The organism is Streptosporangium sp. NPDC049046, assembly GCF_040649155.1.
Classification (GTDB): domain Bacteria; phylum Actinomycetota; class Actinomycetes; order Streptosporangiales; family Streptosporangiaceae; genus Streptosporangium.
On record NZ_JBEZEZ010000018.1, the window covers coordinates 1 to 113,356 of the forward strand.

106 protein-coding genes, 1 tRNA gene and 1 pseudogene (1 of these 108 cut by a window edge) are annotated in these 113,356 nt (G+C 69.1%); 62 read left to right on the forward strand and 46 right to left on the reverse strand.

Annotated features, from left to right (window positions below):
* The first annotated feature begins 312 nt into the window (after positions 1 to 312).
* From AB0B96_RS24695 to AB0B96_RS24715, 5 genes are read left to right on the forward strand one after another with little or no spacing between them, the layout of a single operon-like run.
* Entirely contained in the window at positions 313 to 1,113 is an 801-nt protein-coding gene (locus AB0B96_RS24695; RefSeq protein WP_362902170.1) for an ABC transporter permease subunit, read from the forward strand.
* Positions 1,114 to 1,167: 54 nt separating this feature from the next.
* Positions 1,168 to 2,193 (forward strand): ABC transporter substrate-binding protein, encoded by a 1,026-nt coding sequence (locus tag AB0B96_RS24700; protein ID WP_362902172.1) that lies wholly within the window; start codon positions 1,168 to 1,170, stop codon positions 2,191 to 2,193.
* 1 nt (position 2,194) lies between these two features.
* Entirely contained in the window at positions 2,195 to 2,920 is a 726-nt protein-coding gene (locus AB0B96_RS24705) for an ABC transporter ATP-binding protein (RefSeq protein ID WP_362902451.1), read from the forward strand.
* Between the two features lie 21 nt (positions 2,921 to 2,941).
* Positions 2,942 to 4,306: an NtaA/DmoA family FMN-dependent monooxygenase gene (locus AB0B96_RS24710; protein ID WP_362902174.1), complete on the forward strand. Its 1,365-nt coding sequence runs from the start codon at positions 2,942 to 2,944 to the stop codon at positions 4,304 to 4,306.
* The gene (locus AB0B96_RS24715; protein ID WP_362902176.1) at positions 4,303 to 4,746 is read left to right on the forward strand and encodes an OsmC family protein; all 444 of its coding nucleotides are present in this window, start codon (positions 4,303 to 4,305) and stop codon (positions 4,744 to 4,746) included. Before AB0B96_RS24710 ends, AB0B96_RS24715 begins: the two co-directional genes overlap by 4 nt.
* A gap of 10 nt (positions 4,747 to 4,756) precedes the next feature.
* On the opposite strand, the gene ppgK is transcribed toward AB0B96_RS24715, so the two are convergent.
* Positions 4,757 to 5,485, reverse strand: a complete 729-nt coding sequence (gene ppgK, locus AB0B96_RS24720; RefSeq protein WP_362902178.1) for a polyphosphate--glucose phosphotransferase — start codon at positions 5,483 to 5,485, stop codon at positions 4,757 to 4,759.
* Positions 5,486 to 5,615: 130 nt separating this feature from the next.
* Between ppgK and AB0B96_RS24725 the strand changes: the two genes are divergently transcribed.
* Positions 5,616 to 6,131: a hypothetical protein gene (locus AB0B96_RS24725; RefSeq protein WP_362902180.1), complete on the forward strand. Its 516-nt coding sequence runs from the start codon at positions 5,616 to 5,618 to the stop codon at positions 6,129 to 6,131.
* 511 nt (positions 6,132 to 6,642) lie between these two features.
* Here the strand turns inward: AB0B96_RS24725 and AB0B96_RS24730 are convergent.
* Positions 6,643 to 7,623 (reverse strand): LacI family DNA-binding transcriptional regulator, encoded by a 981-nt coding sequence (locus AB0B96_RS24730; RefSeq protein ID WP_362902182.1) that lies wholly within the window; start codon positions 7,621 to 7,623, stop codon positions 6,643 to 6,645.
* Between the two features lie 84 nt (positions 7,624 to 7,707).
* Positions 7,708 to 9,345 carry an ABC-F family ATP-binding cassette domain-containing protein gene (locus tag AB0B96_RS24735; RefSeq protein ID WP_350946059.1) on the reverse strand — a complete coding sequence of 546 codons (1,638 nt, stop codon included), beginning with the start codon at positions 9,343 to 9,345 and terminating at the stop codon, positions 7,708 to 7,710.
* Positions 9,346 to 9,678: 333 nt separating this feature from the next.
* Between AB0B96_RS24735 and AB0B96_RS24740 the strand changes: the two genes are divergently transcribed.
* Together AB0B96_RS24740 and AB0B96_RS24745 are read left to right on the forward strand one after the other, a co-directional pair.
* Entirely contained in the window at positions 9,679 to 10,413 is a 735-nt protein-coding gene (locus tag AB0B96_RS24740) for a hypothetical protein (protein ID WP_350946058.1), read from the forward strand.
* Positions 10,414 to 10,578: 165 nt separating this feature from the next.
* Positions 10,579 to 11,739 carry an acyl-CoA dehydrogenase family protein gene (locus tag AB0B96_RS24745; protein WP_362902185.1) on the forward strand — a complete coding sequence of 387 codons (1,161 nt, stop codon included), beginning with the start codon at positions 10,579 to 10,581 and terminating at the stop codon, positions 11,737 to 11,739.
* Between the two features lie 51 nt (positions 11,740 to 11,790).
* On the opposite strand, the gene AB0B96_RS24750 is transcribed toward AB0B96_RS24745, so the two are convergent.
* The 4 genes from AB0B96_RS24750 to AB0B96_RS24765 all read right to left on the reverse strand — a co-directional run bounded on the left by AB0B96_RS24750 (position 11,791) and on the right by AB0B96_RS24765 (position 16,854).
* Entirely contained in the window at positions 11,791 to 12,831 is a 1,041-nt protein-coding gene (locus AB0B96_RS24750; RefSeq protein ID WP_362902187.1) for a family 2 encapsulin nanocompartment cargo protein polyprenyl transferase, read from the reverse strand.
* Positions 12,832 to 12,888: 57 nt separating this feature from the next.
* Positions 12,889 to 14,274: a family 2B encapsulin nanocompartment shell protein gene (locus AB0B96_RS24755; protein WP_362902189.1), complete on the reverse strand. Its 1,386-nt coding sequence runs from the start codon at positions 14,272 to 14,274 to the stop codon at positions 12,889 to 12,891.
* A gap of 592 nt (positions 14,275 to 14,866) precedes the next feature.
* The gene (locus AB0B96_RS24760; protein WP_362902191.1) at positions 14,867 to 16,060 is read right to left on the reverse strand and encodes a glycosyltransferase family 4 protein; all 1,194 of its coding nucleotides are present in this window, start codon (positions 16,058 to 16,060) and stop codon (positions 14,867 to 14,869) included.
* On the reverse strand, positions 16,057 to 16,854 hold the full coding sequence (locus tag AB0B96_RS24765) for a sulfotransferase (protein WP_362902193.1): 798 nt from the start codon (positions 16,852 to 16,854) through the stop codon (positions 16,057 to 16,059). Before AB0B96_RS24765 ends, AB0B96_RS24760 begins: the two co-directional genes overlap by 4 nt.
* Positions 16,855 to 17,150: 296 nt before the next feature.
* On the opposite strand from AB0B96_RS24765, the gene AB0B96_RS24770 reads away from it, so the two are divergent.
* Positions 17,151 to 17,624 (forward strand): hypothetical protein, encoded by a 474-nt coding sequence (locus AB0B96_RS24770; protein ID WP_362902195.1) that lies wholly within the window; start codon positions 17,151 to 17,153, stop codon positions 17,622 to 17,624.
* Between the two features lie 217 nt (positions 17,625 to 17,841).
* On the forward strand, positions 17,842 to 18,708 hold the full coding sequence (locus AB0B96_RS24775; protein ID WP_350946051.1) for an NAD(+)/NADH kinase: 867 nt from the start codon (positions 17,842 to 17,844) through the stop codon (positions 18,706 to 18,708).
* A gap of 154 nt (positions 18,709 to 18,862) precedes the next feature.
* Here AB0B96_RS24775 and AB0B96_RS24780 read toward each other — a convergent pair whose 3' ends face one another.
* Positions 18,863 to 19,570: a GntR family transcriptional regulator gene (locus AB0B96_RS24780; protein WP_362902197.1), complete on the reverse strand. Its 708-nt coding sequence runs from the start codon at positions 19,568 to 19,570 to the stop codon at positions 18,863 to 18,865.
* A 202-nt stretch (positions 19,571 to 19,772) separates the two neighbouring features.
* Between AB0B96_RS24780 and AB0B96_RS24785 the strand changes: the two genes are divergently transcribed.
* From AB0B96_RS24785 to AB0B96_RS24840, 12 genes are all read left to right on the forward strand, one after another.
* Entirely contained in the window at positions 19,773 to 20,573 is an 801-nt protein-coding gene (locus AB0B96_RS24785) for a thiamine pyrophosphate-dependent enzyme (protein WP_362902199.1), read from the forward strand.
* The gene (locus AB0B96_RS24790; RefSeq protein WP_362902201.1) at positions 20,566 to 21,570 is read left to right on the forward strand and encodes a transketolase C-terminal domain-containing protein; all 1,005 of its coding nucleotides are present in this window, start codon (positions 20,566 to 20,568) and stop codon (positions 21,568 to 21,570) included. Before AB0B96_RS24785 ends, AB0B96_RS24790 begins: the two co-directional genes overlap by 8 nt.
* A gap of 13 nt (positions 21,571 to 21,583) precedes the next feature.
* Positions 21,584 to 22,876 (forward strand): Xaa-Pro peptidase family protein, encoded by a 1,293-nt coding sequence (locus tag AB0B96_RS24795; RefSeq protein ID WP_350946047.1) that lies wholly within the window; start codon positions 21,584 to 21,586, stop codon positions 22,874 to 22,876.
* Between the two features lie 14 nt (positions 22,877 to 22,890).
* Positions 22,891 to 23,769, forward strand: a complete 879-nt coding sequence (locus AB0B96_RS24800) for an NAD(P)-dependent oxidoreductase (RefSeq protein ID WP_362902203.1) — start codon at positions 22,891 to 22,893, stop codon at positions 23,767 to 23,769.
* Between the two features lie 478 nt (positions 23,770 to 24,247).
* Complete coding sequence (locus AB0B96_RS24805; protein WP_362902205.1) at positions 24,248 to 25,444, forward strand: ABC transporter substrate-binding protein; 1,197 nt, start codon at positions 24,248 to 24,250, stop codon at positions 25,442 to 25,444.
* A gap of 79 nt (positions 25,445 to 25,523) precedes the next feature.
* The gene (locus AB0B96_RS24810; RefSeq protein WP_362902207.1) at positions 25,524 to 26,420 is read left to right on the forward strand and encodes a branched-chain amino acid ABC transporter permease; all 897 of its coding nucleotides are present in this window, start codon (positions 25,524 to 25,526) and stop codon (positions 26,418 to 26,420) included.
* Complete coding sequence (locus tag AB0B96_RS24815) at positions 26,417 to 27,424, forward strand: branched-chain amino acid ABC transporter permease (protein WP_362902209.1); 1,008 nt, start codon at positions 26,417 to 26,419, stop codon at positions 27,422 to 27,424. Before AB0B96_RS24810 ends, AB0B96_RS24815 begins: the two co-directional genes overlap by 4 nt.
* A complete protein-coding gene (locus AB0B96_RS24820; protein ID WP_362902211.1) occupies positions 27,421 to 28,194 on the forward strand; it encodes an ABC transporter ATP-binding protein in 774 nt (257 codons plus the stop codon). Before AB0B96_RS24815 ends, AB0B96_RS24820 begins: the two co-directional genes overlap by 4 nt.
* Entirely contained in the window at positions 28,191 to 28,907 is a 717-nt protein-coding gene (locus tag AB0B96_RS24825; protein ID WP_362902213.1) for an ABC transporter ATP-binding protein, read from the forward strand. The genes AB0B96_RS24820 and AB0B96_RS24825 overlap by 4 nt, the downstream gene beginning before the upstream one ends.
* An 81-nt stretch (positions 28,908 to 28,988) precedes the next feature.
* Entirely contained in the window at positions 28,989 to 30,410 is a 1,422-nt protein-coding gene (locus AB0B96_RS24830) for a hypothetical protein (protein WP_362902215.1), read from the forward strand.
* Positions 30,407 to 32,029, forward strand: a complete 1,623-nt coding sequence (locus tag AB0B96_RS24835; protein WP_362902217.1) for an amidohydrolase — start codon at positions 30,407 to 30,409, stop codon at positions 32,027 to 32,029. The genes AB0B96_RS24830 and AB0B96_RS24835 overlap by 4 nt, the downstream gene beginning before the upstream one ends.
* The gene (locus tag AB0B96_RS24840) at positions 32,026 to 33,372 is read left to right on the forward strand and encodes an amidohydrolase family protein (protein ID WP_362902219.1); all 1,347 of its coding nucleotides are present in this window, start codon (positions 32,026 to 32,028) and stop codon (positions 33,370 to 33,372) included. Before AB0B96_RS24835 ends, AB0B96_RS24840 begins: the two co-directional genes overlap by 4 nt.
* 126 nt (positions 33,373 to 33,498) lie before the next feature.
* Here AB0B96_RS24840 and AB0B96_RS24845 read toward each other — a convergent pair whose 3' ends face one another.
* On the reverse strand, positions 33,499 to 35,025 hold the full coding sequence (locus tag AB0B96_RS24845; protein WP_362902222.1) for an arabinogalactan endo-1,4-beta-galactosidase: 1,527 nt from the start codon (positions 35,023 to 35,025) through the stop codon (positions 33,499 to 33,501).
* An 86-nt stretch (positions 35,026 to 35,111) separates the two neighbouring features.
* Complete coding sequence (locus AB0B96_RS24850; RefSeq protein ID WP_362902224.1) at positions 35,112 to 37,247, reverse strand: beta-galactosidase; 2,136 nt, start codon at positions 37,245 to 37,247, stop codon at positions 35,112 to 35,114.
* A gap of 313 nt (positions 37,248 to 37,560) precedes the next feature.
* Here AB0B96_RS24850 and AB0B96_RS24855 point away from each other — a divergent pair, with 313 nt between their 5' ends.
* The 4 genes from AB0B96_RS24855 to AB0B96_RS24870 are packed head-to-tail and all read left to right on the forward strand — an operon-like array spanning position 37,561 to position 41,683.
* Positions 37,561 to 38,868 carry a sugar ABC transporter substrate-binding protein gene (locus AB0B96_RS24855; protein WP_362902226.1) on the forward strand — a complete coding sequence of 436 codons (1,308 nt, stop codon included), beginning with the start codon at positions 37,561 to 37,563 and terminating at the stop codon, positions 38,866 to 38,868.
* Positions 38,865 to 39,764: a sugar ABC transporter permease gene (locus AB0B96_RS24860; RefSeq protein ID WP_362902228.1), complete on the forward strand. Its 900-nt coding sequence runs from the start codon at positions 38,865 to 38,867 to the stop codon at positions 39,762 to 39,764. The genes AB0B96_RS24855 and AB0B96_RS24860 overlap by 4 nt, the downstream gene beginning before the upstream one ends.
* Positions 39,764 to 40,639, forward strand: a complete 876-nt coding sequence (locus AB0B96_RS24865) for a carbohydrate ABC transporter permease (RefSeq protein WP_362902230.1) — start codon at positions 39,764 to 39,766, stop codon at positions 40,637 to 40,639. Before AB0B96_RS24860 ends, AB0B96_RS24865 begins: the two co-directional genes overlap by 1 nt.
* Before the next feature lie 42 nt (positions 40,640 to 40,681).
* The gene (locus AB0B96_RS24870) at positions 40,682 to 41,683 is read left to right on the forward strand and encodes a LacI family DNA-binding transcriptional regulator (RefSeq protein WP_350946032.1); all 1,002 of its coding nucleotides are present in this window, start codon (positions 40,682 to 40,684) and stop codon (positions 41,681 to 41,683) included.
* Between the two features lie 228 nt (positions 41,684 to 41,911).
* On the opposite strand, the gene AB0B96_RS24875 is transcribed toward AB0B96_RS24870, so the two are convergent.
* Positions 41,912 to 43,159: a hypothetical protein gene (locus tag AB0B96_RS24875; RefSeq protein ID WP_350946031.1), complete on the reverse strand. Its 1,248-nt coding sequence runs from the start codon at positions 43,157 to 43,159 to the stop codon at positions 41,912 to 41,914.
* Positions 43,160 to 43,502: 343 nt separating this feature from the next.
* Between AB0B96_RS24875 and AB0B96_RS24880 the strand changes: the two genes are divergently transcribed.
* Complete coding sequence (locus AB0B96_RS24880) at positions 43,503 to 44,993, forward strand: pyridoxal-dependent decarboxylase (RefSeq protein ID WP_362902233.1); 1,491 nt, start codon at positions 43,503 to 43,505, stop codon at positions 44,991 to 44,993.
* Positions 44,994 to 45,131: 138 nt separating this feature from the next.
* Here the strand turns inward: AB0B96_RS24880 and AB0B96_RS24885 are convergent, their stop codons facing one another.
* The 7 genes from AB0B96_RS24885 to AB0B96_RS24915 form a co-directional block, all read right to left on the reverse strand.
* On the reverse strand, positions 45,132 to 45,452 hold the full coding sequence (locus tag AB0B96_RS24885) for a type II toxin-antitoxin system PemK/MazF family toxin (RefSeq protein WP_362902235.1): 321 nt from the start codon (positions 45,450 to 45,452) through the stop codon (positions 45,132 to 45,134).
* On the reverse strand, positions 45,442 to 45,672 hold the full coding sequence (locus tag AB0B96_RS24890) for a hypothetical protein (protein WP_350946028.1): 231 nt from the start codon (positions 45,670 to 45,672) through the stop codon (positions 45,442 to 45,444). The genes AB0B96_RS24885 and AB0B96_RS24890 overlap by 11 nt, the downstream gene beginning before the upstream one ends.
* Before the next feature lie 223 nt (positions 45,673 to 45,895).
* Positions 45,896 to 46,075, reverse strand: a complete 180-nt coding sequence (locus AB0B96_RS24895) for a hypothetical protein (protein ID WP_362902238.1) — start codon at positions 46,073 to 46,075, stop codon at positions 45,896 to 45,898.
* The gene (locus tag AB0B96_RS24900) at positions 46,072 to 46,755 is read right to left on the reverse strand and encodes a maleylpyruvate isomerase family mycothiol-dependent enzyme (protein WP_362902240.1); all 684 of its coding nucleotides are present in this window, start codon (positions 46,753 to 46,755) and stop codon (positions 46,072 to 46,074) included. The genes AB0B96_RS24895 and AB0B96_RS24900 overlap by 4 nt, the downstream gene beginning before the upstream one ends.
* Positions 46,756 to 47,105: 350 nt before the next feature.
* Entirely contained in the window at positions 47,106 to 47,372 is a 267-nt protein-coding gene (locus AB0B96_RS24905) for a hypothetical protein (RefSeq protein ID WP_350946026.1), read from the reverse strand.
* A 353-nt stretch (positions 47,373 to 47,725) separates the two neighbouring features.
* Positions 47,726 to 48,214: an NUDIX hydrolase gene (locus tag AB0B96_RS24910; RefSeq protein ID WP_362902242.1), complete on the reverse strand. Its 489-nt coding sequence runs from the start codon at positions 48,212 to 48,214 to the stop codon at positions 47,726 to 47,728.
* Positions 48,215 to 48,457: 243 nt separating this feature from the next.
* Positions 48,458 to 49,357, reverse strand: coding sequence for an alpha/beta fold hydrolase (locus tag AB0B96_RS24915; RefSeq protein ID WP_362902244.1), 900 nt, complete (start codon positions 49,355 to 49,357; stop codon positions 48,458 to 48,460).
* 172 nt (positions 49,358 to 49,529) lie between these two features.
* Here AB0B96_RS24915 and AB0B96_RS24920 point away from each other — a divergent pair, with 172 nt between their 5' ends.
* From AB0B96_RS24920 to AB0B96_RS24930, 3 genes are all read left to right on the forward strand, one after another.
* Positions 49,530 to 50,108: a TetR/AcrR family transcriptional regulator gene (locus tag AB0B96_RS24920; RefSeq protein WP_362902246.1), complete on the forward strand. Its 579-nt coding sequence runs from the start codon at positions 49,530 to 49,532 to the stop codon at positions 50,106 to 50,108.
* 150 nt (positions 50,109 to 50,258) lie between these two features.
* Positions 50,259 to 51,509 carry an amidohydrolase family protein gene (locus AB0B96_RS24925; RefSeq protein WP_362902248.1) on the forward strand — a complete coding sequence of 417 codons (1,251 nt, stop codon included), beginning with the start codon at positions 50,259 to 50,261 and terminating at the stop codon, positions 51,507 to 51,509.
* 536 nt (positions 51,510 to 52,045) lie between these two features.
* Entirely contained in the window at positions 52,046 to 52,435 is a 390-nt protein-coding gene (locus AB0B96_RS24930; protein WP_362902250.1) for a hypothetical protein, read from the forward strand.
* A 262-nt stretch (positions 52,436 to 52,697) separates the two neighbouring features.
* Here AB0B96_RS24930 and AB0B96_RS24935 read toward each other — a convergent pair whose 3' ends face one another.
* The 3 genes from AB0B96_RS24935 to AB0B96_RS24945 form a co-directional block, all read right to left on the reverse strand.
* Positions 52,698 to 53,042 (reverse strand): MmcQ/YjbR family DNA-binding protein, encoded by a 345-nt coding sequence (locus tag AB0B96_RS24935; RefSeq protein ID WP_350946020.1) that lies wholly within the window; start codon positions 53,040 to 53,042, stop codon positions 52,698 to 52,700.
* A gap of 56 nt (positions 53,043 to 53,098) precedes the next feature.
* On the reverse strand, positions 53,099 to 55,192 hold the full coding sequence (locus AB0B96_RS24940) for a phosphocholine-specific phospholipase C (RefSeq protein WP_362902252.1): 2,094 nt from the start codon (positions 55,190 to 55,192) through the stop codon (positions 53,099 to 53,101).
* A 124-nt stretch (positions 55,193 to 55,316) separates the two neighbouring features.
* Positions 55,317 to 55,613, reverse strand: coding sequence for a hypothetical protein (locus AB0B96_RS24945; protein ID WP_362902254.1), 297 nt, complete (start codon positions 55,611 to 55,613; stop codon positions 55,317 to 55,319).
* A gap of 208 nt (positions 55,614 to 55,821) precedes the next feature.
* Here AB0B96_RS24945 and AB0B96_RS24950 point away from each other — a divergent pair, with 208 nt between their 5' ends.
* Both AB0B96_RS24950 and AB0B96_RS24955 read left to right on the forward strand, forming a co-directional pair.
* Complete coding sequence (locus AB0B96_RS24950; protein ID WP_362902256.1) at positions 55,822 to 56,130, forward strand: hypothetical protein; 309 nt, start codon at positions 55,822 to 55,824, stop codon at positions 56,128 to 56,130.
* A 58-nt stretch (positions 56,131 to 56,188) separates the two neighbouring features.
* A complete protein-coding gene (locus AB0B96_RS24955) occupies positions 56,189 to 58,177 on the forward strand; it encodes a hypothetical protein (protein WP_362902258.1) in 1,989 nt (662 codons plus the stop codon).
* 14 nt (positions 58,178 to 58,191) lie between these two features.
* Here AB0B96_RS24955 and AB0B96_RS24960 read toward each other — a convergent pair whose 3' ends face one another.
* Positions 58,192 to 58,665: a hypothetical protein gene (locus AB0B96_RS24960; RefSeq protein ID WP_362902260.1), complete on the reverse strand. Its 474-nt coding sequence runs from the start codon at positions 58,663 to 58,665 to the stop codon at positions 58,192 to 58,194.
* A 489-nt stretch (positions 58,666 to 59,154) separates the two neighbouring features.
* Here AB0B96_RS24960 and AB0B96_RS24965 point away from each other — a divergent pair, with 489 nt between their 5' ends.
* From AB0B96_RS24965 to AB0B96_RS24985, 5 genes are all read left to right on the forward strand, one after another.
* Positions 59,155 to 59,982, forward strand: a complete 828-nt coding sequence (locus AB0B96_RS24965) for a helix-turn-helix transcriptional regulator (RefSeq protein ID WP_362902262.1) — start codon at positions 59,155 to 59,157, stop codon at positions 59,980 to 59,982.
* Positions 59,973 to 60,173 (forward strand): DUF397 domain-containing protein, encoded by a 201-nt coding sequence (locus AB0B96_RS24970; RefSeq protein WP_362902264.1) that lies wholly within the window; start codon positions 59,973 to 59,975, stop codon positions 60,171 to 60,173. The genes AB0B96_RS24965 and AB0B96_RS24970 overlap by 10 nt, the downstream gene beginning before the upstream one ends.
* Before the next feature lie 63 nt (positions 60,174 to 60,236).
* Positions 60,237 to 60,443, forward strand: a complete 207-nt coding sequence (locus tag AB0B96_RS24975) for a DUF397 domain-containing protein (protein WP_362902266.1) — start codon at positions 60,237 to 60,239, stop codon at positions 60,441 to 60,443.
* Between the two features lie 170 nt (positions 60,444 to 60,613).
* A complete protein-coding gene (locus tag AB0B96_RS24980; RefSeq protein WP_362902268.1) occupies positions 60,614 to 61,264 on the forward strand; it encodes a LysE family translocator in 651 nt (216 codons plus the stop codon).
* Positions 61,265 to 61,530: 266 nt separating this feature from the next.
* Positions 61,531 to 62,628, forward strand: coding sequence for an IS630 family transposase (locus AB0B96_RS24985; protein WP_362902270.1), 1,098 nt, complete (start codon positions 61,531 to 61,533; stop codon positions 62,626 to 62,628).
* A gap of 7 nt (positions 62,629 to 62,635) precedes the next feature.
* Here AB0B96_RS24985 and AB0B96_RS24990 read toward each other — a convergent pair whose 3' ends face one another.
* Positions 62,636 to 63,604 (reverse strand): helix-turn-helix domain-containing protein, encoded by a 969-nt coding sequence (locus tag AB0B96_RS24990; RefSeq protein WP_362902272.1) that lies wholly within the window; start codon positions 63,602 to 63,604, stop codon positions 62,636 to 62,638.
* 174 nt (positions 63,605 to 63,778) lie between these two features.
* Between AB0B96_RS24990 and AB0B96_RS24995 the strand changes: the two genes are divergently transcribed.
* Entirely contained in the window at positions 63,779 to 67,258 is a 3,480-nt protein-coding gene (locus AB0B96_RS24995) for a S8 family serine peptidase (RefSeq protein ID WP_362902274.1), read from the forward strand.
* A 52-nt stretch (positions 67,259 to 67,310) separates the two neighbouring features.
* Positions 67,311 to 68,729 (forward strand): M20/M25/M40 family metallo-hydrolase, encoded by a 1,419-nt coding sequence (locus AB0B96_RS25000; protein ID WP_362902276.1) that lies wholly within the window; start codon positions 67,311 to 67,313, stop codon positions 68,727 to 68,729.
* A gap of 163 nt (positions 68,730 to 68,892) precedes the next feature.
* Here AB0B96_RS25000 and AB0B96_RS25005 read toward each other — a convergent pair whose 3' ends face one another.
* The gene (locus AB0B96_RS25005) at positions 68,893 to 69,981 is read right to left on the reverse strand and encodes a LysR family transcriptional regulator (protein WP_362902278.1); all 1,089 of its coding nucleotides are present in this window, start codon (positions 69,979 to 69,981) and stop codon (positions 68,893 to 68,895) included.
* 70 nt (positions 69,982 to 70,051) lie between these two features.
* On the opposite strand from AB0B96_RS25005, the gene AB0B96_RS25010 reads away from it, so the two are divergent.
* Positions 70,052 to 70,921: a dihydrodipicolinate synthase family protein gene (locus tag AB0B96_RS25010; RefSeq protein ID WP_362902280.1), complete on the forward strand. Its 870-nt coding sequence runs from the start codon at positions 70,052 to 70,054 to the stop codon at positions 70,919 to 70,921.
* A gap of 114 nt (positions 70,922 to 71,035) precedes the next feature.
* On the opposite strand, the gene AB0B96_RS25015 is transcribed toward AB0B96_RS25010, so the two are convergent.
* The 3 genes from AB0B96_RS25015 to AB0B96_RS25025 form a co-directional block, all read right to left on the reverse strand.
* Complete coding sequence (locus AB0B96_RS25015) at positions 71,036 to 71,446, reverse strand: VOC family protein (RefSeq protein ID WP_362902282.1); 411 nt, start codon at positions 71,444 to 71,446, stop codon at positions 71,036 to 71,038.
* A gap of 10 nt (positions 71,447 to 71,456) precedes the next feature.
* Positions 71,457 to 71,897 (reverse strand): helix-turn-helix transcriptional regulator, encoded by a 441-nt coding sequence (locus tag AB0B96_RS25020; RefSeq protein ID WP_350946006.1) that lies wholly within the window; start codon positions 71,895 to 71,897, stop codon positions 71,457 to 71,459.
* A gap of 249 nt (positions 71,898 to 72,146) precedes the next feature.
* A complete protein-coding gene (locus AB0B96_RS25025) occupies positions 72,147 to 72,887 on the reverse strand; it encodes an NPP1 family protein (RefSeq protein ID WP_362902284.1) in 741 nt (246 codons plus the stop codon).
* Positions 72,888 to 73,324: 437 nt separating this feature from the next.
* On the opposite strand from AB0B96_RS25025, the gene AB0B96_RS25030 reads away from it, so the two are divergent.
* The 3 genes from AB0B96_RS25030 (at position 73,325) to AB0B96_RS25040 (ending at position 75,407) form a co-directional block, all read left to right on the forward strand.
* Positions 73,325 to 73,456, forward strand: a complete 132-nt coding sequence (locus tag AB0B96_RS25030) for a hypothetical protein (RefSeq protein ID WP_350946004.1) — start codon at positions 73,325 to 73,327, stop codon at positions 73,454 to 73,456.
* A 302-nt stretch (positions 73,457 to 73,758) separates the two neighbouring features.
* Entirely contained in the window at positions 73,759 to 74,277 is a 519-nt protein-coding gene (locus AB0B96_RS25035) for a SigE family RNA polymerase sigma factor (RefSeq protein ID WP_362902286.1), read from the forward strand.
* On the forward strand, positions 74,274 to 75,407 hold the full coding sequence (locus tag AB0B96_RS25040; protein ID WP_362902288.1) for a hypothetical protein: 1,134 nt from the start codon (positions 74,274 to 74,276) through the stop codon (positions 75,405 to 75,407). Before AB0B96_RS25035 ends, AB0B96_RS25040 begins: the two co-directional genes overlap by 4 nt.
* Before the next feature lie 230 nt (positions 75,408 to 75,637).
* Here AB0B96_RS25040 and AB0B96_RS25045 read toward each other — a convergent pair whose 3' ends face one another.
* The 4 genes from AB0B96_RS25045 to AB0B96_RS25060 all read right to left on the reverse strand — a co-directional run bounded on the left by AB0B96_RS25045 (position 75,638) and on the right by AB0B96_RS25060 (position 78,873).
* On the reverse strand, positions 75,638 to 76,771 hold the full coding sequence (locus tag AB0B96_RS25045; RefSeq protein WP_362902290.1) for a hypothetical protein: 1,134 nt from the start codon (positions 76,769 to 76,771) through the stop codon (positions 75,638 to 75,640).
* A gap of 192 nt (positions 76,772 to 76,963) precedes the next feature.
* Positions 76,964 to 77,767: an SDR family oxidoreductase gene (locus AB0B96_RS25050; protein WP_362902292.1), complete on the reverse strand. Its 804-nt coding sequence runs from the start codon at positions 77,765 to 77,767 to the stop codon at positions 76,964 to 76,966.
* Positions 77,768 to 78,088: 321 nt separating this feature from the next.
* Positions 78,089 to 78,427 (reverse strand): metalloregulator ArsR/SmtB family transcription factor, encoded by a 339-nt coding sequence (locus tag AB0B96_RS25055; protein ID WP_350946000.1) that lies wholly within the window; start codon positions 78,425 to 78,427, stop codon positions 78,089 to 78,091.
* Positions 78,424 to 78,873, reverse strand: coding sequence for an SRPBCC domain-containing protein (locus AB0B96_RS25060; protein WP_362902294.1), 450 nt, complete (start codon positions 78,871 to 78,873; stop codon positions 78,424 to 78,426). The genes AB0B96_RS25055 and AB0B96_RS25060 overlap by 4 nt, the downstream gene beginning before the upstream one ends.
* Before the next feature lie 641 nt (positions 78,874 to 79,514).
* Between AB0B96_RS25060 and AB0B96_RS25065 the strand changes: the two genes are divergently transcribed.
* The 3 genes from AB0B96_RS25065 (at position 79,515) to AB0B96_RS25075 (ending at position 83,459) form a co-directional block, all read left to right on the forward strand.
* The gene (locus tag AB0B96_RS25065; protein WP_362902296.1) at positions 79,515 to 80,762 is read left to right on the forward strand and encodes a cellulose binding domain-containing protein; all 1,248 of its coding nucleotides are present in this window, start codon (positions 79,515 to 79,517) and stop codon (positions 80,760 to 80,762) included.
* Between the two features lie 309 nt (positions 80,763 to 81,071).
* Positions 81,072 to 82,184 carry an ABC transporter substrate-binding protein gene (locus AB0B96_RS25070; RefSeq protein ID WP_362902298.1) on the forward strand — a complete coding sequence of 371 codons (1,113 nt, stop codon included), beginning with the start codon at positions 81,072 to 81,074 and terminating at the stop codon, positions 82,182 to 82,184.
* A 339-nt stretch (positions 82,185 to 82,523) separates the two neighbouring features.
* The gene (locus tag AB0B96_RS25075; RefSeq protein ID WP_362902300.1) at positions 82,524 to 83,459 is read left to right on the forward strand and encodes a leucine-rich repeat domain-containing protein; all 936 of its coding nucleotides are present in this window, start codon (positions 82,524 to 82,526) and stop codon (positions 83,457 to 83,459) included.
* Between the two features lie 24 nt (positions 83,460 to 83,483).
* Here AB0B96_RS25075 and AB0B96_RS25080 read toward each other — a convergent pair.
* From AB0B96_RS25080 to AB0B96_RS25135, 12 genes and pseudogenes are all read right to left on the reverse strand, one after another.
* Positions 83,484 to 83,672, reverse strand: a pseudogene (locus AB0B96_RS25080) (helix-turn-helix transcriptional regulator); the annotation flags it as partial.
* Positions 83,672 to 83,995 carry a type II toxin-antitoxin system RelE/ParE family toxin gene (locus AB0B96_RS25085; RefSeq protein WP_362902302.1) on the reverse strand — a complete coding sequence of 108 codons (324 nt, stop codon included), beginning with the start codon at positions 83,993 to 83,995 and terminating at the stop codon, positions 83,672 to 83,674. The pseudogene AB0B96_RS25080 and the gene AB0B96_RS25085, both read right to left, overlap by 1 nt.
* Before the next feature lie 8 nt (positions 83,996 to 84,003).
* A complete protein-coding gene (locus AB0B96_RS25090) occupies positions 84,004 to 84,603 on the reverse strand; it encodes a hypothetical protein (RefSeq protein WP_362902304.1) in 600 nt (199 codons plus the stop codon).
* 123 nt (positions 84,604 to 84,726) lie between these two features.
* Positions 84,727 to 84,861, reverse strand: a complete 135-nt coding sequence (locus tag AB0B96_RS25095; protein ID WP_362902306.1) for a hypothetical protein — start codon at positions 84,859 to 84,861, stop codon at positions 84,727 to 84,729.
* Positions 84,858 to 86,927 (reverse strand): hypothetical protein, encoded by a 2,070-nt coding sequence (locus AB0B96_RS25100; protein ID WP_362902308.1) that lies wholly within the window; start codon positions 86,925 to 86,927, stop codon positions 84,858 to 84,860. Before AB0B96_RS25100 ends, AB0B96_RS25095 begins: the two co-directional genes overlap by 4 nt.
* Positions 86,928 to 86,983: 56 nt before the next feature.
* Entirely contained in the window at positions 86,984 to 87,430 is a 447-nt protein-coding gene (locus tag AB0B96_RS25105; protein ID WP_362902310.1) for a hypothetical protein, read from the reverse strand.
* 460 nt (positions 87,431 to 87,890) lie between these two features.
* A tRNA-Val gene (locus AB0B96_RS25110) sits at positions 87,891 to 87,965 on the reverse strand.
* Positions 87,966 to 87,997: 32 nt separating this feature from the next.
* Positions 87,998 to 89,065, reverse strand: coding sequence for an ROK family protein (locus tag AB0B96_RS25115; protein WP_362902312.1), 1,068 nt, complete (start codon positions 89,063 to 89,065; stop codon positions 87,998 to 88,000).
* 170 nt (positions 89,066 to 89,235) lie between these two features.
* Positions 89,236 to 89,553, reverse strand: coding sequence for a hypothetical protein (locus tag AB0B96_RS25120; protein ID WP_362902314.1), 318 nt, complete (start codon positions 89,551 to 89,553; stop codon positions 89,236 to 89,238).
* A gap of 62 nt (positions 89,554 to 89,615) precedes the next feature.
* Positions 89,616 to 90,074, reverse strand: coding sequence for a peroxiredoxin (locus AB0B96_RS25125; RefSeq protein WP_362902316.1), 459 nt, complete (start codon positions 90,072 to 90,074; stop codon positions 89,616 to 89,618).
* Between the two features lie 83 nt (positions 90,075 to 90,157).
* Entirely contained in the window at positions 90,158 to 90,586 is a 429-nt protein-coding gene (locus AB0B96_RS25130; RefSeq protein ID WP_329084203.1) for a DUF3052 domain-containing protein, read from the reverse strand.
* 123 nt (positions 90,587 to 90,709) lie between these two features.
* Positions 90,710 to 91,117 carry a secondary thiamine-phosphate synthase enzyme YjbQ gene (locus AB0B96_RS25135; RefSeq protein ID WP_362902318.1) on the reverse strand — a complete coding sequence of 136 codons (408 nt, stop codon included), beginning with the start codon at positions 91,115 to 91,117 and terminating at the stop codon, positions 90,710 to 90,712.
* Between the two features lie 850 nt (positions 91,118 to 91,967).
* On the opposite strand from AB0B96_RS25135, the gene aceE reads away from it, so the two are divergent.
* Both aceE and AB0B96_RS25145 read left to right on the forward strand, forming a co-directional pair.
* A complete protein-coding gene (gene aceE, locus AB0B96_RS25140; protein ID WP_362902320.1) occupies positions 91,968 to 94,715 on the forward strand; it encodes a pyruvate dehydrogenase (acetyl-transferring), homodimeric type in 2,748 nt (915 codons plus the stop codon).
* A 93-nt stretch (positions 94,716 to 94,808) separates the two neighbouring features.
* Positions 94,809 to 96,377, forward strand: a complete 1,569-nt coding sequence (locus tag AB0B96_RS25145) for an alpha/beta hydrolase (RefSeq protein WP_362902322.1) — start codon at positions 94,809 to 94,811, stop codon at positions 96,375 to 96,377.
* Between the two features lie 169 nt (positions 96,378 to 96,546).
* On the opposite strand, the gene AB0B96_RS25150 is transcribed toward AB0B96_RS25145, so the two are convergent.
* Positions 96,547 to 98,406, reverse strand: a complete 1,860-nt coding sequence (locus AB0B96_RS25150; RefSeq protein ID WP_362902324.1) for a transporter substrate-binding domain-containing protein — start codon at positions 98,404 to 98,406, stop codon at positions 96,547 to 96,549.
* A gap of 160 nt (positions 98,407 to 98,566) precedes the next feature.
* Here AB0B96_RS25150 and AB0B96_RS25155 point away from each other — a divergent pair, with 160 nt between their 5' ends.
* From AB0B96_RS25155 to AB0B96_RS25195, 9 genes are all read left to right on the forward strand, one after another.
* On the forward strand, positions 98,567 to 98,995 hold the full coding sequence (locus tag AB0B96_RS25155) for a hypothetical protein (RefSeq protein WP_350945983.1): 429 nt from the start codon (positions 98,567 to 98,569) through the stop codon (positions 98,993 to 98,995).
* A gap of 55 nt (positions 98,996 to 99,050) precedes the next feature.
* A complete protein-coding gene (locus AB0B96_RS25160; RefSeq protein ID WP_362902326.1) occupies positions 99,051 to 100,211 on the forward strand; it encodes a glutathionylspermidine synthase family protein in 1,161 nt (386 codons plus the stop codon).
* A gap of 22 nt (positions 100,212 to 100,233) precedes the next feature.
* Positions 100,234 to 100,716 (forward strand): DUF350 domain-containing protein, encoded by a 483-nt coding sequence (locus AB0B96_RS25165; protein ID WP_362902328.1) that lies wholly within the window; start codon positions 100,234 to 100,236, stop codon positions 100,714 to 100,716.
* 302 nt (positions 100,717 to 101,018) lie between these two features.
* Positions 101,019 to 102,128: a helix-turn-helix domain-containing protein gene (locus tag AB0B96_RS25170; RefSeq protein WP_350946112.1), complete on the forward strand. Its 1,110-nt coding sequence runs from the start codon at positions 101,019 to 101,021 to the stop codon at positions 102,126 to 102,128.
* A gap of 117 nt (positions 102,129 to 102,245) precedes the next feature.
* Positions 102,246 to 103,157 carry an ACP S-malonyltransferase gene (locus AB0B96_RS25175; RefSeq protein WP_362902330.1) on the forward strand — a complete coding sequence of 304 codons (912 nt, stop codon included), beginning with the start codon at positions 102,246 to 102,248 and terminating at the stop codon, positions 103,155 to 103,157.
* A gap of 7 nt (positions 103,158 to 103,164) precedes the next feature.
* Positions 103,165 to 104,121 (forward strand): beta-ketoacyl-ACP synthase III, encoded by a 957-nt coding sequence (locus AB0B96_RS25180; protein WP_362902332.1) that lies wholly within the window; start codon positions 103,165 to 103,167, stop codon positions 104,119 to 104,121.
* A 65-nt stretch (positions 104,122 to 104,186) separates the two neighbouring features.
* On the forward strand, positions 104,187 to 104,426 hold the full coding sequence (locus tag AB0B96_RS25185; RefSeq protein ID WP_350945978.1) for an acyl carrier protein: 240 nt from the start codon (positions 104,187 to 104,189) through the stop codon (positions 104,424 to 104,426).
* 57 nt (positions 104,427 to 104,483) lie between these two features.
* Positions 104,484 to 105,716 (forward strand): beta-ketoacyl-ACP synthase II, encoded by a 1,233-nt coding sequence (gene fabF, locus AB0B96_RS25190; RefSeq protein WP_362902334.1) that lies wholly within the window; start codon positions 104,484 to 104,486, stop codon positions 105,714 to 105,716.
* Between the two features lie 12 nt (positions 105,717 to 105,728).
* Positions 105,729 to 107,177, forward strand: coding sequence for a carboxyl transferase domain-containing protein (locus tag AB0B96_RS25195; RefSeq protein WP_362902336.1), 1,449 nt, complete (start codon positions 105,729 to 105,731; stop codon positions 107,175 to 107,177).
* Between the two features lie 163 nt (positions 107,178 to 107,340).
* On the opposite strand, the gene AB0B96_RS25200 is transcribed toward AB0B96_RS25195, so the two are convergent.
* Positions 107,341 to 107,835, reverse strand: a complete 495-nt coding sequence (locus AB0B96_RS25200) for a DUF3145 domain-containing protein (protein ID WP_344918407.1) — start codon at positions 107,833 to 107,835, stop codon at positions 107,341 to 107,343.
* 206 nt (positions 107,836 to 108,041) lie between these two features.
* Here AB0B96_RS25200 and AB0B96_RS25205 point away from each other — a divergent pair, with 206 nt between their 5' ends.
* The 5 genes from AB0B96_RS25205 to AB0B96_RS25225 all read left to right on the forward strand — a co-directional run bounded on the left by AB0B96_RS25205 (position 108,042) and on the right by AB0B96_RS25225 (position 113,245).
* Positions 108,042 to 109,109, forward strand: a complete 1,068-nt coding sequence (locus AB0B96_RS25205) for a S8/S53 family peptidase (RefSeq protein WP_362902338.1) — start codon at positions 108,042 to 108,044, stop codon at positions 109,107 to 109,109.
* A gap of 43 nt (positions 109,110 to 109,152) precedes the next feature.
* Positions 109,153 to 109,737: a sigma-70 family RNA polymerase sigma factor gene (locus AB0B96_RS25210; protein WP_362902340.1), complete on the forward strand. Its 585-nt coding sequence runs from the start codon at positions 109,153 to 109,155 to the stop codon at positions 109,735 to 109,737.
* Positions 109,734 to 110,198, forward strand: a complete 465-nt coding sequence (locus AB0B96_RS25215; RefSeq protein WP_362902342.1) for a hypothetical protein — start codon at positions 109,734 to 109,736, stop codon at positions 110,196 to 110,198. Before AB0B96_RS25210 ends, AB0B96_RS25215 begins: the two co-directional genes overlap by 4 nt.
* Positions 110,199 to 112,769, forward strand: coding sequence for a CHAT domain-containing protein (locus AB0B96_RS25220; RefSeq protein ID WP_362902344.1), 2,571 nt, complete (start codon positions 110,199 to 110,201; stop codon positions 112,767 to 112,769).
* A gap of 119 nt (positions 112,770 to 112,888) precedes the next feature.
* Complete coding sequence (locus AB0B96_RS25225) at positions 112,889 to 113,245, forward strand: helix-turn-helix transcriptional regulator (RefSeq protein WP_362902346.1); 357 nt, start codon at positions 112,889 to 112,891, stop codon at positions 113,243 to 113,245.
* Positions 113,246 to 113,259: 14 nt separating this feature from the next.
* Here the strand turns inward: AB0B96_RS25225 and AB0B96_RS25230 are convergent, their stop codons facing one another.
* Positions 113,260 to 113,356 carry the final stretch of an ATP-dependent Clp protease proteolytic subunit gene (locus AB0B96_RS25230; RefSeq protein ID WP_362902348.1) on the reverse strand. 506 nt of this gene lie beyond the right edge of the window, so only the last 97 of its 603 coding nucleotides appear in the window; its start codon lies beyond the right edge, outside the window; the stop codon is at positions 113,260 to 113,262.

Here is a 113,356-nt window from a genome sequence, read left to right on the forward strand (position 1 = left end):
CCCCCCCGGGCCTGGCGGCGGTGCGATGCCGGCCACCGGGCTCCCGGCCCGCGTCTCGCGGGAGCCTCCGAAACTCCCGGGGCACCGAAACCCGGACGAGTACGTCGATCACCACGACCACCACCGGCCTCATGGGCCCGCGGACAGCGACCACCCATGGCGCCACCCCAAGGCCGGACTGAACGCCGCGAGGTACATCGCCGCGGCGGCGAGCGATATGACCGACTTGGGGGTTTCGGTCCTGCCATAACTGCCGCTACTATTCATGCATACCCGACTTGTATTGCATGAATTTCGGCACAGAAGGTCATGATGAGTTCCATCGCCGCTCGCCCAGGCCCAGCATGGCCACGACTGGGCCTGCGTCTCGCGCCGTGGCTGAGCGTGTTCACGATCGTCGTGATCTGGACCGTCACCACGGCGATCGGCGCGGTCCCCGCCCAGTTCCTTCCGTCTCCGGCCCGGGTCGTCGCCTCCACGATGGAACTCGCCGAAACGGGTCTCCTGTGGACCTCCATCGGAGTCACGGTCACCCGCGGGCTGATCGGGGCGGCGATCGGCGTCGCGGCGGGCGTCCTGCTGGGTGTGCTGGCCGGGTTCTCCCGCTGGGCGGAGTACGTGTTCGACAAGCCGGTCCAGATCCTCCGCGCGGTCCCGTTCACCGCCAAGCTCCCCCTGCTCATCCTCTGGATCGGCATCGGCGAGGAGACCAAGGTGCTCCTCGTGATCCTGGCCACCGTGATCCCGGTCTACTTCAACACCTTCGGCGGCATCAGGAACGTCGACCGGCGCCTGGTCGAGGCGGGCAAGGTGTACGGCCTCACCGCGTACCAGCTTTCCACCCGGGTGCTGCTTCGCGGCGCCCTGCCTTCGGTGTTCATCGGCATCCGGTACGCCCTCGGCATCACGTGGGCCGTGCTCGTGCTCGCCGAAAGCCTCAACGCGGTAACCGGCATCGGGTTCCTTTTGACGAACGCCCGCCAGTACGGCCAGGGCGAGATCGTCATCCTCTGCGTCGTCCTGTACGCGGTGCTGGGACTCGTGACCGACGCGCTGGTCGCGCTGCTCGAACGCAGGATCTTCCGCTGGCGGCAGGCCCACAGCGGCGTTTAGCACCACATCGGACGCTCCCCGGTCCGCTGGTTCAAGAAAGTAAGGAAACCCCTGATGAACACCTCCCTCCGCGTCCACGGCCGGCATCGCCTGCTCGGCGGCCTCACCCTTGTGGCGGCACTCGCGCTGAGCGCCTGCGGCGGCGGCACCGAGCCCTCGGCCACCGCGACGGAGACAGCGCAGGCGGCGAACGGCGAGCCGGTCGTCGCCCGGGTCGGGCACTTCGGCGGCACGAGCCTGTGGACGCTGGCGGAGGACAGCAACGCGGTCGCCGACACGCTCAAGAGCGTCGGCGGATCCGTCGAGTGGAACGGTCCGCTCGCGCCGGTCGAGGCATCCGAGGCGGCCAAGGCCGGCCGGATCGATTTCACGTCGAACTCCGTCGCCACCTTCTTCAACGAGGCCGACACCGCATCGCCGCTCGTGGCCTTCGCCCTCAGCCTCAACAACGGCAACAACCAGGGCATCGTCGTGCGAAACGACGCCGGCGTCTCGACCGTCGCCGATCTCAAGGGCAAGAAGGTCGCCGTGAGCACCCGCGGTTCGACCGGCGAGTACGTGCTGCTCGCCGCGCTGGAGTCGGCCGGCCTGAAGGCGAGCGACGTCGAGACCGTCTACATCGCCAACCCCGCCGACGGCGTCTCCGCGCTGGCCGGCGGCGACGTCCAGGCCCTCGCGACCTGGGACAACTTCCTGGCCTCAGCACAGTTGATCAAGGACACCACGGTGCTGACCACCAACGCCGGCACGAAGGCGCGCAATTGGAGCCTGTTCGTGGTCACCCGGAGCTTCCTCGACGCCAACCCCGCCGCGGTGAAGGGCGTGTTCGACGGGCTGGTCGACCAGGCCAAGCGGATCCAGGCCGACCGCGAGATCGAGAGGAAGGCACGGCTGGCCGACGGGCAGCCGGCCAACCTGGTCGACATCGTCCTCGGCTTCGACCCGGTCCAGGTGGTCCCGATCGACAGCGCGCTCCTCGCGCAGATCAAGGAAGTCGGTGAGCAGACCGTGCGCTTCGGCTTCCGCGACAGCGTTCCCGACCTCACCAAGAACTACGTGGACGTGACGACCCTTGGCTAGGGTGCTCGACCTGGCCGACGGCGTCTCCCGCAGGTTCGGCGGCCAGCTCGTCCTCGACGACCTCGATCTGCGGGTCGAGGAGGGCGAGGTGGTCGCCCTCCTCGGCCGGTCCGGTTCCGGCAAGTCCACGCTCCTGCGCCTGCTCGCCGGACTCGACCAGCCGGACGCGGGTCGCGTCGAGGTGCCGGACGGGGTCGCGGTCGTCTTCCAGGAGGCGCGCCTGTTCCCCTGGCTCAGCGTGCTCGACAACGTGACCATCGGGCTGCCGCGCACGTCGGCCCCGGCCGCCCTCGCCGCGCTCGCCGAGGTCGGGCTCGCGGACAAGAGCCACGCCTGGCCGCTGACCCTGTCGGGCGGGGAGGCACAGCGGGTCGCCCTCGCCCGCGCCCTCGTCCGGGAGCCCCGGCTCATGCTGTTCGACGAGCCGTTCGGCGCGCTCGACGCCCTCACCCGGATCTCCATGCACCAGCTCGTCGTCACGATCTGGGAGCGGCACGCACCGACCGTGGTGCTGGTGACCCATGACGTCGACGAGGCGGTGGTGCTGGCCGACCGGGTCCTGGTGCTCGGCGACGGGCGGATCGCACACGCGCTCCAGGTGGAACGGGCGAACGACGGTTCGATCCCGGGCGCCGACCTGCTCGCCTACCGGGCCGAACTCCTGTCGTACCTGGGGGTGGACCAGCAGGGCCCCCTGCGACGCAAACCCGCCTCCACTCTTCGATAACAAAGAAAGGTCAGCCTCGACATGGCCCATCAGCATGTGAAACTCGGACTCGTCTACAGCGGCGTCGGACGGCATTCGAGCGCCTGGCGGCTGCCGGAGGCCCAGGCGGACGGATACACGGATCCGGTGCTCGTCTCCGAGGGAGTCAAGATCGCCGAGCGGGGGAAGCTGGACTTCTACTTCGTCGGCAACTCGCTGACCAGTTCCGCGCAGCGCGGGAACTTCTCCTACACCGGGAAGAACGTCCAGGCCTCCCACGACCACCTGTTCGCGATCGAGGGCTTCACGACCATGGCCTACGCCGCGGCCTTCAGCGAGAAGGTCGGGCTCGTCGTGACGTTCAACACGACGTACAACGATCCGTTCCACATCGCTCGGATCACCGCCACCCTCGACCATCTCTCGCGCGGGCGGCTCGGCCTGAACATCGTCACGGGTTCCGACACCTCGGCCGCGCTCAACTTCGGCAGGGAACGACACCCGGAGGGCGACGACAAGTACGACCGGGCCGAGGAGTTCACCGAGGTGCTCTTCGACCTGTGGGACAGCTGGGAGGACGGCTGGCTCGTCGCGGACAAGGAGAAAGGCGTCTACCACGACGTCACCAGGGCCCACCGGCTCGACCACTCGGGCGAGTTCTTCGCGATCCGCGGCCCGTTGAACTTCCCCCGGCCGCCGCAGGGCCACCTGCCGTTCCTGCATCCGGGATATTCGGAACGCTCTCTGGAGTACGGCGCCAAGTACGCCGACATGCGGTTCATCCACTGGCGCGACGCCGCGTGGAACAAGGCGTACTACGCCGACATCAAGGCCCGTGTCGTGCGCCACGGGCGTGACGAGGACGACCACCTGCTCATCTCGGGCATCACCCCCTACGTCGCCGAGAACGCCCGCGACGCGCACGCGAAGTTCCGCGAGGTGCAGGATCTGAACACCAATGTGTTCGTGCCGGAGGTGCTCTCGGGCCAACTCGGACTCGACCTGTCCGGGCGGACCGGCACGGATCGGGTGCTGGAGGCGATCGACCGTACCCTGATCCCGGAGAAGGCCTGGATCATCGACAACGCGGTCGCGAGCTTCGACGACGAGGACATCACCCTTGAGGACCTGACCCACTACATGGGCAACAACCCCATCTCGCAGCCCGCGATCGTGGGCGACCCGAAACAGCTCGCCGACTTCATCGAGACCAACTTCCACGATCGCGCGTTCGACGGCGTGGCGATCTGCCAGCCCTACTGGCCAGGGCCGGCGGCCACGTTCGTCGACCTTGTGATCCCCGAACTCCAGCGGCGCGGCGTCTTCCGTACCGAGTACACCACCTCGACGCTGCGCGAGCACCTCGGCCTCAAGAGCGTCCCGAACCGGCTGGCCGGTAAGGCATGACCGCGACGGAGAGGAGGCCCTACGCGCTGACCCTGAGGACGACGGAGGTCGCCGGGCGTTTCGTCGCGGACGGCGAGCCGGCGACGTTCACGATCGACAACGGCAAGCTGCTGGAGAACCCGGCGCATCCGGGCACGGCGGAGTACTTCCTGGCGAGCCTCGCCGGGTGCGCGCTGAACATCATCGCGGCACGCTCGGTGGAGTGGGAGCTGCCGTATCCGCAGCTGGAGGTGACCGGCTCGTACCTCGTCGACGAGAACGACAGCACTCGTTTCGAACGGATCGAGCTCCACTTCAGGTTCGCGGACGTCACGGAGGAACAGGGCCTGCGGTACGTCGACGACTTCAGCGCGCGCTGCCCGATCTACAACACGCTGGTACGTGGTGGCGCGCCGATCGACGTCCACGTCCGGGCCGACGGGGCGGCTACACCGGGGTAAGACGGCGTCTTCACACGGCCGCCATGGCCGCGCCCACGATGCCTGCCTCGTTCTGCAGCGCCGCGGGGACGATCGGGGTGCGCAGCTTGATCAGGGGCAGGAATCTGTCCGCCTTCTTGCTGACCCCTCCTCCGATGATGAACAGCGAAGGAGAGAACAGCGCCTCGACGTGCTCCAGATACTCCTGCACCCTCTCGGCCCACTCGGCCCAGTCGAGGTCGTGCGCCTCGCGCGCGTGGTCGGAGGCGCGCTTCTCGGCCTCCTTGCCCCTGATCTCCAGATGCCCGAGCTCGGTGTTGGGCACCAGGCGGCCGTCGATGAGCAGGGCGCTGCCGATCCCCGTGCCGAAGGTCAGCATCATCACCACCCCCGGCCTGCCCCTCGCGGCCCCCGCCGCCACCTCGGCCAGACCGGCCGCGTCCGCGTCGTTGAGCACGGAGACGGGCAACCCCGTCACCTGGGAGAACAGCTTCCGCGCGTCCGTGCCGATCCAGTCCTTGTCCACGTTGGCGGCCGACCGGGCGACCCCGTCGAGCACGATCCCGGGGAAGGTGACCCCCACCGGCCCGTCCCAGGCGAAATGCTTGACGATCTCCGCCACCACCTCGGCCACCGCCTCGGGCTTGGCGGGGCTCGGTGTGGGCACGCGCAGCCTCTCCCGCGTCAGCCGCCCTCTCGCGACGTCCACCGGCGCACCCTTGATCCCCGACCCGCCGATGTCTATTCCCAGCGCTTCCATGCACTTACCTCCTGTTGACTCCACATTCCCTCTTATAAGTGGCTGATACTCGTTTGCAGTGAGCGGTCAACCCGGTTGAAAGCGGCCCATCACACACTGTGGTCACAACAGCCGGAAAGGAATCCCTCCCATGACGATCAGCCGCCTTCTCACCGGACTCGCCCTCGCCACCGCACTCGTCTCCATCGCCCCGGCGACCGCACAGGCGGCGACCGCCCCGACGCGGAGCGGCCCGGCGACCGCCGACGCGACGGCGGAGCAGGGCGCCGGCCCGTGGGGCACCTACTACGCCCCCGGCAGGAGGGCCAAGACGCACGGCTCGATCACCGTCTACGGTGAGGACCACGCCGACATCCCCGCCGCCGAGAGAGGCAAGATCTCCGGCAAGGTCTACGACCTGACCAGGGACTCCTCCTGCGGCTGGGCGGTCTTCCGTCTCACCTACCGCACCCCCGACGGCAAGAACCTGCCGTTCAAGCACCGCAGCGTCGTCGACTGCTCCTACGGCACCCCGAAGTCGTTCTCGTTCACCCAGCACGACCTCTACCAGGTCGAGCTCAAGGTCTGCTCCGAGCGCAAGGCTTCCAAGCCCTCCCTGAACTGCCTGTACGCGGGCAGCTGGAAGATCCTCTACGTCTCGAAGTGAGCACCGGGCGGGGTCTCCCCGCCCGGCACGGCCACCGGGCCGCGGGCCGCGACCTCGGAGGGAGGACCAGCTCGCCGAGGCGGCGGCCCGGCGCCTGCGGCGCACCACGATGCCGAGGGCGGCGGCCGGCACGACCGGCTCGGCCACCGGTTCCACCCGGGCAGCCGGTTGTCGTAGGGCTCGACGGAGAGACCCGAGCCCGCCGCGGGAAAGCGCGGGCGACGAGGATCCGCCGGGCGCACCCTCAGGAAGAACGGGGATGTTCCGACACATTTTCACGACATATATTCGTAATAAATAAACACGGACTCGGAATATAATGATGTCCAACCGCTAGATCATCCGTGGTGTGATCTGAAACGGGTCCTGCGGCGCGGCGTCGTCGCCCGAGCACCAAGGATGCCCCGCCCCGGAGCTCCGGCGGGCCGACCCGCGGGAGGACCGGGGATCGAAGGACGTCGGCCGCCTCACCGGGCGCGGGGAGACGCCCCCGCCTCGCGATCGGCGCCCCTCAGCGTTTGACCGGGCCGGTCGAGGCCCTGACCACCAGTTCGGGCTCGAAGAGGAGCTCGTCGGCGGGGACGAGGGCCTTGTCGATCTGGGCCGCGAGCAGGTCGACGACCGCGCGTCCCATCGCGTCGATCGGCTGGCGCAGCGTCGTCAGCGGCGGGTCGGTGCAGTTCATCAGCGCGGAGTCGTCGTAGCCGATCACCGAGACGTCGTCGGGCACGGAGAGCCCGGCCCTGCGGGCCGCCCTGATCGCGCCCAGGGCCATCACGTCGCTCGCGCAGATGACGCCGGTCACGCCCTTTCGCATCAGCCGGGCGGCCGCCGCGTGCCCTCCTTCCAGGGAGAACATGGTGTGCTCCACGAACTCGGGGTCGAGGTCGGCCGCGTCCAGCTTGCGCCGCGAGGGCACGTGGTCGGGAGGGCCGAGCACCATGCCGATCCGCTCGTGGCCCAGCGAGCGCAGGTGGCCGAGCGCCATCTCGGCGGCGGCCACGTCGTCGCAGGAGACCTGCGGGAAGGCGAGGTGCGCGACCGCGGCGTTCACCAGCACGGTCGGCAGGCGTCGCTCCCGCAGCAGCTCGTAGTGGTCGTGGGGGGCGTCGGCCTGGGCGAACAGGCCTCCGGCGAAGACGACCCCCGACACCTGCTGCTGGAGCAGCAGGTCGACGTACTCCGCCTCGGAGACGCCGCCCAGGGTCCGGGTGCACAGCACGGAGGTGAAGCCCTGCTGGGCCAGCGCGCCCCCGACCACCTCGGCGAAGGCGGGGAAGATGGGGTTCTGCAGCTCGGGGAGGACGAGCCCGACCAGCCGCGCCCTGTCACCTCGCAGCTGGGTCGGCCGCTCGTAGCCGAGCACGTCGAGCGCCGTGAGGACGGCCTCACGGGTCGCCTCGGACACGCCGGGCTTCCCGTTGAGCACGCGACTGACCGTCGCCTCGCTCATCCCGACCTTCTTGGCCACTTCTGCAAGCCGTCGCGTCATGATGAAACTATAAGGCAAAAGAAGCAATTACTTGCAGAGACTTGCGAAAGTTACGTCATCAGTCAGGTCCCGCGGGCGTCTCGGTCACCTTTCGGCGATCCGGCCCTCGTCGACGTGGATCCGCCGGGTGGTGTGCACCGCCTCCAGCATCCGGCGGTCGTGGGTGACCAGCAGCAGCGTACCGGGATAGGAGGCGAGCGCGGACTCCAGCTGCTCGATCGCGGCCAGGTCCAGGTGGTTGGTCGGCTCGTCCAGCACGAGCAGGTTCACCCCGCGCGCCTGGAGCAGCGCGAGCGCGGCCCGGGTCCGCTCCCCCGGCGAGAGGGTGGCGGCCGGGCGCGGCACGTGCGCGGCGCGCAGGCCGAACTTGGCGAGCAGCGTGCGGACGTCACCGGGGACCATGTCGGGCACGGCCGCGCCGAAGGCGTCCACCAGGGGTTCGTCACCGAGGAAGAGCCCGCGCGCCTGGTCCACCTCCCCGACGACCACGCCGGGACCGAGCGAGGCGTTGCCCTCCTCCAGCGGGAGCCGGCCCAGAAGCGCCGCGAGCAGGGTGGACTTCCCCGAGCCGTTCGCGCCGGTGATCGCCACCCGCTCCGCCCAGCCGACCTCCAGGTTCACCGGGCCGAGGGTGAACGTGCCGCGCCGGACCACGGCGTCGCGCAGCGTCGCGACGACGGCGCCCGACCTCGGCGCCACCGCGATCTCCATGCGCAGCTCCCACTCCTTGCGGGGCTCCTCCACCTCTTCCAGCCGCTCGATCATCCGCTCGGTCTGGCGGGCCTTCGCCGCCTGCTTCTCCGTCGTCTCGGTACGGAGGTTGCGGCCGATCTTGTCGTTGTCGGGCGCCTTTCGCCGCGCGTTCTTGACGCCCTTCTCCATCCAGGCGCGCTGCATCCCCGCGCGCTGCTTGAGGGAGGCGACGGTGCCCGCGTACTCCTCGTACTCCTCGCGGGCGTGCCGACGGGCGACCTCGCGCTCGGCGAGGTATGCCTCGTAGCCGCCGCCGTGCACCCTGACCAGCTGCTGGGCGAGGTCGAGCTCGACGACCCTGTTCACGGTCCTGGCCAGGAACTCGCGGTCGTGGCTGACCAGGACGGTCCCGGCGCGCAGCCCGGTGACGAAGCGTTCGAGCCGCTCCAGCCCCTCCAGGTCGAGGTCGTTGGTGGGTTCGTCCAGCAGGAAGACGTCGTATCGGCTGAGCAGCAGGGAGGCCATGCCCGCCCGCGCGGCCTGGCCGCCGGAGAGCGCCGTCATCGGCCGGTCGAGCTCCACGGCGAGGCCGAGTTCGGCGACGACCTCGGCGGCCCGGTCCTCCAGGTCGGCGCCGCCCAGGGCGAGCCAGCGCTCCAGACCGGTGGCGTAGTCGTCGTCGGCGCCCGGGGCGCCCTCCACCAGCCCCTGGGTCGCGGCGTCCAGCGCGCGCTGCGCGGCGGCCACCCCGGTGCGGCGGGCCAGGAACTCCGCGATCGTCTCGCCCGCGCGGCGCTCACGCTCCTGGGGCAGGTAGCCGACCGACGCCGAGGGCGGGCTGAGCCGCACGGAGCCGTGCTCGGCGGGCAGCAGCCCCGCGAGGATCCGCAGCAGGGTTGACTTGCCCGCGCCGTTCACCCCGACCAGGCCGACGATGTCACCGGGGGCGACCACCAGGTCGAGCCCGGTGAAAAGCGCGCGGTCGCCGTGTCCGGCGGCCAGGTCCTTGGCGACGATGGTGGCACTCATACGCAAACGCTATCCGTCCGGCGACACCGCGACACCACACCCCAATTGTCCGTTATGTCCGGTTAGCGATACCGAACCCACCCGCAACCCCTCCGCCCCACAAGGGGAATTCCGACAAATCGGATATAACGGACTTGCTTCAAATAAATTTTCGGGACCCGGCGACTGGCGCCTGACCTGGCCGTTCCCGCCTAGAAACGTTACCTTACGGAGACTTAAACCTCCTTTTTTGGAGATTTTTGGCAACATCACCCGCTTCTGTGTCGTCTTATGGATGCGGGAACGGTCAACCCTGACCGTCTCCTGAAACGGGGAGAAGAGGAAAGCGTCTTGATGAAACGAATCGCCATCGGCCTGCTGTCGACCGCGGTGGGCAGCTCTCTGCTCCTGTCCGCGGGAACGGCCTCCGCGGAGCGAGTCGCTCTCAGTGTGCGCATCGACAACATCGACCCGAACCCGGTCGTCGTAAAGGGAGACGACGACACGAGGGTCTCCATCGAGGTCCGTACCACCGAGGCCACCCGCGTCGAGCTTCGCCTCAGGCCGGTCTCCGACCAGGCCCGCACCATGGCCGCCCAGGAGCCCAGGCTCCTGCACAAGGGCGACCTGTGGCGCTTCACGACCAGCTTCGACGAGAGCGACTTCGAGGGTCGCTGGGTCGCGATCGCCGACGCGTACGACAAGGACGGCAAGAAGGTGACCGACGAGGTCAACTTCTCCGTCGTGCACGAGAAGGCCGAGAAGGCCGAGACCCGCGTCTACCGGTTCTCCGCGAACCCCGAGCGCGTCCGCAAGGGCCGCTCGGTCTACTTCACCGGCAGCCTCCAGGTCGACGACAGGCGCTGGAAGGGCGTACGCGGCGAGGAGGTGGAGATCTACTTCCGCAAGCGCGGCTCCAGCGCCTGGAAGTACGTGACCTCCGCCGACACGAACTGGCAGGGTAAGTTCCGCGCCAAGGCCCGCGCGACCAAGAGCGGCGACTACCGCGCGATCTTCGACGGCACCGACAAGCTCGAGGAGAGCCGCAGCCGGACCGACGGGGTGCGTGTTTACACCCGCCGCTGGTAGTCCCGCCCGGGGCCGCGTCGCGGCCGGGTGACGCCTGACGGCGACCGACGTGAAGGCCCGGGGATCCCCCGGGCCTTCATCGTCTCCGGCGTGTTCCGCTTGATGCCCCGGCTTTCGGGCATTCGGCCAAGACAGGGACACGACTACCGGAGGGGAGCCGCGCCGATGACGACCGGTGATTTCTATGACTACTTCGACCTGCTGGAGGAGCACGAGAAGGAGATCGTGCTCCGGGTACGGGAGTTCATGGCGCGCGAGGTCGCGCCCATCGCGAACGAGTCGTGGACCAACTCCCGCTTCCCCCACGAACTGGTTCCCGGGTTCGCCAAGCTTGACATCGCGGGCCTGTCCTATCGGGGAGCGCGGAGCCTGCTGACCGGCTTCGTGGTCCTGGAGATGAACCGGGTGGATCCGTCGATGGGCACGTTCTTCGGCGTCCACAACGGCCTCGCGATGGGCAGCGTCGACCGGCTGGGCTCGGAGGAGCAGCGGGAGCGGTGGCTGGCGCCGATGGCGGCGATGGAGAAGATCGGCGCGTTCGCGCTGACGGAACCCGAGGGGGGTTCCGACGTCGCGGCCGGACTGCGCACGACGGCCCGCCGCGAGGGCGACATGTGGGTGCTCAACGGGGCCAAGCGCTGGATCGGCAACGCGACCTTCGCCGACCTGATCGTGGTGTGGGCGAAGGACGAGGCCGACGGCGCCGATGGCGCAGTCAAGGGATTCGTGGTCGAGAAGGGTACGCCCGGCTTCGCCGCGACGAAGATCGAGAACAAGATAGCCCTGCGGACGGTCCAGAACGCCGACATCACCCTCACCAACTGCCTGGTGCCGGAGATCAACCGGCTGCAGAAGGCCAACGGTTTCCGCGACACCGGCGCCATCCTGCGGCAGACCCGGGGAGGCGTGGCGTGGCAGGCGGTGGGGTGCATGATGGGCGCCTACGAGCTGGCGCTGGAGTACGCCGGGACGCGCGAGCAGTTCGGGCGGCCGATCGCGGGGTTCCAGCTCGTGCAGGACCTGCTCGTGCGGATGCTGGGCAACATCACCTGCTCGCTGGGCATGGTGGTGCGGCTGGCGCAACTCCAGGACGCGGGCGTCTACAAAGACGAGCACTCGGCGATGGCCAAGGCCTTCTGCACGGCGCGGATGCGCGAGGCCGTGGGGTGGGCGAGGGAGATCCTGGGCGGTAACGGCATCGACCTCGACTACGACGTCGGCCGGTTCGTCGCCGACTCCGAGGCGATCTACTCCTACGAGGGGACGCGGGAGATCAACACCCTGATCGTGGGACGGGCGATCACCGGCATCGGCGCCTTCGTCTGAGGGCTCCATCGAGGAGACGAACGCGGAGGCGCCCGCCCGCCTCCGCACCGTCTAGTGGTCGCGGCGGGTGACGAGACGAGCGAGGGTGGTCAGCTCCGCGGCGGGCCGGGGCGGCGCACCCACGGCCTCCAGGTGACGCAGTGCCCGCGCGAGCAGCTCGTCGGCCTCCACACGCGTCCAGTCGCGCCCGCCCGCGGCCTCGACGAGCGTGGCCGCGTGGACCAGCTCGTCGTCGGAGAGCGGCTGCTCCCGGTGGTAGAGCCCGGCCAGCTCCCGTCCGGCCGGGGTGCCCGAGGTGAGGGCCGCGACGACCGGGACGGACTTCTTGCGGCTGCGCAGATCCGAGTGGACGGGCTTGCCGGTCGTCGCGGGATCTCCCCAGATGCCGAGCAGGTCGTCGACGAGCTGGAACGCGAGCCCCAGGTCCCTGCCGAAGGCGACGAGATGCTCGACCTGCTCGGGAGTGCCACCGCCGAACAGCGCGCCGAGCCCGCACGCGCACCCCAGCAGGGCCCCGGTCTTACCGGTCGCCATGCTCAGGCAGTCGGCCGGCCCGACATCCCGGCGATCCTCGAAGGCGACGTCCGCGCTCTGGCCGTCCAGGAGCTCCTGCACGGCGGTGCTGAATATCCGGGTCGCCTCGGCGGTCGCCGGGTGCCCTCCGGTCGCGAGCACGTCGAAGGCGAGCGTCAGCAGCGCGTCACCGGCCAGGATCGCCGGGCTGACGCCGAAGACGGCCCAGGCCGTGGGGCGGTGGCGGCGGGTCCGGTCACCGTCCATCACGTCGTCGTGCAGCAGGGAGAAGTCGTGCACCAGCTCGACGGCCGCCGCCGGTCGAAGGGCCGAGACGGCGGTCCCCCCGACGGCTTCGGCCGAGAGCAGGGCGAGCGCGGGACGGAGCGCCTTGCCCCCGCCGATCGTGGACGGCCTGCCCTGCTCGTCCCACCAGCCGAACTGGTATCCGGCGATTCGCCGCATCGAGGCGGGCAACGTGTCGGCCGCCGGGCGCAGGGTCGCCTCGACCGTGTCCCGGCTCCAGGCGAGCACCTCACCCGCGGACCGCCCGTTCGTCGACATCTCGATGGTCGTCATCCTTGCTCTCCCTCGCTCAGCGGCCGGTCCGAAGGTGGTGGGTCGCCCGGCCCGTCCTCAGTGGCCGATCTCGACGTCTTCCAGGATGCCGAGCGCGTCGGGCACCAGGACGGCGGCGGAGTAGTAGGCGCTGACCAGGTAGGAGATGATCGCCTTCTCGCTGATGCCCATGAAGCGAACCGACAGGCTCGGCTGGTATTCGTCCGGGATGCCGGTCTGGTGCAGGCCGATGACCCCCTGGTTGTCCTCGCCGACGCGCATCGCCAGGATCGAGGTGGTGCGGGTGGAGGTGATGGGGATCTTGCTGCAGGAGAAGATGGGGACGCCGCGCCAGGCGGGCACCCCGCTGCCGCCGACGTCGACGCCCTGCGGGTAGAGCCCGCGCGCGTTGCACTCGCGGCCGAAGGCGGCGATGGCGTGCGGGTGGGCGAGGAAGAAGCTCGTGCTCCTGCGACGGCTGAGCAGCTCGTCGAGGTCGTCGGGGGTGGGCGGGCCGCTGCGGGTGTGGATCCGCTGCTTGAGGTCGGCGTTGTGCAGCAGCCCGAACTCGCGGTTGTTGATCAGCTCGTGCTCCTGGCGCTCGCGCAGCACCTCGATCGTGAGCCGGAGCTGCTGCTCGATCTGGTCCATCGGGTCGTTGTAGAGGTCGGCCACCCGGGTGTGCACCCGCAGGACCGTCTGCGCGACGCTCAGCTGGTATTCGCGCGGGGTGAGCTCGTAGTCGACGAACGTGCCCGGCAGGTCGGCCTCTCCCGCGTGCCCGGCGGCCACCTCGACGGCGGCCTCGCCGTACTTGTTCTGCGGCCCGCGCTCGGCCGTCTCCCGCTGCCGCAGGTGGGCCTGGAGCGGCTCGGCCTGCCCTGCCAGCTCATGGAACGCGTGCCGGGGCAGGACCATCGCCGTGCCGCCGGTGACCGCCTTGGCGGTGAACGGCCACTCGCCCTCGTCACCGACGAGCGCGTCGTCACCGAAGTGGTCGCCCGCGGCGAGCACGGTCAGCACGATCTCGTCGCCGTACGGACCCGTGCCGAGCTTGTTGACCTTGCCGTGCGCGATGAGCACGACCTCGTCGGCCGGCTGTCCCGCCTCCACGAGCACGTCGCCGGCCTGGAACTCGCGCTGGACGAACCTGCCCGCCAGCGCGTCGAGGACGTCGGAGTCGTCGAACCCGCGCAGCAGGGGCAGCTCGCACAGCTCGGCCGGGATGACCGCCACCTGCGACCCCGAGTTGGTGAAGCTCACCCGCCCGTCACCGATCGTGTAGCTCAGCCGCCGGTTGACGCGGTAGGTGCCGCCCGAGACCTGCGTCCAGGGGAGCATCCGCAGCAGCCACCGTGAGGTGATCTCCTGCATCTGGGGAGTCGACTTGGTCGTCGTCGCCAGGTTACGCGCGGCGTCCGTACTCAAGCTCAGCTGCGACCGGCCAGCCTCGAACTCCGTCACAACACACCACCGATCCGTACTCGTATCTGACAGGGGAGAAAAAGACATGAAACAGCCAGGGGGGAACGTCAATTACCCGCGACAGAAACGGCAGAATCGTTGACCCCCCGATGCGCGGAGCCGGATACGGCCCGCCATCGTGGACGCCTCAATATTGGGAGGTCCTTAAATAACCTGTCAAGCATTGACTACGATCCGGCCGGCAATTAAAAAAGTCGCCATCGCCAAATGCCCGAAAAACATTGAATGTCTTGTTCATCGCGGCGCCGCACGCATACGACGGGCTCCGCAGGCCGGGGTGTCCGTCATGACAGGCACGGCATCACGCATCCTCGGCGACCGGCGCCGCGACGCGGAAACCCCTCGTGTGAAACGGGCCCAGGCCACGTCCTCGCGACCTGGGCGCACCCCGGACACGCAGGCGGCCGATCCCGGACGCTCCCCGGTCGTCCCGGACACGCCCATATCCCGGGCGCCCGGACACGCCCGCGGCCTCGCACGAAAACGCGACAGCACAGCGACGAAAAATGTGAAATATGAATCAGGGCGACATTTCCCTTAAAAGCGGAAAGTCAGGCAAAGCCGGTAAGTATTACCGTTCCGGCGCGCGGTCCAGAAGCTCGGCGAACAGGTTCTCCCAGAGCGGCATGACCACCTCGGGCGTGTAGTCGCGCGCGGTGACGATCGCGGCGGCCCCGATCCGCTCCCGCAACTCCCGGTCCTCGATGAGCCGGACCATCGCCGCCGCCAGCGCGTCGACGTCCTTGGGCGGGACGAGCAGCCCGTCGACGCCGGGGGTGAGCACGTCGGCCGGGCCGGTCGGGCAGTCGAAGGCGACCACGGGCAGCGCCTGGGCCATCGCCTCGATCATCACCATCGGCAACCCCTCGAACCGCGAGCTGAGCACGTAGAAGGACGCCTTGGCCAGTTCCTCGTCGAGGTGCTCGGTCCGTCCCATCAAGGTGACGTTGTCGCCCAGCGCGTGCTCCTTCAGGAGCTCGCGCAGCTTGTCCTTCTTCGGGCCGGTGCCGTAGATGCGCAGCCGCCAGTCCGGGTGGCGGTCGACGACCTGCCGGAACGCGGGGATCAGCAGGTCGAACCCCTTCTGCCCGACGAGCCGCCCGGCCGCGACCGCGAGCCTCCCCTCCCGCTCGGCGGGCGGCTGCCGCACCGGGCCGACCGCGTTGGGTATCCGCACGACGGGGGTGTCGGGCAGAAGCTCCTGGTATTCCTTCCTGTCGGTCCCGGTGAGCACGGCCACCGCGTCCAGGCCGCCGTAGTGGCGGGCGATCGCCGACCGGACCGCCGCGGGGTGGGTGGCCAGGTTCATGTGTTCCTGGGCGACCCTGACGACGCTCGCGGGAGTGCGCCGGGCGGAGATGAGGTTCAGCGCGGGACGGGTGGTGACCAGGATGCCGTCCTGGAGCGCGGAGACGTACTCGATGACGGCCCACTCCACGCGCTCGGTGAAGTAGGAGGCCGCGAACTCCCCCGCGGGCACGATCTTGCCGCGGATCCGCCGCCAGGCCTTGCGTCCCACCGAGTCGACCGGCCTGGCCTCCCGCTGGTCCGACAGCGCCAGGAGACGGACGCGCTCGTCGATCGGGAACTGCGGGCTCTCCCTGCGGCGCACCACGCTGACGATCTCGACCTCGTGTCCGGCCGCGGCCATCGCGTTCGCCTGGTTGATCACCGTGCGGATCGTTCCACCCATGCCGTACGCGTGCAGGAGCATGTAGCGGATCTTCATCGCACCGGGAGCTCCGGGCACCCCCGGGGCCGTCACGCGGGCTCCGTGGCGCGCGGCAGGTATCCCCAGCTCTCACACATCGGCCTGAGCGGCTCGGGGATCTCCTCCGCCGTCGGCAGCTCACGCGCGGGCTGCACGCTCCCGGAGCGGATCTTGTCCTTCCAGTCGCCGAGCCCCTTCTCCAGCACGGACTGCTCTCCGTACGTCAGCATCTCCGGTTCCCAGGGAACGCCGAGGAAGTCGCAGAGGCGGCGCCCCTCGGTCTCGGGGTCGGCGGTCAGGTCCTCGTAGCGCACGGTGCACCCGCTGAGCGCCCCCCGGGCCCGCTGCACGGCCTTCATGTAGCGAAGGGCGTCGAGCGCCGCCTCCTCGGGCGTCCTCTTGCCCGCGCCCGCCTCGTACCACGAACTCGCGATGGACGCCGGGTGGCGCAGCAGGAAGACGAACCGGGCGTCCGGCCAGCACGCGGCGATCCGCCGGTACGCGAAGGCGTTGGCCGGAGTCTTGTCCACGACGAACGTCTTGCCGCTTTTGACCAGCTCGCGGTGCAGCACGCGGTCCCACAGCAGGTGTTCCAGGTCGGCCCGGTCGTGCCCGAGTGCCCCCATCGCCTTCTCCGCCAGCGAGGTGCCGAACTCCACCCGCAGCCTTCGGACGTGCAGCTCGTGCGGGGCGTGCAGCATGGAGTGGGCGTTGAGCAGGACCCTCAGGAGCGTGGAACCGGACCGCACCGGCGAGAGGATGAAGATCGGGGCGATCAGCAGCCGGTCGATCTTCGGGTCCGAGGGCGGCCTGAACGATTCCTCCGCCGCCGCCGCGGGTGTCCTCACCGCTACCGGTGGACCAACTTTTCCTACTCGGTTAAGCTGGAATCCGGTGAGCCTGACAAGTGCGTTGTTTGCCTTGCGCTGCCAGTCCATGCCCACGGAGGGTAGCCACCTTTCCTGGCATTTAACTGTGTGTTGCCTCAAGACCACCTCTTCGCGCACGGTCCAAAGCCGGTGATTCACGCTCTCCACCCGGGGTAGGGACACGTTCCCACAGCTCAGAGGGCGTGCAGCCGACAGCGACCGAGATCCGGCACACCGCCCCGAGCACCGCCGCCGCCCCGCGAGGAGGAGATCGGGTGACCCACGACGTACGGCCGGAGACGGCCTCCTCCCGAACCTCGCCCGACGCCTCGTCCCGCGTCGATGCCGCAACCGAGGCCGACAGCAGTGCCGGCACCGGGGCCGATATCGAGGTCGACGACGCGACCGCCGAGGCCCTGGGCAAGCTCTCCGAGGCCTTGGAGACGACCGAGAGGGCTCGCGGGCACCTCTACTCCTTCCACCAGCTGACCGGCCACGCCGACCTGCAACTCGACGAGGCCGTGGAACTGCTGCGCGCCGCGGGCCACCCCGAGATGGCCGACATGGTGACCCGCGAGCTGATCGGCCTGGACGTCATCCCCGACAGGTGGACCTTCCAGATCGTGGAGGAGTACGAGGACGGCTACCACGCCGCCTTCACCGGCGTGGAAAGGCGGATCAGGGAGCGGCTCGCCGGCGGGCGCCGCCACCTCCACGAGGCGCGGATGAAGAAAAGGCGCCAGGGCTGAGGCTCTCCACCTCCGCCACGCCCGAAAGCCCCTACGCCTGGAAGCCCGTTCCTCGCCGCCGAACCCTTATCTGTGCCCGGCGCTCGCACCTGTGCCCGCACTCACCGCGGGGCCTGCCGCCCAAGGGCTCGCCCGCTCCTCGCCGCCGTACCCCGATCTCGCGGACCGCGGGATTCGGCGTACGGATCCGATGGCGGCTCCCCGTACAGTGTGAGGCATGGGGATGGTCAAGACCGTGGGACTGGTTCTGCACCCGCAGCGCGATTCGAAGGTGGCCATCGACACGATCGTGGAGTGGGCCCGCGCCCGCGACGTCACGGTGCTCGGGCTGCCCGACGAGGTCGGGCGCATCGACTGCAGCGCCGTCGCGGTCGACGCCCCCACCCTGGTCGACCGCGCCGACCTGCTCGTCAGCCTCGGCGGCGACGGCACGATGCTGCGCACCATGCGGCTCGCCTCGGAGCGCAAGCTCCCCGTCCTGGGCGTCAACCTCGGCAAGCTGGGCTTCCTCGCGGAGATCGACGTCGACGAGCTGCCTCCCGCGCTGTCGGCCATCGACAACCACGACTACAGCGTCGAGCCGCGCATGGCGGTGCGGGCGACCCTGCCCGACGGCACGACGATGACCGCGTTCAACGACATCGCCCTGGTGCGGATACCGGGTGACGGGCTGTCGGCGGTGTCGATCACCGTGGAGGGCCATCCCTTCGTGCGCTACGCGGCCGACGCGGTGATCGTGGCCACCCCCACCGGGTCGACCGCCTACAGCTTCTCCGCGGGCGGTCCCATCGTGTCGCCGACGGTCGAGGGGTTCCTGGTGGTTCCCGCCGCCGCGCACTCGTCGTTCAACCGGGCCCTCGTGCTGTCGGCCGACGAGCGGGTGGTGCTCGATCTGCTGCCGACGAGCGGACGACTCGCCGTGGAGGTGGACGGCGCGGTGGCCGCGCACCTGACACCCGGGGACGCGCTCGGTATCACCGCCATCCGCGCCGCCGCCTGGGTGGTCAGGCTCGGCCCCAAGAGCTTCTACGACCGCGCCCGCCGCAAGCTCCGCGTCAACGGCAGCGCCGAGGTCGACCAGTAGCCGGATCTCGTCGTGGCGGAGCCGACACCTCAGGTGGCGACCGTCCTGTCACACGGACCTCACCCGTGCCGGCCCGAGGGCCGGATCACCCGTCCGCCGTCTTTCCCGGCGTGAGCCCCTCAAGGCATGCGGCCCGCGATGTTTTCTCGCGACGCTAACGGCGGCTGCGCTCGATGTGCTGGAGCATCACCTCGTGGTGGTGACGGATCGCGGCGCGGGTGGCGGTGTCGTCACCGGCGGTCATCCCGTCCAGGATGGGCTTGTGAATGGCCATCTGAGCGTCGGCGCTGTCCGGTAACAGCCAGTCGGGGATCAGGTCCCTGTTGACCCAGTCGTCGTACTCGTAAGAGATGATCGCGGTGTGGACCGCCTCGTAGATCGAGGTCAGGAACGGGTTGCCGGAGGTCCGGACGACCGCCGCGTGGAAGACCGTGTCGGCGGCGATCCACGCCGACGTGCCGTGGGCCATGCTCTCCTTGAGGCGTTGCAGCGCCGACCTCACCTCGGCGAGGTCGGTTTCGGGGTTTCGCAGCCCTTCGGTCGCGCCCAGCGTCTCCAGCCAGAGCCTCAGGTCGACCAGGCGTGACAGGGACTGCCTGTCGAGGTCGAGCATCAGGTTGACGGAGGCGGCCAGGCCCGACTCCGGGCGGCGCATCACGTACGCTCCCGAGCCCTGCTTGATCTCGACAAGCCCCATGAGCGACAACGTGCGCAAGGCCTGGCTGACGATCGGCCGACTGGCGCCGAACATCTCCGCGAGGTGACGTTCCGACGGCAGGCGCGCACCTTCGGCGATGTCCCGGGTGATGATGAGCTGTCGAATCTGCTCGGCGACGTCGTCTGCGAGCCGGCTGGTCGACACGGTTCGGACGGCCCCGAACTCCACAACCTTGCGTGGGCGTGAACCGTTTTCGTGGTCCGCCAGCGCCATGGATTCCTCCAGTTTGACCAAGACGAGAGAGAGCGTACGCCCGCCACGGAACCGCCAGGAAGAGGGCTTGACACGGCATAAGCTCTGTGGTTGTACTAAAGCGGCATAGCCACTTTACCACTAGAGAGCAGACATGGACCAAAAAACCGAGTCACTCGCCGCGTTGGCCGACCGCATCCGGCTTCACGCCGTGCGGATGGTGGCGACGCATGGGCTTGGCTATCTGGGACAGGCGCTGTCGTCGGCCGAGATCCTGGCGACCGTCTACGGCAGGGTGTACCGACCCGAGGTGGACCGCATCGTGATCTCACCGGGCCACTATGTGATCGGAGCGTTCGCGGCGGCGGCCGAGTGCGGCCTGCTCGATCCGGCCGCGCTCGCGACCTACGGTCACGACGGCTCGCGTTTGGAAGCGATCGGCACGGAACGCTCCCCCTCGATCGACCTCACCTGCGGATCGCTGGGTCAGGGCCTGTCCGCCGCGGTCGGCTTCGCGCTCTCCGACCGGCTGCTGGGCCGCACCGACGCCAGGACCGTTGTGCTCGTCAGTGACGGCGAGTTGGAGGAGGGCCAGGTCTGGGAGGCGGCGATGTTCGCCGCCCACCACGGGCTCGGCGGCATCATCGCGCTCGTCGACGCGAACAACTCCCAGGTGGACGGCCCGGTCGCGGAGATCACCACGATCGAGCCCGTCGCCGACAAGTGGCGCGCGTTCGGGTGGCACGCCCAGGACGTGGACGGCCACGACATCCAGGCGCTGGAGTCCGCGCTCGAGAAGGCCGTCCGGTCCGACCGCCCCGCGGTCGTCACCGCCAGGACCGCCACGACCACCGGCCTGGACTGTCTGCCCAGCACCATCGACGGACACTTCGTCAAGCTCCCCCCGAAGTTGGCCGAGCAGGCCGTCGCCGAACTGGAGGCCCGCCTTGCGTAGACCGCCGTACCCCACAGTCCTGAAACCGTACGGCAGGACACTGCTGGATCTGGCCCGCGTCGACGAGCGGATCGTCTGCCTGTCCGGAGACCTGACCCGTCAGTGCGAGATAGACCTGTTCCGCGACGAGCTGCCGGAACGTTTCATCAACGTCGGCATGGCCGAGGCCAACATGATCGGCATCGCCGGGGCGCTGGCCCGGGCCGGTCACGTGCCGTTCGTGCACACCTTCGGCGTCTTCGCCACCCGGCGCCCGTTCGACCAGATCGTCAACGCCGTCGCGTACCCGAACCTGCCGGTGCGCATCGTCGGCTTCATGCCGGGCATCTCCAGCCCCGGTGGCCCGAGCCACCAGGCCATCGAGGACGTGGCGCTGATGCGTGCGCTGCCCAATCTGACGGTGATCGACGCCGCCGACGCCACGGAGATCCAACAGGTCGTGCCCGCGATTCTCGACCATCCGGGCCCGGTCTACCTGCGCCTCAAGCGCGGTGAGATCCCGGTGATCTTCGAGGAGGGGTACGAGTTCTCGATGCACCGCGCCCAGCGGCTGCGGACGGGCGGCGACGCGGTGATCGTCGCCAACGGCATGATGCTTCCCGCCGCCATTGTCGCCACCGACATACTCGCCGCCACCGGGATCGACTGCGGCCTCGTGCACGCCCCCGTGGTCAAGCCGCTGGACGCCGCCACGGTGGTGGACGCCGCGGCCGGGGTGCGCGCGGTCGTGACCGCGGAGAACCACACGATCGTCGGCGGCCTGGGATCGGCGGTCGCCGAGGCCCTGGCCGAGGCCGGGTCGGGCGCCAGGCTGCGCCGGGTCGGCCTGCGGGACACCTTCGCCGAGGGCGCGCTGACCGCCCATCACCTTTTCCAGACCTACGACCTCACCACCCAGTCGATCGTCGACGCGGTGTGGGGTGTGCTCAAACCGGGCGGCCCCGCGCCGGTCGCCCCGACAAGTCCCGCCGCCGTCGGCGAGTACTCACCAGTCTGATACGGGAGGCCCTGTGACCAATTTCTATGCTCCACCGGCGGAGACCGGCTCGATCGCCTCACTCGGCGCGACCATGGGTGTCGACTGGGAGGAACGAGTCAACTTCGACCGGCTCCGCAGGGAGCGCTTCGCCAAGGTGCAGAACGCGTTCGCCCACTCCGACCTGGGCGCGCTTGTTCTGTTCGACATGAACAACATCCGCTACACGACCGGCACCCACATCGGGAACTGGGCGCGCGACAAGCTTTTCCGGTGCGCGCTCGTGATGCGGGACCAGGAGCCGATCCTGTGGGACATCGGTTCGGCCGCACGCACGCACCAGCGGTTCGCGCCCTGGTTCGGCAAGGAGAGCTGGCAGGCGGGCCTGTCCAGCTGGCGTGGCTCGATTCCCGAGGAGGTGGGTGTCGAGCGGGGCAACGCGGCCAGGATCGCCCAACTGCTCCGCGACCACGGCCTGGCAGGTGAGCCGATCGGTGTCGACGTGGTCGAGTTGCCGGTGCTGCGCGCCCTGGAGGGCGCCGGTCTCACCGTCGTCGACGGACACTCGTTCATGCAGGACGTCCGCGCGGTCAAAACCCCCGACGAGATCGCCCTGCTGGACCATTCGGCCGGCCTGGTGGACGGCGCCTACGAGGAGCTGTTCCGCACCCTGCGGCCGGGCATCCGCGAGAACGACTGCGTGGCGCTGGTCAACCGTTATCTCTACGAGCACGGCTCGGAAGAGGTCGAGGCGGTCAACTCCATCTCCGGCGGCCGCTGCAGCCCGCATCCGCACGTGTTCTCCGACCGCCTGATCCGGCCCGGCGACACCGCGTACTTCGACATCATCCACTCCTTCAACGGCTACCGGACCTGCTACTACCGGACGTTCAACGTCGGAGGGGCCGGCCTGGCCCAGGTGGAGGCGTACCGGCGGGCCCGGGAGTTCATGGACAACGCGATCGCCGAGATCCGTCCCGGCGCGACCTCGGCCGACGTGGTCCGGCACTTCCCGGCCGCTCAGGAGTTCGGGTACGCCAACGAGGAGGAGGCGTTCGGGCTGCAGTACTGCCACGGGCTCGGCCTGTCCAACTGGGAGCGGCCGCTGATGAGCCGGTACCACTCCTTCGAGCATCCGGTGACGCTGCAGGAGGGCATGGTCTTCGCGATCGAGACCTACTGGCCGACGCCGGACGGCAGCGCCGCCGCGCGCATCGAGGAGGAGGTCGTGGTGACCGCGGACGGCTGTCAGCTGCTCACCCGATTCCCGGCCGACCAGCTGTACGTGACGGGCATCCGGTATACGCGGGGCGCCGACCTACTGTGAGCGGAGAAGAGAAGATGACAGAGATCGGCTGGATCGGCGCTGGACGGATGGGCGCGGCGATGGCCGGCCGCCTGCTGGACGCCCGCCTCCCGGTGCGGGTCTGGAACCGTACGCGGGCCAAGGCGGAGGCGCTGGTGCCGCGCGGCGCGACGGTCGCCGACGAGGTGTCCGACCTGGGCGGCTGTGACGTCGTGTTCATCATGGTCTCGACCTCGGACGACCTGCGCGAGGTGTTGCGCCGTCTCTACGAGGGAACAGCCCTGCCGGGCACGGTGGTCGACTGCTCGACCGTCTCCGCGGAGGCGTCGGCCGAGGCGCGCGCCGAGTCGGCCGCGCGCGGCGTGCGTTTCGTGGCCTCCCCGGTGAGCGGAAACCCGCATGTGGTCGCCGCCGGGGACGCGCGCCTGGTGGCGTCGGGCGACCGGGAGAGCTTCGACCTGGTCCGGCCGTTGCTGGAGACGATCGGCCAGAGCGCGGTCTACGCCGGTCCGGGAGAGGTGAGCAGGCTGGTCAAGGTCTGCCACAACCTCTACCTGGGGATGATGGTCGAGTCCCTGATCGAGGTGGTGACGCTGGCCGAGAAGGGCGGTGTGGACAGGGCCGCGTTCCTGGAGTTCCTCGGCGGCACCGTGCTCGGCTCCGAGTGGGTCCGTCACCGCACCCCCGACCTGCTGGAACGGGACTGGCGTCCGACCTTCACGACCGCGCTGCTGCGCAAGGACTTCGATCTCGGCCTCGGCGCCGCCCGGACCCACGAGGTGCCGATGCCGGTGGCGAGCCTGGTGCACCAGATCATCCAGGCCGCGATCGGGCAGGGCCACCGCGACGACGACTTCCTGTCCATGTACGACGTGCAGGCGGCCAACGCCGGTCTGCGGCGCGACTCCACATGAGCGCTGTATGAACGCTGTGATTTCGGTGGACGTCTCAGCCGGAATTTCGTCGCGGGCGAGCGGGTCGGGCCGTCGCCGGGCCGACCACGTCCCGGTGACCGGCCCGGCGACGGCCGAGGTCGTCGCCGAAATCGCCGGCGGGAACGGTCGAGGACCTGCTCGCGGCGGTCGGCGCGGCGCCCGCGGCGGGTGGCGCCCTGGCCGGTGTCGAGGCGTTATTCGAACCTGAATACGTGACCGTCGGCCGGTAGCTACGGCTTGGTAACGAGCCGTTCGCGACCTTGACACCATGGGCGGATCGTCCGTTTAAATTGGCTAAGCCACATGGCCACTAGGGCACTTCGAGGCGACATAATTACCCAAACCGGTATTTATCCGAAGATAAATAGGCACCAAAGTCAGGCATCGTTACGGGCGTGGCCACCGGCTCCGACCGTAGGAGGGAACCGGCCGTGCCACAGCACAGGGAGCTAACGACATGACACGCAAAGGGGCCGTATCGGGGATCGCCGCGCTCGCGTTCGCACTCGCCCTGACCGGTTGCGGCGGCAGCACCGTCGCGGGCGGCGAGAGTGCCGAATCAACCGGCACGAGCGACTCGATCAAGATCGGGTTCATGGTGCCGAAGTCCGGCATCTACGCCTCGATCGGCACCGACCTCGATCGAGCGATGCAGATCTACCTCGACAAGAACAACGGCGAACTGGGTGGCCGCAAGATCGACCTGGTCACGGTCGACGAGGGCAGCACGCCGCAGACCGGCACGGCCGCCGCCCGGCGGCTCGTGCAGCAGGAGCAGGTGAGCGTCGTCACCGGCATCGTCAACAGCGCCACGGCCGTCGGCGTGGCCACGGTCTTCTCCGACGCGAAGATCCCGGTCGTCTCCACAGGCCAGGTCGCCGACAACCCGTTCTGGTGGCGGGTCGGCTGGACCAATCCGATGATGAACACATCCATCGTGGACCACCTCGTGGCCCAGGCGAAGGACAAGCCGGCCTACCTGATCGGCGCGGACTACAAGCAGGGCCGCGACATCATCGACGACGTCAAGGCGGGCCTGGAGGCCGGCGGAGTCGAGGTCGTCGGCACCACGTTCACACCGTTCGGCACCACCCAGGACTACCAGCCGTACCTGTCGGAGATCAAGAAGAGCAAGGCCGGCACGGTGTACGCGTTCTACGCCGGCGCCGAGGCCACCAAGTTCGTGACCCAGTACGGCCAGTTCGGTCTCAAAGACCAGGCGACGCTCTACGGTAACCAGGCGCTGACCGAGGGCAACCTCGCCGCGCAGGGCTCGGCCGCCGCCGGCGTGCTGACGAACTCGATCTACAGCCCGAGCATCGACACCCCGGTCAACAAGGAGTTCGTCGACGCGTACGTGGCCAAGTTCGACGCGCAGCCGTCCGTCTACTCCGAGGCCCAGTACGCCTCGGCCGCGGTGCTGGACAAGGCGATCGCGTCGATCGGCGACGGCGCGATCACCGGAGACGCCGTCAACGCGGCGCTGGGCAAGGTGGGCGATGTCGAAACGCCGCGCGGGACCTGGCGCTTCGACACCTTCCAGGCACCCAGCCAGACCATCTACCTGCGGCGGGCCACCGAGACCGACGGCGTCATGAGCGACCAGGTGCTCGAGGTCCTGGGCGTCTACTCCAGCGACGGCAAGAAGTCCTGAAAAGCCCGCGGGCGGCGCGTCCCGGCAGGACACGCCGCCCGCCACAGGCATCGATGAGGCATCCATTGAAGGGAGGAACGTGTCCGTAGTAACGCAATGGTTCGACGCCAACCTCATCACGGTGATCAACGGGCTGGCGTACGGCCTACTGCTCTACACGCTGGCCGTCGGTCTGTCGCTCGTGTTCGGCATGCTCAACCTGTTGAACCTGGCGCACGGCACGCTTTTCCTCGCCGGCGCCTATGTCGCCGCCGTGGTCGTGGCACCGAGCGGCGCATGGCTGTCGTGGGTGCTGGCGCTCAGCATCGCGCTGGCCGTCGGCGCACTGGCCGGGGTCGGGCTCACCACGATGACCCGGCTGCTGACCCGCCGCGGCCACATGGCGGAGGCACTGCTCACACTCGGCATCTCGCTGGCCGGGTCCAGCCTGTTGTTGTGGATCTTCGGCGCGGATGTGCGCTCGGTGCCGGCACCCGCCGGCCTGGACGGCAGCGTCACGATCCTCGGCAACCCCTACCCCGTCTACCGGCTGGTGCTGATCGGCTTCGGGCTGCTCATCGCCCTGCTGGCCGAGGTGATCCTGGAGCGCACGATGATGGGTGCCGTCGTGCGGGCAATCGTCGCCGACGCCGACATCGTCAGCACGCTCGGCATCGACACCCGGAAGATCCTTTACGGCGTGCTGGCCGTCGGCTCCGCACTCGCCGTGGTGGCGGGTGTCCTCGGCGGCCCGATGCTCGGCGCCGCGCCCGGGCTCGACGGCCACGTCCTGTTGATCGCCTTGGTCGTGGTGGTCATCGGCGGCATGGGATCGGCCCGCGGCGCGCTCATCGGCGGCCTGCTGATCGGTCAGGTGCAGACCCTCGGCACGGCCCTCGCGCCCGAGGTCGCCCCGTTTCTCATATTCGGCGCGATGGCGCTGGTCCTGGTCGTGCGGCCGCACGGCCTCCTTGGCCGAGCGGAGGCGACCACATGAACATCCTCGAACGTCCGGCCACGGGCGCGCTCGTCCCGCCACTGCTCGTCCCGCCACTGCTCGTGCTGGCCGCCGCCGCGCCACCGTTCCTGCTCGGCCCCTACGCGGTGTCCACCCTCACCCAGATCCTGGCCTTCTCCCTCATGGTGATGAGCATCGTCCTGCTCATGGGCATCGCCGGAGTGCCGACCATCGGACAGGCCGGCTTCTTCGGCGTCGGCGGCTACGTGACCGCCCTGCTGGCCGGCCACCTGACCACCAGCGCACCCACACTGCTGGTGATCTCGGCGGCGGCCGGGGCGCTGGTCGCCGCCGCCACCGGCTGGCTGCTCGTCCGGGTAAGGGGCACGTACGTGCTGATGCTGACGCTGGCCATCGGCGAGTTGCTCGCCCTGGTGGCCATCGCGCGGGTCAGCCTCACCGGCGGCTCCGACGGCCTCGCGAACATTCCGGCGCTGACACTGCTGCCCGGCGTCACGCTGCGGCACATCGCCGTCGTCTACTGGTACATCGCCGGAGCCGTGCTCCTCATGGCGGCCCTCATCGCGCTGCTGATCCGCTCGCCGTTCGGCCGGGCGCTACGCGGCGTGCGCGACAACGAACCGCGGATGCGCGCGCTCGGCTACAGCACCGCCCTCTACAAATACGCCGCGTTCACCGTCAGCGGCGCGTTCGCCGGCGTGGCCGGGTCGTTGTGGGTGACCCAGACGTTGTTCATCTCCCCGTCCGACATGAGCTTCCACACCTCGGCGCTGGCACTGCTCGCGCTGATCGTCGGCGGGTCGCAGAGCCTCTGGGGGGCGGTGGCCGGCTCCGCATTGATCATCGTCGCGCAGAACATGCTGCCGATCTCCATGCAGGGCCTCGGCCCCCTCGTACTCGGCGTGGTGCTCGTGGTGGTGGTCTACACGCTGCCGGACGGCTTCGCCGGGATCCGCAACCCGCTGCGCCGTCGCCCGCCCGCGGCCGTGACCGCCGAGCCGCTACGGAAGGAGCGGGTATGACCGCCGCACTACGGCTGGATGGCCTGACCCGGGCGTACGGCGCGCTGCGCGCGGTCGACGGCGTGACGCTGACGGTCCGCGCCGGGGCCCGGCACGCGCTGATCGGACCCAACGGCGCCGGGAAGTCCACGATGTTCAAGCTGCTCTCCGGCGAGGTCCGTCCGACCGACGGCCGGATCCGCTACTTCGACGACGACATCACCCGCTACTCCCAGCCACGCCGGGTCCGGATGGGGATCGCCCAGACCTATCAGCACTCCAGCGTCTTCATGTCGCTCACAGTCGCCGAGAACGTCGCGCTCGCCGCCCAGCGGGTGCAGGGCATCGGCACCGTGTGGTGGCGCGGCTCCGCCCGATACGCGGACCGGGCCGCCGCCACCCGGGAATGTCTCACCGCGGTGGGCCTGGCCGAGCGGAGCGGTGACCTCGTGTCATCGTTGTCCCACGGCGAGCGCCGTCAGCTGGAGCTGGCCCTGGCGCTCGCCTCCAAGCCCCGCCTGCTGCTGCTCGACGAGCCCACGGCCGGCATGTCGGCGACCGAGTCGGACGCCTTCGTCCAGCTGGTCAAGACACTTCCCGACGACCTGACGGTGATCGTGGTCGAGCACGACCTCGACGTCGTGTTCAGCCTGGCGACCGACATCTCCGTACTGCACCACGGCAAGCTCCTGGCCACCGGCACACCGGCCGAGGTGTCGGCCGACCCTGCCGTCCAGGAGGCGTATCTGTCCTGGTCGGCGACCGACGACGACCTGAAGGAGATCCCGTGAGCCCGCTGCTGGAAGTGCGCGGTCTGCGCGCCGGATACGACGGGAGCGTGGTGCTGCAGGGCGTCGACGTGACCATCGACGAAGGCACCGTGCTCGCGGTGCTCGGCAGGAACGGGGTCGGCAAGTCGACCCTGGTCATGTCGGTGATCGGGCTCGTACGGGCGTACTCGGGCAGTGTCGTGTTCGCCGGGCGGGAGCTGACCCGCGAGCGGACCGACAGGATCGCCTCGACCGGCATCGCGCTGGTGCCCCAGGGACGGCGGGTGTTCAGCCCGCTGACGGTCGAGGAGAACCTGCGCATCGCCGTACGCCGCAACCGGCCGGGACCCTGGACGCTGGATCGGCTCTACGAACTGCTGCCGCGGCTGCGGGAACGGCGGGGCAACCGCGGCGACCAGCTCTCCGGCGGCGAGCAGCAGATGCTCGCGATCGGCCGGGCGCTGCTGACCAACCCGCGCCTGCTGTTGCTCGACGAGCCGTCGGACGGGCTCTCCCCGATGGTGGTGCGGCAGGTCGCCGACGTCGTCCGCGCGTTGCGCGAGGACGGCATCACCGTCCTGCTCGTCGAACAGAACGTGCGACTGGCACTCGAACTCGCCGACCACGTCGCGGTGATGGTCAAGGGCGAGATCGCCTGGCACACCGACCCCGCCGGCTTCCACGGCGACCGCGAACGCGTCCGCGCGCTGATGAGCGTGGCCGGTCCACAGTAGAGGGGATGAACGTTGACCACGAAGGACTATGGGTGGGACGAAGAGCGCCGGCTCTTCGTCCATCCGCGGAGCACACCGTACGTGAGCGGACCGCGGCCCCTGCCGCAGAGCCTGGATTACCTGGAGGACCGCGAGTACACCTCCAACATGACCGTCGAGGCCCGCTGGCCCACGGTCGTCAGGCTGACCCACACCTGGCAGAACGTCGTCGACATGGGCGGCCGACGCTACATGTTCCACTACTACCGACAGGCTCTCAACGTCTACGACATCACCGACCCGACGGCCCGTGAACTGGTGCTCGAAAAGCGGTACGGCCCCGAGGAGGGCGAGTTCGGGGCGGCGGCCATCGCCTACAACAAGCAGCGGGACGCCTGGATTCTGGTGCAGTGCTTCGAGGTGCCGCGCACCTACGGGCCCGACTCCAACAAGTACGCCGACCCCGCCGTGCTGCCCCGGCTGATGGCGGCGCCCGGATTCCGCGGCTTTCGGGTCTACGAGCTGACCGGCCCGACCGACTGGAAGCTGCTCGCCGAGGTGCCGACCGGCCCGGTCGACCCGGCCACCGGGATCCACCAGGGTTCCGGCGGGGTGGACACGCCCGCCTACGACGGCGGCCGTTACATGTTCATCGCCGCCGCCCCCGACGACACGTTCGTCAACCAGGAGTTCGCCACCTACCCGTACACGCCCGCGCAGCTCGTGTACGACATGGAGGATCCGGCGCACCCGAAGCTCCTGTCCACCTGGTGGGTGCCCGGCCAGCGGGCGGGCGAGACCGACGCCTACGAGTCGTGGAGCAGGCACGGCAACCGGACCTCGTGGATCGGCGCGCGGGTGCCCATGTCGGTGCCGGTGCCCCTGGAGCAGGGCGGCCGTTACGGCTACGCGGTCATGGGTGGCCTCGGGCTGTACGTGCTCGACCTCGCGGACCCGCGCCGCCCACTGGTCGCCGGCCATCTCGACCTGCCGCACAGCTGGGCCGGCATCGAAGGCGACGTGGTGGACACCAGCCGGGTGGCCGACCACGGCGTCGTGTTCGTCAACGGCGGCCCGATGAACGAGGACGGGTACGAGCCGTACAAGGACATCTATGTGATCGACGTCAAAGACCCGGCGAATCCGCACATCGTGGCGACGTTCCCCCGGCCGGTTCCGCCGGCCGGAGCGCCCTACCAGGACTTCGTGTTCCGGCGGGGCAAGTTCGGTCCCAAACGCTTCGGCTCCAACGCCCACCCCGGGACGGCCGACCCCAACCTCACGCTGTACTCCTTCGGCAACGCGGGTGTTCAGATGTTCGACCTCACCGACGTCCGCCGACCGGCCCTGGCCGGGTACTTCGTGCCGAAGATGACCGACGAGCTGGGCGACCCGCGCTCCTATCTCGTGCCGACCGAGAGCATCTTCGTGGAGTGGGACCGCCGCCTGGTCTGGGCCTTCACGAACTCCGGCATGTACCTGCTGACCAGCCCGCTGCTGGGCGAGCCGAGGATCGCCCGATGACGGCCGATCTCATCCTGGTCGACGGCGACATCACCACCAGCGCGGGCGGGCGGCGGGTGAGTGGCCTCGCCGTACGCGCCGGGCGGGTACTCGCGGCCGGGAGCACCGACGAGATCCGCCGGTACGCCGACTCCGGCACCCGGGTCGTGGACCTGGGAGGCCGCTGCGTGATCCCCGGCCTGGTCGACAACCACATCCACTTCGTGCGGGCCGGGCTCACCTGGAACTCGGAGCTGCGCTGGGAACGCTGCCCCAGCCTCGCCGCCGGTCTGCGGACCATCGCCGAGACGGCCGGTACCCGGACGCCGGACGAGTGGGTGCTGGTGATCGGCGGCTGGCACGAACGCCAGTTCCCGGAGGGACGCGGACCGGATCTCGCCGAACTGGACGAGGTCGCGCCGGATCGCCCCGTCTTCGTGCAGATGATGTACGACTGGGCCCAGGTCAACACCGCGGGAATGCGCGCCACCGGTCTCACCGCCGAGACCGCCCGCGCGGCCGGAGCGCACCTGTTCGAGTGGGACGGCCACGGCCGGCCGACCGGCCGGGTACTGGGCATGGAGGGCTGCAAATGGCTCTACGCCCGGCTGCCCAAGGAGACACTGGAAGCCCAGATCGCCTCGACCGCCCGGCTCTCCCGCGACCTCAACCGCTTCGCGGTGACCGCGCTGATCGACGGCGGCGGCGTGAACACCGGTCCGGACGTCTACGAGGCCGTGTACGAGGTGGACCGGCGCGGCGACCTGACCGTACGGACGTTCCTTACCGTGCACGCGTCGGCGCGTGGGCGCGAGGCCGAGGAGATCGCCGGATACCTGCGCTACGGTCGCCCCCGGCACGGCAGCGGCACCCTCCGGCTGCTCGGCTTCGGCGAGGTCGTGCTGTACGGCCTGCACGACCGGGTGCACACCCGGGTCGACGTGACCGACGCCGACCGGGCCGAACTGATCCGTGTCTTCACCGACCTGGCGGCCGGTGGCTGGCCGGTGCAGATGCACGCGCACCGGCCCGAGGTGATCGAGACCGTCATCGCGGCCTGCGAGGAGGTGAACACCCGCCATCCGCTCGCGCCGCTGCGCTGGGGCATCGTGCACGGCGAGATGATCGATTCGACGCAGGTGGGACGCATCCGCGCACTCGGACTCGGCGTCCTCACCCAGAGCCTGCTGCGTTTCCTCGGCGACCAGGTGGTGGGCGCGTTCGGCGCCGAACGGGTCCGCGACGCGCCACCGCTGCGCGCCCTGCTGGAGGCCGGGGTTCCGGTCAGCGCAGGCACCGACGCGATGCGCGGCGCCTCCTACGACCCGTTCACCTCGCTGCACTTCTACCTGACCGGCCGCACCATCGGCGGCGACCGGATCGTCGCCGACGAGAACCTGCTCGACCGCGACGAGGCACTGCGCCTCTACACGCGCGGCAGCGCCTGGAACTGCTTCGCCGAGCACGAGATCGGCGCGCTGGAACCGGGCTTCCGCGCCGACCTCGCGGTGCTCTCCGACGACTACTTCACCGTCGACGTGAACAAGATCCTTACGTTGGAGTCGGAGCTGACCCTGCTCGGCGGCCGACCCGTGTACGCGAGCGGCGAACTGGCCGCAGTCCTGGAGGAGGGCCGATGAGCCGACTGCTGATCCGCGGTGGCCGCGTGGTGACCATGGACCCGGCGCTGGGCGACGTCGACGGCGACGTCCTCGTGGTCGACGGGCGGATCGCCGAGATCGGTCCCGACCTGTCCGCCGCGGACGCGGAGATCCTCGACGCGACCGGCACCGTCGTGCTCCCCGGCTTCGTCGACACCCACCGCCACACCTACCAGTCGCTGGTCCGCGGCCTGCTGCCGAGCTGCACGCTCGGGGAGTTCATGGGGACCATCTTCAACAGCGTGGCCCCGGCCTACACCCCCGAGCTGATGCGGCTGGGCAACTACGTCGGTGCCCTCGACGCGCTCGACGCCGGCATCACGACCATGGTCGACTGGTCGCCGAGCGAGACCCCGGACCACGCGGACGGAGCGATCGAAGGCCTTCGGCAGGCCGGCATCCGGGCGATGTACGCGCACGGCATGCCGGCCGGCGGCCAGTGGTGGTACCGCAGCGAGCTCGACCACCCGGCCGACGCCCGCCGGATCAGGGCCGAGCACTTCCCCTCCGACGACGGCCTGCTCACGATGGCGCTCGCGCTCCGCCAGCCCGGCAACGTCGTCGACGAGGTCGCCGTGAACGACTGGAAACTCTCGCGTGAACTCGGCGTCCGCGTCTCGGTGCACACCGCGATGCGCTCAGGCGGCGCGACCGGCCACCCGATCCGCACCCTGCACCGGCTCGGCCTGCTCGGCGAGAACACCACGTTCATCCACTGCACGACCAGCACCGACGACGAGATCGCGATGATCGCCGACTCCGGAGGCACGGTCTCGATCGCGCCGTACGTCGAACTGGTGATGGGCCACGGCCTGCCGCGGATCACCGCGATGCTCGCGCACGGCGTGGCCCCCACGCTCAGCATCGACACGGTCACCACCTCGCCCGGCGACATGTTCACCCAGCTGCGGATGGCACTCGCCCTCGGCCGCGCCGAGGCGTTGCCCGAGAACCCGGAGGATCCTTTCACCCCGACGCTCACCCACCGCGACGTCCTGCGGCTGGCCACCCTTGACGGCGCCCGGGCCTGCGGCCTGGGCGACCGAACCGGCACCCTCACCCCGGGCAAGGCGGCTGACGTCCTCCTCGTCCGAGCCGACTCGATCCGTACCCTCCCCCTGCGGGACCCGGCGGCCACCGTGGTCTCCTCGGCAGACCGGGCCGACGTCGACACGGTGCTCGTCGCCGGCGTGATCCGCAAGCGCGGCGGCGTCCTGGTCGGCGTCGACCTGCCCCGCCTCCGCGCCGAGGCGATCGCCGCCCACGAGGACATCCTGACCCGAGCCGGACTCAAGCCGGAGGATCGCGCCGCGGGAGAGTAGTCGCGACCCTGACCCGAGCCGGACTCAAAACGGAAGCTCGAGCCGTGGGGGCGTGGCCGCGCCTCTGCCCCGCGACGACGTCTCACGGCGGCACGCCCGGCATGTCCCGGCGTGCCGCCGCGAGGATCACTGGTGGGCGAACTGGGCGAGGGCGGGCAGCGCCCTGTCGGCGAAGTCGAACAGCGCCTGGTTCTCCCAGCCGTTGCCCGAGGACGGGTCGGCCGGGTCCCAGCCGTTCCCGGTCACCGCGGTCCAGGTGGGCTCCCAGTACACCGCGCCGAGCCCGCGCCCGCCCGGCACGGCCTGCACGATGCTCATCACGTCGCGCAGCATCGCCGACTGGCCCGCCGACGAGGCCGGGTATCCGGGGTACGGGGTCGCCGCGGTGATGATGTTGGCGAGGCCGTCGTCGTTGCCCGTGGTGAAGGGGTAGGCGGTCTCGGCGAGCAGGACGGGCCTGCCGTAGCGGGACGCGATGTCGTTGATGTTCGCCTGGAAGGCGCCGAGCGTGCCGTGCCAGTAGGGGTAGTAGGAGACGCCGATCACGTCGTAGTTCACGCCGTGGGCCGCGGCGCTGTCGAACCACCAGCGAAACAGCCCGTTGTCGCCGCCCTCGGCCAGGTGCAGCACCACCTTGGTCGAGGACGAGACCGCCTTGACCGCGCTGTAGCCCGAGTTGAGCAGCTGGGCGAGGTTGCCGAAGTTGGAGCTGCGGCCGTCCTCCCAGAGCATGCCGTCGTTGATCTCGTTTCCGACCTGGACCATGTCCGCGGTGGTGCCCTGCGCCTTCAGCGCGTTCAGCACGTCGTAGGTGTGGTTGTAGACGGCCGTCTTGAGCTGCGCGAGCGTGTATCCGTTCCATGCGGCCGGCTTGTACTGCTTGCCGGGGTCGGCCCAGGTGTCGGAGTAGTGGAAGTCGACGAGCAGGCGCATCCCCCTCGCCTTGACCCGCTGCGCCATGGCCAGCACCCGCGCCTTGTTGTTGTAGCCGTCGGCCGGGTTCACCCACACCTTCAGCCGCACGTAGTTGGCTCCGGCCGCCGCCAGGATCGCGAGGGCGTCGCCCCGCGCGCCTCCGGCGTCGTGGTACCTGCCTCCGTACGCCTCCGACTTGGGCAGGCTTGAGGTGTCGGCGCCCTTCACCGCCAGCGTCGCCGACCCCGCCGCGAAGGTGACGTCGTCGAAGTTGGCCCAGCCGCCCGCCGCCGCGGCGGAGCCGAGGGAGATCGTGCACTGGCCGCCCGTCACGTTCTGGGTGACGGCGATCTGGATCCACTCCGAGGAGCTGACCGGCGCGTGGGTCCGCCTCTCGGCGGAGCCGCAGTTCCGCAGCGCGATCCAGCTCTGGCTCATCGCCCCCGACCTCACCCAGACGCGGAGCGTGTAGGTGCCCGAGGCCAGGCCGGTCAGCGTCTGGTTGGTCTCGACGGTGTACGCGGCGGTGGACCAGTGCGACAGGCGGTAGGAGCCCGTGCGACCGCCGGCCTCGGTGAAGTCGGCGGAGGCGTTGCCCGCGGTGCTCCACGAGACCGGCGCGGCGACGCCGCCTCCGGTCTCGAAGCCGCCGTTGGCGACCGTGGGGGCGGCTCGGGCCGGTAACGGCACCAGGACGGCGGCGGCACACACCAGCAGTGCCGTCAGGATCTTCTTCAAGGGTCCTCACTTGGTCAGGAGTGATGTGGACGATCCCCGAGACCCCGGGTGCCGCGCTCAGGTGGCGGGCGCGACCCCGGGGACGATCACGCGTCTCCGGCCGGCTCGACGACCGTGACGCCGCCGGCGGGCACGGTCGCCGACCCGGTGTACGCGGCGCCGTCGAGCATCCCGGTCCCGCTCACCTCCGGGACGGTGACCGGCTCCTCGCCGTGGTTGATGAGGAAGAGGTGGCGGCCCCGGCGTACGAGCTCCAGGGTGTCGGGCAGGCCGTGCGGGCGGGACACGCCCGCCAGGTCGAGGACCGCGCGAAGGAGAGCGCGCAGATCCCGCTCGGCGCCCGTTCCCGTGTCACCCGCCGGGCCGCCGAGGTCACCGGGGTCACCGGAGTCACGGCGACCTTCGGGAACGCCGGCGCCGGGGGCGCGGTCGGGGTCCCGGAACCCTTCGGGAACGCTGGGGGCGCGGTCGGGGGACGGGTCGAGGGCGGTGGCGACGTACCAGGCGGTGCCCGCGCCCAGCTCGTGGCGGGTCACCGCGGGGTGGCCCGCGTCCGGCCCGCCGGTGAAGGCGTGCACGGCGCGCGCCCCGGCGAGGCGGACCCGCTCGGACCAGATCCGGCCGGTCAGACCGTCGTCGCCGACGGGCACCGTGCCGTTCTCCGGCAGCGGGTGGAACTCCTCCACCGTCAGGCCGAGCACGTCGCGCAGCGCGCCGGGAGGGGCGCCGGGGTGGACGGCGTCGTTCTCGTCGACGATTCCGGAGAAGTAGGAGACGACCAGGTGCCCGCCCGCCTCCACGTAGCGGCGCAGGTTCTTGCCCGCCGCCTCCGTGAGCAGGTAGGAGCTGGGGACGACGACCATCCGGTACGCGGAGAGGTCGTCCCCGGGGCGGGCGAAGTCGACGGTGACGTGCTCGCGCCAGAGCGCCTCGTAGTAGGCCTCCATCCGCTCGCGAAAGCGCAGGTCGACCGAGGGGCGCCACTCCAGCTCCAGCGCCCAGAACGACTCCCAGTCCCACACGAGCGCGACCTCGGCCTCGACGCGGGAGCCGCGCAGGCCGGCCAGCCCGCGCAGGTCGGCGCCGAGGGCGACCACGTCGCGCCAGAGGTCGGAGTCCGTCCCGGCGTGCGGCAGCATCGCCGAGTGGAACTTCTCCGCGCCGTGCCGGGAGGCGCGCCACTGGAAGAACAGCACCGAGTCCGATCCCCGGGCGACGTGGGCGAGGCTGTTGCGCCGCATCTCCCCCGGCCGCTTGGCGAGGTTGCGCGGCTGCCAGTTGACGGCGCCGGTCGAGTGCTCCATGAGCATCCACGCCCGACCGCCCGCCACCGAGCGGGTGAGGTCGGCGGCCATGGCCAGCTCGATGTGGTTCTCGGCCCGCACTGCTTCGAGGTAGTGGTCGTTGGAGACGACGTCCACCTCGTCCGCCCACCGCCAGTAGTCCATCGCCACACAGTTGGCGATCATGAAGTTGGTGGTGACCGGCTGGTCGCCGAAGCGGCGGATGGTGTCGCGTTCGCGGCGGAAGTTGGCGATGTGCGCCTCGACGGAGAAGCGCGCGTAGTCGAGTTGCAGGGCCGTCAACTGGCCGGGCAGTGCGAGCCTCGGTGGCTCCACCTCCTCGAACGAGCCGTAGGTCAGCCCCCAGAACGTGGTCCCCCAGGCCGCGTTGAGCGCCGCCACGTCCCCGTGCCGCTCGCGCAGCCAGTCACGGAACGCCTCGGCCGAGGTCTCGCAGTAGCAGCGGGCGTTGGCCCAGCCGTACTCGTTGTGGACGTGCCACATGGCGATCGCCGGATGCCCGGCGTAGCGCTCGGCGAGCCGCTCGGCGAGCCGCTGGGAGGCGGTGGCGTACTCGGGGGAACTCGGGCAGAAGCTGTGCCGGGTGCCGCCGGCGATGACGTGGCCCTCGCGGTCGACCAGGCGGGCGCCGGGGTGGGCCGTCCTGAACCAGGTGGGCGGGGACGACGTCGGCGTCGCGAGATTGATCATGATGCCCCAGGAGTGCAGCAGCTCGACGATCCTGTCCAGCCTGTCGAAGTCGTAGACCCCCTCGGCGGGCTCCAGCATGCTCCAGTTGAACACCCCGAGACTGACCAGGTTCACCCCGGCCTCGCGCATCAGCCGGACGTCCTCGCGCCAGACCTCCTCCGGCCACTGCTCGGGGTTGTAGTCCCCGCCGTACGCGATGCCCTCTGGCAGGGCGGGATATCCGGACAACGACTCCCCCTCGAACGATTTCTGTGAACGTGCACAGTAATCTACGGCCGTCTTTCACGGAAGACCAGTGGCGGGATTCCCGGAGCAGCAGCGGGTTAACAAGAACGTAACGGGCATTGACAGCGCGTCCCGGCTGATTTCAGTCTGTGAACGTTCCCAGAGAGGTGCCACTGGCCTCCCCTCCCCGGCCTCTCTCGCTGACTTCGCCGACGGCCCCGCCCCTGTGGCCTCCCAGCGGCCGACGCCCCGTCATGAACCCGCCATGAACCCGTCCTGAACTCCCCCACGGACCCCCACGGAGGAACACATGCAGATGAACCGGCTCGTAGCGGTGGCGACCGCGTTCCTCGCCGCCGCCCTGGCCGCCGGGTGCTCGGGCACCCCCCAGGAGGCGGCCGCCCCGGACACGCGGAGTTCGGCCCCCGCCGGGCCGGTGAAGCTCACCTACTGGACCTGGGTCCCCAACATGGACAAGATCGTGACGGTCTGGAACCAGGCCAACCCCGACATCCAGGTCACCGTCAGCAAGCAGGCCGGCGGCGACGACGCGGCCGCCAAGTTCCTCACCGCCGCCAAGGCGGGAAACCCTCCCGACCTCGTCCAGGCCGAGTACCAGATGCTGCCCTCCTTCGTCGCCGCCGACGCGGTGGCCGATCTCTCCGGCGAGGCCGGCGCGGCGAAGGGCGAGTTCGGCGAGGGCGTCTGGGGCCTGGTCACGCTCGGCACCGACGCCGTCTACGCGCTCCCCCAGGACAGCGGCCCGATGATGCTCTACTACCGCCAGGACCTGTTCGACAAGTACGGCATCGAGGTGCCGAAGACCTGGGACGAGTACGCCGAGGCCGCCCGCACCGTGCGGAAGAAGGACCCCAAGGTCTTCCTGGGGACCTTCTCCAGCAAGGACCCCGGCTCCTTCGTCGGCCTCGCCCAGCAGGCGGGCGCCCAGTGGTGGTCGATCAGCGGCGAGTCCTGGAAGGTCGCCGTCGACGACGAGGCCACCAGGAAGGTCGCCGACTACTGGGGCGGTCTCGTCTCCGAGGGCGCCATCGACGACCAGCCGTACTTCACCCCCGAGTGGAACAAGGCGCTGAACGACGGCAGGCTGCTCACCTGGCCCTCGGCGGTCTGGGCCCCCGGCGTGCTGTCCGGCAACGCCCCCAAGGCGAAGGGCAAGTGGGCGATCGCCCCGCTGCCGCAGTGGAACGCCGGCGAGAACGCGAGCGGCTTCTGGGGCGGCTCCTCCACCGCGGTCTCCGCCAAGTCCCCCCACCTCGCCGCCGCCGCGAAGTTCGCGACCTGGCTCAACACCGACCCCGAGGCGCTCGGCCTGCTCGTCACCGAGGGCGCCCTCTACCCGGCGGCCACCAAGGGCGCCACCATGCTCGGCGAGGCCCCCGAATACTTCGCCAACCAGCCCGACTTCTGGCAGCGGACCGCCACGATCGCGAGCGGCGCCCGCGGCTTCACCTTCGGCCCGAACGTCAACGTGACCTACAACGCCTTCAAGGACGCCTTCGACAAGGCCCTGCAGGACAGGTCGGCGTTCTCCGACGCCCTCGTGAAGATGCAGGACGCGACGGTCGCGGACATGCAGAAGTCCGGATTCCAGCTCGCCCAATGAAACGACGCCCCGGCGGCGTTCGCACCGCGAGCGCCGTCCCCTACCTCCTCCTCGCACCGGCCATGGCGCTGTTCACGCTCTTCATGGCCCTCCCCATCGCCTACACGGCCTACCTCAGCCTGCGGCGCACGAAGGTCTCGGGACTGGGCCTGGGCAAGGGTTCCCGCCGCGAGGTCTTCGCCGGCCTCGACAACTACGCGGCGACGCTCGCCGACGGCGAACTGTGGGCCGGCTGGCTGCGCGTCCTGGGCTACGGCCTGCTGGTGCTCGTCGTCATGCTCGGGCTCGCCCTGCTGTTCGCGCTGCTGCTGGACTCCGCGCACGTGCGGCTCGCCCGCTTCTCCAGGATCTCCCTCTTCCTGCCGTACGCGGTGCCGGGCGTGGCCGCGACCCTGCTGTGGGGCTTCCTCTACCTGCCCAGCCTCAGCCCGATCCGCCAGGTGCTCGACATCGACCTGCTCGGCGCGGGCACGGTGGTGCTGTCCATGGCGAACGTGGCGGTCTGGGGCGGCGTCGGCTTCAACACCCTGGTCCTCTACACCGCGCTGCGCGCCGTGCCCAGGACCTACTACGAGGCCGCCAGGATCGACGGGGCGAGCGAGATCCAGACGGCGCTGCGGGTCAAGGTCCCGATCCTGCTGCCGGCGATCATCCTGACCACGGTCTTCTCCATCATCGCCACGATCCAGGTGTTCACCGAGCCGACCACCCTGCGGCCGCTCACCAACACGATCAGCTCGACCTGGAGCCCGCTCATGAAGGTCTACCGCGACGCCTTCGTCACCGGCGACCTCTACTCGGCCGCCGCCACCTCGATCGTCATCGCGGCGATCTCCCTCGTCCTGTCGTTCGGTTTCCTGCGCGTCGTCCGCGACCGCGCCTTCGGGGAGGGCTGATGGCCACCACACCCCTCACCGGGGCGGGCCGCCGACGCCGGGGACGCGGCCCGGCCGGGATCGCGCCGACCGCGATCCTGCTGCTGGGCGCGCTCTACTGCCTGCTGCCGGTCAGCTGGGTGCTGGTGGCGGCCGGCAAGTCGAAGGCGGAGCTGTTCTCCACCTCGACCTTCGCCCCCGGCACCGGCCTGCTGTCCAACCTCGCCGACCTCGCCGCCTACCGCGACGGCGTGTTCTGGCTGTGGATGCTCAACACGCTGCTGTACGCGGGCGGCGGCGCCCTGCTCTCCACGGCCGTCTCCGCCGTCTCCGGCTACACCCTGGCCAAATATCGCTTCCCCGGCCGCAACCTGATCTTCAACCTGCTGCTCGGCGGCGTCCTGGTGCCCGCCGTGGTGCTCGCCATCCCGCAGTATCTGCTCTTCTCCCGGATCGGGCTCGCCGACACCTACTGGTCGGTCCTGCTCCCGCAGATCCTGAGCCCGTACGGCATCTATCTCGCCCGCGTCTACGCCACCGCCGCCGTCCCCGACGCGCTGCTGGAGGCCGGGCGCATCGACGGCGCCGGGCACCGGCTGCTGCTGGGCCGGATAGCCCTGCCCCTCATGCTGCCCGGCATGGTGACCATCTTCCTGTTCCAGTTCGTCGCGATCTGGAACAACTTCCTGCTGCCGTTCATCATGCTGGGCGACGACCAGAGGTTCCCGCTCACCGTCGGGCTCTACACCCTGCTCGCCGCGGGGGCCAACCAGCCCTCGCTCTACAACCTGATCCTCACCGGCACACTGCTCTCGATCATCCCGTTGATCGCGCTCTTCCTCACGATGCAGCGCTACTGGAGGACCGACCTGGCCGGCGGGGCCGTGAAAAGCTGAGGCCCGGCCGATCGGCCGCCGGGCGAGGGGAAAATGGGGAGCATGGCGAAGCGTCCGACCATTCACGACGTCGCGGCGGTGGCGGGGGTGTCCCGGGGAACGGTGTCCCGGGTCCTCAACGACGACCGGTACGTCAGCCCCGCCGCGCACGCCGCCGTCAAGCGGGCCATCGCCGAGACGGGCTACGTGCTCAACCGGGCCGCCCGCAGCCTGGTCACCCAGCGGACCGGCTCGGTGGTGATGGTCCTGTCGGAGCCGCAGGAGAGACTGTTCGAGGATCCCACCTTCAGCGTGCTGCTGCGCACCGCCACCCGGCGGCTCGCCGAGCGGGACGTGTCGCTCGTGATGATGATCGCCGGGAACGACGGCGACCGCGACCGGGTGATCCGCTACCTGCGCGGCGGCCACGCCGACGGGGTCTTCCTGGTCTCCACCCACGCCGGCGACAAGCTGGTGGACGCGCTGCTGGACATTCCGGTGGCCGCCGTCGCCCAGGGGGCGGTCATCGGCAGGGAGAACGTGATCCCGTACGCCGCCGCCGACGACCGCGAGGGCGCCCGGCAGATGACGCGCTACCTGGTGGAGCGCGGCCACCGGCGGATCGCCACCATCACCGGCCCGCTCGACACCCCCGGCGGCGCGCTGCGGCTGGAGGGCTTCGCCGACATCCTCGGCAGGAAGGCCGGCAGGAGGCTCATCGAGCACGGCGACTACACCCAGCTGGGCGGGGAGAGCGCGATGGCCAGACTGTTGGAGCGCTCCCCCGACATCGACGCGGTGTTCGTCGCCTCCGACCTGATGGCCGCGGGCGCGCTCTCGGCCCTGCGCGCCGCGGGGCGGAGGGTGCCCGAGGACGTCGCGGTGGGCGGCTTCGACGACTCGGCGGTGGCGCTCACCACCCACCCGCCGCTCACCACCGTCCGCCAGCCCCTGGAACGGGTCGCGGAGGAGACCGTCCGCCTGCTGCTCGCCCTCATCGACGGCGCCGAACACCTGGAGCCGGTCATACTGCCCACGACCCTCGTCGTGCGCGAGTCCGCCTGACCCGCTGATCACCGTACGCGGGGCGGCGGCCGGACCGACCGGCCATCGGTCACCGTACGCGGGGCGGCCGGACCGACCGGCCATCCGATGGTCACCGCACGCGAATCCATCGGACCGGTCCGTCACCGTACGCGGGGCCGCCCGACCTTTTCCTCCGGCCGACCTGATCGTCAGGTCGGCCGGAAGAGCGGCGGAATCAAACAGGATCGAGCGGGATCGACGGCCGGGTCAGCGACCGGGCGAGGACCCGTTCACGGTGAGAACCTGCTCCTCGGTCTCGATCGCGGGGAAGGTGCCGGTGTCGATGATCCCGTGCTCGTGGAAGGCGGCCTCCAGCAGCGCGTGAGCCTTGGGCTCCAGCTTCCAGAGGGCACGGTACTCACGGGCGGTGGCCAGGGAGACCCCCGTCTCGTGGGCGATGTCGGCCGCGCGGGGCACGAACTTCCGCTCGATCTGCTTGTCCCAGTATTCCCGCGCGGCGCGCATCAGGGCCGCGCGCTGCGCCGTGTCGACGACCGGCGGCGGACCGTCCAGCACCTGGACCTCGTCGTCGTCATCCTCGTCCCCGAACCGCGACGAGGAGGGACCCGCGGCCACCGCGGGACGCGCCGGCTCCGGCTCCCACGGCACCGGCGGCGTCAGGTCGATCAGCGCGGAGGTGTTGTAGAGGGCGCCGATCTGGGAGAGCAGGGCCTCCTGGCGCACCGAGTCGACGGCCAGGCCGGTGTGCTCCACCGCCCGGTCCATGGCACGGTCCAGCTTGGTGAGGGCCGAGCGCATCTTCCGGTCGGACGCCCCGGACTCGCGGAGCGCGCGGGCGCGCTTGGCCGCCAGCGCGACCCTGGTCAGCCTGCGGTGGGCGTCGACCTCACTCGCCGTACGGTCGCTGACCTCGGCCAGCCCGATGCGGACGAGTGCCCGCTCGGGGGTGAGCCGCCAGTTGATGCGCGAGCGCCCGCTGATCCGGTGGCGTTCGATCGCCATGCCGCGCTCCCACAGCCACGCCGCCACCAGGGGAGCGGCGAGCCGGAAGATGGCCTCGGCCGTGCTGCGGGCGTCCATGCTGGACAGCACGGCGGTCAGGCCGGTGAGCGCCCACACGGCGATGCCGTCGATGCCCGCTGAGAAGTTCTCCCGCATGTTGCGGCGGGCACGGACCGCGCTGGTGATGACCGCGACCTCGATGAAGGCGAAGAGCAGCAGCCTCAGCGGGCCGTCGAAGCCGAGCACGTCACCGGAGAAGCGCCACATGCCCTGGGCGGAGACGCCCGTCGCGATGCTGGCGGCGACGATGGTGAGGATGTCCTCCACCGGACGGGGCGCGACATGGGAGTGGAAGAAGCGGACCGCTATCCGCTGGACGGCGCGAAGCGCGAAGTAGGCCACGACCAGCAGGACGAGGGCGAACACGCCGATGATGACCGTCAGGATCGGTTGGTCCGATGCGAAGGCGGTGATTTGATCGATGGGGGGCATCAGTCACTGTCCGTCAGTCTCGAATGTCCGACAGGATATTCAGCGATCATTCCAGAATGTTCGGTGGCTTGTTCGCGAAACGGGCGCTCACGAGCGTGACAGAAGTGAACACAGTTGCGCCGACAGCCAGTAAAGACAGCGGCTCCCGTCCGATCGGCCGCCCCTTCATGGTCGGCCGGGCGATCGAGCAACGGCCTCGTAGCCTCCCGCCTGCCGATATTCGCCCGGCCGGGCGGTCGCATACCGGCCCCGCACGGGGGTGAGTTCGCATGATCACCGAAGACCGAGTCCGTACCCCGGGGGTCGTTGGTCAGACGTCCGACCGGCGTCGTAGCGTCGAGGCATGGACGCCAGCGACAAAACGGTCACCTCTCACGCTCCTGGGCCGTCGCCCACCGGCGGCCACCCGCCCGAGACGCCGCAGGCGGCGGGGACCGGTCGCGAACGCGGGTCGCTCGACACCGACCGTGACCACCTCCCCGAACTGCTTGAGGCCACCCGCGCCTACGCCGCGCGCCTCCTCGCCGGACTCGGCGACCGGGCGGCGGCGCGGACGCCGGCCAGGCCCGCGCCCGCGTCACTTCCCGAGGCGGGGATCGGCCTGCGGGGGGCGTTGGAGGAGTTCGCGCGGCGGTGGGAGCCCGGCTTCGCGGCCGGTGCGGGCCCCCGCTACCTGGGTTTCGTCACGGGCGGCGTGACGCCCGCCGCGCTCGCGGGCGACTGGCTGACCGGCACCCTCGACCAGAATCCCACCTCGGGCCTGGACTCGCTCGCCCCTGACCTCGAACGGGAGACGGTCGGGTGGCTGCGTGACCTCTTCGGCCTGCCCCCCGAGCACGAGGGGGCGTTCGTCAGCGGCGCGACCCTGTCCAACTTCACCGGCCTCGCGATCGCGAGGGAGTGGCTGGGCGAGCGACGCGGCGTCTCGGTGGCCGAGGAGGGCGTCGCGGTGCTCGGGCCGGTGACCGTGCTGTCGGGAAGCCCGCACTCCAGCACCGTCAAGTCGCTGTCCATGCTCGGCCTGGGACGGTCGGCGCTCCGGCGGGTCGGCCTGCTGCCCGGCCGGGAGGCGGTGGACGTGGCCCGGCTCGCCGAGGAACTCGACCGGCTGGACGGCGCTCCGGCGATCGTCGTCGCCAACTCCGGCACGGTGAACACCGTCGACTTCGACGACCTGCGCGCCATCGCGGCCCTGCGCGAGCACCACCCGTTCTGGCTGCACGTGGACGCCGCGTTCGGGGCCTTCGCCGCGCTCTCGCCCGAGCACGCCCACCTCGTCGCGGGCCTCGGCGAGGCCGACTCCGTCTGCGTGGACCTGCACAAGTGGCTGAACGTGCCCTACGACAGCGCAGTCCAGTTCACCCGCCGCCGCGACCTGCAGCTACGTGTCTTCCAGAACTCCGCCGCCTATCTCACCCCGGTGGGCGACGTCCCCGATCTCGTACACCTCACGCCGGAGAACTCCCGGCGCCTGCGTGCGCTGGCCGCCTGGTTCACCCTCGCCGCGTACGGGCGCGAGGGGCACGCGGAGATCGTCCGGCACGACATCGCCCTCGCCGCCGCACTCGGCGAGCGGATCGCCGCGATGCCCGCCTACCGGCTGCTCGCCCCCGTACGGCTCAACGTGGTCTGCTTCACCCTCGCCTCCTCTCCCACCACGGCGGGGATCGCCGAGGTGGCCGAGGCGATCACCGACTCCGGCGAGGCGTTCCTCACGCCGACCATCCACGAGGGGGTGCCCGCGCTACGCGCCGCGTTCAGCAACTGGCGCACCGCCGAATCCGACGTCGACCGAATCGCGAAGCTCCTCCAGGAGGTCGTGAACCGAGCGTGAGCTCGACCGGCCTCGGGGCAGTGATCGAACGGTTCTGATTAGTCCAGTCCGCGGAGCGTCCGCCTTCTGCCGTGATCCCGTTCTCGTACTCCATCGGAAGTGGGATCACGGCGAAAAGGCGCCCATCCGGCGCTTTCTCTATCGGAGCAGCCCGAGGACCGTGTGGAGGGCCTCGTCGACCTCTTCGATCTCGGCGGGGTCCAGGCGACCGGCGAAGTCGCCCAGACGGTGCAGGGTGACAGCCATGGTCTGCTCGACCATGACCCGGCTCTGCTTGCCGAGCAGTTCGACTTCGGGACGGAAGGGGGCGGGGGGTGCACTGGCCGAGGTCGGTGCGATGAGGACGGTGGAGAGGTGGGAGAGGAAATCCGACTGGAGGATCACGGCGAAGCGCTCGCCTCGCTGTTCATGGGCCATCGCGTCACGAGGAGCGCGCAGCCGGTACACGTCACCACGCACGCAGGTGCTCCGTGTCCTTCATGATCGCTTCGGCTTCGGCCCTGTCGGCGGGATCTTTGGCCAGCCTCTCGGCCGCGATCCGGGCCTCCTCCATCCGATGGAGTCGTTGGGCGACGACAAGAGCTTCACGAACCGCTTCGGTCACGGAACGGCCATCAGCGGTCAGCTCGCTCAAAGCCTTCTCCGCTCTGGCATCAAGGTCGACAGTCAGCATGGCCATATCTTCACTGTACGATGCGGCGTCTCGCAGGTCTTCGACCGAATTCCGTGAGTGTCCGAATACTCAGAGTGGTCGAATATATGCCGAAGGGGCCCAACGGTTGCCGCTCTCGCGAAGGGGGAGCACCATTTTCGGTGGTGTGCGACGAAGCGCGTGACGAGGGGGCGGCGGCGCGTTTCGCGACGTTACGCCGGGGTGCCTGACTCGGTACGGTCCGACGTTCCTACATCTGCGCGTTCTCCCCCAGCGCGGTCGAGGTGCTGGAGAACCTGGACCGCCTCGGCCACTGAGCCCGTACCGGAGTGGAGCAGTTGATGAGGGCGTGGCGTGCGATCAACACGAACATGATCTGGCTCCGCCTGCCGAGCGGTGAGAGGCGTCCGGACGGCAGGTTCCCGGTCATGCCATCTCACCGCGCTCTCGCAGGATCGAGACGCCGTCGCCGTCGAGTTCGTCGCAATACGTCATGCGCCCGGTCATCGCCATCGTGAGTGCCAGGGTGGTGCCGGAGACGAGCGGACCGGAGCCGGTCGCGAAGGGGCCGTCGTCGGCGACGAGCCGCAGGCCGGCGATCCGCCCTTTGGCGACGACGACGAAGTCGCTGCCCTGGTAGTACTCGGCCAGCCGGGTGATGGTCCCGATCGGGTAGTCACGGCGAATACCCAGTGGCCGCCGGATGTCCTCGGCGTGCAGGATCGTCTCGCCCAGCATCGCCACGACCGGGACGGGCGGCTTGGTCGTGCTCGCGACGACACGACGGAACCTGTCGTGCGTCTCAGCCGCGGTCGCGCCCAACTGTTCGGCGAGCCGCATGGCGTTCTGCCTGTTGAAGTCGAACCGGCAGCGGATCACGCCCGCCATCCACCTCACCGGAGTGAGGGTCGCCGCCGAGGTGAGGTGCGCCAGCACCTCGCGCACGGTCAGTCCGGAGCACAACGACGGTGTCGCCCACTGCTCGTCGGTGAGATCCGCCAGGTCGGCCGCGAGGGCCGCCCGCTCGGCGTGGACCAGTGGCCAGATGCCGGAGGCGCGGCGAAGACGGCGAAGACGGCGAAGACGCAGCCTCGGTTCCGGAGCGGTCATGTCGGACGATGTTCTGTCGTGGGTCATGGCAGTCCTCGTGACGGTCGGTAAGAACGGTTACACGTAGGACTTTCACCACGGGGCGGAATCGTCGCCGGTGAGCGGTTTTTCGATGGGCGATCTCGCGCGGGAACGGCCGAACGCAATGGTACGCGGCCTCCGGTCTGGTCCGGCAGAGCTCTCAGCAGCGTACTCGCCGTCTGCGCCACGCCGGCTTGGGCGGGAGCGGGAGGCCGGAGACCTCGGCTTCATGTGATGGGTCTCCGGCCGTCGAGGGTCTGTTTCCCGCTACTCGGCACCAGGGGTGGATCTTGTGTGTGCCTGTGTCGAGATCACGCGCGTGCCGATCGTCAGGCTCCGGGGCATGGATTGTTTCGGGTGTTCTCACCGAGGTTGTCCAGACGTTCGCCCCACTTCTTGCGGCCTTCCGGGGTCTTCAGGCTGTTGATCTCGTCCCGGACCTTCTTGCCCGCGTAGGCACCCCCGAGCGCTCCGGCCGCCGGTTGCCCGGCGGCGGTGCCGAGGAGCGTGACCTTCACCGCGACCGTTGAACCTGCGACCGTGGCCACGGCGTCGATGGCGTCGTGAGCAAAGGAGTTCTTCTTTTTCTTTCCCATATCACCCCTTCTTCCCGCCCTCTGCGGGGCGGTTGAACATATCTGAAAGGTAAGACATGGAATGATTTATGACGACGGCAGGTAATATGATTGTAGCTTACCGGTCAGAGCGCTGGATATTGACATACATCGTGTAATTTTCTGACAAGTCGTGATCTCGATGAATTATCTGCGGAGTCGCGCCTGAAATAGGTGAGGGCGGGCGTCACGGATACGATCATCGACATTTTCCGGTCCATCGTGCTTCTCCCTTCGTGCTCGACCATCCAGCCGTCGATGCGATAACCAAACCCGACAATTCACCGAAACCGTCGGACTCCTCTCGCACATGAGGACGGAAATACCGAGGCGAGTCAATCGCTCAAGTGCCGCTGAAGGCGAGTGTGCTGCGCCAGGGTCGCGTCGATGACCTGAGTGCCATCGGGCGGAGTGTCGGCGGTGTCCCACCAGCGGATGGCGCTGATCTCCCCATTGGGGGTGAAGGCGTCGTGGAGAGTGGGGACGTGGGCGGTGTAGATCGCGGCGTACTCGTCGCGTGGTGGGCCGACGAGCCGGAAACGTGCGTACCCGGCGAAGGTGAGGGTGGGCAGCCGCAGACCGCTCTCCTCATGGAGTTCCCGTACGGCGGCCTGGAGAGGTGTCTCGCCGGGATCGATCCTGCCGCCGGGTAGTTCCCACTCCCCGCGGAAGCGGTCGAAGACCAGTAGCAGGTGCCGGCCGCACCAGACCGCGACCAAGGCCGCGGGCATCGGCGCGTCGTCCGGCGCGCCGGCGACGCGTGCGGCCGGCAGGAACGCCGTCAGCGCGTTCCCTTTCGTGTCCTGGGCCAAGGCTCGATCCATGCATCCATGATGAGCACCCACGGGCAAGACCTCACCGCCCGACACCTCGACCGCCTGCGAGGAGGCCCGGCCGTGGCATCCACGGCGGCGGCCTGACTCTGGAATGTGCGGCTTTCCCCCTACAGGACACAACCGAATCCCGTGCTGCCGCACAGGCCGAATACCGCCCACCCAAGCCCGGCCGGCGGAACCGGCCGACCGACGCTCCCCGGCACGACCGGGTTTCCGGCAGGGGTGAAATCCCTACTTGGAGTCGAGGCTGCCCAGGGCGTTCTCCACCGGTGCCGGCCAGGTGGAGTCCTTGAGTCCGAGGGCGTCGCGCAGGTAGGCCCACGTGAGCCGCTGGATCAGGGCGACCCGCTCGGGGCTCTCGTCCGTCGTCTCCCTGACTTCGTAACCGGCGACACCGCCGAGCGAGTGCTCCGCCCCGGCCAGGGTGAGCAGGCTCTTGCTACCCGGGCTCAAGTGGTAGGCGTCGGTGAACCAGTCCGGACCCCGGACCGACAGCGGGGAGTCGTCCCGGTCGCCCGCGACGACGAGGGCCGGGGTGGTCATGTCCGCGAAGCCCGGGCTCATGAAGGGGAAGTGCTCGGCCGCGAACGGGGAAAGGTCGGCTCCGCCCGTGCCCGTCACGGCCAGCAGTACGCCCGCCTTGATCCGCGGGTCGGACATGTCCTCTCCGGGGACGCCGTCGGCGTCGAGGACTCGCGCTCCCAGCAGCGTGCTCGCCGTCTGGGCGCCCCAGGAGTGCCCGGCCACGGCGACGCGCGTGCCGTCGAGGCGTCCGGCGAGGCCGGGGACGGACGACTCCAGGAGGTCGAGCCGGTCGATGACGAGCTTCAGGTCGTCGACCCGGAGCCTCCAGATCAGCGGTGTGCGCGGGTCGTCGGGCGGGAGGTTCAGCGTCCGCGAGTCGAGGTGGGTGGGCTGGACGACGACGAAGCCGTGGGAGGCCCAGAAGCCGGTCAACGGGTCATAGCCGGTCGCCGACTGGCCGAAACCGTGGGAGAAGACGATGACGGGCAGCTCGTGGCCGGTCGTGGGGGCGGAGATCCGTACCCGCAGATCCTCTCCGCGATCCGGGGCCGGCAGCGTGACGGGGTGCACCGAGACGACCGGCGTGGGCTTTGGCAGTGCGTGCATGATTGTTCCTTCGCGACGTGGCGATGTGATGATGACCGTGACGTGTCAGCGGCTGTGGTTCGGCGATGGCCGTGAGTTGGCATGGGCCTGCCGGGCTGACATCCTGACAATGCGGAACTCGGTTCCGCTTCGAATATACGGAACACGGTTCCGCTTCGCAAGGGGGGCAACAATGACCGGTACGAGTGGCGAATCGTCGCCCCCACGCAAACGGGCCGATGCCCGGCGCAACGAGAAGACCCTGTTGGAAGCCGCCGCCGCGATGTTCGTCTCCTCCGGCGTCGACGTGCCCGTGCGGGACATCGCCGCCAAGGCCGGCGTCGGCGTCGGCACGATCTACCGCCACTTCCCGACGCGGGCCGACCTCATCGTCGCGGTCTACCGCCACCAGGTGGAGGCGTGCGCCGAGGCCGGTCCCGTACTGCTGGCGAAGAGCACCACACCGCACGCCGCGCTCGCGAGCTGGATCAACCTCTTCGTCGACTTCCTGATCACCAAGCACGGCCTGGCCGAGGCGTTGCGGTCCAACGACGCCGCCTTCCAGACGCTGCACGCCTACTTCCTCGACCGCCTCGTCCCCGTCTGCGCCGACCTGCTCGACGCCGCCACCACGGCGGGCGAGATCGTCCCCGACATGGACGCCCTCGTCCTGATGCACGGCATCGGCAATCTCTGCATCGGCGCCGACAACCCCCGCTACGACGCGCGCCTCATGGTCGGGCTCGTCATCGCGGGACTACGGCTCCGTTAAGCCGGTTTTCCGCGGGGATCCACAATGGACGATCTCCCCTCTCTCGATGGGAACGTCGCCCTCTTCCCTTTCGAACCACCACACTCGCAAGGACCCGGCTTGGCAGATCTGGCCGTCACGCTCCCGCCGGTGTGCTTCTACCGTGCTGCCATGGACGCTCCAGACCTGCTCATCCACAACGCCACCCTGCGCGGCCGTCCCGGCAGGTGGTCGCTGGCCGCCACGGGCGGGCTCATCAGCCACGTCGCCGAGGATGATCCCGACCTGCCCCCGGCGACCGGCGTGACCCTCGACGCGGACGGCGCCCTGGTCACCGAGCCGTTCGTGGACGCGCACCTGCACCTGTGCAAGGCCCACACCCTCGACCGCGCCGGGTCCGCCGCACTCTCGGAGTACACCGCGGGCGCGATGGGGGCCGCGATGGGCGCCATCGAGACGGCCGCCGCCGTCAAGACCGGCCAGACCACGCGATCCGTCCTCGAACGCGCGAGGCCGGTGCTCCTGGAGTCCGTACGACACGGCGTCCGGGCGGTGCAGGCCTTCTCCGACATCGACCCGAAGGCGGGACTCACCGGCTTGGAGGCGCTGCTGGCACTGCGCGAGGAGTTTCGCGGCGTGGTCGACGTGCGGGTGGTGGCGTTCCCGCAGGACGGCCTGCTCCGCGAACCCGGAACCGAGGAACTCGTCGTCGAGGCCGTACGGCTCGGCGCCGACGTGGTGGGCGGCATCCCCTGGATCGAGTGGACCGACACCGACGCCGCCGAGCACGTGCGGCGCATGGTCGGCCTCGCCCAGCGGCACGGCCTGCGCGTCGCCATGCTCGTCGACGACGCGGGGGACCCGGGACTGCGCACGACCGAGATGCTGGCGCGGGAACTGCTGGCGCGGGACATGGTCGGACGCGGCAGCGCCCAGCACGCCAGGGCGATGGCGCTCTACCCCGAGCCGTACCTGCGCCGCCTGGCCGGGTTGTGCCGCGCCGCGGGGCTCGGATTCGTGAGCGATCCGCACACCGGGCCGCTCCACCTGCCGGTCTTCCAGCTCGCCGACGCCGGCGTCCCGGTCGCCCTCGGCCAGGACGACATCGAGGACGCCTACTACCCGTTCGGGCGGCACAACCTCCTGGAGGTGGCCTTCCTCGCCGCCCACCTGCTCGACGCGCGCACCGACGAAGCCCTGGAGCGGTTGTACGACATGGTGACCGTCGACGCCGCGCGGGTCGTCGGCCTGCCCGTCCACCGTCTGGAGGCCGGTGCCCCCGCCGATCTCGTCGTCCTCGAAGGACGAACCCTCCGCGAGGCCCTCACCGGGCACGCGCCACCCCGCCACGTCGTCGTCGCGGGCCGGGTCGTCGCCTCCTCCACCCTGCACACCTCTTTCGGATCCGGCGTTCCCCGCTGACAGCGTTCCTTCGTATCCGGCGTTTCCTCGGACCTGGCGTTCCCCACGACGGACGCTCCTTCGAACCCTGCCTGCCCCGGACGCTCTTTCGGACTCGGCATTTCCCCTGGTGGATGCCCTCTCGAAGCCGACGGTCTTCGATGACGGATACGGGAAACCGGTGCCCGAGCGCCATGGCGGCCCCGGCCGACGGGGGGGTTCTCCCACGAAAACAGGAGCTCGGACGAGGACGATCTACCGAACCCTGGCGGTTCCGCCGCGAATGACACCCTGCCGGGACGCGAGCCTTCCGCCGAGACCGATAGCCGAGCGTCACCGATCCCCCCGCCTCCGTTTCTTTCCGCTACCGCCAGGTAATCCGACCGCCCCAAGCCTTTGGGATCCGCTAGCAGACTCCCGCATCCCCAACCACTTACCGTGAAGACAGGTTACGCATCGTGTCGGCGTCGCCCTCGACGCGGCGTGGCGCTTCGCCGGCCCGGGCACCACCCCGGGCTCGACCGATTCGACATCGATTCGATGTGGAGTGATCTGCCATGACCATGATCAGGAATGCCCTGGCGGCCGGAGCCATGACGGCCTCCGCCCTCGTCGTCCCCGTGGCGATGCCGACCCCGTCCGCCGTCGCGGACACCGTGGCCGTGACCACCCCGACCACCGCCACCTCCGCCCTGAAGCCCTGCCGCGAGCACAAGAACCCCGAAAGGTGCCGCGCCCGGCGCGAGCACCGGTACGAGTACGGACGGAACTACCGGCACAAGCACCGACATGAGAACAGACGCGGGCACATGCAGGACTACGGGCGTGAGCACGGAGGAAGCGAACGCGGACGCGAGCGTGTCGGCATCGGCGAGGGCGTCGGTATCGGCGGCGGTATCAGCGACAGCATCGGCGGTAGCGGCACCGGCCGTGGGATCAACAACTGACAGACGACCTACGGACGCCTGACGACGGCCGACCGGCCCGGCAGCGACCGAACGACGGAGCCGGCCACCGGCGGTCAGGAGACCAAAGAAGCGTCACCGTGACCACGAGCCGCACGCTCACCTTCCCGTGAGCCAACCTCCTGTCGGCCCCGCGTTCCGCATGTGCCACCCCCGAACCAGCACGATTCCCCAGCCAACCTGATCGAATATGGCATTTGACCAGCAACGATGCGGCACATGCGGAAAATGGGGCCAACCGGGGCTAGTGTGCGGCCTCGTGGGCGTCGACGAGCTTCTTGGGAGCCGTCAGGCACCACGCCTCGGTGACCAGCTCGAACAGCTCGTCCGCGTCGATCTTCGCGAGGTGGACCACGACCCAGCCGAACTGGCCCGCGGTGAACTGGATCTCGAACACCTCCGGCCGCTCCGCCACCAGCGCGAGCTGCTCGGCGATCGTCGACTTGAGCCCCACGGTCTCCGTCTTCTCCCACAGGTAGCCGAAGCCCTTGCCCCGCACCTTCAGCGAGACCCACTCACCGCCGTCGCCCTGCTCGGTCTCCGGCAGCCGCTTCACCATCTCCAGGAATTCATCCACGCTCACACCCATGGCCCACGGTCTACCAGAGCACACCGACATTTCTCCCCTGCCGTCCCCGGCGGCCGTCAGCCCGTGACACTCGGTTCGCCGTTCTCGATGTGTCCCATCAGGCGTCGGGCGAAGCCGGTGTCCCCGGCGACGGTGATCCACAGGTCGTACCACCCGGTCGCGGCCCGCCAGGGCATCCGCGCGGCGCCCTGGGACACGACCCGCAGCGTCCGCGCCGTCCCCCCGTAGGCGAGGGGCAGGATCGTCACGTCGGCGGGTCTGTTACCGGTGTTGACGACGGTGATCTCGATCGTCCGGGTGGCCGCGTCGATCACGCTGGACATCTCCACCCTGTCGTCGGTCCCACCCCGAAACTCCCTGCGGAAACCGTTCGGGCCGGTGAGAACGAGGGCGTACGTGGGACAGGGGAAGTAGACCACCTCGCGGACCTGGCCCAGCACGTCGAAGTGCATGGGCCGGACGAGCTCCCCCATGTAGCCGTACAGCGCCAGGTGCGCGCTCTCCGTACCGGTGTTGCTCATCGTGATCTCGACGGCGCGACCGCCGGTGCGTGCCGAGGCGTCGGGCCGGTACGGCAGCGCGCGGGCGGGCCTGACGCCCGGTTCCGCGCACGGCATGCGCTGCTCGGCGGGGGCGTCGGGATACCAGCGGCCGGCCGCGACACCCTGGACGACCTGAGCGTCCCGACCGGTCGAGATGTCCTGGACGACCTGAGCGTCCCGGTCGGCCGAGATATCCTGATCGGTCAGAGCACCCTGGGCGGACGCGGCACCCTCCGGGACATTGATTTCCGGCGTCATGGGCGTGGGCCATGCCTCCGGACGGGCGAAGTCGAAGGCGGAGGTGAGGTCTCCGGCGACGGTTCGCCGCCAGGCACCGATATCGGGGGCCTCGATGCCGAGCCAGGTCTCCAGGAACCGGACCGTCGAGCTGTGGTCGAACGTCTGCGAACAGACATGGCCGCCCACGCTCCACGGCGATACGACGATCATCGGGACGCGCATGCCCAGCCCGATGGGCCGCCCTCCGACGAACTCCCCCGGGGTTCCATCCGGCGGGACGGGCGGGGGAACGTGGTCGAAGAAACCGTCGTTCTCGTCATAGGTGACGAAGACCGCGGTACTCGCCCACACCTCCGGGCTCGATGCCAGCGCGTCGAGAATCCGGTAGACGACCTTCCCGCTCTCCACCGCCGAGGAGCCCTCGGGGTGTTCGGAGTCGGCGAGCGAGGTCACGACGTACGAGACCGCCGGAAGGCGTCCCGCCGCCACGTCGGCGGCGAACCAGTCCCCCAGCCCGCCCGTCCGGGTGCGCCGCAACGCCCGGTCGTAGAGCGCCCGGTCGGCCGGATCCAGGCGTGCCACCTTCTCCTCAAGCTCGGCGAGCATCCGCGCGGGATCCTCGGACGCGCGCACCTTCTCGTAGAACGAGTGCATGCTGCTCTGCCCGAGTTTCGCCATGACCGCCTTGAACGTGGCGAAGAACTCAAAGTTGTTGCACTGGTAGTTGTCCCACTCCTGGTAAACCTGCCAGGAGTGCCCGGCTTCGGTCAGCAGTTCGGGCACCGTGGTCCAGGTGTAGCCCGGGTGCCCGTCCTCCTCACAGGCGCCGTTGTCGACGGCCCGCTGCTCGGTGCCCGGCTCGTCACCCGTGTGGCCGGAGACGTGGTAGTTGCGGTTCGGCGTCGTGGAACTCAGCACCGAGCAGTGGTAGGCGTCGCAGATCGTGAACGCGTCCGCCAGCTCGTAGTGGAACGGAAGATCCCCGCGGTCGTAGTACGCCATGGTGGACGGCCCCTTGTTGGGCACCCAGGCGTCGTTCCAGCCCATCGCCCAGGCGTTCTGCGTACCGAGCCAGGTGTGGTCGTGGGTGTCGAGCAGCATCGGGTCGGCTCCCGCGCGCTCGGCCGCCTCCCGTAGGGAGAAGGGCAGGATCCCGTCCTGCTCGAAGATCGGGCGGAGCGCCCGGGTGGACACCGCGTTGCGGTCCCCGTAGCCGCGTACCCCGCGCATCCGGCCGAAGTAGTGGTCGAACGACCGGTTCTCCTGCATGACGAAGACGACGTGCTTGAGGTCGGAGAGCCCTCCGGGAGGGGCGGGCCGCGCCAGCAGGCGCACGAGAGAGGGGGGAAGTGCGGACGGTGCCGACATTGACGCATCCCTTTAACGGCATTTCAGGCAAGCCTCAACCTAACCCACCCTCGGGGTGCGACCGGTGCGGCGGCGGGAACGCGATGTGAACGGAGAGCGCGACCGTCGGAACGACAGCAGAAGATCAACGGTCCGGCTGCTGTAGCCGCTGGATCTGGAGACGCAACTCTCGCTCGCGGTTCAGGTGCCGCTGCTCACGACGTATCTCCGACTCCTCGGCGGCCTGCTCGTCCCAGCGCGTCCGAATCGCCCGGATATGGCGCAGAGTGACGCGAGACAGCCACATGACGCCGATCGCGATCGCCATGAGCATGGTCACGTGACCGGCGAGGAGCAGCACGAAACCGGCGAAGAAACACATCCAGTACGCGGCCTTGACGGCGATTTCTATCGCGTCGATGTGCTTTTCGAACAGCGTCATCCGTTACTCCGATGGTGTTTGATGGAGTAGTCGTTCCAGTCTGAGAGGAATGACCGAAATATCATTTCCGTCCGCGCGGGCGGCCTTGGGCCCATCGACGAAAGCGCGATGCCGACCGGGTACGGGACTTGCCGACTTAGACGATCAATACCTACTCTGGTATGCGAATTTTTCTTCATCACGGGGTCACGAAAAGGGCGGGGGTGGCGTGGCCGAGCGGATGGTGCCCAGTCCTCGATACGAACGGCTGAGACAACTGCTCATCGAGGCCGAAGACAGGGCTCACGAGGTGCGGCAGACATATCAGCGCGCCTCCTCGGCGATGCGGTCGGGACAGGTGTGGACGGGGCCGACGGCCACCACCTGGACCAACGAACTGGAAGAGCGGCGCCGATCCCTCGGGCGGCTCGCCCAGCGCGTGGTGGACGCGGTCGAGGAGGAACTGCGCCGCTCTCCCCCGCTGGTGACCGAGGCCGAGGCGGATGCCATGCGCCGGGAGATGGCCGGACGCATGTGACCGTCACGACCATGAGCCGGACGTACGTGACCGTCACGACCACGAGGGGGAACGTTCCATGGCACCTACCGCCGAGTTCTGCGGCATCGACCCCGACCAGATGGAGCAGCTCGCCACCTCCCTGCGCGGTGAGGCCGACCGGCTGACCACCTTCACCAGGGAGTTCGAGCAAAAACTCGGCCGGTACGGGATCAGCACCCCCGCACTGCGGGAGATCGCCGACATCGCCGACTGGGCCGGGAAACAGGTCTCCATGCTCCACGGCCGGATCGACCTGATCAAAACCCTGGGCGACGGCGCCCCGGAGCTGGGCGGCGCGGGTGGCGCGGCCTCGATGGCGCCGGGCGGCCAAGGGCTCATCCGGCTCCCCGACGAACTGAAGGACTTCGAGCTCGCCCAAGGGCTGGCCAGGATGTACGGCGAGGACATCCTCGTGAACTTCCACGGCGAGTCGCAGGCCAAGCTCATCCACGAGCACATCGACGACGTTGCCAAACTCGCAGAAAACCCCCAGGCCGCCGCCGCCTTCTTCGCCCTGCTCTCCCCCAAGGTGCGCGACGCACTGCCCAGCATCATCGCGGCCACCGGCAGCAAGACTTCCAAACAGGACTTGGCAGCCTTCAGCAAGGCCCTCGGCGCGGCCCTGAACGCCCCCGCCCTCGTCCCGGCGTTCGCCAAGGTCAGAAACGACCTGGTCAAACCGGTCGATGGCAATATCGTCGCGTGGAACCGGCTCGCGCTGCTCAAGGGCGCGAACGCCCCTTCGTCCATCCGGGGCGCGGCGGCCCGCGCACTGGTCCTGGACGAGTTCGCGAAGAGGCCCGCGCAGGAGTGGCGTGCCGGGTCTCTGGGAGGCAAAAAGTACGACCTGCCTGACGACCTGGTCGCGATGGGCTTGGAGGTTCTCGACGGAGACGGCGCAGCGGTGCGGGACGCCTTTTCCAAGATGGGCGGAGCCGACGTCAAGCTGACCCAGGCCGACAAGATGAAGCTGTTCCTCAACTACGCCAAGGGGACGGGCACCGGTGACGAGGTAGCCGACGCCTTCGGCCGGGCGATGGAGACGGGCACCGAGGCCAAGACCGAAAAGGCCGGTCAGCACAGCCCGGAGGCCGCCGCCTTCGCCTTCGACGCCATCCGTGCAGCGGCCTCCTTCGGCGCAGACCTTCCGAGACCGGCGATGGACTCCATGAGCGTAATAGCGAAGTCGTACGTTCACGAATTGGTGTCGGGCGGACGCTTCGACAAAGCCTCCGACCGTGATTCCAGCATGCAGACCCCCAAGCATTGGGAATCCCTCCCGGGGGTTACCCCTGCGTTCTACCTCAGTCCCGTCGATACCTATCAATTCACGAAAACCTTCATTAACGCTGAAAAGATGGCCGACGAGTTCAACTCAGCGGTGGCGAGATTCCGCCATGACACCTTGATGGCTGCGGCAGGCTTGGACGCACAGGGCAACACCGACCATTTTCGCGACATCTCACTGATGTTCGGTGACTTCGGCAGCGTCACATTCAAGGCGGCGAAAGACGCGCTCGGCGCGGAGGACGCCGTCACCAAATTAGCCACAGATATCGCCAAGAATACCTTCGGCCTCTTCCTCGCTGGAGTTACCGTCACGGGCCGAGCCGCCGAACTCGGATGGGAAATCGCCCAAGCATACGCCATCAGTTCCGCATCGGATAAATGGGCCGACATGTTCAAGAAACAGGTTGAAATAGTCACCGAGAGACGGGTCGACCTTGCCAAAAGCGTGAAGTACGAGATGGCATATCTTCTCCACAGCGGTGGCTACCCAGCGAGCGAACCTCCCAGAGAGCTCGTCAACGCGGCCACCGGAAATCTCAAAACATATGACGAACTCATTGCCGAGGCCAAACATGAGGCAATTGGCGACAATCAATGGGAACAAGCGTTTCAGGAAAAGCTAGACTCTCTCGATGACTGGATGGACGAAAATGCGGATTTCGACAAAAAGATCGAACATTCTTCACGATTCCAGACCAGCGACCTGGCCGAGAATCTATTGAAGACTCCCAAGTGATGCGACCAACTCTCTCAGCGTGATAGACATGCGGTCTGCGCATGCAGTCGCCAGGTCGGCGCTTCCGGCGCTATATAAACAGTCACCATGACCCCCACCTCCTTACTCCCATAAATGAACCGTCCCTCCAGGGCATCAGCCTGACTGATGTCGTGTTCAACCTCGTAGCCCATGATCCGAGAGAGAGTGTTCTCCATAACTCTTTGGGCTTTGTCCAGGCGAGAGTCCAATGATTCGTCGACACGCTCCTCGTCGGCCGTTGCTCGTAATACCCGCTTGACCTTATCGCCGCCGCAAGGAAGATCCTTGTCGGGATGTTGAACGATGCGCAGATTCATGAGCGGATTCTTGAAGACATCGTCATTTTCCAGGCGTTGAGCATCTTTTTGTAGCTCCGCTGCCGCATCCTTCAAGGATGGCCCGGAGGCACATCCCGAGGCCGCCGTCACCAGCGCCAGACCGATGGCGAGTAACCGGGTGAAGCGCATTCAGGACCTCCAGGGAGAGCGGACGCCGGGACGTACCAATCTTTACCCACTCGGACCGCCTTCGCCACACCCTTCCCATACTCGTTCGTCAGCCAAGGGGAGCTTCCAGGTCACGCCGACCATCGTCGTCAGCCAGGGCAGGAGTATGCACTCACGGTTCAGATCCGCACTCCGTGCGCCCGGCGGCTCACTCTTCATCATGGTTTCACCTTTCGAACGCTTTCCAACCCTCACAGCAGAGACCAAAAGAGGGGCATCTCACATATCCGCCTCGGCTGATCTTCGCTAAAGGAATCGACTTACCACTTCCTTGACAACACTTTCACCAGGAGGATTACTGTGCCTAGAATGCCTTACCGGTAGTTGAACGACTACCGGATCGGCAATCCAGGCCAGAGCGGATGATGACAGCGGTTGGTCTACCTGGACTGGGATTCGATATCACCAGCCAACCATTAAGTCCGTTTTTTCCAAATCGGGAGGAAAGCAATGGAAGGTGCGCCGACCCTCGACCCCGGATCCCCTCGAGTGCGGTTCGGCGCCGAGATGCGCCGACTACGGGAGGCCGCTCAGCTCTCGCAGTCCGCCGTGGCCTCCCGACTGGGGTGTACACAGACCCAGATCAGCCGTCTGGAGAGCGCCAGCCGCACACCTTCGAAGTCCGACGCCGAGAGGCTGGATCGGCTCTTCAAAACAGCCGATGGCAACGCCTTCACTAGGCTTCGCCAACGCATCCTGGCCCAACCTGGCGGTCCGATCTGGTTCCAAGGTTGGGTCGAGGAGATCGAGCCCACAGCTCTCGTCCTACGCTCTTGGGATCCCCTCCTCGTCCCCGGCCTTCTCCAAACGGAATCCTATGCCCATTACCTATTTTCTCAGGCTCCTCAGATCACCTCTGAGGAGGTGGAAGGGCGAGTTCGAGCTCGCATGAACCGGCAACAGATTCTCTGTCGGGAAGATCCTCCCCTCCTCCTCGTACTCGTCGACGCGGGCGTTCTGCGTCGCAAGGTCGGTGGGGCTGGCGTGATGCATGAACAGCTCGGCTACCTCTTGGAGGTCGCTCAGAGACCGACCGTTTCCATCCAAATTGTTAGCCCGGAATGCCTCGCAGGCATGATGGGCGCTTTCACGATCGCCGAACTTCCAAACGGGCAGCCAGGCGCAATTCATGCAGAATCTTCAGCGGAAGGTCAGATCATGACAGATCTTGCTTCCGTGACAGCGACTTGGAAGCGCTATGAGGCGATACGACTCTGGGCCTATCCTGAGCACATGTCCCTCAAAATGATCGAGGAAGTGAGGCAGGAATGGACCTGAGCGGCGCAGTGTGGCGGAAGTCGTCGCGATCCGGAGACAGTGGCGGCCAGTGCGTTGAGGTGGCCGCCAACCTGCCCGAAGTGATCGTCGTTCGCGACAGCAAGAACCCCGGTGGCCCCAAACTGCTCTTCACCCCCACCGCGTGGGACACCTTCGTCCGCCGTATCAAGACCGGCGACTTCGACCACTAGCTCTGCCACAGTCGGGGACCACCAGCACACACCTCTCAAGAAGATCGAGGAAGTGAGGCGGGAATGGACCTAAGTGACGCAGTATGGCGGAAGTCATCGCGCTCCGGCGGAAATGGCGGCCAGTGCGTTGAGGTGGCCGCCAACCTGCCCGAAGTGATCGCCGTTCGCGACAGCAAGAACCCCAACGGCCCCAAACTGCTCTTCACCCCCACTCAATGGAAAACGTTCGTCGGCGGCGTCAAGACCGGCAAGTTCGACTCTCCGACCTAAGCTTTTACCCCTTCGTCGCGACGGACACCCGTCCCAGCCAAGCCCGGCAACGTACCCATGTTGCCGGGCTTCACGTCGTGCTTGCCGAGCCCTCGGCACCGGGCTCCGAGACCAGAGCCTCGGCCGGAAAAGAGTTGAGCCGAAGAGACGGAAGCGAGCATGCTCGACTCATGGACCTCGTCGCCTCCCTGCCCGCCTTCGTTGTCGCCGTCGTGCTGATCTCGGCGTCACCTGGTCCCGCGATGGCGCTGATCCTGCGTCGTGCCGCGCTGCACGGTTTCCGGGGGGCGGTGCCGACGGTGCTGGGGCTGGAGGCAGGTCTCTACGCCTGGGCGTTGTTCGCCGCGGCCGGCCTCGCCGCCCTGGTGGCCGCTTCCGAGGTGGCCTTCGTCGTTCTCCGTGTGATCGGCGCGGGTTTCCTGCTCTACCTCGGGCTGAAGGCGTGGCGCACCGCGTGGCGGATCGGGAAGGCCGGACCGGCGCGGGAGACGACAGAGGACACCTCGCCCAGACTGAGGCAGAGCTGGTGGAGGGCCTTCGGTGAGGGCGCCCTCGTGATGCTCGCCAATCCGAAGATCGCGGCCTTCATGATCGCTTTCTACCCTCAGTTCGTACCGGCCGACCAGCCGCTGTTCTCCACCACCGCACTCCTCGCGCTCCTGCAGGTGGCCGTCGAGATCGTGCTGTACCTCGCCCTGGCCGCGGTGGTGGGACGCGCGGGCGCGTGGTTCCGCAGGCCCGTGATCCGTCGCCGCCTGGAGGCCGTCAGCGGCACCGTTCTCATCGTCCTCGGCCTGCGCGTGGCCGCCGCGACCCGCTGACGCCGACGGCTGTTCCCCCACCGGCCGAAACCGGCCGAAGACGGCTGTCCCATCCGCGGCGAATACCCGTTCAAGCAGCCCCGGAGCTTCTGTCCGCCCACCGAACCGGGCCTTTCCCAAGTGCTCACCGGGCTCATCACGTGCGAGACACGGGCGGCGAGGGGCGTACCGAACGGCTAGTGGCGTGTCACTGAACCTTGCTGGGCTATTTGATCTCGGCGGGTGAGCAGGCCAGCCTGGTCCCGGAGTAGTTCTGGGAGGTGGTCATGGCACGTAAACCCGAGGTGTTCGTCCGTGCGCTGACGATGGAGGAAGGACGGCGCCTGCAAAGGATCACCCGATCGGCCAAGGATCCGGTGAAGCTGCGGCGGGCGATCGTGGTGCTGATGTCCGCACAAGGACAGTCGGCTTCGGCGATCACGTCGTTGATGCAGGTCAGTGACGACTACGTGCGCCAGGTGGTGCACGCGTTCAACGAGCGGGGGTTCGAGGCCTTGGACCCAAAATGGAGCGGGGGTCGTCCGCGCAGGATCAGTGAGTGGGTGCGCGAGCGCATCTGCCTGATCGCCCGGACGACCCCCGCCGAGTGGGGCCTCACCGGCTTTTCCACCTGGAGCCTGTCCAAGCTCGCCGCCCACCTGATCGACCTGCGGCTGGTGACCTCGATCAGCCGCGGGCACCTGGCGCGGATCCTCAAGGCCGGCAAGGTGTCATGGCAGACCACCACGACGTGGAAGAGCAGCAACGACACCGACTTCGTCGCCAAGATGCAGCGCATCCTGGCCCTGTACGACGCCCCGCCACGGGGTGGGCGGGTGGTGTGCGTGGATGAGTTCGGCCCCTTGAACCTGCAGCCCCGCAAGGGCAAGGCCTGGCGGCCGGGTAAGAACCCCCGCCGCCTGCGGGCCACCTACAACCGCTACAGCGGGGTCATGCACCTGCTCGGCGCCCTGGACCTGGCCACCGGGAAAATCCACTACCGGATCCGTGAACGCAAACGCTGGCGCGAGTTCCTGTCGTTTATCAAGTCCCTGCGCAAGCGCTGGCCCGGCGGCACCCTCTACCTGATCGTGGACAACTACTCGCCGCACAAGCATCCCCAGGTCAAAGCCTGGGCCGCCGCCAACGACGTCGAGCTGGTGTTCCTGCCGACCTACGCCTCCTGGCTGAACTGGATCGAGTCCGAATTCGCCGCACTGCGCTACTTCGCCCTCAACGGCACCGACCACCGCAGCCACCCCGAGCAGAACGCCGCCATCGCCGCCTACATCCGCTGGCACAACCGGCACGCCCGGCCCAAGGTCAGCTTCGCGGCCAGTTCCCCGATCCGCTCATGGACCAGTTATCCCACCAAGGTTGCGTGACACGCCACTAGATCCAGCCTCGCCGGGTGGCCTCCATCGCGACCTGAAAGCGGGTCTGTGCCCCGACGCGGTTCATCAGCTTGGTGACGTGCCGCTGCACGGTGCGCTCGCTCCAGCCCAGGGCCCGGCTGGCGGCCTTGTCGGTCGCTCCCGACGCCAGCAGCGTGAGCAGCCTCGCCTCCTCCTCGGAGAGCACCTCGGAATCGGGTGAGTTCAGCTGGACCGGGACGCTGCGCGTCCACGTCATCTCGAAGAGGGCCACCAGCGCGTCCAGGAGCGGGGAGGGGTGGATCACGTAGGACGCCGCGACCATGTCGTCCACCGGGTGGAGCAGCGGGATGATGGCGAGGCGGTCGTCGGAGACGGCGAGTTTCATCGGCAGGTCCGCGGCGATCCTGGCCTGTTCCCCGTGTCGCATCCCGGCTGTGACGTCGTCCAGCCAGCCGGGAAGCGCGAGCGCGGTCCTGTCGTAGATGACCCGATACTTCACCCCTCGCTTCAGCAGGGCGAGTTCCACGTGGTTCGGCTCGGTGTGCGCCTGCGGGGCGGCGTAGGGCGGGCGGTCGAACCCCCGCATCTGGGTCCGGGTGTTCTGCTGCATCTGCACCCAGTGGTGGTTGACCTCGTCGCGCCCCGAGACCATCTCGATCAGGTCGCCCGGATGGGCGAACCGGGTGCCCGCGCGGTACATCTTGACCAGCGTCCCGATGTGCAGGCGGACGTCGCGCAGCCCGGCCTCGCGCTCGCGCAGCACGGCCTCCAGCCCGCTGTCCGGTGAGACGGCGACGTAGCGGACGGGGCGCCCTGTGGAACGGGTGGCGAGGCCGAGGTCCACGAGCGACCGCAACGTCCGTCTCGCGGCTGACGCCGGGAGATGACAGTCGTGAACGAGTTCGGAGACCGTCGCCTGCGTCCTGCGCACGAGTGCGTCGTACAGCGCCTCGTCCTGTTGACTCAGCCCGATCGCCTCAAGCATCACACTCTCCTTACCTGCACGGTGAGCATCCGGCGGCGCGAATGCCCGACAGCTTCGCCTGTCGTGTTCACGCCACCTGACGGGAACTCGCCTCTGACTCAGCTTGTCAGGAGATGACCGCTGATGTCAGCGTTCAGGAGCATCACAGCGCGCACCTGAACGAAGGAGCCCCCCATGTCGCTGTCCGCCCTACGATCTCGCGGGCAACGCCTGTCACTCGCCGCACTCCTCGTCCTGGGATCACTCGCCGCGGTCCTGCCGTCGAGCCCGGCCATGGCCGCGAATCCGGCCTCGGCCGAGAAGCCCTCGGCGGGGAGGCCTCCCGCGGAGCAAGACCGGCGAGGAAAGATCGCCCCTGAGCTGATCGACCGGACGAGGGCCTCCGGAGCCCGGGCCGACGACCGCGTCGAGGCCGTCGTCGTGCTCGGCGCAAGCCCCGGCCTCCGGTCGGCGGTCCCCTCGCCGAGCGAGGCGCGAAAGGCCCTGGCCGAGACGGCCGATGCCGTGCAGGCCCCCGTCGTCCGGCTGGTCGAGTCCCAGGGCGACCAGGTGCTCAACACATTCTGGATCAAGAACATGGTCCTCGTGCGGGCCAGGCCCGCCACCCTGGAGGCGCTGGCCGCCCTCGCCCTGGTCGACCGGATCATTCCCAACTTCGCGCTCAAGGCCCCGCCCGAGCCACCCGCCGGGCCGCCGAGCCGCGCCGCGAAGGCCGGGGAGTCGACCTGGGGCATCGAGAAGATCGGTGCCGACCGGGTGCGCGAGGAGCGAGGGCTCACCGGTGACGGCGTGCGCGTGGCGGTCCTCGACACCGGTGTCGACATCGCCCACCCCGACCTCACCGGAAAGCTCGTCACCGACGACGCGTCCGACCCGTCCTACCCGGGTGGCTGGATCGAGTTCGGCCCGGACGGCAGGCCGGTGCCCTCCTCGCCCCACGACAGCAGTTACCACGGCACGCACGTGGCGGGCACGATCGCCGGCGGGAACGCGTCGGGCACGCGGATCGGCGTCGCGCCCGGCGCCGAGCTGATGGCGGGCCTGGTCATCCCCGGCGGCAACGGAACGCTCGCCCAGGTGATCGCCGGCATGCAGTGGGCGATCGCGCCGTACGCGACCGACGGCACTCCCGCGGGGAAGCCCGCCGATGTCGTCAGCATGTCGCTGGGCGCGGAGGGCTACGCCGACGAGATGATCGAACCGGCCAGGAACATCTACCTGGCCGGTGCCTTCCCCTCCTTCGCCATCGGCAACGAATGCCTCGAAGGAGGGTCGGGCAGCCCCGGCAACGTCTACGAGGCCGTGTCCGTCGGCGCCACCGACGCCGGCGACGACGTACCGGAGTTCTCCTGTGGCGGGGTGGTCCGCAGGACCGACTGGATCGACGCGCCCGCCGATTGGCCCGAGTCCTACGTGGTCCCCGACATCTCGGCACCCGGGGTGGACGTGCTCTCGACCCTGCCCGGTGGCGAGTACGGGACGCTGAGCGGCACCTCGATGGCGACCCCGCACGTCTCGGGCACGGTCGCGCTGATGGTCGAGGCCCGTCGCGACCTCGGTGTCGATGAGGCGCTGGGCATCCTGGCCGGTACGTCCTTCTTCGACAGGCGCTACGGCGAGCGTCCGAACCCGCGCTTCGGCGCCGGGCGGATCGACGCGTACGCCGCCGTCGCGGAGGCGGCTCTCAGCAGCGGCGTCCGGGGCGTCGTCACCGACGAGAAGACCCGCGAGCCGCTCGCCGGTGTGACGGTCACCCGGACGGATGCCGGCCGGAGTGTAGTGACCGACGGGCAGGGGCGGTTCGAGATGCGGCTGGGCGCCGGGGCGTACGACCTCACGCTGTCCAGGTTCGGCTACCGGCAGGGGTCGGCCAGGGTCCGCGTCACGGCGAACCGCTTCCTGGACGTCCGCGTCGCGCTGGAGCGGACCCGCAGGGGGAAGATCTCGGGACAGGTGAGTTACGGCCCGACCGGCTCGACGGTGCCGGGCGCGACGGTCACGGTGCTCGGCGTGCCCGACAGCCTCGTGGCGACGACGAATCTCGACGGCCGGTACACGATCGACGACGTGCCCGAGGGCGACCACCAGGTCGCCGCGATGGCGCCCGACGTGTCGAGGTCGGAGCCCGCGAAGGTCACCGTACGCGGGACCAAGGAACCGGCGCGGGCCGACTTCGCCCTCCCGCGGCCCTCGGCCACCGAGCGTGTCTCGGTGACCTCGGACGGCCGCCAGGGCAACGGCGACGCGTGGTGGCCGAAGATGAGCGCCGACGGCAAGGTGGTGACGTTCGCCAGCCCGGCGTCCGGCTTCGTCTCCGGCGACACCAACGACGACCTCGACATCTTCGTGACCGACCTGCGGACCCGGGCGGTCGAGCGGGTCTCGGTGGCCTCCGACGGCACCCAGGGCGACGGCTTCTCGCTGAGCCCGACCCTCGGTGCGGACGGGCGCCTCGTCGGGTTCGGCAGCGGGGCCACCAACCTCGTGCCCGGGGACACCAACGGTCAGACCGACGCCTTCGTCCGCGACCGGCAGACGGGGAGGACCGAGCGGATCTCGGTGGCCTCCGACGGCGCCCAAGGCGACGGGCTCTCCTCGTCCCCCTCGTTCAGCGCCGACGGCCGCTTCGCCGTCTTCAACAGCGACGCCACCAACCTCGTGCCCGGGGACGTCAACGGCCGGACCGACGTCTTCGTCCGCGACCGGAGCACCGGCAAGACCGAGGCCGTCTCGGTCGGGGCCGACGGCCTGCCGGGCGACGGGAACTCGCGCGAGCAGTCGATCAGCTCCGACGGCCGCTTCGTCGCCTTCGAGAGTCAGGCCACCGACCTCGTACCGGGAGACACCAACGGGCACGGCGACGTGTTCGTCCGCGACCGGCAGACCGGTAGGACCGAACTGATTCCCGCACCGGACGCCCGGGAGGCGAGCAGCCCGTTGATCAGTGCCGACGGGCGGATGGTGGTCTTCACCGCGAGTGGCGGGCTTGAGGGGTACCAGATCTACGTCCACGACCGGCAGACCGGCACGAGGAAACTCGTGTCGGCGGCGTCCGACGGGAGCATGGCCAACGACTGGTCCTTCGCCCCGTCACTGAGTGCCGACGGGCAGACCGTGGCGTTCTACACCTATGCCACCAACCTCGCCGACGGTGACACCAACGGGCGGACGGACGTGTACGTGCGCGACGTCAAGGCGGGCACCACCAGGCGGATCTCCGCCGGCCCCAAGGACGTCGAGGGTGACGGCTCGGCAGGCATACCGTCGATCAGCGGGGACGGGCGGTACGTCGCCTTCGAGAGCACCTCCGCCAACCTCGTCGGTGACGACACCAACCGGAAGTCCGACGTCTTCGTCCACGACCGGACCCCGGGCCCCGAGCCCCGCTTCGCCCTGACCGGTCTCGACGTCAGCCCGTCCACCACCCGTCCCGGCCACCCGGTGCGGATCACCGCGTGGGTGAAGAACGTGGGAGAGAAGTCGGGCGGGTACGACGCCGTCCTGCGGGTCAACGGTGAGGTCGAGCGGCAGACCGTCCAGGTCCGCGCCGACAAGACGGTGCGGCTCTCGTTCGAGGCGCGCCGGAGCGGTGCGGGGACGTACATCGTGGAGCTGGGCCCGCTCACCGGCCGGTTCGTGGTGAAGGGTCACTGACGGGCCGTGGGCGGCGCCCTGCCCCGGCGACTCCGAGTGGCATGCTTCGGCCATGGATTACGGAAGAGTTCGTGAAGCGGTCACCAAGGGCTGGAACGAAGACGTGCTGCCCAGCCTTTCCGGCCTGGTGGAGATACCCGCGTTGTCGCCCGCCTTCGACGCCGACTGGGAGCGGAACGGCCATCTGCGAACCGCCGCCGACCACGTACGGGACTGGATCGCGTCGCGCGGTCTGCCGGGTGCCCGGTGCGAGGTCGTCCAGCTCGACGGCCGCGCCCCGCTGCTTCTCGTGGACGTTCCCGCGACCGCCGGCAGCACGGCACGCGGCACCGTGCTGCTCTACGGCCACCTCGACAAGCAGCCCCCGCTCGGCGACTGGTCCGACGGCCTGGGACCGTGGCGGGCGGTGGTGCGCGACGGACGGCTCTACGGCCGTGGCGCGGTCGACGACGGATACTCGGGCTACGCGGCGGTGACCGCGTTGACCGCGATCCGGGCCGCGGGCGGCGAACACGCCCGGGCGGTCCTGCTGCTGGAGACCGGCGAGGAGTCCGGCAGCCCGGACCTGCCCCGGTATCTGGAGCATCTGGCCGACCGCCTCGGTGAGGTGTCCCTGGTGATCTGCCTGGACGGCGGCGGTGGCGACTACGAGCGGTTGTGGCTGACCGAGAGCCTGCGGGGCGCGGTGCAGGCGACCGTCACGGTGCGGGTCCTGGAGACGTCCGTGCACTCCGGGGTCGCCGGCGGTATCGTGCCGAGTTCCTTCCGCGTCATGCGCCGGCTGCTCGACCGGGTGGAGGACTCCGTGACGGGCGAGATCACCGTCCCTGAGATGAACGTGCCGATTCCCGCGGAGTCGCGGGCCAGGGCCGAGGCGCTCGCCGCGCTGGAGCCGGGAGCCGCCGCACGCCGATACCCTCTCGTCGACGGGATGCGCGCGGTCTCGGACGACGACGTCGAACTCATCCTCAACAACACCTGGCGGCCGACGCTGTCGGTGATCGCCACGGCCGGGCTCCCGGACCCGGCCGTGGCGGGGGCCGTGCTGCGCGCCTCGACGTCCCTGCGGCTGAGCTTCCGGACCCCGCCGACGGTCGACGCCGAGGCCGCGCGAGCCGCGCTGGTGAGGATCCTGACGACCGACGTGCCGTACGGCGCGCAGGTCGAGGTGAGCGACTTCCTCGTGCTGAACGGCTGGCAGGCTCCGGCTGCCGCGCCCTGGCTCGCCGCGGTGCTGGAGGAGGTCGGTGACCGGGTGTTCGACGAGCCGTGCCGCGCCTTCGGCATCGGCGGCGGGATCCCGTTCATGGAGATGCTCGGCCGGCGCTATCCGAACGCGCAGTTCGTCGTCACCGGCGCGCTGGGGGCCGACTCGAACATGCACGTGCCCGACGAGTGGCTGAACCTCGCGTTCGCCGGGCAGGTGACCGAGGCCGTCGCCCACATCCTCGACGCGCACGCCCGCGACTGACCGCCGATCGCGACGACCTGCGCCGGGGAGGCCGCGGGTCCGGGTCAGGCTGCTCGGCCGCCCGTACCCGTCCCCGTCCGGTGCCGTCGTCGCCCGGCCGGTCACCCGGTGAGGCTGTGACGGCAGCCGGAAGACGGCTGTCCCATCCGCGCCGGACAGCCGTTCAAGCGACTCCCGGCGCTTCCGTCCGCCCGCCGATCCGGGCCTTTCCCAGGTGGTCCTCGGTCGCGGCGCGGATGGCGCGGACGCACGCGGCGACCGCGGGGTGCTCGGCGGCTCCTCGGCGGTAGGCGATCCGGGTCCTGCGTCGTGCCCGCAGCGGCAGGAGCCGCACGCCGTCCGGAAGGCGGCCGGCGCCGAGTTGTGGCACCAGGGCGACCCCCTGGCCGGCGGCGACCAGGGTGAGCACGGCGGTGAAATCGTCCACGTGGTGGCGTACCCTCGGCGCGAATCCCGCCGCCTGACAGGCGCGTACGGCCACGGTATGGCAGAGGGTGCCCGGTGAGGCCACGACCCAGTCGGCGTCACGGAAGCCGCCGACCGGATCCGCGGCCGCCACGGCGCCCTCCGTATCGGCTGAATGCGCGCCTGCCGTCGCGCCGGCCGAACACGCGGATCTCCAGGCGCCGACCGGATCGGTGAGTGCCGTGGTCTCCGCTGCGCCGGGAAGCCCGGGCAGGATCGTCTCATCCGGCCGCGACGTCGTCTCGAGCGCCGCGCCACAGGGAACCGCGAGGAAGACCGTCTCCTCCAGCAGGGGTGTCGAGTCGAGCGTTGGGTCGGGCTCGACGGGTGCCAGGTCGTAGTCGTGCAGCAGGGCCACGTCGAGGTGCCGTTCCCGCAGCGCGTCGGGGGCGGCGGCCGGGTCGAGTTCGGTGACCATGAGGGCGAGCCCCGGATGGTCGCGGCCCAGCGCGACGAGGGCCGCCGGTAGCAGGGTGTGCACGGCGGTGGGGAAGGCTCCGATGCGCATGGTCCCGATCAGGCCGGACCGGGCGGCGGCGAGGGTCGCCGAGGCCGCCTCCAGTTCGGCGAGCACGGTCTCGGTGTGCTCGACCAGCGCGACGCCCGCCGGGGTGAGGGTGACCCGGCGACCGGTCCGTTCCAGCAGTGCCACCCCCGCCTCCCGTTGCAACGCCGCGAGCTGCTGGGAGACGGCCGACGGCGTATAGGTGTGAACCTGGGCCACCGCGGCGATGGTGCCGAGTCTGGCCAGGTCGCGGAGCAGCCGCAGTCTGCGAACGTCAAGCATAAGATCAGCTTACGTATGCCTTTATGAATCGGAACTGGTTCTTCATATTTGATCGCGCGACGATGGCCCCATGACGCTCAACGGTCTCTACGTCCCATTGATCACTCCGTTCGAGACCTCCGGCGAGGTGGCCCTCGGCGCACTGGAGCCGCTCGCGCGGCGGCTGCTCGACGACGGCGCGACGGGTCTGGTCGCGCTCGGCACCACGGGGGAATCCGGCGCGCTCACGGACGCGGAGAAGCGCGCCGTGGTCGAGGTGACGGCCCGGGTCTGCCGGGAGCGGTCGGCACCGCTCGTGGTGGGCGCCGCCACGGCCGAGGCGTTGCGGCGGCTGGGCGACCACCCGGAGGTCGTCGCCGCGCTCACGGTGGTTCCCCCGTTCGTACGCCCCGGCGAGGAGGGCGTTCTCGCGCATTTCGCGCACCTCGCCGAGCTGAGCCCGGTGCCGCTCATCGTCTACGACGTGCCACGTCGCACGGGCCAGCACCTGTCGGCCGGGACACTGCGGAGGCTCGCCGCGCTCCCCGGCGTCGCGGGGTTGAAGTCCGCGCCCGGTGCGATCACCGACGACAGCATCGAACTGCTGGCCGACCCGCCTCCCGGGTTCGCGATCCTCGGCGGCGACGATCCGCACATCTCGCCGATGCTGGCACTCGGCGCGCACGGCGGCATTCTGGCCTCGGCGCTGGTCGCCACCGCCGACTTCGCGCGGCTCGTCACCGCGTGGCGGGCCGGCGACGTGTCCGAGGCGCGCGCCCTCGGACACCGTCTGGCGCCGCTCTCGCTCCGGCTGTTCGCGGAGCCGAACCCCACGGTGATCAAAGCCGTGCTGCACGCGCGGGGCGACATCCCCACTCCCGCCGTACGGCTGCCGCTGCTGGCCGCCTCCCCGGACACGGTGGCGGCGGCGCTGGCGTCCTGGCAGCCGCTCCGTCCGTGAATCGGCACCGGCGCCGTCGGGAAGGCCGTTGTTCGCGCGGAGGGTGTGAGGATACGGAGGGCGTGAGGATACGGTGCGGATTCCCGCTCGGTCATCGCCGAGCGCTCGCGGTGGTTACGCCTTGGGCGCCTGCGAGATGCGCACCATGTTGCCGGAGGGGTCGCGGAAGGCGCAGTCGCGCGGGCCCCAGGGCTGGTCGATGGGCTCCTGCAGCACCTCGGCGCCGAAGTCGCGCACCCTCTCGAAGGTCGCGTCGACATCGTCGGTGCGGAACACGGTCATGGGCAGGACCCCTTTGGTCAGCAGCTCCTGCAGGGCGTCGCCGTCGGCCTGGGACCGGCCGGCGTGCGGCTCGGAGAGCACGATCTCAAGGTCGGGCTGGGAGGCGCTGCCGAGGGTGACCCAGCGGAACCCGCCCGAGGCGACGTCGTTGCGCACCTCAAGACCGAGCGCGTCGCGGTAGAAGGCGAGCGATCCGTCCAGGTCGTTGACGGTGACGTGGCAGTACTGAAGAGAAACGGTCATGTGGTCAACGCTAGATGGCGGTGGCGCGGACCACTTCTCCGATCCTGACCTGTTGGTTCCTCGTCGGCCGGGTCTGCACCTTGGCCACGCAGGCGGGCATCGCCCGCACCGCACGGTGCTCCTGGGCCCGGTACGCGCTCGGCGTCATCTTCACGAGCTCGGTGAAGCGCGAGCTGAACGAGCCGAGGGAGGTACAGCCGACCGCCATGCACGCGTCGGTCACGCTCATACCCCCTCTCAGCAGCGCCATCGCCCGCTCGACCCGCCGGGTCATGAGGTAGCTGTACGGCGTCTCACCGTAGGCCGCCCGAAACGCCCGGGAGAAGTGCCCCGGCGACATCAGCGCGTGGCGGGCCATCGTCGGGACGTCAAGCGGACGTGCGTACTCCCGGTCGATCAGATCCCGCGCCCTGCGCAGGTGCGCGAGGTTGGCAAGGTGTGACTGGTCCATGGGACAAGGGTATCCGCTCCGGTCTCACCCCTGCCGACCTGCACGGATGAGACTCAGTGAAGCTCATGCCCCCGCGGCCGGATCCACCGGCCACGGCCTTCGTCCCGCGTCCAGGGCACGTGAACAGCCATCCGGCGCGTACGTACCGTGGCCGCCTGACGTCGGCCGCGGCCGACGGGGGTGACGACCGGTCATCACCCCCGTTTCACCGGTCAGGTCGAGCCGCCGGTGGCTCGACAGACGGACTCGTCAGGCCCAGGGGTCGAAGGGGATGCCGCTCGGCTTGGCCCGCGAGAGGAGGTCCCCGAACCTGCCGTCATTGATCTTGATCGTCGCGGCCCCGAAGTCCGCGTTCATCAGCCTGTCGCGCAGCGAGGTGCTGGGCCAGCCGTTCCAGTCCACGAGCGGGGGGTAGCGCCAGTTGTGGTAGTGGTTCTCCGGGGGCTCGTCGTTGCCGTTGGCGAGCCGGAAGAAGTGCGTGGACAACCCGTCCTTGTGATAGACGACCTTGGGATGCGACCCGTCGAAGCGCACCTGCGAGCGCGGATAGGTCACCACGCTGCTGTGTTGCGTGGTCGAGAGATACTCCACCTGGTTGGACGCCTGGTTGACCCAGGAGATGACGTGTTCCCAGTCGTGCCGGTGGCCGCCGAGGCTGATGCCGGGCAGCGCCTGGTCCTTCTCGAAGTAGCTGGCGTACACGATGGCGCACCACCCGCTGTTGCACTTGGAACGGGCGTAGGTCTGCGAGTTGTCCAGGTCCGACTGGTCACGGCAGTTGCCGTTCACCGCGCCGGTCGGGTTCAGCCCCCCGGCGAGGGTTCCGTCCGGTCCGATGGCGGGGGTGGCGTAGCAGCCGTCGCCGTCGTAGTCGTAGGCCGGCGAGAACGAGGATTCGTACCCTCCTGCCGACTGAGGCAGATTGCCGGGCGGAGCGGCATGGGCCGCCGACGCGGGGATCACGACCCCCAGCACGGCGACGCCGAACACGATCCCGAGCCGCGAACGCCTGCGCGTGAAGAAGGTGGGGGAGGATGTGCTCCTCTCTGACGTGGTCGTTGACTTCGATGCCCTCGCGGTGGACGTGAATGACGACAGCTTTCGCATTCTTCCGCCTTCTCGAAGAACTGACTTCATGACCTGACGGCGCTTCGGCGTGCCAGGGCGTCGGCGGTGTTCTCCACGCCGATGTGAGCACGCCTCGCGCTTTTACGGCACCACGGAACCGGCGCTTGATCAAGGTCCATGGATCAAATGACACCGACACATACCGGCGACGGCCGAAAGGTGAACCACAGGCGGCGGTCGGTAGGCGGGCCTGCCGCGGAGCGGGGAGCGAAGATCAGCAAAGTCATCCCCAAGTGGAAGGCAAGACCGCCTTGGGAGCATTCCCTCACAAGGTTCGCCATCCAAAAGGAGTGTTGAAGATGAACGACTTCACAGCCACCGCCCGTGAGCTCGACGAGAACGAGCTCGCCGGCGTCACCGGCGGTCACCGTCCGGACTACGACTGGATGAACTACGACTGGCGCGACGCGGTCATCTGCGCCCTGCCGTAACCATGGGACGGGGGGCCGCTCTCACGGGTCGGCCCCCACCTCAGGTCGTACGACAGGCTGTACACGTCACCGAAGGCGTGGGGGTCGTCACCCGGTCGACCGCCCCAGAGCTCGGCTCCCCCGCCCGTACACAGGTCCGTCCCGATCTCGCCACGCCTTACCGGAGAAACACATCCGGCTGTGAACAGTGCCTGTGCCACGATCCGCCGTGGCGGGTCGCTTTCGCCATAGAGAAAGGCGTAGAGAAAAGTGCAACCTTTCGCCCGATGAGTCGCGTTGGGAACGGGCGAGAGGAGATCACAGTGGATCGTTATGACGGCTTCCGCGAGTTCGTGCTCGCCCGCCAGCAGACGCTGATGCGGACCGCGTACCTGCTGACGGGAGACGCCCATCTCGCCGAAGACCTGCTGCAGAGCGTCCTGATCAAGATCGTGGGGCACTGGCCCAAGCTGTCCAGGAGCGGTAATCCCGAGGCGTATACGCGCAAGGCGCTGGTCAACCAGTACATCTCCTGGCGTCGTCGGCCACATCTTGAGTTACCGAGCGCCGACCCGCCTGAACGCGGTGCCTCCTACGACGGGGCCGCGCTCGACCGGATCGTGCTCCGGCAGGCGCTGGCCAAGTTGACGCCCAAGCAGCGCGCCGTGATCGTGCTGCGCTTCTGGGAGGACCTCACCGAGACGCAGACGGCCGAGGTGCTCGGCTGCTCGGTCGGCACCGTCAAGAGCCAGGCCCATCACGCGCTGACCCGCCTGCGCACGGTCGCCCCCGAACTGGCCCATCTGCTCTCCGATTCCGAGCTCACGGAGGTGGTCCGATGACGAGCCTGCGTAAGACGCTGGGCGACATCGCCGACGAGGCTCCACCGGTGAGTCTGTCCGACCTGGCCGACCGGGCCGTCGCGGGTCACCGGCGCAGGCGGCGCGCCACCCTGACGCTGGCCGCTGTCGCAGCGGTCGTGGCACTGGGCGTGGGAACCGCGGGCATGACGCTGGTGGGGTCGCGTGGCGACTACGGCGACTACGGCGACTACACGGTCACGCCGCAGCGTGCGGACACGCTGCCAGAGCTACCCGACGGCAAGGTGGAACCGCTCGGCTACGCGTACCAGACACCCTGCAAGGTCGACAAGAAGAGGCGGCACGTCGACTGCGGCGCCGTCGAGTGGCGGGTGGTCACCCGCACCGGCACGACCTACCGGGTGCCGCAGGCACTCACCGAAACGGCCAAGGCGTTTCGCGTCCCCGTCTCGATCAGCCGGGACGGGCGCATGCTCGCCTACTACAGCCGTCAGGCCCAGGCGCATGTTGTCCGTGACCTGGTGAGCGGCTCCACGGTGACCTCCTCTGTCACGGTGAAGGAGGAGCGGATCGGCGTGGGCTCCATGCTCGTGGTCTCCGACGACGGCCGCCACGTGGTCTTCGACCCGCGTGAGGGGAGCAAGGACCCCGGACTGTTGATCGACATGCGCACCGGCAAAACGGTGTCGATACCCGGCGAGTACGAGGCGATCGGCATCAAGGACGGCGTCGCCCAACTGGTCCGTTACCGCAAGACCGACCTGTGGCTGATGCCCGTCACCGGTGGAGGCGCACCGGTGCGCTTCGACGGCGTGTTCATCATGTTCAGTGAGCTCTCCCCGGACGGCCGGACGGTGGCCGCCTTCGAGTTCGGGAAGCGAGGCCTGGAGAGGCACTCGCTCACCCTTCTCGACGCCAAGACCGGGCGGACCATCCGGAAGGTGGTCATCCGCGGCCTGCCGAAGGCCGGCGGCGTCCTCGACACCTCCCTCTGGCGGAACAGGGCCGAGGTCACCCTTTTTTACCTGCACAACGGAGGATCGCGCAGCAGCTATGCGATCGACATCAATACCGGCCGGGCCCGACAAACAGCTCGCTACCCGAATGTGTCTCCGCACATGCTCTTTCCTGGAGTCGTGAGCAGCAAATAGAGCTTGTGCGAAAAATCTCTGGATGAGGATATCGGTGGTGTGGTGACTTGTCGTGGAGCACGGGGCCGTCGACGACAAGGAAACGCGCCGCCTGTCCGATATCTCGGGAGAAGTCCTTGCCCCGCCGCTCTCGGCGGGGCAAGCGGGGCAGTCGAATACTTCCGACGAGAGATCGTTGATTCACCGACCTATCGACTGCCGGCCCTGAGCGAGGTTCCGGTTCGTCGAACTCATCGCACGCAGGACGGCTCGGCGATACGAGCCAGGTCCAGGACGGTGTAGCGCTCACGATTGCCTACCCAGAACAAGGTTGACCCCTCGGGCGAGGTCGCCCCCACCTTGATCTCATGCCATGGCATTCCACGTTTCCGCAGAGCAGATGAACCAATCACAGCGGTCCGCTTCGTGCAGCGATCATAGAGCTGGACAAGAGGTCCGAGTTGGGCCGCACCCCAAGTGATCTCACGGGAATCATCACCGCGAATTGTCGGGAGGCCGAGAAGAAAGACCCTCTCACGAAACGGCGCCGTCCTGAGGTTGGCGTCTCCCGGAAGCTCCGTCCGCTCGGCGCCGCCCAATCGCATGATGACAGCCTTACGCACTTCATAGGGCACGCTCTCGGCTTGACCGACGCACCAGACAGGCCCGCAGGTCAATTCACGAAGATCCCTTCCAGCGGTGACACGTCTTTCCTCGCCGGTGGCGAGATTGATCACAGTACGTTCGCTCACATCCCAAGCCCACGGCCAGTTGGTGACCCTGAGTTTTCTGTCAGGCCGAACCGGCTCCGGACGGCCTCCGGACATCGAGACCTTCCAGACGTCACCCTCATAGCCCCACCACGCCGCAGTGTCTTCCGTGATCTGGAAACCGAAGATTTGTTGATCTTTGTTTATTGGCAGGCGTGTCACCATGCGCATGGAACCACCGACCAAGGGCATGGCCCACAGCTCGACATGACGCTGGCCGCCATAGGTCGCCCCCGGCGCATAGCCGCTGACAAGCCACGCCACCTGTGTAGCACTCAAAGCCGTGTGCTCGATTTCAAAGCACCCTCCACACTCCGCCCACTTCGGCGCTGTGGACAGCTGGCGATGACGGCCGTTCCGAGTGTTGACGTTGAAGAAGGTAGGGCGCTTCGCCCAATCCCTCATGAGCATTTCATGCTTGCCGAGCATCGCCACCGGCAGTAAGGTGCCTCCGCCCTTCAGCTTTCTTGGAGCGGAACCCACAGCCTCCGGCCAGATATTCTTGACAGAATCCAGAACCGGCAACGCCGGGAGATGTTCAGGCCGCGCGGGCGACTCTGGAGCCGAACAAGCCGTTACCGCGACCTGAAGGACAAGCGCCAGGGCCGCACTCAACCATGTAAATCTATATAGGATTCGCACACGTCATCAGACGTGTGCGAGAAAAGATTGGTTCCGAAAACATATTGCGCCCTTCCCCTCCGGCTCGGTGCTCCACATCCCAGGCGTTCGACGACACCAGCGGGGCCCGGGATGTGCAGAAAACGAGGCAGCTTGGTCTCGTCGGCCTGATCGGGCACAGCGGTCTCAGTCGACAAGTGCGCCGGCGGACAGATTGACGATCGCTCCGGTCATGGCTCCACTTCGGTCCGAGGCGAGGAACGCCGCCGTCTCCGCCACATCGGAGAGCGTGGGCAGCCTTTTCAGAAGCGTTCCCTGCACCATTCCCCCACCTTCGAGCATTTCCTGGACCGACTGTCCGGCCGCCGCCGCGGTCTGCTCGAAGAGGTCCTTGGTATAGGAACCCGCCGCCGGCGCGTCGGCGACCGCGTGGGGACGGATGCCGATCACCCGGATGTTGCCGGGTGCCAGCTCCGCGGCCAGGACCCGCGAGAACGCCTCCTTGCCTGCCGCGCTCACGCTGTGCCCCAAGATGCCGCCCACCGCCATTTTGGAACCCGGCTCGGACAAGGTCAGGATGACGCCGGGGCGCTCGCGACCCATGTGCCGTGCCACGGCCTTACTGGTGATGAACAGTGTCCGCAGAAAACCGTCGATCGGCCGCATGAACTCCTCCAGCGAGAGGTCCGCCAGCGAAGTCCCCTGGTCGTGCATGACGCTCACGGCGTTGAGGGCGATGTCGATGCCACCGGCCGTCTCCGCGACCGCGTCGGCGTGCTTTTCGACCGCCTGTTGATCGAGAACGTCGACGTGCGCGGTCTCGACTTTTCCGCCCGTGACGGCGATGTCACGCGCCACGGCGTCGAGCTTCGCCCGCGTCCGCCCGGCGATGAAGACTCTCGCGCCTTCCCTGGTGAACACCCGGGCGACCGCGCCGCCGATGGCGCCCCCACCTCCATAGATCACAGCGTTCTTGCCTTCGAGTAGCAATGCATTCATATGCGTCCCCCTGGGGTGATCGATTCTTTCGAACGATTACGCGGGCTCGATGGTCACACCGCCGCCGCGAGTTCTGTCGCGGCCGCGGTTGCCGCAGGCTTCAGGAAGCCTGCGGCCCAGGCGTCCGACATGGAGATCGCCGCAGACGAGGCGGTGAAGGCGCCGATCGCCATGCCACCGGCATGGGAGCTCACCTCGAGGCCCACATCGGCCGCGAAGACCTGCGGCGAGGACGACAGCCGTCCACTCAGGCCGGGCCGAGCTCGACCGCGTCGAGGAGGTCGCCGGAGATCTCGCCCAGCGGCCTGCCGGTCAGTCGTTTTTCTGACGCTGGATCTGTTCCGCGATGCGCTTGATGCGGTTCAGTCGCGTATCCCAGGTCCTGCCGACCTCGTTCAACTGCCGGACGGCGCGGGCGAGCTGCGCCTCGTCGACTTCGTAGCGCCGCTCGCGGCCCATCGGTGTCGCGTGCACGAGTCCCGCGCGATCGAGGACGGCCAGATGCTTGGTGACCGCCTGGCGTGAGATCGGGAGACGATCGCTCAGGCTGGTCGGCGTACCGACTCCTTCCGCGAGCAGCAGGTCGATCAGGCGGCGCCTGATCGGATCGCCGATCGCCGACCAGAGTTCGTCGTCGACGGCGACGGTCATCGCGCCACCACGGAAGGGGCGTAGTCCCGCAGCCTGGGCAGGAACAAGTCCCAGCCGCGCTCGTGGTCGTGGAAGGCCGCCTCAAGCACGGCGGCCTCCCAGCCCTTCTCCCGCCAGCCGCTCTCGGTCACGCGCAGAATCGTGCCGTCGCCGGAGGGTTCGAGCTCGAAGGTGACCAGGAGAGAGTTGTCCGCGTCGGGCAGCTGACCACCCGGAGCGATCCAGTGGAACGCGAACGTGCGGGGCGGATCCACGGTGACCACCGTGATCGGTTCGACCACGGCGCGCTCGTCCCACACCAGTTCGCCGACCGCGCCCGGCTCAGGCTCGAACGACGCGTCTTCGGACCACCACATCCTGATGTGCTCGGGACGGCTCACCACGTCGAAGACGATCTCCGGTGCCGCGTCGATACGGATCTCGCGCTCCAGCTTTCCGAACTCCATTGCAGACCCCCAATAGGCAACCATCGGTTGCACATAACTCTAACGGCCTCACCACCAACCCGCAACCTTATGTTGTGCAATCGAGGCGACGCCGAGGAGTGCGCGACCAGACGACGACCTTCACCCGAGACGGATGCCTTACGATCCGCTGGTTCGCGGCACTCCGCTCGCCCCGCGCGCCTTCTGCGGACAACGGCCCACACCCCGACCACCCCAAGATCGCGATGAAAGTTTCAGGTGCTTTCATTCGCCGACGTCTTATGCCGACACACCATAAGGCGCGTGTACCCCCAAAGCGGGTCATCGACGGCTTTACACGGATCTTGACACGTTTCACAGATGTTTCCACACTGAGTCCCCGGAGCGGTCTCCGCTGCCGGTCGGCGATGAAGAGGCCGCCGATCACGACGCCCCTGTCGTACGCGCTTCGGCGCAGGGACGAGGAGGCGACCGATACGGTGCGGAGCCACCGCACCGAAGGCCACTCGGCGATGGCCGTCACGTACTGATCCCGATGAGGGGCTCACCCGAAGAGAAGGAACACCACAGTGCGACGACGTGTGAGTGAGACTCCGGAGCCTTGTGCCGCCCCGAGTGTCCGATCGGAGCCCGGGCCACAGAGCGGGTGGCGGAAGCGTGCGATGGCCGCGGCGGTCGTCGTCCTCGGGCTGCTCGCGATGATCGTCGTGACTCGGCCGGCATCGGCCGCCGACAACCCCTATCAGCGAGGTCCCGATCCCACCCTGGCCGGCGTGGCCGCCACCAGGGGCACCTTCGCCACCGCGCAGGTCAGTCTGCCGGCCGGGAACGGCTTCGGCGGTGGGGTGATCTACTATCCGACGGACACCGGCCAGGGAACTTTCGGCGCGGTCGCGATCGTGCCCGGCTACTCCGCCCGGTTCGCCGACGAAGAGGCCTGGATGGGCCCCTGGCTCGCGTCCTTCGGCTTCGTCGTCATCGGAATCGAGACCAACAGCCGTACCGACGGCGCCGACGCCCGAGCGACCCAACTGCTCGCCGCGCTGGACTACCTCACCCAGCGGAGTTCGGTGCGTGACCGCGTCGACCCCAGCCGGTTGTCGGTCGTCGGCCACTCCGCGGGTGGCGCCGGCGCCCTCACCGCGGCGCTCCGGCGGCCCTCACTGAAGGCCGTGGTCGGGCTCGCGCCCGGCTCCCCCACGGGAAACCTGAGCCTGGCCGACAACCGGGTGCCCTTGATGTTCATCTCCGGGCAGAGGGACACGGTGGTCACGCAGTCCTACCTCAACGGGTTGTACAGCACTCTCCCGGCCTCGGCACAGAGCGCCTGGGTGGAGATAACCGGCGTGGACCACCTGTTCGCGACGAGGGCGAACACGACCGAGATGCGGACGCTGATCCCGTGGCTGAAGATCTTCGTTGACAACGACACCCGGTACACCCAGTTCCTGTGTCCGTTGATGGACTCCACCGGCATCTCGATGTACCGCAGCAAGTGCCCGTACGTGCCGCCGGGCGGCTCGTCGCCCTCGCCCTCGCCCTCGGTCACCCCTTCGCCTTCGGTCACCCCGTCACCCTCACCTTCGGCCACCCCGTCGCCCTCCCCCTCCCCGGGCGCCTGCACCGCGAGCTACCGCACCACGAACTCGTGGCCGGGCGGCTACCAGGGCGAGGTCACGGTGACGGCGGGCGGCTCGGCGGTCAGCGGTTGGACCGTCAGATGGACCCTGGGCAGCGGCCAGTCGGTCAGCCAGGTATGGAACGGCACCCTGGCCGCCAACGGCTCCGCGATAACGGTGACGAACGCCTCCTACAACGGCTCGATCCCGGCCTCCGGCACGACCACCTTCGGCTTCCTGGCCGGTGGCACGCCGTCGTCCCCCTCCCTCGCCTGCAGCAGTCGCCCCTGACACCCGTTCGGCGCGCTGTGAGCATCACGGCCAGATGCCGCCGTCCCTTCCCCCCGGCGTCGTCGATCCATCTCTTCATGACAGGAGCCCCGCCCGCGTCACGATGGTCGCGGAGAAAGGACCTCGCCACCGCATACCGCGACTAGAGTCTGGTGCGAAAGTGGATCAAGGTGACAGATGATCGCGGCCTCGGGGGCGTGGTGATCTGACGAACGACCAGCGGGAGCGAGCGGAAGCGTCGCTACCGGCGGGCAATACTCTGCGATCCACACAAACTGCGCCAAATCATCGCACAGGGGATGCCGACGCATGAGTACGCCACCATCGCCACCCGGAGCGGAACGAGCTGAAGGACCAGCCGTCCAGATCGGTGCTCTCGTTCCGCTCACCCGGCCTGGTTGGGTGAAGGCGGGCCAACACCTGCTCGCCGGGCTCGAATTGGCCGTTCACGAGGTCAACGAGGCCGGAGGGGTCACCGGAAGAACCCTCGAACTGGTGGTCCGAGACACCGCGGCTGATCCGCGGAAGGCCGCGGCGGCCGTGGACGAATTGGCTCGCCTGGGCGTGGCCGCCTTGGCGGGGGAATATCACAGCGTCGTCGCTCGCGCCGCCGCCGCCAGGGCCGACGCCCTCGGCCTGCCGTTCCTCTGCTCGTCGGCGGTTCTCGACGCGCTCACCGAACAGCCGACGGAATGGGTCGCACGCCTCGCTCCGGCACAGTCCCACGGCTGGCGGATCTATACGGACTTCCTCCTCGGCGCGGGCCACAGTCGGATCGCCGTAGCGGCCGAGTCGAGTGTCTACTGGGCATCCGGCACCCGTATTCTGCGGGATCACCTCGCTTCCCGCGGCGGAACCGTCATCGAACTCGACCTGCGCACGCTCACCCCTACGGCCGTGTGCGACGAACTCCTCGACAGTCGCGCGACAGCCCTCCTTCTCCTGGTCGGCCACCCGGAACCGGCGGTGTCGATCGTCAAGGCCGTCCGCCACGACCGGCGTCTCGCCGGGATCATGATCGGTGCTCCCGCCGGGCAACCGGAGTTCGCCGAATGGGCGGCGTCGCTGGGCGGCGACGGCGCCGAGATCCCCTTCCTGCGCTACCTGCCCGAGCGTCTCAGCCCACTGGGCGCACGAGTCGAGACGGCCCTCCGCCGGCGACTGGGCGAAGCGCCGTCTTTCGTGGCTTTCGAGGGCTACGACACGGTCACCGTCCTCGCCCAGGTACTGCGTTCTCACGGCGCGGACCGGGCGCGCACCGCCGGATCCTGGCCGCGCGTTGCGGTCGAAGGCACCCGCGGGCAGATCCGGTTCTCCCGCACGCCGGGCATCGGCGTTTGGCAGTGGGCCTGGCCGCCGGTCCAAGTCGTTGATCGAGATCCGGCGGAACCCGATCACTTTCGGATCCTCCACACCGGCTGAGAGCGCGGAGGGCCGACAGCCCAGATCCGTCCGAACTTGAGGCCTTCCATCTGTCTTCTGCCCGTCAGCAGCAAGGTCTGGTGCGACAGCGCTGGTCACAGCCAATCGCTCCGCCCTCTGAGCGACAACGCGTCAACAAGCCGGCACGGGCAGGGTTGCCGTCATCCACCGTCGCGATATCCACTCAAGGCCGGGGCCCAGCCCGATCCGGCCTCCTCCTCAACGTGTTGAAGTGATCTACAAGCCGTTTCCCAGTGCCGGTCCCTAGCCTCGTCACCGGCTCTCGCATCTGGCACGACAGAGCCGAGCTCGAAGACATCGGCAACGACGAGGAGAGACATGGTCAGGCCCGAAGACGGCCAGTCGATAGCCGCCGAGCGGATCAGCAACTGCCTACGGTTCGGATGGCCCAGACTCGACCTGAGCGATCTCCACCTGGAGACGGTTCCCGAGTCGCTCGGCGACCTCACTCACCTGAGCAAGCTCAATCTGAGCGGCAACGAGCTGACCTCGCTACCCGAATGGCTGGGCGACCTCACTCACCTGACCGACCTCGACCTGAACTGCAACGAGCTGACCGCCCTCCCCGAATGGCTGGGCGGTCTCACCAACCTCACCACACTCCAGCTGGGCGGTATCGAGCTGACCGTCCTGCCCGAATGGCTGGGCGACCTCACTACCCTCACCTGGCTCGACCTGGGGTGCAACGAACTGACCACTCTGCCCGACTGGCTGGGCGGCCTCACCAACCTCACCTACCTGGAGCTGCGCTGCAACGAGCTGACCGCTCTGCCCGAGACCCTGGGCGACCTCACCAACCTCACCTACCTCGACCTGAGCGATCTCCGCCTGGGGACGCTTCCCGAGTGGCTGGGCAACCTCACCCGCCTGAACGAGCTCTATCTGAGCAGCAACGGACTGACCGTCCTGCCCGAGTGGCTGGGCGACCTCACCGCCCTCGTCTGGCTCAACCTGAGCCACAACCAGCTGACCGCGCTGCCTGAGTCGCTCCGCAACCTCACCGTCCTCCGAGAACTCCTCCTGGACAGCAACCGGCTGACCGCGCTCCCTGAGTGGCTGGGCGGCCTCACTCACCTGAACACGCTCTATCTGAGCAACAACGAGCTGACCGCCCTGCCCGAGTGGCTGGGCGACCTCACCGCCCTCACCGTCCTCGACCTGAGCGGTAATCAGCTGGTCTCGCCCGAATCGGTGGAGAACCTCGCCGCCCTCCACGAGTTCCACCGGGACGGCTACCGGCTCACCCGCGCATAACAGCGGATTTGAGTCACTGATGCGAGCCTGTGACACGCCCATCGCCTGAGCGACATCCTCCTGCCGCAGGCCAAGCTTGCGTCTGGCTTCAGCGAGTTGGTAGGCGCGCTGACGAGCCACGAGCCCATCGCGGAGTCGGGCAACCTCCTGCTCATCACCGGGCTGGACGAGCTCAGCGCGCAGTTCCTCCCATGTCACCGCCTGATCGCTCACTACTCCCTCTTCTCAAGGTATCGGGCAAAACGCAGCTCTGCCGCTTTGATCGCCACGTCATACCAACCGCTCCAGTCGCCGGACTTGTCTCCGGCGACCAGGAACACAGCTTGACGCCAAGGGGCGAAGACGAAGAGCATTCGCACCTCGCTCCGCCCGCTGGATCCAGGTCTCAGCTCCTTGAGGTTACGGATCGTCGACCCTTGAAGTGTGTCCACCAAGGGACGTCCCAGACTGGGACCTTCCTCAGCAACCCGATCCAAGGCCGCAGCGATCAGCAAAAGGGTCTGCCGATCCGTGGCCGTCATCACCCAGTTGGTCACTCATCGATTCAGAAGTTCTCGTTCCACAGATACCAGGAACCTCGGTAGTGCTCGACGTCGGCCTCGTATTCTTCCTCCTCGGGTAACCGGGGCTCCCCCTGCGGGCTCCATATGACGCCACGCTCATAGATGCCGTCCCACCCACCGGCCAGTGCGAAGCGCACGGTGTTCCCATGCCGTTCGGCCCAGGAGACATCGAACAGCCCTAGCCTTCCAGGCCCCATCTTCCAGTCTGCGCCTCCCGCCAACACCGACCGTGCGACCTTCTCGAAACTCCCCTCGGACAACGCGAACCTGGATCTCTCCGGCTCTCCCTGGCTACCCAGCGCCAACAGCGGGATCACGATGATCAGTGGCGCCATCCAGCGCAGCAGGTTTCGCCTGACTCCCGATCGCCGCTCCGGAGCGGAGAGTTCCACAGCGAGGCGCACGAACCAGACCACGCCAAGCACGAAAAACGCAAGAAGAACGGGCAGTATCCACAGAGGGCCGGTACCAGGAAAACTCCCCGCGTACAGGAGTAAGAGGCCCAGGACCGTCAGCGAGCCGATCAGAGGCAGCCCCGGTGCGCCGATCGAACTTCTCGGGAACTGCTCTTGCAGAGTCACTACAACTCCAACCAGGATCGATCAAGGCATCTCATGATCCACTCGAATCCTATCCATGGACCCCGATAAGCACAGAGCGCCGGAAACCTCGAGTGCCACTCAGGGTGACTGCCGTCTAATTCGTCACCTAGAACTCGTGCTCTCCCGCGTGGCGTCCGCCCAGACATCCCGGCCGTTGCTCCACAGCTCTGAGGCGTGGTAGCCGAACCGGTCGAACAGCCCGTCGTCCTGATACCAGGCGGGTCGTCTTAGGGTCACTGACGTGAGAGAGCGCGAGTGATGCCGGTGGCGATGGTGGTGGCCAGCACCCAGCCCGCGATGACGAGGCCGTAGGCGACCCACTGACCACCGCCAGTGGGTTGGTATGCCTTTTCCTGCCCGAAGTCGATCAGCGGGAACAGAAGATCCAAAACGTAGACAAAGGCGTTGAACGCAGGGCCCTTGCCAGGTTCAGCACGAGGCGGGTTGTTCAGAGTGAAAACGACGGCGCCGGCAATGAGCAGTATCAGGAACCACAGGGCGGCGCGGATGGGGCGGTAGCCATACCCGACTGTGACGTCCTGCAGCCATCCCCAGGCGCGGGCGTGCCACGGGAACCTGGGGTGCTGTCGCCGCTGCCGCTGCTGCTTGACCAGCAGGACGGTACGGGCGTCGACGTCGTGACCCAGTCGCCGATAGGTGGTGGCGAGCTGTTCATACGGCTGCGGCACGTATCCGTCGAGGTCGTCCTTCAGCCATGTCAAGCGTTGGGTGACGGACAACATCGGTTCCAGGGCGTCGTAGACGAGGCCGTTCTGGTGGCGTGGCGACCAGGTGGCGGGGTCGTCGTAGATGACGCCGATTCGGGCGTGTCGCAGATCGACAACACCTTCGAGCGTCTGCTTCGGGCGCAGGTACAGCTCGCGGGCCTCCAGTTGCCGGGCGACCAATGCCTGAGCGCCGGGCGCGGACAGGGTCGCGTCGGTGAGGTCCAGATGCCGACCGAGACGGGCTCCGACCAAGGTGAGCTCACCTTCGGCGGTGAAGCCGCGCCCGCATTCCAGCCCACCGCCGACGCTCGTCCTAGAAAGGTCGAGTGCCCGCCCATCGGAATTGCTGAGGCGGGCGCCATTGAAATCAGCGAACGTACCGATCCTCGCGTCAGCGAGACGAAGCGCACCGTCGGCGCGGAAACCTTCGGTGCATGACAGCCTGCCGCCGATGTTCACCCCGTCGGCGTCGAGGGCGGTTTTAGTGGACGCGTCGGGATTCGTGACAGACAGGCTCGCACCGGCCAGGTTCAGTGATCCCGCGATGCGGGCTTGGGTGAGGTTCACCCGCCCTTCGGCGATGAGCCCGCGCGCGTCGATACTTCCCTCGACCTGGAGCTCCGCTGCCTGGAGCGCGCGACCACCCGAATAGGCCAGATGGGCATCTTTCAGGCTAAGCTCCCGGTCGATCCGCGAGTCGGCCAACCGCACCGTGCCGGTCGCGGTGAACCCGTCACTCAGGTACAGGCCACCCTCGGCGGTAATCCGGGAACCGCGAAAAGCCATCTTGCCGGGATAGTCAATTGTGGTTCCGGTGAAGCTGAACGGTCCAGTCACGCGGGCGTTGCGCAGGCTCACCATCCCAGCGACGGCCATTCCCCGGCACAGGACGCTCCCATCGGCGACCAGCCCGTCCATGTCTAGCGGCAACCCCCTTGCATCGGTAAGGCGGGCCCCATCCAGAATCATCGCGCCGATTACCCGCGCGCTGGACAGCCGGACCTGGCCTGTAGCCTGGAGACCTTTCGCGGACAGGCCTCGGCCGGTCTGGAGCCGATCACAGTCGATCGCCATGTCGGGGGCGGAGATCCGCGCACGGTTCATCGTGAGGCTTCCCGCAAGCTGGGCTCCGCGAAGTTCCAGCAGGCCGGTGGCTACGCAACCGTCCAGTCGCAAGTGCCCGTCCATGTGCACGTTGGAGGCAGACAGGCCCGGCAGGTGAGAGCCTTTGAAACTCATCTGCTGGCATCGCGCCCAATAAAGGCCCGGCTCCTGCTCAAAGAAGCAGGAGAGGAAGCGCGCCGAGTGGCAGATGGTGGAATAGGCTAGATTCATCCGTTCGGTGATTCGGGCTCCCTTGATTCGGAGAGCCGGGATTCGGTGCGACTGTGGCACCTCCTCGCTCATCAACAGCGTGGCGATCACCCGAGCGCGAATCGTCCGTTCCGTCCCCCAAACCGCACCCACCGCCGGATTGTCCTCATCCGGTTTCCCGGTTGTAAAATCGACCTCTTCCCCATGTGGGAATGCCTCCCACACCCGACGCTCGGCGTCAGACAGGTCCTCGACACGCACGTTGTTCCTCTCGTACGAACATGCTCTCCCTTTGATCGCTTGATTCGCATAGAGGGTTACCGAGCTGGAGAATTCGTGTTCTCTGTGCGCTCCCGCGGGTCATCCGCCCAGACGTCCCGGCCGTTGTTCCACAGCCCGGAGGCGTGGTAGCCGAACCGGTCGAACAGGCCGTCGTCCTGATAGCGGTGCAGGTGCATCATCGGCGAGCCGTGGCCGACGAGCTTGGCCAGGTGCGGGGTCACGAGCATCTCCGAATCGAAACGGAAGACGCTCATCGCGATGTGCTCGTCTCCGAACCTCGCCTCGATGCCGGGTACGTCCCGAACCTGCTCGATCTCCGAGAGGGTGATCCGGATGCGGGTGGAGACGGTCAGCGGGACGTTCTCCACCTCCTCACGACGGCGGGTGACCTCGCTGTCCGAGTCCCCAATGAGAAAGCGGATCTTGCACCCCTGCTCGGCCTTGCACTTGAGGACCTTGGCGAGGTTGGGTGTTCCAGCCACAGGAAGTAGTTGGTGTACCCGGCGGAGACGCTCTCGTTGCGAGCCGAGTAAGACGCTTACGCTCGCGCAGGCTGGTTTCATCGTCGCCCTGGCGGAGCAGGCCGCGCTCCGCATGCGGGCGTACGTGGTGCTCTCGCTGCTGATCGGTGCCCGTACTGAGGAGTTGTGTGCGCTTCTCTGGTCACATGTGGTCGCCTTCGACGAGAGCCGCAACGTGTGGGCACCTGCGAGATGCGGCACAGCTCCGTGTCGCTGCTGTCGGACTCCGGCATCCCGATCGAGGACATCTCCCGGCTCGTCGGCCATCGGAACACGGTGGTCACGGAGACGGTCTATCGGAAGCAGATCCGGCCGGCGCTCTCATGCAGGGAGCGGAGGCGATGGACGACATCTTCAGGAGTTGGTCACCCGGTTAGTCACTCACGCCCCGTTCCGAAGATCGGATACGGGGCGTTTTGGCTGGTGGGCACTACTGGGTTCGAACCAGTGACATCTCGCTTGTAAGGCGAGCGCTCTACCGCTGAGCTAAGCGCCCGGGAAATCCCGTCGGACAGACGGGACAACACTTTACGCCACGTGGGGGGACTTCAGCACATCGAGAGACCACGTGGTTCCCGCGTCGGTGAAGCCGGCGGCGCGCCAGCCGAGGAGGGCCGCGCCGAGCATGCCGGCGGACATGCCCAGGGCGGCATGACGCAGGGGCGGGGCGTCGCGGAAGGCTAGGCGTTTGCCGAGCCGTTCGGCCAGGGGGTCGGACAGGAGGGGGCCCGCTTCCGCGAGGCCTCCGCCGAGGACGATGGCGGAGGGGTCGAGAAGAAGCGTGTAGGTGGCCAGGGCGAGAGAGAGCGCCTCGATCGCGTCGTCCCAGATCTCCACGGCGAGAGGATCACCGGAGGCGGTCAGGGCGGCGACCCGCTCGGCGCTGACCGAGGCGGGTGGGACGACGGTGGCGGATGAGGTGGACGGCGGAGAGGAGGCAAGGAGGGGCGAGGCAGGGGTGGAGGAGGGCTCCGGAGCGAAAGAGGAGGAAGCGGGGGCGGAAGGCGGGGATGCGGCGGCGCGGGTGGAGTAGCGGCGGGCCACGGCGGAGGCGGAGGCGTAGGTCTCCAGGCAGCCGATCTGGCCGCAGGCGCACGGTTCCCCCTCGGGGTGGACCGGGGTGTGGCCGATCTCGCCGGCCCAGCCGCCGCTCCCGCCGTACGGCTCGCCACCCAGGATCGTGGCGCCCGCGATGCCGGTGCCGATGGGCAGGAACAGGAAGTCGGAGAGCTCACGGCCGGCTCCGAGGACGCTCTCGGCCAGACCGCCCGTGCGGACGTCGTGCCCGAGCATGACGGGGACGTCCAGCGGGACGAGGTCCCCGGCCGGGACGTCGCGCCAGCCGATGTTGGCGGAGTACAGGGCCGCCTCGGCGGTGACCAGGCCCGGTACGGCGAGTCCGACCCCCTCGAGGGTGCCGCCCTCCGCGGCGGCGAGGTCGTCGATGAAGGACCGGATCGTCGCGATGACCGCCGCCGGGCCCCTGTCGCGCGGGGTGGCACGGCGGTCGGTGCGGATGATCTCGCCGGAACGGGTGACGAGGCCGCCCTTCATCGACGTTCCACCGACGTCAAGGGCAACAACGAAGGAGCTCATGCACCCATCCAGCGGGTCGAAGGGGCGGGACCGAGCCCGACCTTAGCGCACGCCGGGCGCGCCGGAATGGCGGGATCTCCCCCATACGGCCAAGCGCGTTGCTCGGAGGAACCTCCCGATATAGCCGGGAAACGCCCGGTCCCATGGCCCCTGGAACGGCCAGGGCGTTCTCAGGGGACCCGGCGCAGGACCCTGGCCAGGGCGGCCTCCACCTCGTCGGCCAGGCCGGGCGCGCAGGCGTGGGAGGCGGCCGGCCGGTCGTCGCCCCGCGCGAGGCGTACCGCGCCGCAGGATCGGCACTCCACCTCGCCCAACCGGCAGATGAGCGCGACGGAGCCGCACGAGAGGCATGTGTCGAGGTCGACTTGGTGGGTGCGCCGGCAGTCCGGGCAGATCAGCACCTGCGTCTCGTGGCGCACCCCGCGCGTCCACGGGCTGGAGCCACGGATCGGGTCGGTCTGCCTGGCCCCGCAGGAGAAGCAGGGCATGATCGCCTCCGAGAGGTCGGACCGGCGGGGCACTCGTGAGCGGGCGTCCGCCGGATCACCGCTTAGGGAAGGTCGGCGAGCGCCTTGCGGTACTCGGCGATGTCGCGGGCCCGTGAGATCGGGTTCACGACGCGCCAGCGAACCACGCCCTCGCCGTCGATGATGAAGGTCCCGCGCTCCGCGCAGCCCTTCTCGTTGTCGAATACACCGTACGCCCGCGCGACCTGCCCATGTGGCCAAAAGTCGGAGAGCAGCGAGAAGGTGTAGCCCTTCTGATCCGCCCACGCGCGGTGGGCGAAGGTCGAGTCAACCGAGACGGTGAGAATTTTAACGTCCTCGGGCATGTCGGCGATGAGCTCGTCGCGGATGACGTCGAGCTCGTTGCCGCAGACGCCGCTGAACGCCAGAGGGTAGAAGATCAGCACGATCTTTTTGCCCCGGTGTCCGGAAAGCTTGACCGGGGTGCCGTGCTGGTCCCTCAACTCGAAGTCGGGAGCCTGGTCACCCACCTCGATCGCCATGATCGGGGTTCCTTTCCTCGGCTGACGGCAGGCGTCATCATCCTGCCGTACGGCCCGCGCGAGCCGTACGGCAGGGCGGACCCTTAGCGGCGCGCCTTGGGCGTCGCCAGACGCGTCCCCGACCAGTCGGGGGCGGCACTGATGCTGCTGGTCTGCGAGAGACCCGCAGTGGTGGCGTCTTCCCCGATGTCGCTCGGCTCCACGTGCCCGTCCCGGCCGGCTTTGGGAGTGAGCAGCCAGATCTGGCCACCGTCGGTGAGGTTGGTCACCACGCTGCTCAGGGCGTCGAACAGATCACCGTCGCCGTCACGCCACCACAGCAGCACGACGTCGACGACGTCCTCGAAGTCTTCATCGACCAGCTCGTTACCGGTCAGCTCCTCGATGGAGTCGCGCAGATCGTCGTCGGTGTCCTCATCCCATCCGACCTCCTGCACCACCTGACCCGGCTTGAGGCCGAGTCGTTCGGCCAGGCCGCGTTCGCCCTGCGCCTGACCCGCGGTCGCGCTCACGTTTGTCCCTCCTGCTTGAATGGCCCCGCAATCACACGGTGCTCAGAGTGCTTCGGCACAGTCCACACGCTGTGACCCTCAGTCGTCAACGGTCGCCACGGCAACGACTGGGCTACGTATGAATTAGTCCGACAAAAATGACAAACGGACCTGGCGTTCCAGATTGTCGACGTTGAGATCCACGATGGCGATGGACTGCCAGGTTCCCAGCGCGAGCCGTCCGGCGAGAACCGGGACGGTGGCGTACGGCGGAATGAGGGCAGGCATGACATGCGACCGTCCATGCCCCCGTGATCCGTGCGCATGCCTCCATCTGTCGTCGGCCGGAAGCAGATTCTCCAGAGCCGCGAGCAGATCGTCGTCGCTGCCCGAGCCCAGCTCCAGCAGCGCGACCCCCGCGGTCGCGTGGGGCACGAAGACGTGTAACAGACCGTCGCCCCCACTTGACCGGACGAAGCTCTCGCACTCGGAGGTGATGTCGTGCACCCGCTCTCGGGAACCCGTTATCACCTCGATCGTCTGAGATCTCACATACCGATCCTACGATCCATCGTGAGCTGCGATGACGACCGCACCCGCTCCGGAAGACCAGGTGCGGCCCTCGCCGCCGCCCGATCTTCGTCGGTACGGGGACGGGGGCGGTGTGTCCGGTTTCTGGAATGTCCCCGTATGGACCGTTCCCTACCGGGAGGAGCCGGGCAGGGCGGGGGCCGGGACGAGAGCGGCGGCTCGGGATACGCCTGCCGGATGCGGCGTTTCCGGACAGCGACGGCGGCCGCGGCACCGCTCACGGTTGGCGCGCGAATCGTTACCACTTCGGCACGGAGCCTCACGGGCCGCGGCCCGTCTCCCCCGCGAGAGAGGCGCATGACAGGGCTCTATGAAGGAGGCGATGCGAAAGATGGTGGGAAAAAGAGCGAAAGACGATACGCGAGGCGTCCGTTAGGGCACCTTCAGGGGGGATCATGCGTTGTATACGGTGAGGGTCCCGATCACGACGCCCGGGCACATCGCGCGGCGGCGAGGAGGGCACCCTCCCCTTCCGGGGTCCCTCCAAGACCCTCGGGGGATCTTCGACGATCCCCCGAAGACCGTCGAAGGGCCCCCGCGGAAGGGCTCGGAAGGCTCCGGCGAGGGGCACGAAGGCAGGCCAGACAGCGGGTCCCAGATTCCCAGGGAGGGAACCTGTAAAAAAGGGGCAACCCCGATGTAACCTTTGGTGGCAATTCGTCCTACCATCGGTGGTCTAGGCCACTTTCGTATCACTGCCAGCAGGGATCTCCTGGTTACCGGGAAGTAGAGATGCACTTTCCGGGGTAAGCGACCAGGATGGAAGACGACCTACTCCAGACAAAAGTCCATCCTCGGAAGGCGAGACCCAGTGGCTTCCGGACGCCAGCGTTTCTCGATCATCAGCGACGGCCTACCCAGCCAGCTTCCTGATGTCGACCCCAGCGAGACCCAGGAGTGGCTCGAGTCGCTCGACAACGTCATCAAGACGGAAGGTCGCACTCGGGCCCGCTATCTGATGCTCCGGCTCTTGGAGCGCGCCCGTGAACACCAGGTCGGGGTGCCCGGCCTGCGCAGCACCGACTACATCAACACCATCCCGCCGGAGCGCGAGCCCTGGTTCCCCGGCGACGAGTACGTCGAGCGCCGGATCCGCGCCTACACACGCTGGAACGCGGCCGTGATGGTGACCCGGGCCAACGCCCGCACCAACGTCGGCGGGCACATCGCCACCTACGCCTCCGCCGCGTCGCTCTACGAGGTGGGCTTCAACCACTTCTTCCGCGGCAAGGACCACGGCGAGTCCGGAGACCAGGTCTTCTTCCAGGGCCACGCCGCGCCGGGCATCTACGCCCGCGCCTTCCTGGAGGGCCGCCTCAACGAGGCACAGCTCGACGCCTTCCGCCAGGAGCTCTCGCACGGGTTCAGGGGGCTGCCCTCCTATCCTCACCCCCGCCTGATGCCCGACTTCTGGGAGTTCCCCACGGTCTCCATGGGTCTCGGCCCGATCGGGGCGATCTACCAGGCCCGGTTCAACCGCTACCTGCTGAACCGGAAGATCAAGGACACCAGCCGGAGTCACGTCTGGTGTTACCTCGGCGACGGCGAGATGGACGAGCCCGAGTCGCTCGGCGCGATCGGCGTGGCGGCCCGTGAGGAGCTCGACAACCTCACCTTCGTCATCAACTGCAACCTGCAGCGCCTCGACGGCCCGGTACGCGGCAACGGAAAGATCATCCAGGAGCTGGAGTCCTACTTCAGGGGCGCCGGCTGGAACGTCATCAAGGTCGTCTGGGGTCGTGACTGGGACCCGCTGCTCGCGGCGGACGTCGACGGTGTGCTGGTCAACAAGATGAACACCGTCCCCGACGGCCAGTTCCAGACATACTCCGTCGAGACCGGCGGATACATCAGGGAAAACTTCTTCGGCGACGACCCGCGCCTGCGCAAGATGGTCGAGCACCTGTCGGACGAGGACATCCGCAAGCTGTCGCGCGGCGGCCACGACTACCGCAAGGTGTACGCGGCCTACAAGGCGGCTCGTGAGCACGTCGGCCAGCCGACGGTCATCCTCGCCCAGACCATCAAGGGCTGGACTCTCGGCAAGGACTTCGAGGCGCGCAACGCGACGCACCAGATGAAGAAGATGTCCAAGAGCGACCTGAAGGAGTTCCGCGACCGGCTCTACCTGCCGATCCCCGACTCCGCTCTCGAGGGCGACCTCCCGCCCTACTTCCACCCGGGCGAGAACGACCCGGAGATCCAGTACATGAAGGAGCGCCGCGCGGCCCTGGGCGGTTTCCTGCCCAAGCGCGTGATGCGCGCCAAGCCGGTCACGCTTCCCGGCGACGCCGCGTACGCGCAGCTGAAGAAGGGTTCCGGCAAGCAGAACGTCGCCACCACCATGGCGTTCGTCCGCCTGCTCAAGGACCTGATGCGCGACAAGGAGATCGGCAACAGGTTCGTGCCGATCATCCCGGACGAGGCGCGCACCTTCGGTCTTGACGCGATCTTCCCGACAGCGAAGATCTACTCACCGCACGGCCAGATGTACGAGGCGGTCGACCGCGAGCTGCTGCTGTCGTACAAGGAGTCGACCGAGGGTCAGATCCTGCACGAGGGCATCAGCGAGTCGGGCTCGATGGCCTCCACGATCGCGGTCGGCTCGTCGTACGCCACGCACGGCGAGCACATGATCCCGATCTACATCTTCTACTCGATGTTCGGCTGGCAGCGCACCGCCGACCAGATGTGGCAGCTCGCCGACCAGATGGGCCGGGGCTTCCTGCTCGGCGCCACCGCCGGCCGCACCACGCTGAACGGCGAGGGCCTGCAGCACGAGGACGGCCACACCCCGCTGATCGCCTCGACGAACCCGGCCGCGGTCTCGTACGACCCCTCGTGGGGGTTCGAGGTGGCCCACATCGTCAAGGACGGCCTGCGGAGGATGTACGGCGAGGAGCCGGAGAACGTCTTCTACTACCTCACCGTCTACAACGAGCCCTACCCCCAGCCCGCCGAGCCCTCGGACCTGGACGTGGCGGGTCTGCTCAAGGGTCTGTACAGGTTCGCCCCGGCTCCGGCCGTGTCCGGGCCGAAGGCCAACATCCTCGCGTCCGGCGTGGCCGGGCCGTGGGCGATGGAGGCCCAGCGGATGCTGGCCGAGGACTGGGGCGTGGCGGCCGAGGTCTGGTCGGCCACCTCCTGGGCGGAGCTGCGCCGCGACGCGCTCGCCGCCGAGGAGCACAACCTGCTCAACCCCGACTCCGACAAGCGCGTGCCGTACGTCACGCAGGCGCTGTCGTCGGCGCAGGGGCCGTTCGTGGGCGTGAGCGACTACATGCGGGCGGTCCAGGACCAGATCGCCCAGTGGGTTCCCGGCGACTGGAGCTCGCTCGGCACCGACGGCTTCGGCCTGTCGGACACCCGGTCGGCGCTGCGCCGCCACTTCCACGTGGACGCGGCCTCGATCACCCTGGCCGTGCTCACCCAGCTGGTCAACAGGGGTGAGCTCGACCAGGAGGTGCTGGGCGACGCCATCTCCATGTATCACCTGAAGAACGGCGTGACCGAGGCCGCGGGCGCCGAGAGCAACGACACCCAGTCCATGGGAGTTTGATCGTTCCCGGGCGGGTTCTCCTTTTCCATGGAGGGCCCGCCCGGTTAGTGTTGAACGCTCCCCCCGGCGAACGATTCCAGGGGAGAGCGTTTCATGGCAACAATCCTTAGGGCGGCCGCGACGGTCACGGCCCTGTCAACCGTGCTCTCCGCCTGCGGTGGCGGACCCGGCGGGGACGGTTCCCTCCCGGGCGGGCTCGTCGGAGGCGAGGTCGTCTCGGGCACGTCCGACCCGACCGCCACCTCCGCCCCCGCGGAGGCGATCACCTGGGGTCCGTGCACCGGGCTCAGGCGGCCTGGCGGTGAGACCCCCCAGCCCAACTCCGCGCAGCAGTGCGGGAAACTCAGGGTCCCGCTCGACTACGCCAACCCGGACGGCGACTCCATCGAGATGGCCGTCATCCGCGTCAGGGCCACCGACCCCGGCAGGCGGATCGGCTCGCTGGTCTTCAACTTCGGCGGCCCCGGCGCCTCGGGTGTCGAGACCATGGCCCAGGCCGCCAAGGCGTTCACCACCCTGAACAGCCGCTTCGACCTGGTCAGCTTCGACCCGCGAGGCGTCGGCGAAAGCTCAGGTGTCCGGTGCGGCGACAGCGCGGTGATGGACAGGTTCACCTCGATGGACACCCTGCCCGCCAACGAGGAGGAGCGCGCCAGGAGCCGGGAGATCACCAAGGAGTTCGTGACGGCCTGTCAGCAGACCTCGGGCAGGCTGCTGCCCTACATCGGCACGGTGAACGCCGCCGCGGACATGGACCGTCTCCGCGCGGCCCTGGGCGAGAAGCAACTGGACTACTTCGGCATCTCGTACGGGACGCAGCTCGGCGCGGTCTACGCGACGAAATTCCCGCAGAACGTGGGACGGTTCGTGCTGGACGCCCCGCTGGATCCGAGCGTCTCCATGGCGACGCGCACGATGGTCCAGACGAAGGGGTTCCAGCACGCCTATGACGCCTTCCTGAAGGACTGTGTGAAGCAGCCCCGCGAGTGTGAGATCGGCAGCGACGCGACCATCGCGAACAAGAACGTGACGAAGCTCATGGACGAGCTGAACGACAAACCGCTCAAGGTCGGCAAGCGTCTCCTGACCCAGGGGCTGGCGGGCGTCGGCATCGCCGCCGCGCTGTACTCGAAGCTGACCTGGCCGCTGCTGGACCAGGCGCTGGGCCAGGCGATGAAGGGTGACGGTCGGATCCTGCTGGCCCTGGCCGACAGCTACAACGGCCGTCAGCCCGACGGGAGCTACACGACGCTCATGAGCAGCTTCCCCGCGATCAGCTGCGTGGACACCGCAGAACGCCCCACCCCCGAGCAGCTGAACGCGCTGGAGGACGAGACGATGAAGGTCTCCCCGCTGTTCGGCGGCGCGGGGATGGGCCTGATCTGCTCGATGTGGCCGGTTCCCGGCAACGACGAGGCGAGGCGGATCAACGCCACGGGCTCGGCGCCGATCCTGGTCATCGGCGGCACCGGCGACCCCGCCACGCCGTACGAGTGGGCTCCGAAGCTGACGGGGGAGCTTCGGACGGGGGTGCTGGTGACCTACAGGGGCGAGGGGCACGGCGCCTACCTGTCCGGTGACACCTGCGTCAAGAAGCTGACCGACGCCTACCTCATCGACGGGAAGGTCCCTGCCAGGGGGACCGTCTGCGACGGTTCGTGACGCGGCGGGCCCGCGGGCGGGCCGCGCGGTCACGCCTTCCCGCGCGTCGCCCGCCCTCGCGGAGACATCGCCCGCCCTCGCGGGAGACAGGGCGGCGGTGAGGAGCGCGGTCGGAGGCGAACGGGCTCGGCGGGGCTCGGGGAGAGGACTGCGGTCGAAGGCGGACGGTTCAGCAGGTCTCCGGACGGGGCCGGGCGGTCTCGAAGCGGAAACCGACCCGGCCCAGGTGCTTTTCGAGCAGGCGCTTCATCGTCCCGTCCTCGTACATCGACGCGATCACTTCGTTGATCTTCCGGCAGGCCACCGGGTCTCCGCGTCTGAGCGCGACGCCGTACCTCTCCGAGGTGAGCCTGATCCCGGCGATCTCGACCTTGACGTCGCGCAGGCGGGCACCGAAGCCGGCGATCAGCAGGTCGTCCCCGACCATGGCGTCGGCTCGGCCGTCGGCCACCTGGGACGCGCACTGCGCGGGGTCATCCGCCCGTACCGCGACGAAGTCGACGCCCCTGTCGCGGATCATCGTGCCCGTGGTCTGACCAGGTGACAGGCAGATCCTCCTGCCGCGCAGGTCCTTGAGACCGTCGATCCTCGCGCCGGTACGCACCAGCGCGTCGCGGTGGGCGAGATAGTACGGGCCCGCGAAGGCGACGCGGCGGCGATCGGCGTTGTCGATCGAGAAGTTGGCGATCACGAGGTCGGCCCTGCCCTTCTCCACCGCCTCCTCACGACCGTCGTACCCCACCACCGACACGAACCTGAGCCCGTCGTCGGGCACCTTCAGCTCTTTCGCGATGTGGGCGGCCAGGTCGGCCTCGAATCCCCGGGGCGGCCTGCCCAGCGAGATGCCCGGCAGGCCCTCCCTGAACCCCACGCGGAGCCTGCCGGTCTCCCTGATCCGGTCGAGCAGGGGCGAGCCGGTGGAGACCCGCGGGGTCGCCGTCGCAGGGCCGACCGCCGGTGGGCGGGAGGGTTCGGCCTGGCCGGGCGGCGTGCTCCCGAACGGGAGGCCCAGCAGGGCACCCGCCACGCCGAGGACGGCGACCCCGACGGCGATCGCGCCGAGGACCACCGGGCGGCGCCGCGTGGGCGCGGCGGGCTCTTCGGGCCGGGTCAGGTCCCCGGTGGCGGCCTGCGCGCCCTCGGCCAGCTCCTCCTCCGAGGCCTCCGGGGTCTCCGCCTCGTCCACCGGGTGGCCGAGCAGGCGCTTCAGCAGCACGTCCGAGGTGGGCCTGAGCCGCTGATCCTTGTTCAGGCAGGCCGCGACGACGTCGCGTAGCCCGTCGGGCAGGCCGTTCAGGTCGGCCTCGTGGTTGATCACCCGGTTGAGCGTCGCCACGATCGTGTCGCTCCCGAAGGGAGCCTTCCCGGTGGCGGTGAAGACGATGGTCGAGCCCCAGGCGAACACGTCGGCGGGAAAACCCACCCGCTCACCGGCGATCTGCTCGGGGGCCATGTAGGCGGGGGTGCCGACCGCGCGGGTGGTGATCGTCCCGCTCTCATCGATGATCTTCGCGATGCCGAAGTCGACGACCCTGGGGCCGTCGGTGGCGAGCATGACGTTGTCGGGCTTGAAGTCGCGGTGCGCGATGCCCGCGTGGTGGATCGCGGTCAGCGCGGTGGCGGTGCCGATCGCGAGGCGTTCGAGAGCCTCCCCGGTCAGCGGTCCCTCGCGTTCGACCACCTGGCGCAGCGAGGGCCCCTCGATCAGCTCGCTCGCGATGTAGGGCGTCTCACCGTCGAGGTCGGCGGCGAGCACCCGGGCGGTGCAGAAGGCGGCCACCCGGCCGGCCGCCGCCAGCTCGCGGGCGAAACGGGAGCGCGCGTGGGCCTCCTCGGTGAAGCGCACGTGCAACAGCTTGACGGCCACCCGCTCACCGTCCTCGGACTCGCCGAGATAGACGACCCCCTGCCCGCCCTCCCCCAGTCTGCCCTTGAGCTCGTACCTGCCCAGTCGCGGCGGATCCCCCGGCCGCAACGGTCTGATCTCCGGCACCGCGCACCCCTCGTCCACCGCGCTTTGCCAGAACATTACACACCCGGACGGGCGATGATCGGCTGTCTCGTCAGGGCCGGTGCGGCTCACCTCGCCCCCCGCGCGGGGGGCGGCGATTCCCCCGAAAGAACCAGAGATCGGTTGAACAGACAAAAGCACATCGATACCCTGTGGCGACGCATCTCATTGGAGCTCGATGGCCGCGCGACCACAACACCCACGGGCCACACCACCAGGTCCCCATGGCAAGACGCCTTCCAAGCCCTCGGGCTTCAAGGCCTCCAGAGCGATCGCCATCACCGGAATCGGTGTCGTCTCGATGCTTCTCGTCTCCTCCTGCTCCACGTCGGACTACGAGGAGGTGGGCGCCGAGTGCGTCGACCTCAACAACCGCCAGCCGGACGGCAGCTACGCGATCGTGGACGAGGACCTCTGCGACGACGACAGGCGCTACCACGGATCGCGGGGCGCCTACGGCTGGTACTACGGAGGCGTCAGGTCCGGCTCCCACATCCGGCAGGGCACCACCGTGCGTCCCTCGGACGTCCAGATCACCAGCCGCAAGGGCACGGTGATCCAGCGGGGTGGTTTCGGTGGCCGAAGCGGATCGGGTGGCGGGAGCTGATCCGGCGCCGATGAGCAAGCCGACGAACCACAGGTGAGCGACAGGTGAGCAGGAGATGAGACGCGAGACCTCCCTCCCTCGCGACGACTGGGAGAGCGTCATCGAGGGCCACGGCCTGGCCTACCACCGCTCGGCCCATCCCGAGGGCCTTGACCGTCCGTACTGGGACGAGACCGTCCAGTACGTCTTCTCCATGGACGAGGTCCTCGACCTGGAGAACCAGGTCGAGGACCTGCACCGGATGTGCCTGAACGCCGTGGAGCACGTCATCGCCAAGGGCCGCTACGCCGAGTTCGCGATCCCGCCGTGGGTGGCCCCCGAGATCGCCGCCTCCTGGGAGCGTAACGACCCGCACCTGTTCGGCCGTTTCGACCTGCGCTACGACGGGACCGGCCCCGCCAAGCTGCTGGAGTACAACGCCGACACCCCCACCAGCCTCCTGGAGAGTTCGGTGGTGCAGTGGTTCTGGCTGCGCGACCGCTACCCGGACGACGACCAGTGGAACTCCATCCACGAGCGGCTGATCGCCAGGTGGCAGCAGATCTCGACCGGCCTGCCCACCGGGCCCACGCACTTCGCCTGGACCAACATGGACACCTCGGGCGAGGAGGTGATGACCCTCGCCTATCTGCAGGAGACCGCCGACCAGGCCGGGCTCAAGACCGTCGCGGTCGCGATGGAGGACATCGGCTGGGACGACCTCAACCTCCGCTTCGTCGACATGGAGCGCAGGGTGATCCGCTCGCTCTGCAAGCTGTACCCGTGGGAGTGGGCGGTCGCCGACCCGTTCGGGACGCGGGCGGTGCGCCAGCAGGTCTCGACGACCTGGATCGAACCGCTGTGGAAGATGCTGCTGTCCAACAAGGCGCTGCTCGCGGTGCTCTGGGAGCTGTACCCGGGACACCCGAACCTGCTGCCCGCCTACCTCGACGGCCCCCGCGACATGTCCTCCTACATCGTCAAGCCGCTGCTCGGCCGCGAGGGCGCCAACATGCGGATCGTCACCCCCGGCGAGCACGTCGAGACCCTCGGCGGCTACGGCGCCGAGGGCTACGTCTACCAGGAGTTCCAGGCGCTGCCCGTCTTCGAGGGCTGGCGTCCCGTCCTCGGCGCCTGGGTCGTCCACGACGAGGCGGCGGGTGCCGGCATCCGCGAGACCTCGGGGTTCATCACCGACGACACGTCGTCATTCGTCCCGCACCGCATCGAACTCTGAGTCCCGGAAAGAGAAACCACACATGAGTCCCACCCCCGTGCCACCCGTCCCCGTCGTGCCCGGTGCCGAGGCGCTCTCGCTCGCCGAGGTCCTCGGGCGCGGCGCGCTCGCGATCGTCTCGTACGCCGCGCTCGGCGTGATCCTGCTCATCGTCGGTTTCTACGTGATCGACATGGTCACCCCCGGCAGGCTCGGCAAGCTCATCAAGGAGGGGCGCAATCCCAACGCCACCCTGCTCGCCGGCTCAGGGCTGGCGGCCGTCGGGCTGATCGTGGCGGCCTCCATCTGGTCCTCGGGCGGCGCCCTGCAGGAGGGCCTGCTCGCGACGCTGGTCTTCGGCCTGGTCGGCATCGCCGTGCAGACCGTGGCGATGGTCGCGTTCGACAAGGTGGCGGGCATCTCGGTGCGCGAGCTGGTCACCGAGCCGGAGCTTCAGCCGGGCGCCCGGCTGCTCGCGGTCACCCACCTCGCCATCGGCCTGATCACCGCCGTCGCGGTCGTCTGAGCCCTCGTCCGACCCGCCCACCCTCCGTACGTTCACATCCCGGTGGGCGTACGGGACACGGGCGCGCGGAACGGGATCGTGGCGTACGCTCGCGCCCTGGTCGTGCGGGACGTACAAGATCGGGGAGCGTACGCTGTCCGGAGCCGCGGCTGGCGCATCTCCCGCGACCTGGCACTCTTAGTGGCGTGAGGGAGCGGAACGAGCGAACGTTCAGGCACAGCGACGTCGTGACCGGGGAGGACGGGAGGGATCCCGACTCCGACCGGATCCGGGAGGACACCACGCGCCGGCTGGAGCGGGCCATGGGCACGCTGGGCACGGCCGCCATGTCCCGCATGGACGACCGGCTGATGTGGTTTCGCGCCCTGTCGGCGGAGGACAGGTCCTGGGTCGGGCTGGTCGCCCAGGCCGGGATCGCCGCGTTCGTGGAGTGGTTCCAGCACGCCGGTGAGGGCCGCCCGACGCCCAGCATCGAGTTCTTCGGCACCGCGCCCAGGGAGCTGAAGCGGTCCATCTCGCTGCAGCAGACCGTCGACATCGTGCGGGTCGTGGTCGAGGTGGTCGAGGCGCAGACCGGAGAGCTGGCGGCGCCCGGCGGGGAGCACCAGCTCCAGCAGGCGATGCTCCGCTACACCCGCGACGTCGCCTTCGCCGCCGCGCAGGTGTACGCGCGTGAGGCCGAGGCTCGCGGGGCCTGGGACGCACGGCTGGAGGCGCTGATCGTGGACGCCTTGGTCAGGGGCGAGGTCGACGACGGCCTGCACTCGTGGGCCGCCGCGCTCGGCTGGACCTCCGCCCCCGTCGTGGTGCTGGCCGGGCAGACCCCCGACGACGACCCGCAGGCGGTCATCGACGCGCTGCGCGACCGGGGCCGCAGGTCGGGCCTGGACATGCTGGCCGGGGTGCAGGGCGACCGGTTGATCGTGATCGTGGGTGGGGCGGACAGCGTCGCCGCGGCGGCCAGGCACGTGGTGCCGCGTTTCGGCGCCGGTCCGATCGTGATCGGGCCCGAGGTCGCCGACCTGCACTCGGCCGCGAGTTCGGCGCGGGCGGCGATGGCCGGGCTGCGAGCCGCCGCGGGATGGCCGGACGCGCCCAGGCCGGTTCACGCCGAGGACCTGCTGGCCGAACGGGCCATCGACGGCGACGGCGACGCCAGGGCACAGCTGATCGAGAACGTCTATCTGCCGTTGATCGGCACACCGCTCCTCGACACCCTCGCGACCTACCTGGAACAGGGCACGTCCCTGGAAGCGACGGCCCGCCTGCTTTTCGTCCATCCGAACACGGTGCGCTACCGTCTGCGTAAGATCACGGAACTGACCGGCTATCAGCCGACCGAGGGGCGATCCGCCTTCACCCTCCAGGTGGGACTGATTCTCGGGCGCCTGTCGGAGACGCCGGTAACCTAGAATCCTTTACTTAATCTCCGCGAAACTCCCGCTGTAGGTTCCCTACAAAGAAGTGGGGACAAAGTTCGTCTGGATCTCCATCCATGTATTGAACTTCTACAGGGCAGGCTGGATTTTGTGCTCGTCATCGTCGCTCCGGGCCAGGGTGCCCAGACTCCAGGCTTTCTCGGTCCATGGCTCGAACTACCGGGCGTGGCCGATCGGCTGACCGCTTGGTCGGAGCTGGCCGGCCTCGATTTGATCGCCTACGGGACCACCGCGGACGCGGACGAGATCCGTGACACGGCCGTCGCGCAACCACTCCTCGTAGCCGCCGGGCTCGCCGTCGCCGAGGTGCTGGGGGCCTCCCCCGACATCGTCGCCGGGCACAGCGTGGGCGAGTTCACCGCCGCCGCGCTGGCCGGGGTGATCACCCCCGAGCAGGCCGTCGGCCTCGTCCGCGAGCGCGGCCAGGCCATGGCGAAGGCCGCGACGATCACCGAGACCGGCATGTCCGCCGTCCTCGGCGGCGTCGAGGAGGAGGTCCTCGCCGCCATCGCCGACAAGGGACTCACCCCCGCCAACATCAACGGCGCCGGGCAGATCGTGGTCGGCGGCACGCTGGAGCAGCTGGCGGCCTTCAAGGCCGAGCCGCCCGCGCGGGCGAGGGTGAGGGAACTCTCGGTCGCCGGCGCGTTCCACACCGTCCACATGGCCTCCGCGGTCGGCCGTCTGCGCGAGGCCGCCGCGGACGTCACACCGGCCGATCCCGCCGTCACGCTGCTGTCCAACAGCGACGGGTCGGCGGTCACGAGCGGCGCCGAGTTCATGGAGCGCCTGGTCACCCAGGTCGCCAACCCGGTGCGCTGGGACGCCTGCATGGCCACGATGACAGAGCTCGGCGTCACCACGATGATCGAGCTCGTCCCCGGCGGCACGCTCACCGGCCTGGCCAAGCGTGCTCTGCACGGGGTGACGACCGTCGCCCTGAAGACCCCCGACGACCTGGAGGCCGCGCGAGCCGCCCTTGAGTCGAACAAGGAGCGGTGACCGAGGAATGAAGACCTCACAGGGCGCGCCCGGCGCGAAGATCCTCGCCTTCGGCCACTACCAGCCTTCCAACGTGGTGACCAACGACGACCTGTCGGCGACCATGGAGACCAACGACGCCTGGATCCAGAGCCGCGTCGGCATCAAGGAGCGCCGGATCGCCCCGGACAACGAGTCCGAGATCGACCTGGCCGTGCAGGCGGGCGGCAAGGCCCTCGCCGCGAGCGGCCTGGCGGCCTCCGACATCGACCTGGTGATCATCGCCACCTGCACGCTGGAGACGCAGATCCCCAACGCCGCCGGCCGGGTGGCCACCCGGCTGGGCATCGACGCCCCCGGCGCCTTTGACGTCAACACCGCCTGCTCGGGCTTCTGTTACGCGCTCGCGGTCGCCAACGACGCGATCCGCGCGGGATCGGCGACCCACGTGCTCGTCGTCGGCACCGAGAAGCTCTCCCAGTGGATCGACTGGACCGACCGGGCCACCGCGGTGATCTTCGCCGACGGCGCGGGCGCCGCGGTCGTCGGCCCCTCCGACACCCCGGGCATCGGCCCCGTGGTGTGGGGCAGCGCCGGCGACAAGTTCGACGCGATCATCATCAAGGACCGCGACTCCTTCCTGCACCAGGAGGGCCAGACCGTGTTCCGCTGGGCGACCACCGCGCTTCACCCCGTCGCCAAGGAGATCTGCGAGCGTTCCGGGGTGGATCCGGCCGACCTCGCGGCCTTCGTACCCCATCAGGCCAACCTCCGCATCATCGAGGCGATCGCCCGCAAGCTCGGCGCGGACAACGCCGTCATCGCCAAGGACATCGTCCTGGCGGGCAACACCTCCGCCGCCTCGATCCCGCTCGCCCTGTCCCGGATGATCGAGCGCGGCGAGGTCCAGGCGGGCGGGCTCGCCCTGCTGCTCGGCTTCGGCGCGGGCCTGACCTACGCGGGCCAGATCATCGAGATCCCCTAGAGCTTCCGCGCGGCCCCGCCGCACGGGAAACCAGAAGAACCACGATTCCAAGGAGAACACGCGACATGGCTCTGACCGAGCAGGAGATCCTCGCCGGCATCGGCAAGATCATCAACGAGATCACCGGGATCCCGGCCACCGAGGTCACCCCGGAGAAGAGCTTCGTCGACGACCTCGACATCGACTCGCTGTCCATGGTCGAGATCGCCGTCGCCGCTCAGGACGAGTTCGGCGTCGAGATCCCGGACGACCAGCTCAAGCACCTCAAGACCGTCAAGGACGTCATCAACTTCATCCAGAACTGAGACGTTCCCGCTTATCCCCCAGCCCAGATTGACCAGCGATTCACAAGGAGCGCAGCAGTGAGTACAGACCAGGTACGTGTCGTCGTCACCGGGCTCGGCGCGACCACGCCCCTCGGTGGAGACGTCGCCTCGACCTGGTCGGCGCTCCTCGCCGGTCAGTCGGGCGTGAGCGGTATCACCGCCGACTGGGTGGACTCCGTCCCGGTGAAGTTCGCCGCCTTCTCCGCCGTCGACCCGACCGAGGTTCTGCCCCGGCCGGAGTCGAGGCGGCTGGACCGTGCCGAGCAGTTCGCACTCGTCGCGGCCCGCGAGGCGTGGGCGCACGCCGCGATCGACAAGGTCGACCCCGAGCGGCTCGGCGTCGTCGTGGGCAGCGGCATCGGGGGCATCACCACGATCCTCGCCGCCTACGACACCTTCAAGGAGAGGGGCTGGACGCGGCTCTCGCCGTTCACCGTTCCCATGCTGATGCCGAACGGCTCGGCGGGCTGGATCGGCATCGAGGTCGGCGCGCGCGCCGGCGTCCACGCCACGGTGAGTGCCTGCGCCACCGGCGCCGAGTCGATCGGGTACGCCATCGAGATGATCCGCTCCGGCCGGGCCGACGTGGTCGTGGCCGGCGGCACCGAGGCGGCCATCCACCCGCTGAACATCGGGTCCTTCGCGGCCATGCGCGCCATGTCCACCCGCAACGACGAGCCGCAGCGCGCCTCCAGGCCGTGGGACAAGGGCCGTGACGGCTTCGTCCTCGGCGAGGGCGCCGGCATTCTCGTCCTGGAGTCCGAGGAGCACGCTCTCGCCCGCGGCGCCACGATCTACGCCGTGGCCGCCGGGGTCGGCTACTCGGCCGACGCCCACCACATCGCGCAGCCGGAGCCGACCGGCGCCGGGGTCATGCTGGCCATGCGCCGCGTCCTGGAGGACGCCGGTCTCACCGGCGCCGACATCAAGCACGTGAACGCGCACGCCACCTCCACCCCCGCGGGTGACGTGGTGGAGACGATGGCCATCAAGGAGGTCATCGGCGGTCACCCGCTGGTCAGCGGCACCAAGTCGATGACCGGTCACCTGCTCGGCGGCGCCGGCGGTATCGAGTCCGTTTTCACCGTCCTCGCGCTGCACGAGCGGCGCGCGCCCGGAACCATCAACGTGGACGACCTCGACGACGGCATCGAGGTCGACATCGTGCGCGGAGAGCCGCGCGCCCTGCCGGACGGTCAGATCGCCGCGATCAACAACTCCTTCGGGTTCGGCGGGCACGACGTCGCCGTGGCCTTCACCAGCGTCTGACAGGGGCTCGTGATGACTGTGCTCGACAAAGGGCTGGTGAGCGAGGACAGCAAGGACGGCGAGAGCAGCGAGGACACGACACTGGAGCCTCTCGATCCCCGTGACCCTCAGGTGCGTCTCTCCGCTCTGCTCGACGAGGGCTCGATCCGGCTGATCTCACCGGTCGACCGCAGCGGCGTGCTCGCCGCGACGGGCCGCGTGGAGGGTGTGCCGGTCGTCGTGTTCGTCAGTGACGCCCGCGTCCAGGGCGGCGCGATGGGCAGCGAGGGGTGCGAGCACATCGTGCACGCCTACGACGTCGCGGTCCGCGAGCGGGTTCCCGTCATCGGCGTCTGGCATTCCGGCGGCGCCCGCCTGGCCGAGGGCGTGGAGTCGCTGCACGCGGTCGGCCGCGTCTTCGCCGCGATGACCCGCGCCTCCGGCGTGGTCCCGCAGCTGTCCGTGGTCGTCGGTCCCGCGGCGGGCGGCGCCGCGTACGGCCCGGCGCTGACCGACATCGTGATCCTGGCCGACGAGGGCCGCATCTTCGTCACCGGTCCCGACGTGGTCCGCAGCGTCACCGGCGAGCAGATCGACATGGCCGCCCTGGGCGGCCCCGAGCCGCACAGCAAGCGCAGCGGTGTCGTCCACGTGGTCACCAAGACCGAGACCGACGCCTACCTGCGGGCCCGCCGCCTGGCGGTGCTGCTCGGCCACCAGGGCCGGGTGCGCACCGGGGTCGAGGAGATCGACTTCTCCGGCCTGCTGCCCGACAACGTGCGCCGCGCCTACGACGTGAAGCCGCTCGTCACGGGCCTGCTGGATGAGCCCGGCGTGGAGCTGCACGCCAAGTGGGCACCCAACATCGTCACCACCCTGGGCCGCCTCGGGGGCCGGACCGTGGGCGTGGTGGCCAACAACCCGATGCGTCTGGGCGGCTGCCTCGACTCCGCCTCCGCGGAGAAGGCGGCCCGGTTCGTCCGGATGTGTGATGCCTTCGGGGTGCCGCTGATCGTCCTGGTGGACGTTCCGGGCTATCTGCCCGGCGTCGGGCAGGAGCACGACGGCGTGGTCCGCCGTGGCGCCAAGCTCCTGCACGCCTTCGCCGAGGCATCCGTGCCGCGGATCACCCTGGTGACCAGGAAGGCCTACGGCGGCGCCTACATCGCGATGAACTCCCGCTCGCTGGGCGCGACCAAGGTGTTCGGCTGGCCGACGACCCAGATCGCGGTCATGGGCGCGATCGCCGCGGTCCGCGTCCTCAAACGCCGCGAGCTCGCCGCCGCCCCCGAGGAGGAGCGCGCCGCCCTGGAGGCCAGGCTCGCCGAGGAGCACGAGATCCTCGCGGGCGGCCTGGACCGGGCCATCGAGCTCGGCGTGATCGACGAGGTGATCAAGCCCGAGGAGACCAGGGGCGCCATCGCCAGGGTCCTGGCCCAGGCGACCCCCGCCAGGGGCGCCCACGGCAACATCCCCCTCTGACGGTCGTTCGACGAGCCCCCGCCGGTCCCGCCGGTGGGGGCTCGCCCGTCTTCCCTGCGCCCTTCCCCGCGCAGGGAGGAGGCGCAGGGCACGTTCCAAACCCGTGTCCGGGACGGTCGTCCGCCGCGCGAGAGTGAACGTGCCCCCGTGGGGGCGTGCCCGCTCAGACGGCGGCGTGCAGCCAGCGGACCGGAGCGCCCTCACCCGCGTAGCGGAACGACTCGAGCTCGGCGTCCCACTGCTTGCCCAGCAGGCGATCGAGCTCCTCCTCCAGCACCACGCGGCCCTGACGGGCCATCAGCATGGCGGAGCGCAGCCGGTCCTCCGGGATCAGGATGTCGCCGTTGGCCCCGACCACGGCCGTGAAGGCGCCGAGGGAGGGGGTGTAGGCGTGCCGGGTCCCGTCGGCACCCGGTGAGGCGTCCTCGGTGATCTCGAAGCGGATCCGCTGCCAGCCCATCAGCGACGAGGTGATGGCCGCCGCGGTACCGACACGGGCCTCCCACTCGGCCTGCGCGCGCACGTGACCGGGCGCGGCGGGCTGCGGAGTCCAGGTCAGGTCTACGGGCACGCCAAGGACACCTGCGACCGCCCATTCAATATGAGGGCACAGCGCAGGCTGAGCTGAGTGGACGTAAAGCACGCCACGAGCAGACACCGGACCTCCCGTTTCGTACGAGGTGCGCCTTCCCCAACGGCCTCATACCAGGATGATCACAAGTGACTGAAGGAGAGACTACCGTCGGTCGTGACGTCGCACCAGAGGGGGGTCATACCGAGATGTTGTGCCGTGGGCACTTGGCCAGGGCATCCTCGGGAATGAAGAAAACCCCATCACCTGGTGATCGCCCCCCGGAGGACCAGATGAATACCGGCATAGAACGGGTCGAACCCATCCCCGGTTCGCCCGCCCTGATCAGAAAAGGTCAACTGCTGACCGACGCCGCGGGCCTCGCGGCCACCGCCCGCTGGGCCGACGCCGTCACCGAGATCGGGGGAATCCACCGGGTGCGCCTGTCTCCGGGCGTGGACGTCTGCGACCTGGTGGCGTCGGTACGGGCGCGGGGCGTGCGCGCCTCTCCCAACCACATCCTGACGGGCCAGCCGCTCTACTTCGGGGGCCCCGCCTCCCGCCCCTTCCCCAGCGCCGCCCTCCCGGCGCCCGACCCCGCCCCTACCGGGCGCGCGGCGGGCGCCGTGACGGTGGTGCTCGCCGACACCGGCCTGGCCGAGCACCCGTGGTGGCAGGGGAGCCCGTGGTTCCTGGAGCGGGGCCGGGAGGCCGACGAGGTGCCCGACTCCGACGGCGACGGCGAACTGGACCTCCAGGCGGGGCACGGCACGTTCATCGCCGGGCTGATCCTGCGGTCGGCCCCGTCGGCGCGGCTGCGGCCGATCCGGGTGCTGGACGGCCACGGCGTCGGGGACGAGGCCGGGCTGCTGCACCTTTTGGAGCGGCTGCGGGCCGACCCGCCGCAGGTGCTCAACCTGTCCTTCGGCGGGCACACCTTCGACGACCGCCCCTCCCCGCTCGTGGAGGCCGCCCTGGAAGCACTCACCGGTACGGTCACGGTGGCCTGCGCGGGCAACACCGCCTCCGACCGCCCTTTCTGGCCCGCCGCGTCACCCGGGGTGATCGCCGTCGGGGCACTGGATCCGGACGGCGGGGTGAGGGCCCCGTTCTCGGCGTACGGAGCGTGGGTGGACGCGTGTGCCCGCGGTGAGTGGCTGTCCAGCACCTTCCTCGAACACGGGGCGTTCAACGGCTACGCGCGCTGGAGCGGGACCTCCTTCGCCACCGCCCTGGTGAGCGGGGCGATCGCCGCCGCGTGCGCGGACCGGTCCGCGCAGGAGGCCGTGAAGCACGTCCTCGACCCGGCGAAGACCAGGCGGATCCCCGATTTGGGAGTCGCGGTGCCCACGCCCGGCTAAAGTCTCACCCAGAGCATTCGCTCGGACACGTAAAGTGTTCTCCGTGATTCCGGAGGTGCCGGTGAGCGACCAGCGCGCGATCGACGCCGTGCCGGTGGACGACCAGGCGGCCTGGGACGCGCTGGTCACCCGTTTCACGGGCCTGCTGTGGTCGGCCGTGCGCGCCTACGACCTCAGCCCGGCGGACGCCGCCGACGCGGTGCAGGGCACCTGGCTGCGGCTGCTGGAGAGCCTGCACACCATCCGCGACCCCGACAGGATCGGCTCCTGGCTGTTCACCACGGCCAAGCGTGAGGCGTCCCTCCTGAGCCGCCGGCGCCGGGGCGAGCGGCTGGTCGCCGACCTCTCCGACGGCGAACACGCGTGGTCCGCCCCGGCGGGCGCCACCCACGCCGATCCCGCGCTCGCCGTGCTGAGCGCCGACGAGGGCCGCCGTCTGTGGCAGGCCGTCGACGAGATGCACGAGCCGTGCCGGTCGCTGTTCCGGCTGATGGCGACGGCCCCCGACGCGGGTGTCCACCAGTTGGCCGGGCGTCTGGGCATGCCCAGCGGCAGCTACGGCCCCACCAGGGGCCGCTGCCTGAACCGACTCCGCACCATGCTCATCGCCCGGGAGGCGACATCGTGACGCGACATCCGGCGGCGATCGACGACGAGTCCCTGATAGCCGCGCTGCGCCTGGCGTCGGGAAGTGACCCGGTGCCCGCGCGGGTGACGGCCGCGGCCCACGCGGCCTTCGGCCTGCGGCTGCCCGGCGCCGTCCAGGCCCGTCCCGTGGTCACGCCCGTGCCGCGAGGCGTCCGGTCCACCGAGGAAACACGGCTGCTGAGGTTCACCGCGGCCGAACTCACGGTGGAGCTGGAGGTCACCTCCCTGGACGGCCTGGTCGACCTCGCGGGCCAGATCTCTCCCTGCCCCGAGGCGGGCACGCTGGTCGAGATCCGTACCCTGCACCTCACGGAGTCGCGTGTGCTGTCCCCGACGGGCCAGTTCGCCGTCACCGGTCTGCCGCCGGGCTGGTTCAGCGTGGTGTGCCACCGGCCCGAGTGCTCCCCCGTGGTCACCACCTGGACCCGGATCCGCCCGTAGGTGACCTTCCAGGAAGCGCTCACCGACGCCGAGCACGCGCTCGACCTCTCGGGCAGCGACCCGGCCCGCGCCCTCGCTCTCGCCCGCAGCGTGCTCACCTCGCTTGCCGCGTCCTGCCGGGCGGACACCCCGGCCGGCGACGCGGCGGAGGGCGGCGCGACGAGGAGCGGAGAGCCGGAGATCGGCGCGTCACAGGACGAGGGGCCGGAGGGCGGGCCCGCGAAGCGCCTCGCGGGGTGCGGGCACTGCGAGACGGAGGCGGTGGCGCACAGGGCGGCGGCGGTCGCGGCGCGCGAGCTGGGCGACCTGCCGTTCGCCGAGGAGCACCTGCGCCGGGCGGTGCGGATCGCGCTCTCGGCGGGGCTGCCGCACCGGGCGGCCCAGGCGCGGCTGTCACTGGTCCACGTCCGTACCGAGCTGGGTCATCCGGAGCAGGCGCTCGCCCTCGCCTCCGACGCCGAGCCCGGGCTCACCCCGGCGGAGGTGGGCAAGCTCGACGTGCACCGGGCCGTGGCCCTGGCGCGGCTCGGCCGCTACCGCGAGGCCGTCGACCACTGCGACCGGGCCGTGCGGGTCCTCGGCGGCGATGTCAGGTTCCTGGCCGGGGCGATGCTGAACCGCGGGCTCGCCCGGGTGTTCCTCGGAGAGCTGGGGGCGGCGGAGGCCGACCTGAGCCGGTGCGCGGAGCTGGCGAGGGGCGCGGGTCTGGAACACGTTCTCGCGCTCGCCGAGGGCAACCTGCCGTTCCTGGCCGCACGGCGCGGCGACCTGCCCGCCGCGTTCGGCGCCTACCGGCGCGCGGAGAGCGTCCTGGTCGGCTACCCGGAGCGGCTGGCGACGGTGCGCTGTGACCTGGCCGAGGCCCTGATCTCCGCCCATCTGCCCGGCGAGGCACGGGTCCTGCTGGAGGCGGCGGTTCCAGAGCTGGCCGCGGCGGGCGCCGGGACGGCGCTGGCCGAGGCCCTCCTGCTGCTCGCCAGGGTCGAGTTGCGCACCGGTGATCCGCATCGTGCGAGGGAGAGTGCGGACCTGGCCGCCCGCGAGCTGACCGCGCAGGGGCGGACGATCCTGGTGCCGGTCGCCGAGGAGATCCTCCTGCGGGCCCGGCTCGCGCTGGAGTCGCCCACGGCGGAACTGGCGGCGACGATGCTCTCGTGTGCCGACGCCCTCGACGCCGCCGGGCACCGAGACACCTCGGAGGCGCTCAGGCTCACCGTCGCCGAGGTCTCCCTCGGACTGGGCGACCGGCCCTCCGCCGAGCACCAGCTCGCCCTGCTCTCCCGCCCGGGCCGCGGGATGGTCGCCCTGCACGCGACGGCGCTGCTACGTGCCCTGGCGGGAGACCGGCGGGGAGCGTTCGCCGCGGTGCTGGCCGGTCTGGCGGAGGTGGGCGCCGAGACGAGGACGTTCGAGGATCCGGTGGTACGCGCGCACGCCGCCAGGGCGGGTGAGCCGCTGGCCCGCTTCGGGCTCGCCCTCGCCATGCGGACCGGGCGGGGCCACACGGTCCTGGCCTGGGCCGAACGGTGGCGGGCGGTCACCGGGGGCGCCGGCCGGCCGCTCGCGCCCCGACCGGCCGCGCTGCGGGCCGCGCTCGGGGAGTCGGTCCTGGTGGAGTTCGTCCGCCACGAGAGCGACCTGGCCGCCGTCGTGGTCACCCGGGACCGGATGACGCTGCGCCGTCTCGGCCCGTTCTCCGCCGTCGCCGAGGCCACCGTCCGCCTCCGGTACGGGCTGCGCAGGACACACCTGCTCGACGGGAGGGCCCCCGAGCCCGGCGCGGAGGCCACGGAGCTGGAGCGGCTCCTCTTCGGCCCGCTGCGTGATCGGCTGGCCGACCGGCCACTGGTGGTCGTGCCGACGGGGACGCTGCACACCCTGCCCTGGCCGCTGCTGCCGATGAACGCCGATCGGCCGGTGACCGTGGCGGCCAGCGCCGCCGCCTGGCTGGCAGGGCGGCGTGTGCCGTCCGTACGGGACGGGAGGGAGGAGGCGGTGCCGATGGCGGTGGCCGGACCGGGACTGCGGTACGCGGAGGCCGAGGCCCGCATGGTCGGCGAGTGCCATCGAGGCACGGAGCGGGTGGCGGCGCGGCGGGCGGAGGTGATGGCGGCGCTGGAGCGGGCCGACGTGGCCCACCTGGCAGCGCACGGGATGTTCTCCCCGCGCAGCCCGCTGCTGTCGAGCATCGACCTCGACGACGGCCCGCTGATGGCGTACGACCTGCTGCGGCTGCGCACCCCGCCCGCTCTGGTGGTGCTGTCGGCGTGTGACGCGGGAATGGCGCACGCCCCCGCGGACGGGGCGCCCCTGGGGCTCGCGGGTACGTTCCTGTCGCTGGGGACGCGGTGCGTGGTGGCGAGCCTGGTGCCGGTGCGCGACGAGGAGACGCTCGCGCTGATGACCGCCTTCCACGAGGCGCTCGCCGCCGGCGACCCGCCCGTGCGGGCGCTGGCCGTCGCGGGAGGGAAGACCGGTGTGGCGGGCTTCGTCTGCTTCGGCCGCGGGGATGAGCCGCCTTGGCCGGTCGGGAGGGATCGCCCGTCCGCGGCGACCGGCGAAGAGCTGTAGGTCTTCCCGTGGAGAGCGGCAGGCAGAGGACGGCAAAACCAGACGGGTCACGGTTTTCACCCGTTCCGCTCTGCGCGAAGCCGGCAGAACTCGAACGCGTCGTCTATTTATGGTGAGACATGGCCTCCTCTGTCCCGCCGCCGTCTCCGGCGATCGATCGGACCGATCCCAAGCCGTCTCCGGCTCGCGAACCGCTGTGGCGGCACGCGCTCGGCGAGCGTCTCAGAGATCTTCGTCACGAGCGGCGCGAGAAGTTGAGCGAGACGGCGCATCGCGCCGGCGTCTCACCGCAGTATCTCTCCGAGATGGAACGGGGCGTCAAGGAGCCGTCGAGCGAAATGATCGCCGCGGTCGCCGGCGCGCTGGACGTCACCCTGTTCGATCTGACCCTTGCCGTCGCCGAGAGCCTGCGGCCCGCTCAGAGCAGCACACCGAGAGGTGCCACCTGCTCGGCGGCGTACGCCCTGGCCGCCTGACGTGGCCTCCGGAATCACGCACGACCCGGTGAATGCTCCTCGATGATCTGATCGAGGAGCCCGTATTCCAGGGCCGCCGTCGCGGTGAACACCCGGTCATGATCGGTGTCG

Excerpts from the sequence above, each read along its gene's own strand:
- AB0B96_RS24695 (WP_362902170.1), top strand. The coding sequence starts at position 313 with ATGAGTTCCATCGCCGCTCGCCCAGGCCCAGCATGGCCACGACTGGGC.
- AB0B96_RS24700 (WP_362902172.1), top strand. The coding sequence starts at position 1,168 with ATGAACACCTCCCTCCGCGTCCACGGCCGGCATCGCCTGCTCGGCGGC.
- AB0B96_RS24710 (WP_362902174.1), top strand. The coding sequence starts at position 2,942 with ATGGCCCATCAGCATGTGAAACTCGGACTCGTCTACAGCGGCGTCGGA.
- AB0B96_RS24715 (WP_362902176.1), top strand. The coding sequence starts at position 4,303 with ATGACCGCGACGGAGAGGAGGCCCTACGCGCTGACCCTGAGGACGACG.
- ppgK (WP_362902178.1), bottom strand. The coding sequence starts at position 5,485 with ATGGAAGCGCTGGGAATAGACATCGGCGGGTCGGGGATCAAGGGTGCG.
- AB0B96_RS24725 (WP_362902180.1), top strand. The coding sequence starts at position 5,616 with ATGACGATCAGCCGCCTTCTCACCGGACTCGCCCTCGCCACCGCACTC.
- AB0B96_RS24730 (WP_362902182.1), bottom strand. The coding sequence starts at position 7,623 with ATGACGCGACGGCTTGCAGAAGTGGCCAAGAAGGTCGGGATGAGCGAG.
- AB0B96_RS24735 (WP_350946059.1), bottom strand. The coding sequence starts at position 9,345 with ATGAGTGCCACCATCGTCGCCAAGGACCTGGCCGCCGGACACGGCGAC.
- AB0B96_RS24740 (WP_350946058.1), top strand. The coding sequence starts at position 9,679 with ATGAAACGAATCGCCATCGGCCTGCTGTCGACCGCGGTGGGCAGCTCT.
- AB0B96_RS24745 (WP_362902185.1), top strand. The coding sequence starts at position 10,579 with ATGACGACCGGTGATTTCTATGACTACTTCGACCTGCTGGAGGAGCAC.
- AB0B96_RS24750 (WP_362902187.1), bottom strand. The coding sequence starts at position 12,831 with ATGACGACCATCGAGATGTCGACGAACGGGCGGTCCGCGGGTGAGGTG.
- AB0B96_RS24775 (WP_350946051.1), top strand. The coding sequence starts at position 17,842 with ATGGGGATGGTCAAGACCGTGGGACTGGTTCTGCACCCGCAGCGCGAT.
- AB0B96_RS24785 (WP_362902199.1), top strand. The coding sequence starts at position 19,773 with ATGGACCAAAAAACCGAGTCACTCGCCGCGTTGGCCGACCGCATCCGG.
- AB0B96_RS24800 (WP_362902203.1), top strand. The coding sequence starts at position 22,891 with ATGACAGAGATCGGCTGGATCGGCGCTGGACGGATGGGCGCGGCGATG.
- AB0B96_RS24805 (WP_362902205.1), top strand. The coding sequence starts at position 24,248 with ATGACACGCAAAGGGGCCGTATCGGGGATCGCCGCGCTCGCGTTCGCA.
- AB0B96_RS24815 (WP_362902209.1), top strand. The coding sequence starts at position 26,417 with ATGAACATCCTCGAACGTCCGGCCACGGGCGCGCTCGTCCCGCCACTG.
- AB0B96_RS24820 (WP_362902211.1), top strand. The coding sequence starts at position 27,421 with ATGACCGCCGCACTACGGCTGGATGGCCTGACCCGGGCGTACGGCGCG.
- AB0B96_RS24835 (WP_362902217.1), top strand. The coding sequence starts at position 30,407 with ATGACGGCCGATCTCATCCTGGTCGACGGCGACATCACCACCAGCGCG.
- AB0B96_RS24840 (WP_362902219.1), top strand. The coding sequence starts at position 32,026 with ATGAGCCGACTGCTGATCCGCGGTGGCCGCGTGGTGACCATGGACCCG.
- AB0B96_RS24855 (WP_362902226.1), top strand. The coding sequence starts at position 37,561 with ATGAACCGGCTCGTAGCGGTGGCGACCGCGTTCCTCGCCGCCGCCCTG.
- AB0B96_RS24860 (WP_362902228.1), top strand. The coding sequence starts at position 38,865 with ATGAAACGACGCCCCGGCGGCGTTCGCACCGCGAGCGCCGTCCCCTAC.
- AB0B96_RS24865 (WP_362902230.1), top strand. The coding sequence starts at position 39,764 with ATGGCCACCACACCCCTCACCGGGGCGGGCCGCCGACGCCGGGGACGC.
- AB0B96_RS24870 (WP_350946032.1), top strand. The coding sequence starts at position 40,682 with ATGGCGAAGCGTCCGACCATTCACGACGTCGCGGCGGTGGCGGGGGTG.
- AB0B96_RS24875 (WP_350946031.1), bottom strand. The coding sequence starts at position 43,159 with ATGCCCCCCATCGATCAAATCACCGCCTTCGCATCGGACCAACCGATC.
- AB0B96_RS24880 (WP_362902233.1), top strand. The coding sequence starts at position 43,503 with ATGGACGCCAGCGACAAAACGGTCACCTCTCACGCTCCTGGGCCGTCG.
- AB0B96_RS24890 (WP_350946028.1), bottom strand. The coding sequence starts at position 45,672 with ATGGCCATGCTGACTGTCGACCTTGATGCCAGAGCGGAGAAGGCTTTG.
- AB0B96_RS24895 (WP_362902238.1), bottom strand. The coding sequence starts at position 46,075 with ATGACCGGGAACCTGCCGTCCGGACGCCTCTCACCGCTCGGCAGGCGG.
- AB0B96_RS24900 (WP_362902240.1), bottom strand. The coding sequence starts at position 46,755 with ATGACCGCTCCGGAACCGAGGCTGCGTCTTCGCCGTCTTCGCCGTCTT.
- AB0B96_RS24905 (WP_350946026.1), bottom strand. The coding sequence starts at position 47,372 with ATGGGAAAGAAAAAGAAGAACTCCTTTGCTCACGACGCCATCGACGCC.
- AB0B96_RS24910 (WP_362902242.1), bottom strand. The coding sequence starts at position 48,214 with ATGGATCGAGCCTTGGCCCAGGACACGAAAGGGAACGCGCTGACGGCG.
- AB0B96_RS24915 (WP_362902244.1), bottom strand. The coding sequence starts at position 49,357 with ATGCACGCACTGCCAAAGCCCACGCCGGTCGTCTCGGTGCACCCCGTC.
- AB0B96_RS24920 (WP_362902246.1), top strand. The coding sequence starts at position 49,530 with ATGACCGGTACGAGTGGCGAATCGTCGCCCCCACGCAAACGGGCCGAT.
- AB0B96_RS24925 (WP_362902248.1), top strand. The coding sequence starts at position 50,259 with ATGGACGCTCCAGACCTGCTCATCCACAACGCCACCCTGCGCGGCCGT.
- AB0B96_RS24930 (WP_362902250.1), top strand. The coding sequence starts at position 52,046 with ATGACCATGATCAGGAATGCCCTGGCGGCCGGAGCCATGACGGCCTCC.
- AB0B96_RS24935 (WP_350946020.1), bottom strand. The coding sequence starts at position 53,042 with ATGGGTGTGAGCGTGGATGAATTCCTGGAGATGGTGAAGCGGCTGCCG.
- AB0B96_RS24940 (WP_362902252.1), bottom strand. The coding sequence starts at position 55,192 with ATGTCGGCACCGTCCGCACTTCCCCCCTCTCTCGTGCGCCTGCTGGCG.
- AB0B96_RS24945 (WP_362902254.1), bottom strand. The coding sequence starts at position 55,613 with ATGACGCTGTTCGAAAAGCACATCGACGCGATAGAAATCGCCGTCAAG.
- AB0B96_RS24955 (WP_362902258.1), top strand. The coding sequence starts at position 56,189 with ATGGCACCTACCGCCGAGTTCTGCGGCATCGACCCCGACCAGATGGAG.
- AB0B96_RS24960 (WP_362902260.1), bottom strand. The coding sequence starts at position 58,665 with ATGCGCTTCACCCGGTTACTCGCCATCGGTCTGGCGCTGGTGACGGCG.
- AB0B96_RS24965 (WP_362902262.1), top strand. The coding sequence starts at position 59,155 with ATGGAAGGTGCGCCGACCCTCGACCCCGGATCCCCTCGAGTGCGGTTC.
- AB0B96_RS24970 (WP_362902264.1), top strand. The coding sequence starts at position 59,973 with ATGGACCTGAGCGGCGCAGTGTGGCGGAAGTCGTCGCGATCCGGAGAC.
- AB0B96_RS24975 (WP_362902266.1), top strand. The coding sequence starts at position 60,237 with ATGGACCTAAGTGACGCAGTATGGCGGAAGTCATCGCGCTCCGGCGGA.
- AB0B96_RS24980 (WP_362902268.1), top strand. The coding sequence starts at position 60,614 with ATGGACCTCGTCGCCTCCCTGCCCGCCTTCGTTGTCGCCGTCGTGCTG.
- AB0B96_RS24985 (WP_362902270.1), top strand. The coding sequence starts at position 61,531 with ATGGCACGTAAACCCGAGGTGTTCGTCCGTGCGCTGACGATGGAGGAA.
- AB0B96_RS24990 (WP_362902272.1), bottom strand. The coding sequence starts at position 63,604 with ATGCTTGAGGCGATCGGGCTGAGTCAACAGGACGAGGCGCTGTACGAC.
- AB0B96_RS24995 (WP_362902274.1), top strand. The coding sequence starts at position 63,779 with ATGTCGCTGTCCGCCCTACGATCTCGCGGGCAACGCCTGTCACTCGCC.
- AB0B96_RS25000 (WP_362902276.1), top strand. The coding sequence starts at position 67,311 with ATGGATTACGGAAGAGTTCGTGAAGCGGTCACCAAGGGCTGGAACGAA.
- AB0B96_RS25005 (WP_362902278.1), bottom strand. The coding sequence starts at position 69,981 with ATGCTTGACGTTCGCAGACTGCGGCTGCTCCGCGACCTGGCCAGACTC.
- AB0B96_RS25010 (WP_362902280.1), top strand. The coding sequence starts at position 70,052 with ATGACGCTCAACGGTCTCTACGTCCCATTGATCACTCCGTTCGAGACC.
- AB0B96_RS25015 (WP_362902282.1), bottom strand. The coding sequence starts at position 71,446 with ATGACCGTTTCTCTTCAGTACTGCCACGTCACCGTCAACGACCTGGAC.
- AB0B96_RS25020 (WP_350946006.1), bottom strand. The coding sequence starts at position 71,897 with ATGGACCAGTCACACCTTGCCAACCTCGCGCACCTGCGCAGGGCGCGG.
- AB0B96_RS25030 (WP_350946004.1), top strand. The coding sequence starts at position 73,325 with ATGAACGACTTCACAGCCACCGCCCGTGAGCTCGACGAGAACGAGCTC.
- AB0B96_RS25040 (WP_362902288.1), top strand. The coding sequence starts at position 74,274 with ATGACGAGCCTGCGTAAGACGCTGGGCGACATCGCCGACGAGGCTCCA.
- AB0B96_RS25055 (WP_350946000.1), bottom strand. The coding sequence starts at position 78,427 with ATGACCGTCGCCGTCGACGACGAACTCTGGTCGGCGATCGGCGATCCG.
- AB0B96_RS25060 (WP_362902294.1), bottom strand. The coding sequence starts at position 78,873 with ATGGAGTTCGGAAAGCTGGAGCGCGAGATCCGTATCGACGCGGCACCG.
- AB0B96_RS25065 (WP_362902296.1), top strand. The coding sequence starts at position 79,515 with ATGGCCGCGGCGGTCGTCGTCCTCGGGCTGCTCGCGATGATCGTCGTG.
- AB0B96_RS25070 (WP_362902298.1), top strand. The coding sequence starts at position 81,072 with ATGAGTACGCCACCATCGCCACCCGGAGCGGAACGAGCTGAAGGACCA.
- AB0B96_RS25075 (WP_362902300.1), top strand. The coding sequence starts at position 82,524 with ATGGTCAGGCCCGAAGACGGCCAGTCGATAGCCGCCGAGCGGATCAGC.
- AB0B96_RS25115 (WP_362902312.1), bottom strand. The coding sequence starts at position 89,065 with ATGAGCTCCTTCGTTGTTGCCCTTGACGTCGGTGGAACGTCGATGAAG.
- AB0B96_RS25120 (WP_362902314.1), bottom strand. The coding sequence starts at position 89,553 with ATGCCCTGCTTCTCCTGCGGGGCCAGGCAGACCGACCCGATCCGTGGC.
- AB0B96_RS25125 (WP_362902316.1), bottom strand. The coding sequence starts at position 90,074 with ATGGCGATCGAGGTGGGTGACCAGGCTCCCGACTTCGAGTTGAGGGAC.
- AB0B96_RS25145 (WP_362902322.1), top strand. The coding sequence starts at position 94,809 with ATGGCAACAATCCTTAGGGCGGCCGCGACGGTCACGGCCCTGTCAACC.
- AB0B96_RS25150 (WP_362902324.1), bottom strand. The coding sequence starts at position 98,406 with ATGTTCTGGCAAAGCGCGGTGGACGAGGGGTGCGCGGTGCCGGAGATC.
- AB0B96_RS25155 (WP_350945983.1), top strand. The coding sequence starts at position 98,567 with ATGGCCGCGCGACCACAACACCCACGGGCCACACCACCAGGTCCCCAT.
- AB0B96_RS25160 (WP_362902326.1), top strand. The coding sequence starts at position 99,051 with ATGAGACGCGAGACCTCCCTCCCTCGCGACGACTGGGAGAGCGTCATC.
- AB0B96_RS25165 (WP_362902328.1), top strand. The coding sequence starts at position 100,234 with ATGAGTCCCACCCCCGTGCCACCCGTCCCCGTCGTGCCCGGTGCCGAG.
- AB0B96_RS25170 (WP_350946112.1), top strand. The coding sequence starts at position 101,019 with ATGGGCACGCTGGGCACGGCCGCCATGTCCCGCATGGACGACCGGCTG.
- AB0B96_RS25180 (WP_362902332.1), top strand. The coding sequence starts at position 103,165 with ATGAAGACCTCACAGGGCGCGCCCGGCGCGAAGATCCTCGCCTTCGGC.
- AB0B96_RS25185 (WP_350945978.1), top strand. The coding sequence starts at position 104,187 with ATGGCTCTGACCGAGCAGGAGATCCTCGCCGGCATCGGCAAGATCATC.
- AB0B96_RS25195 (WP_362902336.1), top strand. The coding sequence starts at position 105,729 with ATGACTGTGCTCGACAAAGGGCTGGTGAGCGAGGACAGCAAGGACGGC.
- AB0B96_RS25205 (WP_362902338.1), top strand. The coding sequence starts at position 108,042 with ATGAATACCGGCATAGAACGGGTCGAACCCATCCCCGGTTCGCCCGCC.
- AB0B96_RS25225 (WP_362902346.1), top strand. The coding sequence starts at position 112,889 with ATGGCCTCCTCTGTCCCGCCGCCGTCTCCGGCGATCGATCGGACCGAT.